Annotated in this window: 88 protein-coding genes (1 of these 88 running past the window's edge); 29 read left to right on the forward strand and 59 right to left on the reverse strand. The window is 56.8% G+C overall.

Going from position 1 to position 97,307, the window contains the following annotated elements:
• The 7 genes from SBL51_RS12830 to SBL51_RS12860 form a co-directional block, all read right to left on the reverse strand.
• Positions 1 to 251, reverse strand: partial view of an ABC transporter permease subunit gene (locus tag SBL51_RS12830; protein ID WP_317931364.1) — the 5' portion only. Its footprint begins 583 nt before the window's first position; only the first 251 of its 834 coding nucleotides appear in the window; its start codon is at positions 249 to 251; its stop codon lies beyond the left edge, outside the window.
• Positions 248 to 1,156, reverse strand: a complete 909-nt coding sequence (locus tag SBL51_RS12835; RefSeq protein WP_317931365.1) for an ABC transporter permease subunit — start codon at positions 1,154 to 1,156, stop codon at positions 248 to 250. The genes SBL51_RS12830 and SBL51_RS12835 overlap by 4 nt, the downstream gene beginning before the upstream one ends.
• Complete coding sequence (locus tag SBL51_RS12840; protein WP_317931366.1) at positions 1,153 to 2,289, reverse strand: ABC transporter ATP-binding protein; 1,137 nt, start codon at positions 2,287 to 2,289, stop codon at positions 1,153 to 1,155. The genes SBL51_RS12835 and SBL51_RS12840 overlap by 4 nt, the downstream gene beginning before the upstream one ends.
• Positions 2,290 to 2,385: 96 nt before the next feature.
• Positions 2,386 to 3,528 (reverse strand): extracellular solute-binding protein, encoded by a 1,143-nt coding sequence (locus SBL51_RS12845; protein ID WP_317931367.1) that lies wholly within the window; start codon positions 3,526 to 3,528, stop codon positions 2,386 to 2,388.
• Between the two features lie 162 nt (positions 3,529 to 3,690).
• A complete protein-coding gene (locus tag SBL51_RS12850; protein WP_317931368.1) occupies positions 3,691 to 5,046 on the reverse strand; it encodes an aspartate aminotransferase family protein in 1,356 nt (451 codons plus the stop codon).
• A gap of 8 nt (positions 5,047 to 5,054) precedes the next feature.
• The gene (locus tag SBL51_RS12855) at positions 5,055 to 6,410 is read right to left on the reverse strand and encodes a glutamine synthetase family protein (RefSeq protein ID WP_317931369.1); all 1,356 of its coding nucleotides are present in this window, start codon (positions 6,408 to 6,410) and stop codon (positions 5,055 to 5,057) included.
• Between the two features lie 68 nt (positions 6,411 to 6,478).
• Positions 6,479 to 7,225: a gamma-glutamyl-gamma-aminobutyrate hydrolase family protein gene (locus SBL51_RS12860; protein ID WP_317931370.1), complete on the reverse strand. Its 747-nt coding sequence runs from the start codon at positions 7,223 to 7,225 to the stop codon at positions 6,479 to 6,481.
• Between the two features lie 351 nt (positions 7,226 to 7,576).
• Here SBL51_RS12860 and SBL51_RS12865 point away from each other — a divergent pair, with 351 nt between their 5' ends.
• Genes SBL51_RS12865 through SBL51_RS12875 form a run of 3 tightly spaced genes read left to right on the forward strand, consistent with a single transcriptional unit; the run spans position 7,577 to position 11,225 of the window.
• The gene (locus tag SBL51_RS12865) at positions 7,577 to 8,914 is read left to right on the forward strand and encodes a glutamine synthetase family protein (protein WP_317931371.1); all 1,338 of its coding nucleotides are present in this window, start codon (positions 7,577 to 7,579) and stop codon (positions 8,912 to 8,914) included.
• 9 nt (positions 8,915 to 8,923) lie between these two features.
• Positions 8,924 to 10,201 carry an FAD-binding oxidoreductase gene (locus SBL51_RS12870; RefSeq protein WP_317931372.1) on the forward strand — a complete coding sequence of 426 codons (1,278 nt, stop codon included), beginning with the start codon at positions 8,924 to 8,926 and terminating at the stop codon, positions 10,199 to 10,201.
• A gap of 7 nt (positions 10,202 to 10,208) precedes the next feature.
• Entirely contained in the window at positions 10,209 to 11,225 is a 1,017-nt protein-coding gene (locus SBL51_RS12875; protein WP_317931373.1) for an agmatine deiminase family protein, read from the forward strand.
• 1 nt (position 11,226) lies between these two features.
• On the opposite strand, the gene SBL51_RS12880 is transcribed toward SBL51_RS12875, so the two are convergent.
• Positions 11,227 to 12,720 carry an aldehyde dehydrogenase gene (locus tag SBL51_RS12880; RefSeq protein ID WP_411860479.1) on the reverse strand — a complete coding sequence of 498 codons (1,494 nt, stop codon included), beginning with the start codon at positions 12,718 to 12,720 and terminating at the stop codon, positions 11,227 to 11,229.
• Positions 12,721 to 12,790: 70 nt separating this feature from the next.
• Entirely contained in the window at positions 12,791 to 13,336 is a 546-nt protein-coding gene (locus SBL51_RS12885) for a cupin domain-containing protein (RefSeq protein ID WP_317931454.1), read from the reverse strand.
• A gap of 189 nt (positions 13,337 to 13,525) precedes the next feature.
• On the opposite strand from SBL51_RS12885, the gene SBL51_RS12890 reads away from it, so the two are divergent.
• The gene (locus SBL51_RS12890) at positions 13,526 to 13,921 is read left to right on the forward strand and encodes a hypothetical protein (protein WP_317931374.1); all 396 of its coding nucleotides are present in this window, start codon (positions 13,526 to 13,528) and stop codon (positions 13,919 to 13,921) included.
• Between the two features lie 64 nt (positions 13,922 to 13,985).
• Here the strand turns inward: SBL51_RS12890 and SBL51_RS12895 are convergent, their stop codons facing one another.
• The 15 genes from SBL51_RS12895 to SBL51_RS12965 form a co-directional block, all read right to left on the reverse strand.
• Positions 13,986 to 14,933, reverse strand: a complete 948-nt coding sequence (locus SBL51_RS12895) for a LysR family transcriptional regulator (RefSeq protein ID WP_317931375.1) — start codon at positions 14,931 to 14,933, stop codon at positions 13,986 to 13,988.
• A gap of 419 nt (positions 14,934 to 15,352) precedes the next feature.
• Positions 15,353 to 16,645, reverse strand: coding sequence for an adenylosuccinate synthase (locus tag SBL51_RS12900; RefSeq protein WP_317931376.1), 1,293 nt, complete (start codon positions 16,643 to 16,645; stop codon positions 15,353 to 15,355).
• Between the two features lie 94 nt (positions 16,646 to 16,739).
• Positions 16,740 to 17,933: an ATP phosphoribosyltransferase regulatory subunit gene (locus tag SBL51_RS12905; protein WP_317931377.1), complete on the reverse strand. Its 1,194-nt coding sequence runs from the start codon at positions 17,931 to 17,933 to the stop codon at positions 16,740 to 16,742.
• A gap of 71 nt (positions 17,934 to 18,004) precedes the next feature.
• On the reverse strand, positions 18,005 to 18,199 hold the full coding sequence (locus SBL51_RS12910) for a DUF2065 domain-containing protein (RefSeq protein ID WP_317931378.1): 195 nt from the start codon (positions 18,197 to 18,199) through the stop codon (positions 18,005 to 18,007).
• Between the two features lie 144 nt (positions 18,200 to 18,343).
• Positions 18,344 to 19,219 carry a protease modulator HflC gene (hflC, locus tag SBL51_RS12915; protein ID WP_317931379.1) on the reverse strand — a complete coding sequence of 292 codons (876 nt, stop codon included), beginning with the start codon at positions 19,217 to 19,219 and terminating at the stop codon, positions 18,344 to 18,346.
• The gene (hflK, locus tag SBL51_RS12920) at positions 19,219 to 20,376 is read right to left on the reverse strand and encodes an FtsH protease activity modulator HflK (protein WP_317931380.1); all 1,158 of its coding nucleotides are present in this window, start codon (positions 20,374 to 20,376) and stop codon (positions 19,219 to 19,221) included. Before hflK ends, hflC begins: the two co-directional genes overlap by 1 nt.
• 188 nt (positions 20,377 to 20,564) lie before the next feature.
• Positions 20,565 to 21,857 (reverse strand): ribosome rescue GTPase HflX, encoded by a 1,293-nt coding sequence (gene hflX, locus SBL51_RS12925; protein WP_317931381.1) that lies wholly within the window; start codon positions 21,855 to 21,857, stop codon positions 20,565 to 20,567.
• 65 nt (positions 21,858 to 21,922) lie between these two features.
• Positions 21,923 to 22,183 carry an RNA chaperone Hfq gene (gene hfq, locus SBL51_RS12930; protein ID WP_317931382.1) on the reverse strand — a complete coding sequence of 87 codons (261 nt, stop codon included), beginning with the start codon at positions 22,181 to 22,183 and terminating at the stop codon, positions 21,923 to 21,925.
• Between the two features lie 122 nt (positions 22,184 to 22,305).
• Positions 22,306 to 23,244 carry a tRNA (adenosine(37)-N6)-dimethylallyltransferase MiaA gene (miaA, locus tag SBL51_RS12935; protein ID WP_317931455.1) on the reverse strand — a complete coding sequence of 313 codons (939 nt, stop codon included), beginning with the start codon at positions 23,242 to 23,244 and terminating at the stop codon, positions 22,306 to 22,308.
• Between the two features lie 42 nt (positions 23,245 to 23,286).
• Positions 23,287 to 25,134 (reverse strand): DNA mismatch repair endonuclease MutL, encoded by a 1,848-nt coding sequence (mutL, locus tag SBL51_RS12940; RefSeq protein ID WP_317931383.1) that lies wholly within the window; start codon positions 25,132 to 25,134, stop codon positions 23,287 to 23,289.
• 3 nt (positions 25,135 to 25,137) lie between these two features.
• On the reverse strand, positions 25,138 to 26,508 hold the full coding sequence (locus tag SBL51_RS12945) for an N-acetylmuramoyl-L-alanine amidase (protein WP_317931384.1): 1,371 nt from the start codon (positions 26,506 to 26,508) through the stop codon (positions 25,138 to 25,140).
• Between the two features lie 41 nt (positions 26,509 to 26,549).
• A complete protein-coding gene (tsaE, locus tag SBL51_RS12950) occupies positions 26,550 to 27,068 on the reverse strand; it encodes a tRNA (adenosine(37)-N6)-threonylcarbamoyltransferase complex ATPase subunit type 1 TsaE (RefSeq protein ID WP_317931385.1) in 519 nt (172 codons plus the stop codon).
• Positions 27,058 to 28,578, reverse strand: coding sequence for an NAD(P)H-hydrate dehydratase (locus SBL51_RS12955; protein WP_317931386.1), 1,521 nt, complete (start codon positions 28,576 to 28,578; stop codon positions 27,058 to 27,060). The genes tsaE and SBL51_RS12955 overlap by 11 nt, the downstream gene beginning before the upstream one ends.
• A gap of 97 nt (positions 28,579 to 28,675) precedes the next feature.
• Positions 28,676 to 29,116 carry a PaaI family thioesterase gene (locus tag SBL51_RS12960; RefSeq protein WP_317931387.1) on the reverse strand — a complete coding sequence of 147 codons (441 nt, stop codon included), beginning with the start codon at positions 29,114 to 29,116 and terminating at the stop codon, positions 28,676 to 28,678.
• A 299-nt stretch (positions 29,117 to 29,415) separates the two neighbouring features.
• Positions 29,416 to 29,856, reverse strand: a complete 441-nt coding sequence (locus tag SBL51_RS12965; RefSeq protein WP_317931388.1) for a helix-turn-helix domain-containing protein — start codon at positions 29,854 to 29,856, stop codon at positions 29,416 to 29,418.
• Positions 29,857 to 29,941: 85 nt separating this feature from the next.
• On the opposite strand from SBL51_RS12965, the gene SBL51_RS12970 reads away from it, so the two are divergent.
• Both SBL51_RS12970 and queG read left to right on the forward strand, forming a co-directional pair.
• Entirely contained in the window at positions 29,942 to 30,589 is a 648-nt protein-coding gene (locus tag SBL51_RS12970) for a glutathione S-transferase family protein (RefSeq protein WP_317931389.1), read from the forward strand.
• A 79-nt stretch (positions 30,590 to 30,668) separates the two neighbouring features.
• Entirely contained in the window at positions 30,669 to 31,799 is a 1,131-nt protein-coding gene (gene queG, locus SBL51_RS12975) for a tRNA epoxyqueuosine(34) reductase QueG (protein ID WP_317931390.1), read from the forward strand.
• Between the two features lie 6 nt (positions 31,800 to 31,805).
• Here the strand turns inward: queG and orn are convergent, their stop codons facing one another.
• Positions 31,806 to 32,351: an oligoribonuclease gene (gene orn, locus SBL51_RS12980; RefSeq protein ID WP_317931391.1), complete on the reverse strand. Its 546-nt coding sequence runs from the start codon at positions 32,349 to 32,351 to the stop codon at positions 31,806 to 31,808.
• Between the two features lie 223 nt (positions 32,352 to 32,574).
• Between orn and rsgA the strand changes: the two genes are divergently transcribed.
• The 4 genes from rsgA to SBL51_RS13000 all read left to right on the forward strand — a co-directional run bounded on the left by rsgA (position 32,575) and on the right by SBL51_RS13000 (position 37,250).
• Positions 32,575 to 33,597, forward strand: a complete 1,023-nt coding sequence (rsgA, locus tag SBL51_RS12985; protein ID WP_317931392.1) for a small ribosomal subunit biogenesis GTPase RsgA — start codon at positions 32,575 to 32,577, stop codon at positions 33,595 to 33,597.
• A gap of 102 nt (positions 33,598 to 33,699) precedes the next feature.
• On the forward strand, positions 33,700 to 34,524 hold the full coding sequence (locus SBL51_RS12990; protein WP_317931393.1) for a sulfurtransferase: 825 nt from the start codon (positions 33,700 to 33,702) through the stop codon (positions 34,522 to 34,524).
• An 8-nt stretch (positions 34,525 to 34,532) separates the two neighbouring features.
• On the forward strand, positions 34,533 to 35,390 hold the full coding sequence (gene asd, locus SBL51_RS12995; RefSeq protein WP_317931394.1) for an archaetidylserine decarboxylase: 858 nt from the start codon (positions 34,533 to 34,535) through the stop codon (positions 35,388 to 35,390).
• A 120-nt stretch (positions 35,391 to 35,510) separates the two neighbouring features.
• Entirely contained in the window at positions 35,511 to 37,250 is a 1,740-nt protein-coding gene (locus SBL51_RS13000; protein ID WP_317931395.1) for a dipeptidase, read from the forward strand.
• Positions 37,251 to 37,546: 296 nt separating this feature from the next.
• Here SBL51_RS13000 and SBL51_RS13005 read toward each other — a convergent pair whose 3' ends face one another.
• The 4 genes from SBL51_RS13005 to pspA form a co-directional block, all read right to left on the reverse strand.
• A complete protein-coding gene (locus SBL51_RS13005; RefSeq protein WP_317931396.1) occupies positions 37,547 to 37,837 on the reverse strand; it encodes a hypothetical protein in 291 nt (96 codons plus the stop codon).
• 28 nt (positions 37,838 to 37,865) lie between these two features.
• Complete coding sequence (locus SBL51_RS13010) at positions 37,866 to 38,339, reverse strand: PspC domain-containing protein (protein ID WP_317931397.1); 474 nt, start codon at positions 38,337 to 38,339, stop codon at positions 37,866 to 37,868.
• The gene (gene pspB / locus SBL51_RS13015) at positions 38,336 to 38,593 is read right to left on the reverse strand and encodes an envelope stress response membrane protein PspB (RefSeq protein WP_317931398.1); all 258 of its coding nucleotides are present in this window, start codon (positions 38,591 to 38,593) and stop codon (positions 38,336 to 38,338) included. The genes SBL51_RS13010 and pspB overlap by 4 nt, the downstream gene beginning before the upstream one ends.
• 71 nt (positions 38,594 to 38,664) lie before the next feature.
• Positions 38,665 to 39,336 carry a phage shock protein PspA gene (gene pspA, locus SBL51_RS13020; RefSeq protein ID WP_317931399.1) on the reverse strand — a complete coding sequence of 224 codons (672 nt, stop codon included), beginning with the start codon at positions 39,334 to 39,336 and terminating at the stop codon, positions 38,665 to 38,667.
• Between the two features lie 140 nt (positions 39,337 to 39,476).
• On the opposite strand from pspA, the gene pspF reads away from it, so the two are divergent.
• The gene (pspF, locus tag SBL51_RS13025; RefSeq protein WP_317931400.1) at positions 39,477 to 40,526 is read left to right on the forward strand and encodes a phage shock protein operon transcriptional activator; all 1,050 of its coding nucleotides are present in this window, start codon (positions 39,477 to 39,479) and stop codon (positions 40,524 to 40,526) included.
• Here pspF and SBL51_RS13030 read toward each other — a convergent pair.
• A complete protein-coding gene (locus SBL51_RS13030) occupies positions 40,523 to 41,398 on the reverse strand; it encodes a hypothetical protein (protein ID WP_317931401.1) in 876 nt (291 codons plus the stop codon). The two genes, pspF and SBL51_RS13030, sit on opposite strands and share 4 nt — an antisense overlap.
• Before the next feature lie 43 nt (positions 41,399 to 41,441).
• A complete protein-coding gene (locus SBL51_RS13035) occupies positions 41,442 to 41,954 on the reverse strand; it encodes a TIGR00645 family protein (protein ID WP_317931402.1) in 513 nt (170 codons plus the stop codon).
• A 146-nt stretch (positions 41,955 to 42,100) separates the two neighbouring features.
• Here SBL51_RS13035 and SBL51_RS13040 point away from each other — a divergent pair, with 146 nt between their 5' ends.
• Complete coding sequence (locus tag SBL51_RS13040) at positions 42,101 to 42,967, forward strand: acyl-CoA thioesterase II (RefSeq protein WP_317931403.1); 867 nt, start codon at positions 42,101 to 42,103, stop codon at positions 42,965 to 42,967.
• Between the two features lie 3 nt (positions 42,968 to 42,970).
• On the opposite strand, the gene sstT is transcribed toward SBL51_RS13040, so the two are convergent.
• The 6 genes from sstT to ubiD form a co-directional block, all read right to left on the reverse strand.
• Complete coding sequence (sstT, locus tag SBL51_RS13045) at positions 42,971 to 44,176, reverse strand: serine/threonine transporter SstT (protein WP_317931404.1); 1,206 nt, start codon at positions 44,174 to 44,176, stop codon at positions 42,971 to 42,973.
• A 17-nt stretch (positions 44,177 to 44,193) separates the two neighbouring features.
• Entirely contained in the window at positions 44,194 to 45,147 is a 954-nt protein-coding gene (locus tag SBL51_RS13050; RefSeq protein ID WP_317931405.1) for a hypothetical protein, read from the reverse strand.
• Complete coding sequence (locus SBL51_RS13055; protein ID WP_317931406.1) at positions 45,147 to 46,013, reverse strand: ABC transporter ATP-binding protein; 867 nt, start codon at positions 46,011 to 46,013, stop codon at positions 45,147 to 45,149. Before SBL51_RS13055 ends, SBL51_RS13050 begins: the two co-directional genes overlap by 1 nt.
• Positions 46,010 to 46,378: a GntR family transcriptional regulator gene (locus tag SBL51_RS13060; protein WP_317931407.1), complete on the reverse strand. Its 369-nt coding sequence runs from the start codon at positions 46,376 to 46,378 to the stop codon at positions 46,010 to 46,012. Before SBL51_RS13060 ends, SBL51_RS13055 begins: the two co-directional genes overlap by 4 nt.
• A 7-nt stretch (positions 46,379 to 46,385) precedes the next feature.
• A complete protein-coding gene (locus tag SBL51_RS13065) occupies positions 46,386 to 47,222 on the reverse strand; it encodes a GIN domain-containing protein (RefSeq protein WP_317931408.1) in 837 nt (278 codons plus the stop codon).
• A gap of 114 nt (positions 47,223 to 47,336) precedes the next feature.
• The gene (ubiD, locus tag SBL51_RS13070; RefSeq protein WP_317931409.1) at positions 47,337 to 48,818 is read right to left on the reverse strand and encodes a 4-hydroxy-3-polyprenylbenzoate decarboxylase; all 1,482 of its coding nucleotides are present in this window, start codon (positions 48,816 to 48,818) and stop codon (positions 47,337 to 47,339) included.
• Between the two features lie 91 nt (positions 48,819 to 48,909).
• Between ubiD and SBL51_RS13075 the strand changes: the two genes are divergently transcribed.
• Positions 48,910 to 49,971, forward strand: a complete 1,062-nt coding sequence (locus SBL51_RS13075) for a mechanosensitive ion channel family protein (protein ID WP_317931410.1) — start codon at positions 48,910 to 48,912, stop codon at positions 49,969 to 49,971.
• A gap of 60 nt (positions 49,972 to 50,031) precedes the next feature.
• Here SBL51_RS13075 and rho read toward each other — a convergent pair whose 3' ends face one another.
• The 13 genes from rho to SBL51_RS13140 all read right to left on the reverse strand — a co-directional run bounded on the left by rho (position 50,032) and on the right by SBL51_RS13140 (position 66,102).
• Positions 50,032 to 51,291, reverse strand: a complete 1,260-nt coding sequence (gene rho / locus SBL51_RS13080; protein WP_317931411.1) for a transcription termination factor Rho — start codon at positions 51,289 to 51,291, stop codon at positions 50,032 to 50,034.
• A 702-nt stretch (positions 51,292 to 51,993) separates the two neighbouring features.
• Positions 51,994 to 52,320 (reverse strand): thioredoxin TrxA, encoded by a 327-nt coding sequence (gene trxA / locus SBL51_RS13085; protein WP_317931412.1) that lies wholly within the window; start codon positions 52,318 to 52,320, stop codon positions 51,994 to 51,996.
• A 127-nt stretch (positions 52,321 to 52,447) separates the two neighbouring features.
• Positions 52,448 to 54,541 (reverse strand): polyphosphate kinase 1, encoded by a 2,094-nt coding sequence (gene ppk1 / locus SBL51_RS13090; protein ID WP_317931413.1) that lies wholly within the window; start codon positions 54,539 to 54,541, stop codon positions 52,448 to 52,450.
• A 115-nt stretch (positions 54,542 to 54,656) separates the two neighbouring features.
• Positions 54,657 to 57,116, reverse strand: a complete 2,460-nt coding sequence (locus tag SBL51_RS13095) for a response regulator (RefSeq protein WP_317931414.1) — start codon at positions 57,114 to 57,116, stop codon at positions 54,657 to 54,659.
• Between the two features lie 226 nt (positions 57,117 to 57,342).
• A complete protein-coding gene (gene hemW / locus SBL51_RS13100; RefSeq protein ID WP_317931415.1) occupies positions 57,343 to 58,491 on the reverse strand; it encodes a radical SAM family heme chaperone HemW in 1,149 nt (382 codons plus the stop codon).
• The gene (gene rdgB, locus SBL51_RS13105) at positions 58,469 to 59,077 is read right to left on the reverse strand and encodes an RdgB/HAM1 family non-canonical purine NTP pyrophosphatase (RefSeq protein ID WP_317931416.1); all 609 of its coding nucleotides are present in this window, start codon (positions 59,075 to 59,077) and stop codon (positions 58,469 to 58,471) included. The genes hemW and rdgB overlap by 23 nt, the downstream gene beginning before the upstream one ends.
• Positions 59,078 to 59,083: 6 nt before the next feature.
• Positions 59,084 to 59,542 (reverse strand): DUF4426 domain-containing protein, encoded by a 459-nt coding sequence (locus tag SBL51_RS13110; RefSeq protein WP_317931417.1) that lies wholly within the window; start codon positions 59,540 to 59,542, stop codon positions 59,084 to 59,086.
• Between the two features lie 2 nt (positions 59,543 to 59,544).
• Positions 59,545 to 60,135, reverse strand: a complete 591-nt coding sequence (metW, locus tag SBL51_RS13115; protein WP_317931456.1) for a methionine biosynthesis protein MetW — start codon at positions 60,133 to 60,135, stop codon at positions 59,545 to 59,547.
• Positions 60,136 to 60,148: 13 nt separating this feature from the next.
• Positions 60,149 to 61,291, reverse strand: a complete 1,143-nt coding sequence (gene metX, locus SBL51_RS13120; RefSeq protein ID WP_317931418.1) for a homoserine O-succinyltransferase MetX — start codon at positions 61,289 to 61,291, stop codon at positions 60,149 to 60,151.
• A gap of 143 nt (positions 61,292 to 61,434) precedes the next feature.
• Positions 61,435 to 63,402: a dynamin family protein gene (locus tag SBL51_RS13125; protein ID WP_317931419.1), complete on the reverse strand. Its 1,968-nt coding sequence runs from the start codon at positions 63,400 to 63,402 to the stop codon at positions 61,435 to 61,437.
• Positions 63,403 to 63,834: 432 nt separating this feature from the next.
• Positions 63,835 to 64,434, reverse strand: a complete 600-nt coding sequence (locus SBL51_RS13130; protein WP_317931420.1) for a YggT family protein — start codon at positions 64,432 to 64,434, stop codon at positions 63,835 to 63,837.
• Positions 64,435 to 64,458: 24 nt separating this feature from the next.
• Positions 64,459 to 65,316 carry a pyrroline-5-carboxylate reductase gene (gene proC / locus SBL51_RS13135; RefSeq protein ID WP_317931421.1) on the reverse strand — a complete coding sequence of 286 codons (858 nt, stop codon included), beginning with the start codon at positions 65,314 to 65,316 and terminating at the stop codon, positions 64,459 to 64,461.
• A gap of 99 nt (positions 65,317 to 65,415) precedes the next feature.
• On the reverse strand, positions 65,416 to 66,102 hold the full coding sequence (locus SBL51_RS13140; RefSeq protein ID WP_317931422.1) for a YggS family pyridoxal phosphate-dependent enzyme: 687 nt from the start codon (positions 66,100 to 66,102) through the stop codon (positions 65,416 to 65,418).
• A 130-nt stretch (positions 66,103 to 66,232) separates the two neighbouring features.
• Between SBL51_RS13140 and SBL51_RS13145 the strand changes: the two genes are divergently transcribed.
• Together SBL51_RS13145 and SBL51_RS13150 are read left to right on the forward strand one after the other, a co-directional pair.
• Positions 66,233 to 67,267 carry a type IV pilus twitching motility protein PilT gene (locus tag SBL51_RS13145; RefSeq protein WP_317931423.1) on the forward strand — a complete coding sequence of 345 codons (1,035 nt, stop codon included), beginning with the start codon at positions 66,233 to 66,235 and terminating at the stop codon, positions 67,265 to 67,267.
• A 21-nt stretch (positions 67,268 to 67,288) separates the two neighbouring features.
• Positions 67,289 to 68,431 (forward strand): PilT/PilU family type 4a pilus ATPase, encoded by a 1,143-nt coding sequence (locus SBL51_RS13150; RefSeq protein WP_317931424.1) that lies wholly within the window; start codon positions 67,289 to 67,291, stop codon positions 68,429 to 68,431.
• Positions 68,432 to 68,455: 24 nt separating this feature from the next.
• Here SBL51_RS13150 and ruvX read toward each other — a convergent pair whose 3' ends face one another.
• From ruvX to gshB, 4 genes are all read right to left on the reverse strand, one after another.
• Complete coding sequence (gene ruvX, locus SBL51_RS13155; protein WP_317931425.1) at positions 68,456 to 68,902, reverse strand: Holliday junction resolvase RuvX; 447 nt, start codon at positions 68,900 to 68,902, stop codon at positions 68,456 to 68,458.
• Positions 68,899 to 69,483 (reverse strand): YqgE/AlgH family protein, encoded by a 585-nt coding sequence (locus SBL51_RS13160; protein WP_317931427.1) that lies wholly within the window; start codon positions 69,481 to 69,483, stop codon positions 68,899 to 68,901. The genes ruvX and SBL51_RS13160 overlap by 4 nt, the downstream gene beginning before the upstream one ends.
• A gap of 70 nt (positions 69,484 to 69,553) precedes the next feature.
• The gene (locus SBL51_RS13165; protein WP_317931428.1) at positions 69,554 to 70,423 is read right to left on the reverse strand and encodes an energy transducer TonB; all 870 of its coding nucleotides are present in this window, start codon (positions 70,421 to 70,423) and stop codon (positions 69,554 to 69,556) included.
• A gap of 168 nt (positions 70,424 to 70,591) precedes the next feature.
• Positions 70,592 to 71,542, reverse strand: coding sequence for a glutathione synthase (gene gshB, locus SBL51_RS13170; RefSeq protein ID WP_317931429.1), 951 nt, complete (start codon positions 71,540 to 71,542; stop codon positions 70,592 to 70,594).
• A gap of 343 nt (positions 71,543 to 71,885) precedes the next feature.
• Between gshB and pilG the strand changes: the two genes are divergently transcribed.
• From pilG to SBL51_RS13210, 8 genes are all read left to right on the forward strand, one after another.
• Complete coding sequence (gene pilG, locus SBL51_RS13175) at positions 71,886 to 72,281, forward strand: twitching motility response regulator PilG (protein ID WP_317931430.1); 396 nt, start codon at positions 71,886 to 71,888, stop codon at positions 72,279 to 72,281.
• A 339-nt stretch (positions 72,282 to 72,620) separates the two neighbouring features.
• Positions 72,621 to 72,983, forward strand: coding sequence for a twitching motility response regulator PilH (pilH, locus tag SBL51_RS13180; protein ID WP_317931431.1), 363 nt, complete (start codon positions 72,621 to 72,623; stop codon positions 72,981 to 72,983).
• A gap of 50 nt (positions 72,984 to 73,033) precedes the next feature.
• A complete protein-coding gene (locus SBL51_RS13185) occupies positions 73,034 to 73,585 on the forward strand; it encodes a chemotaxis protein CheW (RefSeq protein ID WP_317931432.1) in 552 nt (183 codons plus the stop codon).
• A gap of 193 nt (positions 73,586 to 73,778) precedes the next feature.
• Entirely contained in the window at positions 73,779 to 76,025 is a 2,247-nt protein-coding gene (locus SBL51_RS13190; RefSeq protein ID WP_317931433.1) for a methyl-accepting chemotaxis protein, read from the forward strand.
• A gap of 46 nt (positions 76,026 to 76,071) precedes the next feature.
• Complete coding sequence (locus SBL51_RS13195) at positions 76,072 to 76,899, forward strand: protein-glutamate O-methyltransferase CheR (protein WP_317931434.1); 828 nt, start codon at positions 76,072 to 76,074, stop codon at positions 76,897 to 76,899.
• A 30-nt stretch (positions 76,900 to 76,929) separates the two neighbouring features.
• Complete coding sequence (locus SBL51_RS13200) at positions 76,930 to 83,940, forward strand: Hpt domain-containing protein (protein ID WP_317931435.1); 7,011 nt, start codon at positions 76,930 to 76,932, stop codon at positions 83,938 to 83,940.
• 7 nt (positions 83,941 to 83,947) lie between these two features.
• The gene (locus SBL51_RS13205; RefSeq protein WP_317931436.1) at positions 83,948 to 84,925 is read left to right on the forward strand and encodes a chemotaxis protein CheB; all 978 of its coding nucleotides are present in this window, start codon (positions 83,948 to 83,950) and stop codon (positions 84,923 to 84,925) included.
• 59 nt (positions 84,926 to 84,984) lie between these two features.
• On the forward strand, positions 84,985 to 85,467 hold the full coding sequence (locus SBL51_RS13210; protein ID WP_317931437.1) for a chemotaxis protein CheW: 483 nt from the start codon (positions 84,985 to 84,987) through the stop codon (positions 85,465 to 85,467).
• A 27-nt stretch (positions 85,468 to 85,494) separates the two neighbouring features.
• Here the strand turns inward: SBL51_RS13210 and SBL51_RS13215 are convergent, their stop codons facing one another.
• From SBL51_RS13215 to SBL51_RS13235, 5 genes are all read right to left on the reverse strand, one after another.
• Entirely contained in the window at positions 85,495 to 86,229 is a 735-nt protein-coding gene (locus tag SBL51_RS13215; RefSeq protein ID WP_317931438.1) for a 16S rRNA (uracil(1498)-N(3))-methyltransferase, read from the reverse strand.
• Between the two features lie 3 nt (positions 86,230 to 86,232).
• Entirely contained in the window at positions 86,233 to 87,078 is an 846-nt protein-coding gene (metF, locus tag SBL51_RS13220; RefSeq protein ID WP_317931439.1) for a methylenetetrahydrofolate reductase [NAD(P)H], read from the reverse strand.
• An 81-nt stretch (positions 87,079 to 87,159) separates the two neighbouring features.
• Positions 87,160 to 88,551: an adenosylhomocysteinase gene (gene ahcY / locus SBL51_RS13225; RefSeq protein WP_317931440.1), complete on the reverse strand. Its 1,392-nt coding sequence runs from the start codon at positions 88,549 to 88,551 to the stop codon at positions 87,160 to 87,162.
• Between the two features lie 33 nt (positions 88,552 to 88,584).
• The gene (metK, locus tag SBL51_RS13230; RefSeq protein ID WP_317931441.1) at positions 88,585 to 89,739 is read right to left on the reverse strand and encodes a methionine adenosyltransferase; all 1,155 of its coding nucleotides are present in this window, start codon (positions 89,737 to 89,739) and stop codon (positions 88,585 to 88,587) included.
• A 77-nt stretch (positions 89,740 to 89,816) separates the two neighbouring features.
• Positions 89,817 to 90,827, reverse strand: coding sequence for a metalloregulator ArsR/SmtB family transcription factor (locus tag SBL51_RS13235; protein ID WP_317931442.1), 1,011 nt, complete (start codon positions 90,825 to 90,827; stop codon positions 89,817 to 89,819).
• Positions 90,828 to 91,074: 247 nt separating this feature from the next.
• Here SBL51_RS13235 and SBL51_RS13240 point away from each other — a divergent pair, with 247 nt between their 5' ends.
• The 6 genes from SBL51_RS13240 to SBL51_RS13265 all read left to right on the forward strand — a co-directional run.
• Complete coding sequence (locus tag SBL51_RS13240) at positions 91,075 to 91,473, forward strand: BlaI/MecI/CopY family transcriptional regulator (protein WP_317931443.1); 399 nt, start codon at positions 91,075 to 91,077, stop codon at positions 91,471 to 91,473.
• Between the two features lie 40 nt (positions 91,474 to 91,513).
• Positions 91,514 to 93,019, forward strand: a complete 1,506-nt coding sequence (locus SBL51_RS13245) for a M56 family metallopeptidase (RefSeq protein WP_317931444.1) — start codon at positions 91,514 to 91,516, stop codon at positions 93,017 to 93,019.
• Positions 93,020 to 93,048: 29 nt separating this feature from the next.
• On the forward strand, positions 93,049 to 93,681 hold the full coding sequence (locus tag SBL51_RS13250; protein WP_317931445.1) for a TonB family protein: 633 nt from the start codon (positions 93,049 to 93,051) through the stop codon (positions 93,679 to 93,681).
• A gap of 309 nt (positions 93,682 to 93,990) precedes the next feature.
• Positions 93,991 to 95,991: a transketolase gene (gene tkt / locus SBL51_RS13255; RefSeq protein WP_317931446.1), complete on the forward strand. Its 2,001-nt coding sequence runs from the start codon at positions 93,991 to 93,993 to the stop codon at positions 95,989 to 95,991.
• A 12-nt stretch (positions 95,992 to 96,003) separates the two neighbouring features.
• Complete coding sequence (locus SBL51_RS13260) at positions 96,004 to 97,032, forward strand: type I glyceraldehyde-3-phosphate dehydrogenase (protein WP_317931447.1); 1,029 nt, start codon at positions 96,004 to 96,006, stop codon at positions 97,030 to 97,032.
• A partial coding sequence (locus SBL51_RS13265; RefSeq protein WP_317931448.1) for a hypothetical protein occupies positions 97,017 to 97,307 on the forward strand: 291 nt, incomplete at its 3' end. The genes SBL51_RS13260 and SBL51_RS13265, both read left to right, overlap by 16 nt.

A 97,307-nucleotide genomic window follows, 5' to 3' on the forward strand; every position in this document is an offset into this window, starting at 1 on the left:
AGCGTACCCAACACCACCGAGGCCGATGCGGTCAGCACCGCCAGGCGCAGGCTGATGCCCACCGCCGTCATCATGGCATCATCGCGAAACAGCTCGCCGTACCACTTAACCGAAAAGCCAGCCCAGACATTAACCCGGCTGGAGCTGTTAAAGGAGTAGACAATCAGCACCGCCATGGGCGCATAGAGAAAGAAAAAACCAAACCCGAGAAAGATTTTACTGAGACGGGAGACACCCCCTTTTTGACTCATCCGTTCGCCTCCTCTAGCTCACCAAACTGATAGCGATGGAACAGTATGATCGGCACAATCAGAATGATGAGCATCAGCGTCGCCACCGCCGAGGCCACCGGCCAATCGCGATTACCAAAGAACTCACCCCACAGGACTTTACCGATCATTAATATCTCGGCCCCACCCAACAGCTCCGGAATTACGAATTCACCAACCGCGGGAATAAACACCAGCATGGAACCGGCAATAATACCCGCCCGTGAGAGCGGCAAGGTAATGGCAAAGAAACTGCGTACCGGCCCGGCGCCGAGATCCGCCGCCGCCTCCAAAAAGCGGATATCCAACTTCACCAGGTTGGCGTAGAGCGGCAACACCATAAACGGCAGGTAGGTGTAAACAATACCGATGTAAACCGCGAACTCAGTATTCAGCATACGGATCGGCTCATCAATAACCCCCATCCACATCAGCACGTTATTGATAATGCCGTTATTTTTTAAAATCCCCATCCAGGCATAGACGCGAATCAGAAAGCTGGTCCAGGAGGGCAGAATCACCAGCATCAGACACAGGCTCTGCAACGATCCTTTCATTCGTGAAATGGTGTAGGCGATGGGGTAACCGATCAACAGACAAAACAGCGTGGAGATGGCCGCAATTTTTAACGAGCTTAAATAGGCATTGATGTAGAGCGAGTCACTGAACAGAAACAGGTAGTTACCAAAGTTGAAAACCACGTTGAGTTTTTCATGGGCGTATTCAAACAGTGGCGTGTAGGGCGGCTGGGCAATAACGGCTTTGGATAGCGATATTTTGAAAATAATCAGAAAGGGGATGGCAAAAAAGAGCAACAGCCAAAGGTAAGGCGGCAATACAACCCAAAATTTTCCAGGCGGGAGCAGGCGCTTCACAATCGCTATCATTGGGTGAGCACCACGCCGGCGTTGTCACCCCAATAGACCCAAACCTGGTCACCCCAGGTGAGACGATCGCCAGCCCAGCGGATGGCGTTGAGCTCGGTGGCCAATACCCGTTTACCACTGGCCAGCTGCACGTGATAAACCGAATGGGAGCCCAAATAGGCGATGTCTTTAATCTCCCCCTGCTCGGCATTCTGTTCCTGATCGGGCTTCTCTTTACTGATACCGACCTTCTCCGGGCGCACGGCAACACTGACATTCTGGCCGGGGAAACAGGTAATACCGTGACCAATTAAAATGGGGTGCTCACACTCTTCGGTGATCACGGTAACGTAATCCGGCTCGTCTTCACCAATAACTCCGGAAAAGATATTCACCGAGCCGATAAATTCTGCCGTGTAACGGCTGTTTGGCTGCTCGTAGATCTCATCGGGCGTACCCACCTGACGAATTTCACCGGCCTCCATAATGGCGATGCGGTCGGCCATGGTCATCGCCTCTTCCTGGTCGTGGGTCACCATGACACAGGTCACCCCCAGCTTGTCGATGATATTGGCCACCTCCAGCTGCATGCGCGAGCGCAGTTTTTTATCCAGTGCACCCATGGGTTCGTCCAACAACAGCAATTTTGGTTCTTTGATGAGCGAGCGGGCTAAGGCAACCCGTTGTTGCTGGCCACCGGAGAGCTGATGCGGTTTGCGTTTACGCAGGTGCTCCATATCCACCAGCGTCAGTTTCTCGTTCACCTTGTGGGCGATTTCCGCCTTGCTGAGCTTATCCTGCTTAAGACCAAAGGCGAGATTCTGCTCCACCGTCATATGCGGAAACAGCGCGTAGGACTGAAACATCATGTTGATCGGCCGCTGAAAGGGTTCCAAACCATTGAGCGACTGCCCCTGCAGAAAAATCTCGCCGTTGCTGGGCTTTTCAAAACCGGCCAATATGCGCAGCAACGTGGACTTACCACAACCGGAAGCTCCCAGCAGGGCAAATATCTCCCCTTTTTTAATGCTCAAACTGACGTTGTTCACCGCCAGAAAGCCATCAAAATTTTTGCTGACCTTCTCAATTTTTACGTAGGCTTCTTCCGTAGCAGAAGATTCCGTGCCTGTCTCAATTTGACTGGTAGCTTGCACTCGCTAAACCTAACTCAATGGGTCACAAAAAAGCGCTGGTGGTTACCAACGCTGGGGAAATAGAGTGCCCCAACCGAGGGGCACCCATTAACGCCGTTACTGGCCAGTTTTAATTTCTGTCCAGGCGCGGTTAATTACCCGATCAATCTCCGCTGGCTTAACAGTCGCGGAGTAGAGTTTGGCCATAACATCCTCGGGCGGATAGATGCTTGGGTCGGAGGTGATCTCTTCATCAATCATTGGCATAGAGGCTGGAATTGGGTTGGGGTACCAAATGTAGTTGGTATTTTCCGCCGCAATTTCCGGGCTCATCAGGTAGTCGATAAAGGCCAATGCCTCATCAACATTGGTGGCATCTTTGGGAATACCCAACATATCCACCCACAGCAAGGCACCCTCTTTCGGAATAACGTAACTGATTTCCACGCCGTTTTCGGCCTCTTCGGCATCAACCATTGCCTGGGCGATATCACCAGACCAACCCACGGCAACACAGATCTCACCGGCAGCCAGGTCATCGATATATTTTGAGGAGTGGAAATAGGTAATGCTTGGCGCTAGGGATTTCAACAACGCCTTGGCCTCACCTTCGTAATCGGCAGAGTCGAGTGAGTTAGGGTCTTTACCCAGGTAGTGCAGCGCCGCGGCAAAGATTTCTGTTGGCGCATCCAGGAAGGAGACACCACAATCTTTCAACTTGGCCAGGTTATCCGGGTTCATAACCAGCTCCCAGGAGTCGAGCGGCGCATCCTCGCCGAGCGCTTCCACCACCTTGCTTTCAACAAAACCGATACCAGTGGTACCCCACATATAGGGCACACCATAGGCATTGCCAGGGTCCAGATTGGCCAGAGTGGCCATCAATTTGGGATCCAGCTTGTCGTAGTTGGTCAGCTTGGATTTATCCAGAGGTAGAAAAACACCCGCCTGAATTTGGCGAGCCATAAAGTCGATAGTCGGTACCACTACATCGTAGCCAGTACGGCCAGCCAGCAGTTTGCCTTCCAGCACTTCGTTGGAATCAAACACGTCGTAGGTCACTTTAATACCAGACGCCGCTTCAAACTTGCCGATCACCTCTTCGCCGATGTAGTCGCTCCAGTTATAAACTTTCACTTCCTTGGCGGCAGCGGGTTGCTCTACAGCAGTCTCGGCTGCTTTCTCTTCAGACTTTTCACAGCCGGCAAGAACCAGCGCCGCGAACGCTGCCGTTAAACAATACAGTGGTTTTAATTTCATTATGTTCCCCTTAAATAAAATTTTGGTGCAAACACCGGTAGCGCCTTTCTGACCAAGCCACCAATACTGCGTGGCCCACACAACCCATTCAAGCAGACCCCGCCAACCAGATTTCGCCGCTAGAGTGTAAATCTTCTGCTGCCGGAGTCTATGGATTTTTACTTACAACAAAACCTTGGCGGCATCGTCCAGCGTTTTAGCCACACGCTCCGCCATCAGGTCCAACTGCTCGGTAGTAATCACTAAGGGCGGGCACATAATCATGGTGGAACCCACGCCGCGCATCACCAGACCATTTTCAATACTCAAGTCCCGGCAGAGGGTACCTGCCGCGCCTTTATTTTCAAAAAACTGGTGACTGGATTTGTCCTGCATTAACTCCACCGCCCCAAGCAGCCCGGTGGTGCGTACCTCACCCACCAGCGGGTGGTCGGCCAGGGGTTGCATAACCTTGGCAAAATAGGGAGCCAACTCAGTGGCGACCCGGTCGACCAGCCCTTCGCGATGCATAATTTTCAGGTTGGCACAGGCGACGGCCGCCGCCGTGGGATGGCCCGAGTAGGTGAAGCCATGATGGAAGTCGTCCCCAGCCGCTTTTAAGGTTTCCGCAATGTGGTCGGCCACCAGGACTCCGCCTATCGGCATATAGCCACTCGACAAACCTTTGGCAATAGGCATCAGGTCGGGGGTAACACCGTAATAATCGGCTCCAAACCATTTGCCGGTGCGACCGAAACCGCAAATGACCTCATCGGTTATTAACAGAATTTCGTACTTGTCACAGATGCGTTTAATTTCCGGCCAGTAGGAGTCAGGGGGAATAATCACTCCGCCAGCACCTTGAATCGGTTCACCTATAAATGCGGCAACCTGATCCTCTCCCAACTCCAAAATTTTGGCTTCCAATTCCTGTGCCACACGCACACCAAAGGCGTTGGGGTCTTCGTCAAAGCCCTCACCAAACCAGTAGGGCTGATTAATGTGGTACACGCCGGGAATCGGTAGATCACCCTGCTTGTGCATATGAGTCATACCGCCCAAGCTGGTGCCGCCAATGGTGGAACCGTGGTAGGCATTTTTGCGGGAGATAAAGGCTTTTTTAGTGGGCTTACCCTGGCACGCCCAGTAGTAACGCACCATACGGATGATGGTGTCGTTGGCCTCCGAACCGGAACAGGTATAAAAGACATGATTGATGTGTGCCGGTGATATTTCGCTGAGCATCTCTGAAAGCTCAATGGCCGGAGGCGTGGTGCACTGAAAAAAGCTGTTGTAGTAAGGCAGCTGGCGCATCTGTTTTGCGGCCGCCTCAACCAACTCCTCGCGACCGTAGCCAACGTTCACACACCAAAGACCAGACATCCCATCGAGAATTTCATTGCCGTTGGAGTCGTAGATAAAGACGCCATCGGCGCGGGTGATGATGCGGGTGCCCTTGCGGGCCAAATCGCCCGGGTCGGTGAACGGGTGCAGATGATGGGCGGCGTCGATAGCTTGAAAATCAGCGGTGGAAGTCATTACGGGTCCTACACATTTAACAACAAATATTCACGCTCCCAGGAGCTGATCACCTGGAAGAAGGTTTCGTACTCTTTAAACTTGATGGCGACATAAGCCTTCACAAATTTCTCGCCCAGAATTTCCGATAACTCATTGGGCTCGGAGAGCAGCGCCATGGAGTGTTCGATAGTTTTGGGCAGATTGGAACCCAACTCATGGGCATCACCCACCACAGCATCGCTCGGTACCATTTTGTGTTTCATGCCCAAATAGCCGCAGGCCAGGGTGGCCGCTATGGCGAGATAGGGATTCACATCCGACCCGGCAAAACGGGACTCCACCCGGGTCGCTTCCGGCGTGGAGACCGGCACCCGCAAACCGGCGGTCCGGTTGTCAAACCCCCAATGAGTGTTATTGGGTGCGGCGTCGCCAAACAGAATTCGACGGTAGGAGTTAACATTGGGGGCGTAGAGCAACATCGCTGTCGGCGTGAAGTGTTGCAGACCGGCGAGGTAATTTTTAAAGACGTCGGTCAGCTCACCATTGGGGCCGGAAAAAATATTTTTACCAGTGGCGCTATCCACCAGTGATTGGTGGATATGCATCGAACTGCCCGGCTCATTCTGCATGGGCTTGGCCAAAAAGGTGGCATAGACGTTGTGCCGCATAGCCACTTCGCGAATGGTACGCTTAAACAGAAACACCTGGTCCGCACGCGACAGCGGGTCGGCGTGTTCAAAGTTAACCTCCATCTGCGCCGCGCCGGATTCGTGAATCAAGGTATCCACATCCAATTCCATGGCATCACAGAAGTCGTACATCTCTTCAAACAGCGGGTCAAACTCGTTGACGGCGTCTATCGAGTAGGATTGCCGGGCCCGCTCCGGACGACCGGAGCGGCCAATTGGCGGCTGCAGCGGAAAATCAGCATCGGTATTTTTCTGTACCAGATAAAATTCCAACTCCGGCGCAACCACTGGGCGTAAACCGTCCCGCTCATAGAGCGCCAGCACACGCTTTAAAACATTGCGCGGCGCCAGAGGGTGAAGATTACCCTGCGCATCGTAGCAGTCGTGGATAATCTGGGCGGTGGGCTCATCCACCCACGGCACCATGCGGATGGTGGAGGTATCGGGTTTTAGATAGAGATCGATATCCGCTGGGTGCACCAGATCATCAATCGCTTCGTCATCCGGCCAATCGCCGGTAACCGTTTGAATGAAAATCGCCTCGGGCAGACGGGTGGTTTCGTTGTTCAGGTATTTACTGGCGGGGAGGATTTTACCCCGGGCATTGCCGGTCATATCGGGGACTAACGCTTCTACTTCGGTAATGCCATTCTCTTTAAGCCACAGTTTTAACTGGCTTTCATCGTTTATCATGAAATCACTTTTTGGTTGCTTCAAAATTGTTTGGGTGCTGCTATTCACCAGACGGTTGGCAACCGTCCCTACCCATTATTAGTTGCCCGGTACAGTTCTACCTGCTGTTTAAACCAAAGGAATATCTGCCGATAAAATGGGTTATTTTGCACCTGCCACTCCGGGTGCCACTGCACCCCTAACAGCGGTTTACCCGGTAGCGAGATAGCCTCAACCAGGCCATCGGGCGCTAGTGCCTCGGCCTTTAAAACCGGTGCCAACCGATCCGCCCCCTGGCCATGCAGGGAGTTGACCATCACCTCGGCCTCAGGCCATATTTCTGCCAGCACTCCACCCGGTTGAATCGTAATTGGATGGCTTACGTCATACTGCTCTGCCAGGCTTTGGCTGTTGTCCTCTCGGTGGTCGGCGTGTTCACCAGTGGCATGGACCTGCTGATAGAGACTCCCACCCAAAGCGACGTTGATCTCCTGAAAGCCCCGGCAGATACCCAACACCGGCATGCCGCGGGCAACCGCCAACTGAATCAGCTCCAGGGTTAGTGCATCCCGCTCGGGGTCAATCAAGCCGTTCTCCAGCTCCTGCTCCGCCCCATAGTGGTGAGGTTCCACATTGGAGTAACTGCCGGTAAACAGCAACCCGTCGACGGAATCCAAAAAAGCGTCATGGGGCACACTGGCAGTGACCGCCGGCAACAACATAGGCACCGCGCCCACCACTGCCGTCACTGCGGCGATATACTTTTCACCCACACAGTGATAAGCGTGATTACCAATCATCTTACGGCAGGCCGGGAAACCAACACGGCTTAACATGTTTTCGCCTTTCCTAATAAACAGAACGCTTTTGAATTACGCCCCACACAGATTAGAGGTGTTTAATATAATTAACACTCGGATTGTTTTGAGCTTGGCAATTCATTTGCATATCAAATTGGAGCTGGGTAATGCAATTTTTTTGCCGGCTTTTAGCTGGGATTTTGAACAATAAATGCACCACGATTGAACCCAAGCGTAACTTATGTTTAATATTATGAACACTTTATGGCCATGCAAACCATTTAGGCAAGACTGAACATCGTTGACTTACACTGCCCGCCCACTGTCACCTGCCGGTGACCCTGCGTTGGTGTCGCTGCCCGGCCAAGTTCAACCGAAGCGATAATTATGAGTACTAACCCTGACGACCTGTTAAATAATTTTCAGGATCAATTTGAGTATCTAGACCTTTTATTACCAGATTGCAACGGTGTGATTCGCGGCAAGCGGGTTCCCTCAAACACCGCCGAAAAAATCTTCAGCGAAGGCGCCATGTTCCCCGCCTCACTGTTTGCCTCAGATATCAGCGGTGAACCCTGCGAGGAGACCGGGCTCGGCTTTGATATGGGTGATGCCGATTACATCTGCCCGGCCATTCAAGCCTCCCTCACGCCAGTACCCTGGGCGCCCGGACGAGCACAGGTTTTGCTAAATATGCAAAACCCCGATGGCAGCCCCTTTTTAGCCAACCCCCGGGAAGTACTGCGCAACATTATTCACCGCATACAGGCCGACGGCTACCACCCCTGTATTGCCGTTGAGTTGGAGTTCTACCTGTTGCACCAGGAGTTTGAAGGTAAACCGAAGCCGCCTATCAATCCCTTTACCCAGCAACCGGAACAGAGCAGCCAGGTCTACTACATGGACGACCTGGACGCCTATGGCGAATTTATCGAAGCTATTCAAAACACCTGCGATATTCAAAATATACGCGCCGATGCCGCCGTCTCTGAATGCGCACCCGGCCAGTTTGAAATTAATCTGCTGCACACCCACGACATCATCAAAGCCTGCGACGATGCCCTGTTACTCAAACGGGCGGTGAAGCATGTCGCCCGGCAAATGGGTTACCAGGCCACCTTTATGGCCAAGCCCTACTTTGATCAGTCCGGTTGCGGCAGCCATGTGCACGTCAGCTGCTACGATGAGCAAGGTGAAAATATTTTCGCCGCTGACGAAGCCAATCTGCACCACGCCATCGGCGGTATGCAACAGACCCTGGCCCAGGCGATGCTGCTCTATGCTCCCCACGCCAACTCCTATCGCCGCTTCCGGCCGGACTCCTACGTCGCCCTGAACAACTCCTGGGGTTACAACAACCGTACCGTGGCCTTGCGCATTCCACTCTCCAAACCCGACAGCCTGCGTATTGAACACCGCCTGGCGGGTGCCGATACCAACCCCTATCTGGTGGTCGCTGCCGTGTTGGCCGGCATGCACTGGGGACTGCAACAGAAGTGCAACTGCGATGAGGCCATCAGCGGCAACGCCTACGCCAAAAGCAAACCCAGCAACCCCTACCACTGGCAGCAGTCAATTAATTTATTCAGCAACAGCAGTTGGATTAAAAACTATTTTGGCAGCGAGTTTCAGAAAGTGTTCAGCCACCTGAAACAGGCGGAGATCAACCACTTCAACCAAACCATCACACCTCTGGAATACGATTGGTATTTGCAAACTATTTAGCTTGATCCGATGACTGATTTTTATAATTCGTGGTACTTCGCCAGTCGCAACTGGCAAGCCGACTTTCCCGTGTTGACCGAGTCGGTGCGCGCCGACGTCTGTGTATTAGGTGGCGGCATCACCGGCCTCACCACTGCCCTGAACCTGGCAGAAAAAGGTTACTCCGTGGTGCTGCTCGAGGCCCATGAAATAGGCTTCGGCGCCAGCGGCCGCAGTGGCGGCCAGATGATTTTTGGGCTGGCCGCAGAGCAGCCCACCATTGAAAAACTGGTGGGCAAGGACGACGCCAGAAAAATCTGGCAGAGCAGTGTCGAGGGGCTCGACCTGCTGCGGCAACGCATCAGCCAACACAATATCGAGTGTGATTTTCAGCCGGGCCACGCCCACGTGGCCATTAAACCGCGGCAGGCACGGGACCTGCACGAGTGGTCTGAGACTTTGGCCAAAGATTACAACTACCACAGCCTGGAGTACTGGCCAGAGGAGCGGGTGCGCAGCGAAGTTAACTCCGAGCGTTATATCGCCGGCCTCTACGACAGCAACAGCGGCCACCTGCACCCACTCAACTACACCCTGGGCCTGGCCAAAGCGGCGGCCGCCGCTGGCGTGCAAATCTATCAGCAGAGTGCTGCCACTGCCGTGCAGGAGGGGGAGCCGGTATTGATCAGCACCGCCCAGGGGCAGGTGAGTGCCGACTACTTTGTACTGGCAGGCAACGCCTATCTAAGTGGCCTGACCACACCCTTGACCAACAAAATTATGCCCGTGGGCACCTACATCTGCGCCAGTGAACCGCTTGGCGAAGAGCGCGCCCGGCAGTTGCTGCCCAGCAATTTGGCGGTAGCCGATATCAACTTTGTTCTGGACTATTTCCGCCTCTCCCACGACTGGCGCATGCTGTTTGGCGGCCGCGTCTCCTACTCCACCCTGCCACCGCCCAATCTGGCGCAGGCCATGGGCAAGCGCATGCGTACGGTCTTCCCAAGCCTGGGCGATGTGAACATCGATTACGCCTGGGGCGGCTTTGTCGCCATCACCATGAACCGGGCACCCCACTTTGGCCGGCTTAGCAAAAACATCTTTTTTGCCCAGGGCTTCTCCGGCCACGGCATCGCCGCCACCGGTCTGGCCGGTAAATTAATGGCCGACGCCATCGCCGGCACCGCCGAACGCTTTGATGTATTCAGCCGAATTCCACACCACACCTTCCCCGGTGGCCGCCTGCTGCGCACGCCGGCACTGGTGCTGGCCATGGCCTGGTTCCGGTTACAAGACCTGCTACCGTGAGAAAGCTATGAGCAATCAAACTGTCATGCCCGCCGAATGGACGCCACACGAGCGCTGCTGGATGGCCTGGCCCTGCAACGAATCACTCTGGCGGGGCAATATTGAAGGGGCCCGTATTAACTACGCCGCGGTGGCCAACGCCATCGCCCACTTTGAACCGGTCACCATGCTCACCCCCACCCACCTGTTGGAGGATGCCCGCCGGCGGCTTTGCCCGCAGGTGAGCGTTGTCGCCTGGGAGCTGGATGACTCCTGGATGCGCGATATCGGCCCCACATTTGTGCAAAATGTAGAATCAGGTGCCATTATGGGGATCGACTGGCGTTTTAACGGCTGGGGTAAATTTCCCCACGAACAGGATCAATGGGTGGCTGAGAAGCTGCTCACGCACCTGGGTATTCCCCGCCTGGCCAGCCCGCTGATCAACGAGGGCGGAGCCATTCACGTGGATGGCGCTGGCACCTGTCTGGCCACCCAAAATGTGCAGCTCAACAGCAATCGCAATGGCCAGCTACCGCAATCCACGGTGGAGAGTTACCTGAAGGAGGCACTCGGGGTCAACCAGGTGATCTGGTTCGAGCGCGGCTTGTACGACGACCACACCGATGGCCATGTCGATCAGTTTGCCTGCTTTACGGCACCGGGAAAAATCGTCGCGCTCACCTGCTCCGACAGCAAGGATCCAAACTACGAGATACTGCAAAGCAATATCGAGCTATTGAAAAATAGCCGCGATAGCCAGGGGCGGGCATTTGAAATCACCACTATCGAGCAGCCGCCATCGGCCTATTTTCACGGCGAGCGGCTGGGCAAGTCATACATCAATTTTTATATCGCTAATGGCGGCGTGGTGGTGCCAAGCTACGGCTTGAGCGACTACGACAGTGAAGCCTACCGGGTGTTGCAGAGTGCTTTCCCCAATCGCCAGGTGGTGCAGGTGGATAGCCAGGTGCTGGTTACCGGTGGCGGCAATATTCACTGCATTACCCAGCAGCAGCCGCTACCGGGTAACAACAGCCGTTGAGTTAATCAGCCAGGTTAATCCAGGTGGCTTTGATTTCAGTGTATTTTTCCATGGCGTGCAGAGATTTATCGCGGCCGTTACCGGATTGTTTAAAGCCACCGAAGGGCGCCGTCATATCGCCGCCATCGTAGTAGTTAATCCACACTGAGCCGGCGCGCAGTTTTTTCGCCACCCGATGTGCCCGTCCCAAATTGGCCGTCCAGAGTGCCGCCGCCAGGCCGAACTGACTGTCATTGGCAATAGCGATGGCCTCTTCCTCGGTATCAAAGCCAATGCAGGAGAGCACCGGGCCAAAGATCTCCTCCTGGGCGATGGTCATGCTGTTTTGCACACCGTCGAAGATAGTGGGTTGCAGATAAAAACCACCGGTTTCAGCCATGGCCTGGGCGCCACCCAAGGCCAGTGTGGCACCTTCATTCTGGCCCTTTTCGATATAGCCCAATACCCGTTCCAGCTGCCCCTTATCGACCAGCGCGCCCATGGTGGTGGTTGGATCGAGCGGATGCCCCGGCTGCATATTTTTGCCGGCGGCAATCACCTTCTGCAGGAACTCCGCTTTGATGCTGTTGTGCACCAACAGGCGGGAACCGGCTGTGCACACCTCGCCCTGATTGAAGAAGATTCCCACCGCGGCCGCCGCGGCTGCCTTGTCGAGATCGGGGGCATCGGGGAAGACGATGTTTGGACTCTTGCCACCACATTCGACAAAGGTGCGTTTCATATTGGTCTGGCCTGCCAGGCTCAGCAGGTGCCTGCCGACACCGGTCGAGCCGGTAAAGACCAAACCATCGACATCCATGTGCCGCGCCAATGGTTCGCCGGCTTCTGGCCCGGTACCGGTGACCACGTTGAGCACACCGGGCGGAATACCCGCCTCCAGGGCCAACTCCGCCAGACGCATCGCCGTTAACGGCGACTTCTCGGAGGGCTTCAACACCACACAATTGCCGGTGGCCAGGGCCGGGCCCAGTTTCCAACAGGCCATCAACAGCGGAAAATTCCACGGCACAATGGCGGCGATCACACCCAGTGGTTCGCGGGTAACCAGGCCCAGCTCATTACTGGGCGTGGGGGCAACCTCATCGTAAACCTTATCGATCGCTTCCGCGTGCCAGGCGAGTGCGCGTACCGAAGCGGGCAGGTCAACCTTCAGCGAATCGGTAATCGGTTTCCCCATATCCAGGGTTTCTAACAGCGCCAGCTCTTCGGTGTGTGCCTTGACCAGTTCAGCAAAATCCTGCAACACCCGCTTGCGCCGCGCCGGTGCCAGCTCCGACCAGACTCCACTTGCAAAGGTTTGCCGACAGCTGGCCACCGCTAAATTCACATCCTGTTCGCTGCAGGCGGGCACCTCCACCAGCACGCTGCCATCAATGGGGCTGATACAGGCAAAGGTTGCCCCGCTCGCCGCCTGTAGGCGTTCGCCCTGAATAACGATGGCATTTGGAAATTGGAGCTTGGCGGCCTTTTGCTGCCAGTGGCTAAAATCGCTCACGGTATCAACCTCGATCAGTAAAAATTGCTAACTCTTTTAATGTTGCTCTGCGAAAACAGCGGCGCTGTTATTAAAACGTTACCGGTGTGCTTGCCGAGATAATAATGACGGTTTTATCGGAACGGTTGCGAAAACGGTGCGGCGTGCGGGTATCGAAATAGTAACCCTCGCCCGCCACCAGCACCCGTTGCACATCACCAATGGTTAACTCAACTTCGCCGTCGATGACAATACCGCACTCTTCCCCGTCGTGCGTAATTAAATCGGCTCCGGAGTCCGCCCCTGGCTCTATCACCTCCCGCAACAGGGTAATTTTTCGATCCTTGTGATCCGCTCCCACCAGAAAATAGTGCAAGCCATCACTGCCGATATCCGGCTGCTGTTGCGGCGAGTAAAAATAGTTGGCTTCGTTGGCTTGAACATCCAGAGTGAAAAACTCTGAGAGCGTCATCGGAATACCATCAAGAACTTTTTTTAATGAAGCAACCGAGGGGCTGACCCGGTTTTGTTCTATCAATGAGATGGTGCTGTTGGTCACACCCGCTAACTTTGCCAGCTCACGTTGTGACAGCCCCTTTGCCTGTCGCATCTGACGTAACCGCTCGCCAACATTAATAGTCACTCAACGTCACCTCGACACCTTTCCCAATCGGGCGAGAACGCCCTACTCAATGGATACCAACGAATATTTTGCCGGCGTTGCTGTCATACTTTGACTTGGCGCGCCTCCCCGCAGGGAAGCGAACGCTAATATTAAACCGGGCCACCATGCAGGCCTGCAATTCTATAACGAGGGGATACTTTGATGAGAGCAAAAAAATTGGCCGTTGCCTTGGTGTTATCGCTGTCTGCAGTTACCGCCTGGGCACAACAACACAACAGTGAGAACAACAACGCTAACCGGGATCAAATGCACTCGCAGAGGGAAATGCATGATCGCAGCGACTGTGGCAACAACCAACAGTGCCTGGAGGCAGCGCGCAAAGAGCACATGATGCGTATGGAAGAGATGCGCGAAGAACGTAAAAAAGAGATGGAAGCCTGCAAAGGTGATAAAAGTTGTGTCGATAAACTCCGCTCCGAACGCGCGCAAGAGCGCGATCGAATCAGAACAGAGATCGAGAACCAGTGTGGCGACGATAAAGAGTGTCGCCGCAACATGTTGCAACAGCATCCCGATCTGTTTGGCGAGGAGGAGTAGCCTTCGCCAACGGTTACCGGCTCTTTAGCGGGTAACCGGCACCATTAGCACTACCGGTGCGTTATCAAGTTATCCGCCGTTGTGGACCAGCCACGACGGCGGCCACCTCCTGAATAACTTCAGCCAGCCAGCGGTGTAACGGAGAATTCTCCGTTCTCACGTGGTTAACCAGGGTGTAATTGATGGCGTAATTGGCAAAGGGTTGAAACTGCAACCAGGCCATCCCCGTGGTAATTATCTTGTCGATGGCCATAATTTTGGGGATGGGCAATACACAATCGGTTCGACGCACCACCTCTATCGCGGTGCCGATGTGTGACGTTTGAAAAACAGTATTTTCCTCCGCGCTTACCAACTTTCCCAAATCGATCTGCGCCAGAAACTCCAGCTCCTTCTCATCCGGCATCATCAGACGCACAAACTTCAATTGATTGATCTCTTCGCGACTCACCAGGCTGTTGGTCAGCGGGTGTCCCGCCCGCACCATCAATCCCGGCAAACTGGTTAATAGCGTGCGATAGACAAAGTCACTGGGGTAGCTTTGGTGTTGCATATGCAGGGCAAAATCAAGTTCGCCGGCCGCCAGCAGGTCCAACTGGTGCTCTACCCGGTTGAGCGCCTGTAGCTGCAACCCTGGTGCATCTTGCTGTATCCGCTCTATCAGCGGCGGCAGCAGGACAATACCAGCGTGTTCACCCACCGCCATACGAATCGAAGCGCGCACGGTCGCGGGGTTGAACTCCTGGGGAGTAATCAGCTGATTGAGTGCCGTCATCACCGCCGGCAATTGCTCCTGCAGCGCCAGTGCTTTGGGGGTTGGCACCATCGCCTGGGCTGAACGGGTAAATAGCGGATCGTTATACAACTCTCGCAACCGGCCCAGCGCCTTACTGACTGCAGATTGGGTTAAATAGAGCCTCTGCGCAGCTCTGGAAACGCTGCCCTCTTCCAACAGCACCTGTAATACCACCAGCAGGTTCAGATCAGTCTGTACCAGCGATTTTAAGTCCATCGGTACTCCTCTGCCCGCGTTAATAGATGAACATCAGCCCGACCGGTCAAGCATATTGAAAATTATTCATAGTCTACGTGAATATATGCCATTTGCGGAATAGAGCTCTCTACACTAACCTTACAATCAATATCAGTTCTGAAACGAAAGGATATCGACGCAGTAGAGTCGCCAAATCTACTGGGTTCAAGGTTGAAAAGGCCATTTGCCTGATCAACAACGAGTTTGTCACTCCCGCTAGCAAAATATTTTCTAACCCGCACACGTTGCGGGTTTTTTTTGCCTGAATGAAAGCTAATGCGATGGACTTAACAGCCGGTGAGATAGAGAACCCGGCCTCGCTGTAGCCAGAGTGGCAGAATCGAGGCCGGTGAAGAGCGGCGCCCTAAGCCAAGGCTGGGCACCTACGCGAAGGGGTGTTAAGCGAAAGGATGCCTTAAGACGACCGTCTCATTGCGGTCTGGCCCGGTGGAGACAATATCCACGGGCGCGCCCGTTAACTCCTCCAGACGCGCAATGTAGTTTTGAGCGGCGGCAGGCAGCTCGGCCATGGACTTGGCGCCAAAGGTGCTCTCCTGCCAGCCTGGCAGAGTCTCATACACGGGCTGAACATTGGCCCAGCCGTCGGCATCGGCGGGAATAGCCATTGGTTGGCCGCTGGCATCCTGATAGGCGACACAGATCTTCACCTCATCCAAACCATCCAGCACATCCAGTTTGGTCAGACAGATTCCGGATACCGAGTTAATGCGGATAGCGTGTTTAACCGCCACTGCATCGAACCAACCGGTGCGTCGTTTACGGCCGGTGGTAGCACCAAATTCGTGACCTTTTTTGCCCAGGTATTCACCCACATCGTCATTGAGCTCTGTCGGGAAGGGGCCTGAGCCCACCCGGGTGGTGTAGGCCTTGGTGATGCCCAGCACATAGTCGAGGTAGAGCGGACCAAAGCCGGTGCCTGTCGCAGCACCACCCGCGGTGGTGTTGGAGGAGGTCACAAAGGGATAGGTGCCGTGGTCGATGTCCAGCAGGGAGCCCTGGGCACCCTCGAACAGAATGTTGTCGCCATTTTCTCGCGCCGCGTGCAGCAGGTCGGTGACATCAGCAATCAGCGGTTTCAGCGCTTCAGCCCAGACCAGGGCCTGATCGAGGGTTTCTTGGAAATCGATCGCCGGGGCTTTGAGGTAATGCTCGAGCACAAAGTTGTGGTAGGCCATCACCTCTTTGAGTTTTTCGGCAAAGGCAGCCGGATTGAGCAGATCGCCCAGGCGCACACCACGGCGCGCCACCTTATCTTCGTAGGCGGGGCCAATGCCACGGCCAGTAGTACCGATTTTAGCATCGCCTTTGGCGGCCTCGCGGGCCTGATCGAGAGCGACATGGTAGGGCAGAATCAAAGGGCAGGCGGGCGACAGCAACAGGCGCTCGCGCACCGGAATTCCCTTCTCCTCCAAGGCTTCAATCTCGTGCAGCAGCGCCTCGGGCGAGAGCACCACCCCATTGCCAATCACACACTTAACGCCGGGGCGCAAAATACCCGAGGGGATCAGGTGCAGAACCGTGGTTTCGCCATTGATGACCAGGGTATGCCCCGCATTGTGGCCGCCTTGGAAGCGGGTCACCAGGGAGACCTGCTCGGTCAGCAGGTCGACAATTTTGCCCTTACCTTCGTCACCCCATTGAGTGCCTAAAATTACGACGTTCTTACCCATGGCTTGTTTCTAAACTCTCCGTAATTGCTGTCGACGACAGCGGCTAAAACTGTAAGTAGGAATGGCAGCCAGCGGCTACCGCAATCTTATGGCGTTACTCAGTTAAGGCCGCGATGGGCTGCAACTGGTAATCCTCCCCCGCCATCACCAAAATGAGTTGGCACTCGGCGGGGGGTTGATCATTTGGCGTCATGCCACAGATTACGCGGTGGCCGGAGCGACGCAGAGACTGCACAGCCCGCCACTGCTGAGGATCCTCAGAACCTGGCGCAAAGATAACGGCGGAATCGGCCACCTCTGTGGCGGCCAGCAGCCGCGTAACCGTCGAGATATCGACGGTAAAACCAATCGCCGGGCGGGCGCGACCAAACACCTCACCAATGCTGTCATATCGCCCACCTCGGGCGATGGTACCACCATAGCCCGGCGCGAAAGCGGCGAACACAATACCCGTATGGTAGTGATAACCGCGCACCTCGCTCATATCATAGTGCAGCTGCACCTGCGGCCAGCGGCTCTGTACGATTTGGGCCACCCGTGCCATCTCTTCAATGGCGGCAAACACCGGTGCCGGCGCCCCTTTTAGCGCCGTTTTGGCAAACTCCAACACCGAGGCATCGCCAGCCAACTCGGGCAATACCTTAAACCAGGCGACGTGATCCGGGTGGCTCAGGTTGGCGCCAACCCAACTGTTGATGTCGGCCGCGGATTTCTTCTGCAGCAAATCAAAGAAGGCCTGTTCCTGACTCTCTGAGAAACCCGCCGCCGCCGCCAGAGAGCGATAGATGGCCACATGCCCAAGATCGATATGCAACTGCGGCATGCCGATGGTATCGAGCGACTCCAGCAGCAGCGATATTACCTCGACATCGGCACTTAGTGACGCCGCGCCAAACAGCTCAACGCCGGCTTGAATCGGCGAGCGTGTCGCCAAGGGCAACTTCGGTTTGGCATGCAACACATGGCCGGCATAACAGAGCCGGCTGACGCCGGGGCGTTTAAAACTGTGGGCATCCATACGGGCTATTTGCGGGGTGATATCCGCCCGAATACCCATCATGCGCCCGCTGAGCTGGTCCGTCACCCGGAAGGTCAGCAGGTCGATATCCTGGCCCAAACCGATCAGCAGGGAGTCGGTGTACTCAATCATGGGCGGAATAACCAGGTCGTAGCCCCAACGCTGATAGAGATCCAACAGTTGGCGACGCTGGGATTCAATCTGTAGTGCGGCCTCGGGCAGAATCTCTTCCACCCCATCGGGCAATAGCCATCGATCGGCGTAACTCATAAACCGGGTCTCAATACATTTGCGGCCTGATGACAGGCACGGTCGCATCTTTAAGCATCACAGTGTCTGGCTTATCCGCCCAGATTCAGCAGATAGAGGCTGGCCACACCAATCAGCATGCTGATCAAACCCATCACCCGCAGGTGTTTATCGGCCGACATCGCTGCACGCGCCACTAGCGAACGCCATAGCCGGGGGTTGAGAAAGGGCAATATCCCTTCCAACACCATGACCAGACACAGCGCTTGTAACAGGGTGTGCAACATAAGCATTCCAAACTGACTGGCTTTGAGAGCAGAGCTGGCAACGAATGCCAACTGGCCTCCAGACACAAAAAAACCGGGCCGGGCCCGGTTTGCGAGATTTTACCACGACTTTCTGGCGAATGTTTAGCCTTTAAGTGATGGCTATTACTGTTTACCCTTCGGGTCTTTCAAATAGCGGAAGAATTCACTATCCGGATCGACCAGCAGGAGGTCGCCACTGCCGGAGAAGGTCTCTTTATAGGCATTCAAACTGCGCATAAAGCTGTAGAATTCTGGATCCTTGTTATAGGCATCGGCGTAGATCGCCGCAGCCAAGGCGTCGCCCTCACCGCGAACCAGCTCGGAGTCGCGATAGGCCTCCGCCTCAATCACCACCTTTTGGCGATCAGCGTCGGCCTTGATCACCTCGGCCTGCTCGCGGCCCTTGGCACGGTGCTCCTGGGCTTCACGCGCCCGCTCGGAGGCCATCCGCGAGAAGACCGACTCACTGACATCCTCGGGCAGGTCGATACGCTTGACCCGCACATCCACCACTTCAATACCCAAACTGGATTTGGTGAACTCGTTGAGGGCGGCGGTCAGATCAATCATCAACTGATCGCGCTCACCGGAGACCACCTCCAGCAGGCTGCGCTGGGCAAACTGGTTGCGCAAACCTTCGTTGATACGCTGGGCCAGCAGGCGTTCGGCGCTGACCTCATCACCGTTGGTGGCGGTGTAGTAGGTGTTTACATCCTGAATTCGCCACTTGGCGTAGGAGTCGACCACCATACCCTTCTTCTCTACCGTCAGAAACTTCTCTGGACGAGCGTCGAAGGTGAGGATACGGGCATCAAACTTGCGCACCTGGTGCATGAGCGGCACTTTGAAGTGTAAGCCGGCCTCAATGCCGGCCTGGTCCAAACGGCCAAATTCCAGCAGCACAGCGCGCTCGGTCTCTTTAACGATGTAGACACTGTTGTAGCCAACCAACACAACCACCAGTGCCAACGCCAGGAAAAACAGATTTCTAGTGGACATTAGCGGGTACTCCTGGTGGTGTTACGGGTGGTCAGCGAATCCTGTCTGACCCGCTCGGCTACCCGATCAATAATTTGCTGCATGACCTGCGGTGAGACATTCTGGATATTGTTGATACTGCCTGGGTGGCTCTCCATGATCTTATCGAGCGGGATATACATCATGTTGTTGCCACCTTCGACATCAACCAACACCTTAGAGCTGCTGGCCATCACCTGCTGAATGGCATCCAGGTAGAGACGATCGCGGGTTACCGCCGGCGCCTTCTTGTACTCGGCCAGCATACGCTCGAAACGTTTGGCCTCACCCTCAGCTTTGGCCACCACCTGATCGCGATAGGCATTGGCCTCTTCGATCATGCGCTGAGCAGAACCGCGCGCCTGGGGAATAATGCCGTTGGAGTAGGTTTGGGCTTCGTTTTTCAGACGCTCCTCGTCCTCACGGGCACGGTTAACGTCATCGAACGCCGCCTGAACTTCGGTGGGCGGTGAGGAGTTCTCGATATTGACCTTGTCGACCAGAATACCGGTGGTGTAGGCGTCTAGGTACTGCTGCAGACGCGTCTGCACGTCGATGGCGATGGTTTCACGTCCTTCGGTCAACACTTCGTGCATCACGTTGGAGCCGACCACATGGCGCAATGCCGATTCCATCGCCTGCTTCAGACTCTCTTCCGGGTCGCGCACGTTGAGGACAAAATCGCGGGCGTCGCTGATGGTGTACTGCACCGACAAACTGATATCGACGATGTTGAGATCCTCGGTGAGCATGGTGCCTTCCGAGCGATGCTGACGCTTGCGGGTAACGTTGACCTTGATCACCTGGTCCACCAGGGGTGGATTCCAATGCAGGCCGGAGCCTTTGGTCTCGTTAAAAACACCAAAACGGAGCACAACCGCGCGCTCCTGCTCATTGACCTGGTAAAAGCCCACAAAAAAGTAGACAGCCGCCACCACAACCAGCAGCAGGCCTAAAGGAACTCGGCCAAAAAAGGAGCCACCGCCGCTACCGTCGGCACCCCCCTTGCGGCCACCAAACATCTTGTTCAGCTTCTCTTGAAAGGATTTCAGCGCTTCGTCCAGATCCGGTGGCCCATCGCCACCTTTCTTTCCACCCCAAGGGTCCTGGTTGTTACCACCCGGTTCATTCCAGGCCATATAAATTCTCCGTTCTTTTCGACTTTCGAGTCTTATCGTTGTAATGAATAGATTCATTGCGCCACCAGCAAGGGCGCCACGCGTATAAATTTGCGTGCATTCTATCAACTGGTACGAGGTGGGTTAACCTCTGGGGTGCGATTACTTTGCCCAGCCGTACTCAGTCCGGACGCATAGTGCCAGGCGAATTAGCTCGCCCAGCGCAATTCTGACCAGCGATAGTTAGTGTTACTAAGAATACGCAACAAGTCCGACTTGGGAATGCGCAGGTGGACTTCGCTACCACCGTCGTCGGTAAACTGTTCGCTGACCACAGCCTGCTGCTGGTAGAACTTGGCCCGCAATGCCGCCTGAGCTGGTGTTAACAGCAACCGGCCGTCGACCAGGTCCACCGCCAAAAGTTCAGACAACACCTCGGTTAGCAGCGCCACACCCTCCCCGGTTTTGGCCGATACCCAAACCGCCACCGGTCGCCCGGTGTCATCGCGGTCGATGCGGGGCAGGCTGAAAGGATCCAAGTCTATTTTGTTGTAGACCAGCAGGCTGGGCAGCTCATCGGCGCCTATCTCGGCCAATACCTTGTGCACCTCTTCGATATTGCGCTCCCGCTCCGGGTCAGCACAGTCAACCACATGTAGAAGCAGGTCGGCATTGGACGCTTCCTCTAATGTGGCCCGAAAGGCCTCCACCAGCTTGTGCGGCAGGTGACTGATAAACCCTACCGTATCGGCCAGTACACAGGCGCCAATATCGGCCAACTCAATGCGCCGCATGGTCGGGTCGAGGGTGGCAAAGAGTTGATCCTTGACGTAGACCTCGGCCTCAGTCAGCACATTGAACAGGGTTGATTTACCGGCGTTGGTGTAGCCCACCAGAGAGACGGTCGGCATGGCGTTGCGCAGGCGAGCCCGGCGACCGTGCGCGCGGGTTCTGCGCACCTTATCCAGCCGCGCAGTAATGGCCTTGATGCGGGCACGCAACAGACGACGGTCGGTCTCTAACTGGGTTTCACCAGGGCCGCGCAGGCCAATCCCCCCCTTTTGTCGCTCCAAGTGGGTCCAGCCTCGGATCAGGCGGGTCGACATGTGCTGCAATTGCGCCAGCTCGACCTGCAACTTACCCTCGTGGGTACGAGCGCGCTGGGCAAAAATATCAAGAATCAGGCCGGTTCTATCCAGCACACGACACTTCAGAACCCGCTCCAGGTTCCGCTCTTGGCTAGGTGAGAGTGTGTGATTAAAGATAACGAGCTCAACTTCGTGGTCGGCAACCATCTGCTGCAGCTCTTCGACCTTGCCCGTGCCGACAAAGTACTTGGCGTCGGGCTTATCGCGGTTAGCCGTGACCAGAGCCAAAGGGTCCGCCCCAGCGGCTAACGCCAACTCTTCAAATTCTCGAGGATCGTTCGGTTCTGACGGATGATTGAACTCGACGTGAACCAGAACCGCCAGCTCACCCGATTTAGGGCGTTCAAAAAACAACTAGGTTGCAACCTCTCTGACAACGGCTCAGCGCGCCGATAGCAAATCGGCGCACCGCCAAGTGGTTAGGCGTCCTCGGACTCACCACCTTCGCCAGTTGCAGGATTTAACATCGGCACACGCACTGGGCGAGATGGAACAATGGTCGAAATGGCGTGTTTGTATACCATTTGGCTGACGGTATTTTTCAACAACACCACAAATTGGTCGAAGGACTCGATCTGGCCCTGCAATTTAATGCCATTGACCAGATAAATAGAAACAGGAATACGCTCCTTGCGCAGAACGTTCAAATAAGGGTCTTGTAGGCTATGCCCTTTTGACATAATTATTCTCCAAATCACATAAAGTAAAAAAACGTAACCACATCGGGCGCAGGTAGAACCTCTACCCGGGAAACCCACTTAGGCCACAAGCGAAACGACAAACTGGACAAACAGACTTACCATTATACGGTGGAATATGGAATGTGAATCAAGGCCTGCTCGATAATTTCTTTTTTTGTCAAGGCGCGGCCAGACTCGGCTTCGGTGTAGATCCAGTGTAGCGGCTCCCGCCAACCCCGCAGCCAGGTGAACTGGCGCTTGGCCAACTGCCGCGTTGCTGCTTTGGCCTGGCTAATCGCCTCATCCAGGGAGCACTGCCCGGCACAAAAGTTCCAAAGCTGGCGATAACCCACCGCGCGCACTGCGGGCAAATCCGGTGACAAATCCCCCCGCGCATAGAGCGCCTGCACCTCAGCCACCACCCCATCGACCAGCATCTGTTCAAAACGCTGGGCGATGCGCTGGTGCAAGGTCGCCCGTTCACGCGGAGCAACGGCCAATTGCACCACACGATAGTGCTCCGTGATACTCGACATTGGTCGCGCCGAGCGCAGCTCCGTCATGGTTTTACCGGTTTGCAGATAGACCTCCAGCGCCCGCCCCAAACGCTGGGAGTGGTTGGGGTGAATCTGGGCGGCCGCGTCTGGGTCCACCTGCGCCAACCAGGCGTGGATATAGGGCCAGCCGTGCTGCCGGGCCTTGGCTTCGATCTCGGCACGCACCACCGGGTCGGCTTCGGGCAGGGCGTTGAGGCCATCCAGCAGTGCGCGAAAGTACATCATGGTGCCGCCCACCAACAGCGGAATTTTACCGCCGGCCGTCACTTCCGCCATCGCCGCGCTGGCATCCCGACAGAAATCGGCAGCGCTGTAGGGCTCACTGGGGTCGCGCAGGTCGATCAACCGGTGCGGCACCAGCGCCTGCTCGGCCGGCGTCGGTTTGGCGGAACCGATATCCATACCCCGGTAGACCAACGCCGAATCAACACTGATCAACTCCACCGGCAGACGCTCTGCCAACCCCATCGCCAGGGCTGTTTTGCCAGAGGCGGTGGCCCCCATCAGAAATATCGCCAGAGGTTTTTCGATTGACTCGGCCAAGCGCTACTGCCCACGCATAAAGAGTTTATCCAGCTCCACCAGGGTCTGTTGTACCCAGGTGGGGCGCCCGTGATTGCACTGACCACTGCGCTCGGTGGCCTCCATATCGCGCAACAGGGCGTTCATCTCGGCCAGGGTTAGGCGCCGGTTGGCCCGCACCGAGCCGTGGCAGGCCATGGTCGCCAAAATCTCATTCATATGTTCTTTAATGCGTTGGCTGGTGCCGTAGGTGGTTAAATCGGATAACACATCCCGCACCAATGCCTCGGCGTTGCCATTGGCCAACATCACCGGAATCTGGCGAATGGTGATCGCTTCCGGCCCCGAGCGCTGCAGCTCAAAGCCGAGCTGGCTGAACACCTCCGTCTGCTGCTCAGCGATATCGGCTTCGCCTTCACTGACAGCAATCGCCTCCGGTACCAATAATGGCTGCGCCTGCACGCCACTGGCGTCGACTGTCTGTTTAAGGCGTTCGTAGGTGATACGCTCATGGGCCGCGTGCATATCCACCACCACCAGGCCGGCGGCATTCTCTGCCAATATGTAGATCCCCTTCAGCTGAGCGATAGCAAAACCGAGTGGCGGAATCTCTTCCGGCTCATTGCTACTGGGTTCTGGAGCCGGCTGTAGGCGACCATAGGCAGCGACCTGCTCCGCCGCCGAAAGCGATACCCGCTCACTGGGCCGGGGCAGATTGGGGCTAAACAGAGAGGCGGGCGCCGGCGATGAGAGCGAGAGCTCCCGTGGCGGCTGAGCACGCAGGTCCATACTGGCCTGGCCGGCAAATTCACCCACCGCCAGGCCGCTTGGCGACTCAATGGGCACTGCCGCTTCCGCAACAGCGGCGGCTGGGCGAACCTCAGCCAGAGCGTGGTGCAAACTTTTAAAAAGGAAGTCGTGCACCATGCGACTGTCGCGAAAGCGCACCTCGTGCTTGGTGGGATGAACGTTCACATCCACCGATGCCGGGTCCAGTTCCAGATAGAGCACAAAGGCCGGATGGCGACTGTGGTGCAGCACATCCTGGAACGCCTGACGTACGGCGTGGCTTACCAATTTATCGCGAATAGCCCGGCCGTTAACAAAGAAGTGCTGCAAATCGGCCTGGCTACGGGAGAAGGCCGGCAGTGCCACCCACCCCCACAAACGCAGGCCCACGCGCTCCATATCGATGGCCAGCGAATTCTTGATAAATTCCGGCCCGCAAATTTGTGCCACCCGCCGTTCGCGCCGGGCTTGATCATCGGCGGCGGCATAGGCGTGAATCTGGCGGCCGTTGTGACGCAAACTGATGCCCACATCAAAGCGCGACAGCGCCAACCGCTTCACCACCTCTTCAATGCGGCCATACTCGGTGCGCTCGGTGCGTAAAAATTTGCGTCGCGCCGGAGTATTAAAGAAGAGATCACGTACCTCCACCGTGGTGCCGCGCGGGTGAGCCGCCGGTGCGATTTCGGTGTTCATCTCGCGCCCCTCGGCCTGCGCCTGCCAGGCGCAATCTCCGCCGGTGCTGCTGGTCAGGCTCAGCCGCGAAACCGAGCTGATGGAAGCCAAGGCCTCGCCGCGAAAGCCAAGGCTGGAGACAGCCTCCAAGTCATCCAGGTGATAGATCTTGCTGGTTGCATGGCGGCTTAGTGCCAGGGTCAAATCCTCTTTATCAATACCGCCGCCGTCGTCGCGCACGCGCATCAATTTCACACCGCCCTGTTCGATATCCACCTGCAGCTGTTTGGCACCGGCGTCGAGGCTGTTTTCGAGGAGTTCTTTTATAACGGAGGCAGGCCGCTCCACCACCTCACCAGCGGCGATCTGGTTGGCGAGCCGGGGGGAGAGCAATCGGATTTTATTCATGTTTCAAGATGTTGGTATTTTAATGCGTTGACCAACTCGGATTTTGTCACTCTGTAAACCATTGTGACGACGGATGGCGGAGACACTGGTGGCGTGTCGTTTGGCGATGTCGGTGAGAGTATCACCGGTGGCAACGGTGTATTCAAGGTCGCCACCGCCCTGCTTTTGCCAGGCGACGTAACTGCCCACTGGCGGCACTTCATAGAAGTAACTTTTTAACCCCAGAAAAATCTGGCTGGCCAACTGGCGGCGATAGCGATCGGTACCCAGCTTTTTGGCCTCGCCCGGGTTGGAGATAAACCCGGTCTCCACCAAAATGGAGGGCACATCCGGCGATTTCAAAACCACGAAATTGGCCTGCTCCACCTTGTGTTTATGCAGATCGGCCACAGAATCCAGATTTTTCAAAACCGAGGAGCCCACCTCCAGGCTGGAGCGCAGAGTCGCCTTCATGTAGAGATCCAAAACTACCGGTTTTACCTCCGGGTTGATCTCATCCAGGGCAATATGGCCAACACCGGCAATTAAGTCCGCCTGGTTCTCTTTCTGCGCCAGCAGGCGGGCGGTTTCAGAGGTCGCCCCTTTGTGCGACAGGGCAAACACTGAGGCGCCATTGGCCTGCGCCTTATCAAAGGCATCGGCGTGAATCGAGACGAACAGGTCGGCGCGCTTATCGCGGGCGAACTGGCTGCGTTCGGTAAGTGGAATGTAAAAATCTTTGGAGCGGGTTAACAGAGCCTTGTAACCCGGCTCCCGGTTAATCAGTTCCGCCAGGTGTTTACTGATCGCCAACACCACATCTTTTTCGCGCAGATTACGTGAGCCAATAGCGCCCGGGTCCTGGCCGCCGTGGCCGGCGTCGATCACCACGATAATATCCCGTCGGCTATCGTCCTTGGCGTCGGTTTGGGTGCGCTCGGTTTTTACCGTGCTCTGCTCCTGATCAAAAATATCGAGCACCAGGCGATTGGGTTTATCGCCCTGGCTGCGCAGGGAGAAGGTGCGATGCGGCAGTGATTTATCCAGCTCCAACACCACACGCAGATTGCTTTTATCGCGCGTAGCCGTGCGAATAATACTGATCGGGGTACCCTGTAACACCAAATCGTCAGAACCGACCCCCTGCGCCATGGCGGCGTTGTCGATATCGATAACAATGCGGGCGGGGGAGTCGAGGGTGAACAGGTTGTATTGAATTGGCTGGCTCAGGTCGAGCACCAGGCGGGTGCTCTCCGGTGCACGCCACAGGCGGAAGCCCTCCACCATGCTGGCGGCATTGGCCGGAAGCGAAAACGCCAGAGGCAGGATGACCATCCCACTCAAGAGCAGTAGCAAGGCACTAACTTTTTTTAATTTTTCCTGCAATTGAGCCATTATTCAGCAAATAAGATTTTGGGGTAAGGTGCCAGGCGGTATTAAACCAATTGGGCCAAAATATTTTCCACCAAAGTTGCGCCAAGATCGCTGCCGGCGAGCAGTTCGATCAACCTGCCTACCTGGTCACGGCGCGCACAAACACTTACATTAACGCTTAGATCAGATTTGGGCAAATATCCGCGCCCCTTATCAGGCCACTCTATTAAAAGAATACTGCGATTTTCCAAATAATCACGGATTCCAATAAACTCCAGCTCTTCTGGGTCGGCCAATCGGTAGAGATCGAAGTGATAGACCGGCACCGGTAACTGCTGGTATGGCTCCACCAGAGTATAGGTTGGACTCTTAACCGAACCTGTATGGCCCGACGCCCGTAAAAATCCGCGCGAAAAGGTGGTTTTGCCCGCGCCTAAATCACCGGTGAGATAAATCACCAGAGAATTTTGCGCAACCGCTTGTGCCGCTGCAGCCAGCAAACCACCCGCCTGCTCGGTGGCGGTTTCATCGGGCAGAAAAATTTCCACCCCCGTAGTGGTTTGGCAAAACTCAAAGGCCATTAAGCAGTGCCCGCGCCGCTGGAATTAAATCAGTCGCCAACAAACCGCGCTCACCGTAGCGCGCCACCTGCTCATCCGCCGCCTGAGCATGCAGGCAAACCGCCAGTTGCGCCGCCGGCAAAGCCGCCAACCCTTGCGCCAACAACGAGGCCACCATACCGGTTAGCACATCGCCCATACCGCCACTGGCCATACCAGGGTTGCCCTGAGTGCAGACAAAACATTGCCCGCCCGGCTCGGCGATAACAGTACCCGCCCCTTTCAAAACCACCACAGCGCTATATTTTTCCGCCAGGCGCTTGGCCGCAGCCAGGCGGTCGGCCTGCACCTCAGCGGTGGTTACCGACAACAGCCGGGCCGCTTCGCCCGGGTGCGGGGTCATCACATTCACCGTGCCGGCCTGCTGACGTTCCGCCAGAGCCACGGCAGCAACACCATCGGCAATTAAATTGAGTGCGTCGGCATCAAGCACCAGTGGCTGGAACGACTCCAGCGCCGCCAGCAGCAACTGCTGCGACCACGCCTGCCGGCCCAAGCCCGGGCCAACCGCAATAACGGTGGCTTTTTCGAGCAGTGGCGTTACCTCCACCCCGGTGCGAATGCTGGCGGCCATCACCTCCGGACAGCGCACATTCATTGCCAAAGTATTTTCCGGGCGCGTGGCCAGACTGGTAAGGCCGGCACCCAAACGGGCAGAGGCCTCCGCCGTCATCAAGGCGGCACCGCCAAAACCCAGATCACCGCCCATCACCAACACATGGCCAAAGTCACCCTTGTGGGCAACGCGGGAACGTGTCGACAGCAGCTGCAGTAAATCAGCCAACTCCAGCCGAGTGGCAACTGGATGCTGGCCGGCCAGCACCTCAGCAGGCACTTCCAGGTCGGCAAAAACAAGCTCACCACAACAGCCGGGGGCAGCTCCGGTAAAGAGCCCCACCTTGGCACCAATAAAGGTGCAGGTCACCTGGGCCTGGACAGCCGCACCCAGAATGGCGCCGGTATCGGCATCAATACCACTGGCGATATCCACCGCCAGCACCGGCAGGCCGGCTTGATTAATCACGCCAATGGCGGCTGCCATATCGGCGCGCACCTGGCCACTTAAACCGGTACCCAGCAGGGCATCGACTATGACCCCCGCCGTAGGCAGTGCCTGCTTGCTATCGAAGGCAGCACAGGGCACTCCCTCCTGCCGGGCGAAGTGATAGGCGCGCGCGGCATCTCCTTTTAAATTGTCGGGGTCAACCAGATGGATAACAGAAACCGGAATCTGCGCCTGTTTGGCCAGGGCCGCCACCACGTAGCCATCACCGCCGTTATTGCCGCCACCACAGAAAACAGTGATCGCTTCCGGCTCTGGCCAGCGCGCCAGCAGCGCTTCGAAACAGACGCGGCCGGCGCGTTTCATCAACACTGCGCCGGGAATACCGTGCTCATGAATAGCGGCGGCATCCATAGCCCGCACAGCGGCGGCAGAGTGAAGTGCCAATGGAAGAGAGGTGGAGGTCATAGATCAGCCCAAGCGCAAAAGTGGCGGGATTATATCGCCTGTTGTTTTGCTCCACAAAAATGATCGACCACAAACATCAGTGCTCTCACAGAACAACTCAGCCACCCAGAATCATGCAGGTGGCGGTGGCATGAGCGTAGAGCCTGCCCTGTTCATCCTTGAGGGTGGCTTCGGCGGTGCCGAGACGTTTGGAGAGGTGCAACAAGTTTGCTTCGGCAAGCAGGCGCGTGTTGAGCGGCACCGCTTTTACGATTTTCACATTCAAATCCACCGTGCCGTAGCCGACTCCGGCGGCGAGGGCGCTGTGTACCGCACAGCCAGTTGCCGAATCCAAAACCGTGGCGGCGAAACCGCCGTGTACCCCTCCGGCGGGGTTTAAATGTCGTTCATCAGCTTGCGCAGCAAAGGTCACTTTGCCCTGCAGGACCGCAACCACCTGCATGGGAATAGTATCCGCCATACTCGGATGGGGCAGCTCACCGCGCTGCATCGTCTGCAGCAGCTCCAAGCCGCTCATGTTTTGCACGTTGGCATCCATTAAAACACCACCTTAATTCACTAGGGCCTGTTGACACTAATTTAGCACCACTGCTGGAGGTCAGTTTTTTGTCCAGCTAGGCGCCAGACGTGCCATGTAGTGAGCCTACCTAAGCGGCTGGCAACAACGCTGGGCAAATAACTGGCCCCAGCCCGAAGGGTTGAGCCTGAAATGAGCTCGCTCGTTGTTGCTCACCGCTGATTTGGGCCCACCAAGCTACGCGGCTCGCGCCTAGATCGAGCTCATTTCAAGCTCAACAGAGGTGCTAAATTAGTGCTAACAGGCCCTAGGCCAAATCTCTATTCAAGCTTCAGGCGCAACACCGGTTGCCGATTTTTGATCATTGCCATCAATTTATTGCGGTCGCCCTGCATTACCTCTAAAAACGCGGATGGCAATTTGGCACCGTCGATTTCGCCCAGCGCCCACAAACTAATCTCAATCAGCGTCGGCGCCAACGCAATGCCGCGTTCGGTGAGGTCGTAGACAAACTTTTTACCGTGGCTCGGGTGCGGTGCTTTGCTGATCACTCCCGCCGCCTGCAACTTCTCCAGGCGGTCGGCCAGAATATTGGTGGAGATACCCTCCCCCGACTGTAAAAAATGGCCGAATTCCCGCCGATTGGTAAACATCAGGTCGCGAATAATGAGCAGCGACCAGCGATCACCAAGAATATCCAGGCCATTGGCCAGGGCACAGGGGGAGCGCTGTTTATCGTTTTCAATCTTGCACAAGGTCATAAAATATTTACTTGCATTTTAAAAGTATCGAACATACTGTTTGCTTGCATTTTGAAAGTATAGCCAATTAATCGCAGGAGCCCCCATGAAAATCTACAGCTTTCCCACGTTCAACCTGACCAAGTTGTTGTATACCGCTGAGGAGCTGGGACAGGACTACGAACTGGTGTTACTCGACCCATCCAAGATGGAACACAAATCTCCGGAACACCTGCTGCGTCACCCCCTGGGCAAGGTGCCGGCCCTGGAGTGGCAGGGCAAATGCTACTTTGAAAGTAACAACCTGTGCCGCCTGATGGCCGAATTGAATGGCAACCGGCTCTACGGCGACACACCGGAAGCCCACGCCGTGGTCAACCAGTGGATCGATTTTTTTGGTTATCAGGTGGGCAAGTGGATGATGGTCTATGCCTGGGAAGAGGCGATTAAACCGGCCTTTTTCAAAAAAACACCGGATGCCAATCTGATCGCCGAAGCCGCCGAGTTTCTCGCCCAGCAGCTGCCAATTGTGGATGACAACCTGACCGCTAACGAATTTTTGGCTGGCGCCGAGCTGACCATCGCCGACACCACCGCCTTCGCCCTCACTCAGATAGAGAGCTTCACCAGCCTCGATCTGGGCGCCTACCCCAACCTGGTGCGCTGGTATGGACAGATGGCCGAACGTCCTGCCACTGCCCGCGGTCTCGACAAGCTGCCCGGCCGCGCGATCTTCCCCTTTTTACAGAAGTAGTAATCACCCAAGAAAACCGCAAACGCCGGCGGCGATGATTGCTATCATGGCGCAAGCTCACACTTGTTAAAGGCCATAAATGACACTCATTGCTAGCGACCAGCAGCCGGCTCTGGCGGAACTGCGTAGCCAACTGGACCAGTGGGCGCGGGAGCTCGGTTTTCAGCAGGTGGGCGTGGCCGACTGCGATGTCAGCGCCGAGGCGGCCCGCCTGCAGGCCTGGCTGGCCGCCGGCTACCAGGGGGAGATGGCCTGGCTGGCAGAGTCTACCGAGCTGCGCCTCAACCCCGCCCAGCTGCTGCCCGGCAGTGTGCGCGTTATTGCCCTGCGCATGAACTACCTGCCGGAGCAGACCGAGCAGATCAAAATCCTGAAAGCCCCCGAGTTCGGTTATGTCTCGCGCTACGCCCTCGGCCGCGACTACCACAAACTGATTCGCAAACGCCTCGCCCGGCTCGCCCAGCAGCTGCAAACCGCCGCTGAGCAGCTGGGCCTGGCCACTCCCAGCCAGCGCGCCTTTGTCGACAGCGCGCCGCTGCTGGAGCGGCCACTGGCCGATAAGGCCGGCCTCGGCTGGATAGGCAAACACACCCTGCTGCTCAACCGCGAGGCGGGCTCCTGGTTTTTTCTGGGGGAGATTCTCACCAGCCTGCCGCTGCCGGTGGCGACACAGGCGGTTGCGAACCAGTGCGGCGAGTGCATCAACTGTTTGAAAGTCTGCCCCACCGACGCCTTTGTCGCCCCCTACCAGCTGGATGCCCGGCGCTGTATCTCCTACCTCACCATTGAACACAAAGGCCCGATTCCCGAGCCCCTGCGCGAGGCGATGGGCAACCGCATTTTTGGCTGCGACGACTGCCAGGCCATCTGCCCCTGGAACAAGCTGGCCCAACACACCGATGAAGGGGATTTCCAACCCCGCTACGGGCTGCACAACAGCCAGCTATTGGAGCTGTTGCAGTGGACGGAGGCGGAATTTCTGGCCCGCACCGAGGGCTCGGCCATTCGCCGGGCGGGCTACGAGCGCTGGCTGCGCAATATCGCCGTTGCCCTGGGCAATGCGCCGGCCAGCGCGGAGATCATTGCCGCCCTGGAAAGCCGCCTGGCCTTTCCCTCGGAATTGGTGCGTGAACATATCCAATGGGCGCTGACCCGCCAGCGCAATCCGCAGCTTAGGCGCCGGCGCAAAGTGGCCGATCACAAGTGGTAGTGGCCGTTAGGCCTTGATGAAGTGCTCGCGATAGTGCTGCAGCTCGGCGATGGAGTCGCGGATATCGTCCAGCGCCAAGTGACTGCCGTTCTTCTTCACCCCCGCCAGAACATCCGGCGCCCAGCGCCGCGCCAGCTCTTTCAGCGTGCTGACATCCAGATTGCGGTAGTGAAAATAGGCCTCAAGCTGCGGCATGCCGCGCACCAGAAAACGGCGGTCCTGGCAGATGGAGTTACCGCACATGGGCGACTTACCGGCCGGCACCCAGGCCTCTAAAAATTGAAGGGTGGCCGCTTCGGCCTCGGCCATGGAGGTGGGGCTCGACAGCACCCGCGCGGTCAACCCCGACTGGCCGTGCTGGCGGGTGTTCCACTCATCCATGGCGGCCATGGTCTCGGCGCTTTGGTTGATGGCAAACACGGGACCCTCGGCCAAAACATTGAGCTGGGCGTCGGTGACTATGGTGGCGATTTCGATAATAACGTCGGTATCGGGATCCAGGCCGGTCATCTCCAGGTCGATCCAGATGAGGTTGTCGTTAGCAATCGTCATTTCGTTCTCCGTCAATTAGAATGGTGCCCGCTTTTAGAATAGTGCCCGTTTTGGCCACACCGGCGGCACCGATAATACCCGGGCTCTGCCCAGCGCCTGCCCAAGCCGCCGCCAAAGCCAGCCTTGGGGCGCCAGTGTAACCCAGCCCCAATGAAATATAGGAGCGGCCTTTTTTGGCCTTAAGCCTCACCCAAGGATCAACCATGCTGTTAAACAAGCTGTAATGGCCGGCCGCAAGCTCAACCGGCGCCAGACCTGGCGCGTGCAAAAGATCCAGCAGGAGCGGGCCAAACGCGCCGCCCGCAAAGATGAGCAGACCGAGCAACTGTTTAACGACCAGGAGCTGGGTCCGGAGCAGGAGGGGTTGGTAACCGCTCACTTCGGCACCCAGGTGGAGGTGGTCGCCGCCAGCGACGAAACCCGCAGCGAACGCATCCGCTGTCACCTGCGCGCCAACCTGGGCTCACTGGTAACCGGTGACCGCGTCGTCTGGCGCTACCACAGTGGCCACGGCACCGGCGTGGTGGTGGCGGTACTGGAGCGCACCAGCGAACTGGCCAGGCCTGACGCCAGCGGCAATACCAAGGCCATCGCCGCCAATATCGACCAGATCATTATCGTCTTCGCCCCCTACCCCGAGCCGCACAACAACCTTATCGACCGCTACCTGGTGGCCGCCCACGCACTCGCCATACCAGCCCTGCTGCTGCTCAACAAACAGGATCGCATCGACGCCAGCAACCAGGCCGAGATTAACCAGCTGTTGGCGATCTACCAGCGGCTCGACTACCCGGTACTGGCGGTCTCCACCAAAACCGGCCAGGGCATAGAGGCACTCAAACAGCAGCTGGCCGGCCACACCAGCATTTTTGTCGGACAGTCCGGGGTGGGCAAATCGTCGCTGGTCAACACCCTGCTGCCCGGCGTCGACGCCCGCGTGGGCGAGCTCTCCGAGCTGACCCAAAAGGGGACCCACACCACCACCACCGCCCAGCTGTTCCACTTTCCCGCCGGCGGCGATCTGATCGACTCACCCGGCATCCGCGAGTTTGGCCTCTGGCATATGGACGAAGAGGAGGTCTTTGCCGGCTTTAAGGAGCTGGCCGCCCTGCACGGGCAGTGCAAATTTCGCGACTGCCACCACCAGCAGGAACCCGGCTGTGCCGTGCTGAACGCCGCCGAGGCCGGGCAGATCCAACCGCAACGCCTGGCCAGCTATCGCCACATCATCAACAGCCTGGAGTAGCCCGGCCAATTAACCAAGCCGGCCAGGCAAGATGGTTTACAGCCGGGCCGCAGGCCTTTATGGTTGCCGCTATTTCACGCGAATCGTGCCATTGAGAACCCCATGAGCAACCTACCCGAATTACCCTATATTCTGGAGCCACAAGCGCTCAACGATCTGATCAAACAGGGCTTCAGCGCCAAGCAGCTGCTGATTGTCGATCTCGGCAACCCGGAAAACTACATGCGCGGCCATGTGCCCGGGGCCGTGCACGTGCCCTACCAGTTTTTGGTCTCTGGCGCGCCACCGGCGGCGGGCAAGCTGGCCGGCACCGAGCTGCTGGAGGAGCTGTTCAGCCAGATGGGCCTCACCCCCGACACCCACGTGGTGGCCTACGATGACGACGGCGGCGGCCAGGCCGGGCGCCTGCTCTGGACCTTGGAGCTGGCCGGCCACCAGCGCATGAGCTACCTCAACGGCGGCCTGCACGGCTGGCTCTATGAGGAGCTGCCGCTCGAGAAAACCTTCAACAAACCGGAGCCCAGCCAGTACCACTGCCACTGGGATATGTCGGCCCGCGCCACCGTCGAGCAGATCAAAGCCAAGCTGGGCGAACCCAATTTTGTGGTGTGGGATGCCCGCAACCCCTTGGAGTACACCGGCGAGAAGGCCCAGGCCAAACGCAACGGCCACATTCCCGGCGCCATCAACTGCGAGTGGACCAACCTCCACGACCGCGAACACGGCCTGCGCATTCGGCCCGATGCCAAGGAGTACCTGGCCAAACTCGGCCTGCACGAGGGGCAGGAGATTGTCACCCACTGCCAGGCACACCGGCGCTCGGCCTTTACCTACATCGTCGGCAAATCCTTGGGCTTTAACATCAAGGGTTACGACGGCTCCTGGAGTGAGTGGGGCAACCTCGACGACACTCCGATTGAGGTTTAACTCGCAGCATGAAAGAAGCCCTGTTTGCCGGCAGCCAATATCTGCTGCCACAGAAAGCGATCTCCCGCGCCATGGGCGCCCTGGCCGAAACCCAGATCACCGCTATTAAAAACCCGTTTATCAACTGGTTTATCAAGAAGTACCAGGTCGATTTGAGCGAAGCCGAGATCACCCAGCCCGAGGCCTTTAAGTGCTTCAATGATTTCTTCACCCGCGCTCTGAAGGCCGATGCCCGCCCCATCGACACCGGTCCCGGCGCCCTGGCCTGTCCGGCCGATGGCGCCATCAGCGAGCTGGGCGCCATTCACAAAGGGCAGATCTACCAGGCCAAAAACCACTACTACACCACACAAGAGCTGCTCGGCGGTGACCCGGCCCTGGCCCGCCAATTCGACAACGGCCAGTTTGTGACCGTTTACCTGTCGCCCAAGGATTATCACCGCGTGCACATGCCCGTGGCCGGTGAATTGCAGCAGATGATCCACATTCCCGGCGACCTCTTCTCGGTTAACCAGGCCACCGCCAATAATGTGCCGCGCCTGTTTGCCCGCAATGAGCGGGTGGTCTGCCTGTTTGCCACTGAGTTTGGCCCTATGGCGATGGTGTTGGTGGGCGCCATGATTGTCGCCAGCATCGAAACCACTTGGGCCGGGCTGGTAACCCCGCAAAAACGGCAGATTCAGCGCTGGAACTACAGCGACCGGCAATCCCTGCACTTTGCCCAGGGCGAGGAGATGGGTCGCTTCAAACTCGGCTCCACCGTGGTGTTGCTGATGGCGGAAAACGCCATTGGCTTTAAGTCGGGCCTGATGGCCGGCGACCCGGTGCGCATGGGCGAGCGCCTGGCCACCATCGGCGCGAGCTGAGCCCCGCCGGAACCCTGCCGGCCGGCGGGGTTCCAATTATCTCCGCAGCGGGTTGATGCTCCTCTGCCGCTGTTCGTTAAGGGGGCACTCCTTTCGCCAACCTCCAGCCGACAGAGAATCATGAATCAGCCACACCCTCTCCAACAAAATCACCCCAAACAGACCCGCCGCCAACTGCACTTAAACCGCTTCCGCCTGAAGCGGGCCCGCCAAACAGTGGCCGGCTTGGCACTGCTCACACTGCTGCCTCTGGCCATCCAGGCCGGCCCGTCGACCTCCTTCAAGGCCTACCTGCAAAGCCTGAACGAGCCGAGCCAGGCCGCCACCGCGGCCGCCTTTAGTTCAGGCAAAGAGCTGAGCACGGAGCAGGAACGGCAGATTCAGCACTGGCTCGGCCAATACACCCGCGCCCACTACGGCGACGAGGCCCTAAGCCTGCTGGCGGAGCTGGTGGCCATCCCCACCTACCGCAAGGATGACATTCCCTCCCACGAAAACCCGGCGTTTATCGCGCTCGGTGAGAAGATTGGCGCCATCGCCAAGCGCTTTGGCCTGGCCTTTCGCAATATCGATAACCGGGTATTTGAGGTGACTCTGGCTGGTGCCAGCGACGAGCTGGTGGGCATCCACGCCCACGGCGATGTGGTGCCGGTCAATCCGGCCAATTGGGTGTTGGACGATGGCACCATGCTCGACCCGTTTACCGTCACCACCATCGGCAACCGCATGTATGGCCGCGGCACGGAAGACGACAAGAACGGCATTGTCGCCACCCTCTATGCCATGAAAGTCATTAAAGAGGAAGGGCTGCCGCTGGCGCGTACCTTCCGCCTGCTGGTCGACACCACCGAAGAGACCACCGGCACCGCCATCCCCTACTATTTCGAACGCAACCCTACGCCGCAGTACAACCTGGCCCTGGATGGCGGCTACCCGGTAATCATCGCCGAGAAGGGCTACGGCGTGGTGATGGCCAGCTTCCCGGTGGCGGAAACCGATGAGCCCGGCCCGGCGTTTGTCGACTTGACCGGCGGCCTGGCCACCAACCAGATCCCTAAAATCGCCACCACCCACCTTGCCACCCCCGAGCCGGAGGCCTGGTTGGCCAAACTGCAACCCATCGCCGACCGCTTCGCAGCCGACCAAGGCGGCAACTTCCAGGTGGCAATGACCACCACCGACGACGGTATCGACCTACGGGTTATCGGCGAATCGGCCCACTCCTCGGCGCCACAGTCGGGCGTTAACCCGGTCTCCCGCCTGCTGCTGCTAATCGACCAGATTGCCGATCAGCTGCCGGTAGCCAACAACCACATTCGCCAAGCGGCGGCCTACGCCGCCGACAACTGGGGGCTCGACTTTTACGGCCAGAAGATGGGCATCGCCTTCGAACACCCGTTTATGGGGCCGCTGACCGCCGCCATCACCCAGGTAAAACTGGATGATCAGCAACTGCAGCTGGCGGTTAACCTGCGTGTACCAGCGGAGGTCGACCTGGCCCGGCTGCAGCAGACCATTACCGACCAGATCGTCAGCTGGGGGCGGGAACAACAAACGGCCGTCGACCTGGATATCACCCTCGGTGAACCTATGTACCGCAATCCCAAGGGTAAATGGGTGAATCGACTTTTGGATGTGGCGACTGAGAATTTGGGGCTGCCGCGGGAGTTTGCCTCCTCGGCGGGCGGCACCTCGGTGCACCACCTGCCCAACGGCGTGCAGTTTGGCCTGGCCATGCCCGGCGTGAAATACACCGGTCACAACGCCAATGAATTTAAAACGGTGGATCAATTTCTGATGGACTTGCAGATAGTGACTGAGATGATGATCAGTATCGGCCAACTGCCGGAGCTCAATTAACTGGCGACGCTATCGACCAAGAACCCCCATCAACCTGGTAACCCTATCGACCTGGAACCTTACCAACTGCCGATACCGCCATTGGCGGTGCCGGCAAAAGGGCCCCACCAGAAACAACAAACCGTGCGTCAGTTACCCCGACGCACGGCTACGGTGATCAACCCCAGATCCCATTCGATCCGTTCGTTACCGGCCGCAGGCCAACTCCCTCCCTGCAGGCAGGCCACGAACAACAGGGTGACAACCATCTCGGCGAAAGTCATAACCCACCCCCATGCTGGTGCCCTCCCGCCAAATCACATCATCACCTCTATCCCGGGAAAGAGGCTGGTGACCACCCGCCCGGTCGGCTCCGCGGCGCCCGACTCAGCCTGTTCGCTGACGCTGGCGGCAACTGATTCGAGCCCGCGCACGCTGTCGTACTGTTGGCGCGGCGCCAAGTCGCCAGTTAGCGGCTGGCCTGGCAACCACTCTGATGCGGTGATCTGGTGAGGCAGTTGGTTTACCACTGCCGCCAGGTAGTGGCCGGCCGGATCCACCGGACCGGTTGCCAACAGCCACAACAGGTAAACAACAAGCGATTTCATTTTTTTAACCCCAGTTAACGGTTAGCGGTTAACTACCACCCTTTTCCATTTCGGCAAAGGCGCGGTCGAGATCGTAACGGGAGGAGGTGACGTAACGCTCCATCTCCTCTATACGGCGCAGGGTGGCATCCATTTTTTCGCGCGCCAGGCGCAGACGCTCCGGTGCCGGCTTGGCGTGCTTGAAAACCGTTTTCTCGCGATAGGACTGGCGTTCTTCGTCGTATTCCCGCTCGGGCTCCCAAGCCGCCGGCCGCTTGGCAATCAAGATAATGCCGGCCAGATAGGCCCAGAACATCAGCGGGCCAACCACAAAGAAGAGCGCGATAAAAATCACCCGCATGATCCAGTGATCCATATTGAGGTGATCGGCCAGGCCGGCACAGACGCCGGCAATTTTGCCATCGCGCTTGTTGCGAAACAGGTTGCGGCCATAACCGCGACGTTTTTTGCTTTTCATGGCACTCATATTCTTTTTAAAGCCATTGTCATCACGGCCACTCATTTCTGATACCTCTCTTCCTCAGAGGCCCGGCGCCAACTGCCGTGCCGTTGATCCAGGATCTCCTCCAGTGTTGCCACCCGCTCGGACATCTTATCGAGCTTGACCAGCAGGTCTTCCAACTGCAGGCGTTCGTGTTCACTTAAACCGGTCTCTGAACGTTTTTTGCTGCGGTAGTGAAAAATAATCCACAAGGGCGCCACAATCACCATAAACAGGATGGTGGGCACCTGCAGAGCTTGTAAAAAAGGAGACATGTCGTTTATCCCTAGTGGTTTGTAGGTCAATAGCGATTAGTGGATAAGCCGTCGTTAGCGGGTCGAAAGTGTCACTGCTGTTGCTGCATGTCCTGCTTTAGACGCTCTAACTCGGCATTCAGTTTGTCGTCGTTCTCTAAATCAGCAAATTGTTGTTTCAGATCCTGCTGCCCCTCTTTGCCCATATCCATCGCTTCGATTTCGCTTTCGAAATACTCCATGCGCTGCTCAAAACGCTCAAATTTGGAGAAGGCATCATCAACATTGGCGCGCTCGGTCTGGCGCTTGGTTTTCATGCGGGCGGTTGCGGTTTGGTGCCGCATTTTCAGCGCTTTCTCTTTGGCCTTGGCGTCATTCAGCTTGCTCTGCAGTTGGCTGACCTCCTCCTCTAACTTAGCCAGATGTTCGTCCAACAGGCTGAGTTCGTGAGCGATGGCCGCCCCCTCCTCCTCAATCATCTGCTTTTCCAATAGTGCCGCCCGGGCCAGATCCTCCCGCCCTTTGGTAATGGCAAGTTTGGCTTTACGCTCCCATTCACCAGCCTCTTTCTGCACCCGTTGCAGGTGGCGGTCGGCGGTTTTTTTATCGGCAATAATGCGCGCGCTGGCGGTACGGACCTCGATTAAGGTCTCTTCCATCTCTGAAATCATCATGCGGATCATCTTTTCCGGATCTTCCGCACGGTCGAGCATGGCATTGATGTTGGCTTGGACGATATCGCTAAACCGTGAAAATATGCCCATTGCTGTTCTCCTGATTATTGGGTTTGCTACCCCCGCACTAATACATGAGCCGTACCAACATCCATAACCAACTGTTTTTATTGGATAAATAGTTTTTCCGTTGAATTTTTGGTTGTTAATCTGGTTAAATTGACCAACTAATGGTTAATTATTTGGTTTATATGGCCGAATCATCCGTACCTCGCAAAACCACCTCCGCCTTGGGCGAAAGCCCGCTCTACCTGGCCGCCCTCGATCAGGCATCGCGCCTCGCCAACCTCGACCGGCCGGCGCTGATCATCGGCGAGCGGGGCTCGGGCAAGGAGCTGATCGCCCATCGCATGCATTTCCTCTCGCCGAGCTGGGAAGAGCCCTACCTGAAGGTAAATTGCGCCGCTCTCACCGAGAGCCTGGTGGAGTCGACCCTGTTTGGTCACGAGGCCGGTGCCTTTACCGGCGCCAGCCGCAGCCAGCCGGGCTATTTTGAACGGGCCGGCCACGGCACTCTATTCCTGGACGAAATAGCCACCCTATCCCTGAGAATTCAGGAGAAACTGCTGCGGGTATTGGAGTATGGCGAGTATGAGCGCCTGGGCGGCCAACGCACCCTGGAGACCCAGGCACGGGTGATTGCTGCCACCCATGCGGATTTGGCAGCACTGGCCGGTGCCGGCGAGTTTCGCCACGACCTGCTCGACCGGCTGGCGTTTGATGTGGTGCATATGCCGCCACTGCGATTGCGGGAAGAGGATGTCCTGCTGCTGGCCAACCACTTTGCGGTCAGCTTTGTGAGGACACTCGGCTGGGACTATTTTCCCGGCTTCTCGGAACAGGCCGAGCAGCAACTGCTCAGCCACCCCTGGCCGGGTAATGTGCGGGAGTTGAAAAATGTGGTGGAGCGCTCGCTGTTTCGCGCCGATGACAGTCATGAACCCTTGGCGACACTGGTAATCGACCCGTTCACCGCCCCCTGGCAAGCCCGGCCAGAGAACAGCAAACCAATCCCTAAGCCACTACCGATTAATCAAACAGCAGAGACCAAAGAACCCTATAACTTTCGCTCTGAGCGCGCCGCGTGGGAACTTGAACAGTTACAACGCGCGCTGGCGCTGTGCGACCACCACCAAGGCAGAACCGCCGCCTATATGGGACTTAGCTACGACCAGTTCCGCGCCCTGTGGCGGCGCCTCAAGAGGGGCGATAGCGACTAATCCTCACTGCCACCCGGCAGGGCACAACGGCCCCACTGACACTCAACAATGCGGAAATCGTCGTTGTTGCACTCCATCTGGAAGGTCGCCTTAGGGCCTTCCACCGCCTGCAACTGCACCGAGGTACGCGAACAACCCCAGGCCCGCGCCAACGCCTCTACCTGCAGCTGATCGCGACCCGACTCTTCGTTTGGTTTGGCGGCGGCATCGACCACCCGCTCCCAGTCGAGATAGTGGGACTCGAACTCAGCCCCCAGGCGCTGATAGAGGGCTCTGACGTAGGTGTCGGGCACCCGAAAGCCCATACCCGGCTTGCCCGGCTCGAGGGTTTCGATACGCAGGCCGGTGTAGCGATTGGCAAGCAGCTCTGGTACCGAGATGGGCAGAGTCAGTTGCTGCTCAAAACGGCAATATTTTTTGTCACAGTTTTTAGTGGTGGGGCTCTGCTCTAACACCAACAGATACCCACCATTGACACGCGCGCGATCAAATTGCGGCGGCTCTGCCACCTCGGCTATTTTTTGTTGGTAGCCAAAGCCGACATCCAATAGCAGCTCTACCCGGTAGGCCCCCGGCTGGTAGATGGCACGCAACTTCTGCGTTTGTGCTAACGCTTTACCGCCCCATTCGGGAAAGTCGGTAATTAGCGGCAGCGTTAAGGTGATTGTATCGCCGCTTGCCTGGCTATCGATTTGAGTCTCTATTTCGCTTGGAGAGAGACTTTTGTAGTAGTCGTAATTGGCCACCGGTGCCGCACAGCCAGGCAATAAGACCAACACACCCAGCGCCAACAGCCATGGCCGCGTCGGTGTGATACAAGCAGCAGAGAGGAAACTTTTTAGAGTGTGAATCAGCAACAGATTTTTAGACATTATTTTATTCTCACAGCGGCCAGAACAGCTGAACCAAAGACCACTAGTGGCCACCACCCTTGCGGGACGTAATGAAGTCGGTTAACGCAAACAACACACCCGACACCACAAAGGTGAAATGGATTGCCAATTTCCAGGCAATCTGCGCATGAGTGTAGAGTTCCATCTCAATAAAGGCCTTCAACAACTCCACCGCAGAGATCGCCACTATTGCGCCAATTAATTTTAATTTAAGCTCGGAGAAGCCCACCTTGCCCATCCAATCGGGCCGGTCTTCGTGATCGTTAAAATCGATTTTGGAGACGAAACTTTCGTAGCCGCTAAGCACAATAATAAACAGCAGCGCGGCGATTAAGGTGGTATCGATCAGCGTTAATACAGAAATAATGACATCACTGCCGCTCATCTCGAATAACTTCATAAACATCGAAACCAGCTCTTTAAAGAACTTCAACAGCAATGCCACCGTGGCCATTACCAGCCCTAAAAAGAATGGCGCCAGCAGCCAACGGCTGCGGAAAATGATGGCCTCTACAAACAACTCTAATGCTTTCATAAACGAGCACGACACCCCATAATTGTTTTTTTGCGCCTCTGACATCCCCCGGAGGCCGACAGCGCACATCTTAGCGTTATTGGAATATATTTTTCCAGGCAGTAATTGGCACCTCGGTGCATTACCTGAAAACGAGTGAGGCCCGCATGACATCCCCCCTTGACCGACTCCTGGCAGGCAACCGTCTTGAACAGCTGGACGACAACCTGTTTAGCGGCAACAGCACCTGGCGAGCCACCCCCAGATTGTTTGGTGGCGAGGTGATGTCGCAGTCGATCAGCGCCGCACAATACACCGTAGCCGACGACTTCTATATGCACTCCTTCCACGCCTATTTTATGCGCCCAGGTGATCCGGCGCGGGCGGTGATCTATGACGTGGAAAATATTCGCGATGGCCGCAGCTTTCTGTCGCGCCGGGTGACTGCCCGCCAGCACGGCAACGCCATTTACAGCTGCCAGTGCTCTTTTCAAGGGGTGGAGGTAGGGCTTGAGCACCAGCACGGCGCCGAGCTGCCCGCCGGACCAGAGGGGCTGATGACCGACCAGGAGCTGTTTGCCAACATGCCCAACAAGCCGCGCAGCCTCTCTGAAGCACCCATCGAGTATCGCCAGGTGGCCCCTATCTGGTTGATGCAAAAGCCGGTGTCCACACCCAGCAACGCCGTCTGGCTGCGCGCCAACGGCGAACTGCCCGATGCGTTAAAAATTCACCAGCAGTTATTAGCCTTTGCCTCGGACACCCACCTGCTGGCCACCTCATTGCGCCCACACGGAGTCCACATTCTCGACCCCGGTTTGCGCAGCGCCACCATCGACCACAGCCTCTGGTTCCACCGCCCATTCCGCATCGATGACTGGCTGCTGTATGAACTCTACAGCCCGTGGGCCGGCAATGGCCGCGGGCTTAATTTCGGCAGAATTTATGATCGTGAAGGCAACCTGGTTGCCTCCAGCGCACAGGAGGGGATGATTCGCCTGGCCCAGAACAAACCCGCCAGCAAGGAGAGTTAGACGTTAGCGGGACAACTGCTCCCGCTGACAACAGGCCGCAGTGAACAGCACATCGGTAGAGCTGTTGAGTGCGGTCTCGGCGGAGTCCTGAATGACACCAATCACAAAACCCACCAGCACCACCTGCATAGCGGTGTCACCGCCAATACCAAACAGATTGCAAGCCAGCGGAATCAGCAACAGCGAACCCCCGGCCACGCCGCTGGCACCACAGGCGGAGATACTGGCCACCAGGCACAACAACAGGGCGGTGGTAAAGTGCACCTCAATACCAAGGGTATGAACCGCCGCCAGGGTCATCACCGTAATGGTAATGGCCGCCCCCGCCATATTGATGGTTGCACCCAGTGGAATCGATACAGTGTAGACATCCGGATTGAGCTGTAACCGCCGGCACAGATTTAAATTCACCGGAATATTGGCGGCCGAGCTGCGTGTAAAGAAGGCGGTAATACCGCTTTCACGCAGACAGGTAAACACCAAAGGATAGGGGTTACCGCGGCTGACCAAAAACACCAACAGCGGGTTGACCACTAGCGCCACCACGGCCATGGCCAACAGCAAAACAAAAATCAGCTGGCCGTAGTTTAACAGCGCCTGCAGGCCGGTCTCTGCCACGGTAGCAGCCACCAAACCCAGAATACCAAACGGCGCAAAGCGAATTATCCAACGCACCAACTGGGTTATAGCCTGCGCCAAGCTGGTTAACAGATTGCGCGCAGCCACATCGACTTTCCGCAACGCCAACCCCAAGGCCGCCGCCCAGGCCAAAACACCGATAAAATTCGCGGTAACCAGGGCATTGATCGGATTATCAACCAGCCGCAACAGCAGATTTTTAAGCACGGCGGCCATACCCTGGGGCGGTGCCAGGGTGGACTCGCCCACCAACAGTGTCAATTCGGAAGGCATCAGCCGGCTCAACACCAGCGCCACCAGCGCCGCACTCACCGTACCCAGCGCATAGAGCAGCACAATGGGCGTAAAACGCACACCGGAGTTGGCCTTATGGTTGGCAATGGCCTCCATCACCAAAACAAACACCAGCAGCGGAGCCGCCCCCTTCAGCGCCGAGACAAACAACGAGCCCAACAAACCCAACTGCATGCCCGCCGCTGGCCACAGCACCGCAACAATCACACCGAGCACAATGCCCAGTGCTATCTGCCCTACTAAATAACGCTCAGAGAAAAACCCGGGACCTGCCACTCACCCACCAATCACGATTAAATTTCAAATTTATGTTCACGCAGCCAAATAGCCGCACCAATACCGCCAACACCAACCACAACCCCAGAGAGCAACTGCATCGGCTGTTGCAGCAGTTGCCAAAAATGGTAAACCACAATATTGGTTGGCACCTCTTTAAAACTGATCACTTTAAAAGGCATGTGCCACTTTAGCCAGTCGGCAATTACCGGGGCCGGCAGAATGATGCGCTCGACAATCAACAAAATTATGAGCGGCACCACCAGCAACATTAGCGGTGAACGCTTGGCGACCGCCGATAACAGCAGCAACAAACCCAACCAGGGCAAGCCGCGAATAAAGCCAAGCACAATCAATGCCGGTGGGTAACAGAGCATAGCGATAAAAGATTCCCCATTCACCGGCGCCACCACGCGCAGCATACCCGGCACCAGCCACTCGACCAGTAGCAACAACCAATAACAGGCCCAACCCACCAGCAGCGCCGCGCCGTTGAAACCAACAATCGCAAACACAATTTTGGCCATTACCGATTCAAATTCAGAGAAGGGCAACGACTTCCAGAAGAGAATGCTGTTGTCTTTGCGATCGCTATAGAGGCAATTGAGCAGATAGAAAAAACCGGTCAACCAGGAGGCACCCACAAACAGCATCAGCAGATGCAAACCGGAGACCGAGTCCTGCATGGCGACCTCTACCTCCATCGGTTCAGCGCCGTTAACAACGGCTACCGCGCCTGGGTCGGCCAGAGGTTTGGCCCCGGTGTGAAAATCGAGCACCTGCCCTGCCTGAGGGGAGCTATGCTGTGTGCCGAATTCACCGCGCTCCATATTGATGTTCACCATGGCCTGGGATTTCATCAAAATAACCAGAACGCAGATGATCAATAACGTGACTGGCAGGGTCCAGAGCAGCAGACTGTTTTCCCAATATTCCCGGCGCAGGTGCACCGTTAAACGAGTTAAATTCATCACACCACTTCCATCTTGCCGTCGCCTAACTTGGCGACAAATAAATTGGCGATATTGGGTGTTCGCACACTTCCCAAATTTGCCAGGTCCGTCTGCTCACCCCCCTCAAACATCATGATGTGACTGCCAAACACCACGCGTTCAAAAATGGGATTCAAGCGGCGCGCCTCCTCAACCTGTTCGGCCTCCACATTCACTTCGAAAAAGCGCTCCGGGATCTCATCCAATGTGCAATTCAGTACCAATTTGCCATCTTTAATGAACAACAGATCTGTCAGGATCTGCTCCACCTCTTCCACCTGGTGCGTGGTGATAATGATGGTGCGCGACTCATCGTAGTAGTCGTTGAGCAGCTGCTCGTAAAAGCGCTGGCGATAGATAATATCCAAGCCCAGGGTCGGCTCATCCAACAGCAACAGCTTGGCCTCAATGGCCACGATTAACGCCAGATGCAACTGGGTGATCATCCCCTTGGAGAGGGTGCGCACCCTCGCGCCGGCACGAATATTGGTGGCGGCCAGAAAACCTTCGGCTTTTTTACGGTTAAAACTGGGGTGAATCCCGGCCATATAATCGAGCAGCTGGCCGGCAGTAATCCAACGCGGCAGCACGGCGGTATCGGCAATAAAGGCCACCTCGCGCATCAGCTCCGGCCGCTGGCGATAGGGGTTTTTACCGAGCACGCTCAACTCCCCCTCGTAACTGGCCAAACCCAAAATGCAGCGCAGCGCGGAGGTTTTGCCAGCTCCATTGGGGCCTATTAGGCCGACAATTTTCCCGGGCTGAATCTGCAGCTCGTCGATATCAACCACTGTGTGGGCACCGTGGCGTTTGATTAGGTTATTAAGTTGAATAACCGGGTTCATTTTGACTCCTCGTCCTTAAGCAGGCTCAGCAGGTATTCAATGGAGATATCAAGCTGGCGCAGGCGGGCGGCAAACGCTGGCAACTCCTCGGCAATAAACTTCTGTTTTTCCTGATTCAACAGCAGCCGTCTGGCTCCACTGACGACAAACATGCCGCGCCCGCGCTTCATCTCCAATACCCCTTCGTCGACCAGCTCCTGATAGGCCTTACCCACCGTGAGGTGGTTAATTTGTGCTTCACTGGCCACCTGACGAACAGAGGGCACCGCCTCCCCCTCTTTAAATACGCCCGCCAGCACCTGCCCGGCGACCCGGTCGCGCAACTGGCGATAGATGGGTTGTTGATCGTTCCAGGAGTCTTGCATCACAACCTCAAAACGGTAGCGCTCGACGCACCCAGCCGGTGCCAAAAATGCCGGCATTGATACTGGGGTTGCCATAGTAGGTAACAGTGCCGGAGCCGGCGGTATTCACGTCCAACCACTCGGTAACGTGTAACAGGGCATTGGCGGAGCCGGCGATAGCCACCTCCGCCTGACGGGTGATGGTATTAGCAGCGCTGAAATTGCCGGAACCGGCCAGTTGTATATCGGAGGTATCAATGTGACTGGAGGCGGCGATATGGACTCCGGCGCTGCCGGAGATACCCAGCACCAATGCCTTGGCCTCAAGCTCCTCGACGGCAAACAGCCCGGTGCCGGAGAGCTTCAGCTGCACCTGGTCGGCGATAATTTTGCCGCTGTTGACGCTACCACTGCCATCCAGGCTCACCTCCAACGCGCGCACCGCCAATTCGCTGATTGCCAGCTCACCGGTACCGTGCATTTGCAGGCGTAAGCGCTCCCCGGCGAAGGGGCCGAGTTCGGCAAAAAGCACACCGTTTAGTGCCAGGCGCTCGAGCGTGTTAAGTTGCACCTCGAAGGTGACCGGCAGTGGATCTTCGGTATCGGCACCAAGCTGCAGGCGCCCCTCTTCTACGGTAGCCACGATATGGGCAAGAGCATCGCGTGAGCCTATGGCCCGCACAAACTCCGCACTGCCCTGGCTCACCACCACACGAAAACCGTGATTGACCTCCAACTCGGTGACACCTGTCAGCGTAAAAGCCTTGGTGTAGAGCTCTGAACCGGCAAGCACAGGCCGAGCCAGCACCGCCAGGAGCAACAGCCCCAGAGCAAAGAGGAGCGGGAGAGCGTGATTGCGATGCATAACAGACGCCTCTGAGATATAGTGATATACACAACTATATCACCATATCTTAGTAGTGCAACCGTTTACACACCGATACTGGCCAACGCATAACCGCAGCCGGCTGTTTACCGATTAGAGAATACCCAACTCATCCCACAAGGAATCAACTTTGGCTTTGACGTCTTCACTCATGGCAATGGCCGTGCCCCACTCACGATCGGTCTCGCCCGGCCACTTGTGGGTTGCATCCATCCCCATTTTTGAGCCCAAACCGGAAACCGGGGAGGCAAAGTCGAGGTAATCGATGGGGGTATTGTCCACTAGCGTGGTATCGCGAATCGGATCCATACGTGTGGTTATGGCCCAGATCACATCGTGCCAGTCGCGGGCATTCACATCGTCGTCGGTGACTATCACAAACTTGGTGTACATAAACTGGCGCAAAAACGACCACACCCCCATCATCACCCGCTTGGCGTGACCGGGATACTGCTTCTTCATGGTCACCACCGCCAGCCGGTAGGAGCACCCCTCCGGCGGCAGATAGAAGTCGACAATCTCGGGAAACTGGCGCTGCAGGATGGGAATAAACACCTCATTAAGTGCCGCCCCCAACACCGCGGGCTCATCGGGCGGACGACCGGTGTAGGTACTGTGGTAGATCGGGTTCTTGCGGTGTGTGATATGGGTAATGGTGAACACAGGGAAGCGCTCCACCTCATTGTAGTAACCGGTGTGGTCACCATAGGGCCCCTCATCAGCCATATCATCCGGCGCAATAAACCCCTCCAGCACTATCTCGGCATGGGCAGGCACCTGCAGATCGCAAGTTAACGCCTGGCAAAGTTCAGTTTTCGCCCCCCGCAACAGCCCGGCAAAGGCGTACTCGCTTAAAGTGTCCGGCACCGGCGTAACCGCCCCCAGAGTGGTGGCCGGGTCCGCCCCCAGCGCCACCGCCACAGGAAAAGGCTGGCCGGGGTGGCGCAGCTGCCAGTCGCGAAAATCGAGCGCGCCGCCGCGATGGCTGAGCCAGCGCATAATCAGCCGGTTGCGACCAATTTTCTGCATACGGTAGATGCCTAAATTCTGCCGCTCCTTTTCCGGGCCACGGGTGATTACCAACGGCCAGGTAACCAGTGGCGCGGCGTCGCCGGGCCAACAGGTTTGAATGGGCAGTTGGTCGAGATCCACGGCATCCCCCGTCAGCACCACCTCCTGTACCGGCGCCTTACTGATGATCTTCGGCCCCATATTCAGCACCTGTTTGAAGACCGGCAGTTTTTGCCAGGCATCCTTCCAGCCCTTGGGGGGCTCTGGTTCCTTTAAAAAAGCCAGCAACTTACCAATCTCCCGCAACGCACCTATGTCGTCTGCGCCCATGGCCAGCGCCACTCGCTCCTGAGTGCCAAACAGATTGGCCAGCACCGGAATCTCGCTGCCAATGGGGTTTTCAAACAACAGTGCCGGCCCACCTGCACGCAGAGTGCGGTCGGCTATTTCGGTCATCTCTAGGTAGGGGTCCACCGGCTGGGGAATGCGCTTGAGCAGTTGTCGCTGCTCCAAAAAATCGAGAAATTCACGCAGATCTTTAAAGGAATATTTGCCGTAATCCATAATTTGTTCTTAAAAAGAGTGAGGCCAAACTTTACCATAGGCCGCTATATTTACGTATTATCCATCCGTCACCCAACAGCCAAGGTCTACCATGACTATCGACTGGCCATCTATTGTGCACTGGCTTTTGCATCAGCTGCGAAGTTTAAGCGGCCTGTTTGTGGTGCTGATCATTACCAGCCTGCTGCTGCACTGGCTAAACAAGAGCGCAGCCGCGCACAGTAAAAACCGTTACCAGAAGCAGCTGTTAGGATTACTGGTTGGCTTTTGTGGCCTGGTTGCCATTATCGCCACGCTCCCCATCGCCGAATCTCTACGCAACCAACTCATCACCCTGGTGGGCCTCGTAGTCACTGCGGTCATCACTCTCTCATCAACCAATATCGCCGGCAACGCCATGGCCGGTTTGCTGCTGCGCATGCTCGCCAATTATCGACCGGGCGATTTTGTTCAAGTAAAGGAGTACTTTGGCCGCGTCACCGAGCAAAATTTATTTCACACAGAAATACAAACCGAAGACCGCGACCTGCTGACACTGCCCAACATGTTTATGGCGGCCAACCCGGTAAAAGTCATTCACGCCACGGGCACTATTGTCTCCGCGTCCGTTTCACTTGGCTACGACCTGCCCCGCTCCCACATCCAAAATCTATTACAGCAGGCCGGCGAAAAAGCCGAGCTAAAGGATGTGTTTGTCTTAATTACCGAGCTTGGCGACTTCTCTATTCAGTATCGGGTGTGCGGCTTTCTGGCCGAGGTGAAAACACTGATTTCAGCCCGCTCCAATCTGCGTGCAAATATCCTCGACACCCTCCATAACGCCGGCATTGAAATTGTATCGCCCAATTTCATGAACCAACGGCAAGTGGCAGGGCCGGTCATCCCTAAAATTTACACTCAACCAGCAGCACAAGCGACCACAGCCAAACCAGAAAAAACCTTGTTCGATAAAGCCGAACGGGCGCAACAGGCAGAAGAGTTAAAAGATAGCCTGGAGGAGATTACCGAGGAAATTAAAACGCTCGAGGAGTCGCTTAAGGGGCTGGAGGAGAGTGAAGTGGATGGCGCAAAACGACAACTGGAACAGCGCAAACGAAGGCAGAAAGCCATGGAAAGAGCGTTGCAATATTTTCAGAACCAGCTGGAAAGATAGCTGGTAACTTCTGTTAAATGGCCGTTGGCAACAGCCATTTAACAGTGGCAAGTACAGTTATTACTTGCGCTTCATTGACAGGAAAAACTCTTCGTTGGTTTTAAAGTTTTTCAACTTGTCGACCAAAAATTCTGTGGCGGCAACGTCTTCCATATCGTGCAACAGCTTGCGTAAAATCCACACCCGCTGCAGCTCATCTTCTTTCATTAACAGGTCTTCACGGCGAGTGCCGGAACGACGCACGTTGATCGCCGGGTAGACACGCTTTTCAGCAATTTTTCGATCGAGATGCAACTCTTGGTTACCGGTTCCTTTAAACTCTTCAAAAATAACTTCATCCATTTTTGAACCGGTGTCGATCAAGGCGGTAGCAACGATCGACAAGCTACCACCTTCTTCAATATTTCGCGCGGCACCAAAGAAGCGTTTTGGCCGCTCCAGCGCATGCGCATCCACACCACCCGTCAACACTTTACCGGAGGAGGGAATCACAGTGTTATAAGCACGCGCCAGACGCGTTACCGAGTCGAGCAGAATCACGACATCTTTTTTATGCTCCACCAAACGCTTGGCTTTTTCGATCACCATTTCGGCGACCTGCACGTGGCGCGAAGGTGGCTCATCAAAGGTGGAGGCGACCACTTCGCCGCGCACAGAGCGCTGCATTTCAGTTACCTCTTCCGGACGTTCATCAATTAGCAGCACAATCAAATGACACTCGGGATTATTGCGCGTAATCGCCTGAGCAATATTCTGCATCATGATGGTTTTACCGGCTTTGGGTGGAGCCACAATCAGCCCGCGCTGACCTTTACCGATAGGAGCAATGAGATCAATAATCCGGCCGGTAAGATCTTCCGTGGAGCCGTTACCAGCCTCCAGAACCAGTCGGTCATTGGGGAAAAGTGGTGTCAGGTTTTCAAAAAGAACTTTGTTTCTGAGTTTTTCCGGTTTATCGAAGTTAATCTCATTAACTTTTAAAAGTGCAAAATAGCGCTCGCCATCTTTAGGGGGGCGAATCTTACCGGAGATGGTATCACCCGTACGCAGGTTGAAGCGGCGAATCTGGCTGGGGGAGACATAAATGTCATCTGGGCCGGCAAGATAGGAGCTATCAGCAGAGCGCAGAAAGCCAAAACCATCCTGAAGAATTTCCAATACGCCATCACCGTAAATATCTTCACCGCCCTTGGCGTGGCGCTTGAGAATATTAAAAATAACATCCTGCTTACGGGACCGGGCCATATTCTCCAAGCCCATTTCGGTAGCGATATTGATCAGTTCTTCAATTGGTTTTGTTTTAAGGTCTGTTAGATTCATAAGTTTGATTAAATGATTGGGAGACGGGTATCAGAGTGGCAGAGCGCCCTCTGAGGTTTGATTGGTTTGAATTAGTAGGAATTTCGACTTCGACGCTAATTTGATTTCCAAATGTCTTTTAACGTTGCGTAACAGCAGAGCAACGATTCTCTTGCGCATTTTTTAAATATTTTTGTTCCGTATGTCCCGGCCCATGCAATGATTAAATGTTTTTTGGGCGGGAGGCCATGCCACTCTACGTGGAAATGCGATTAACTAGAATGGACAGATTTGGCTAACCGGATGGTAAACAGGCCTACCCTTTTTCGTTAAGACTGCCACTTTCGTTAAGACTGCCACACAGGGACAGCCCTATGGCTAAGGACGTTGGTTGCTAACTTTCGTCTGGAACTTTTAGCCTAGGAACAATCAGCCTTGGAATCTTCTGCTAATGTGCGCTTTGCTCTCGGCAGACAGGAAATGGGTTTGCTTTGAACAGATGAGCAATTGAACAGAGTATAGCGACAAAATTTGGAGAGTGCAAAAATGATGACCCTACTTTTTGCTAACTATTGACTCTGCCAACCAGACCGACATGCTCTCACGGACGGATGGCTGATTAGTAACACCGAATGGAAGCTGGTGAAGAGCCAGGCAACAATCGCTCAAACATTGAACGATTGTTGCTCAGAATGCCCCGCCAGGAGTCAAGCTGGACCGAGATCAAGCCACGGAGTTTATAAAATCAACCAACTGGCTTTTTGACAAAGCACCTACCTTGGTCGCTTCCAGGTTGCCATCTTTAAAGATCATCAGGGTGGGAATACCGCGAATGTTAAATTTAGCTGGAGTCTCTTTGTTGGCATCCACATCCATTTTACAGATCTTGATTTTGCCTTCGTACTGGCCGGCCAACTCATCGAGAATTGGCGCAATCATTTTACAGGGCCCACACCAGGCCGCCCAAAAATCAACCAACACAGGGCCCTGGGCGCCAGCGACCTCCTGATCAAAACTGTCATCGGTCACGTGTACTATCGCTTCACTCATTGCTTGGTCTCCGTGCTGAAAAGTGTTTTAGCTCTATTTAGAGGCATAATAAGTACTGGCTGCTCCAAGAACAAGTATCCCCGAGGCGGCAATCCGCATTATTGTACACGGACCTGTCATATATTTTTCAGTTTTTCAGGGTCTGCAACAGCTGGCTTTGCACACCCATTTCCAACTCTGTGCCAGTGTTGGGTAGGTATTCGCCATCACTGCCCAGCACCCAGCTCTGGCTGGCATCCGCCAGATAAGCTTCCAAATCCGACAACACCCGATCAGACAGAGTTTCTGCATGCAGTGGAAAGCAGACTTCCACCCGTCGATTCAAGTTGCGCTCCATAAGGTCTGCCGAGCCGCAATAGATGGCTGGCGAGGCGTTGGCGAAGTAGTAAGCGCGGGTGTGCTCCAGGAAGCGACCAATGATCGACTTCACTCGAATGTTATCCGATACCCCAGGCACTCCCGGCCTCAGGCAGCACATGCCGCGAATAATCAGGTCGATCTGCACACCGGCCTGACTGGCACGGTAGAGCGCTCGAATAATATCCGGCTCAGTGAGGCCGTTGGCCTTCATAATGATCCGGCCAGCCTTACCCTGCTGGGTCGCCGCCACCTCTTGATCAATCAACTCGATCAGGCCCGCCTTGAGTGTAAACGGGGCATTGAGCACGCACTTGACCCGTTCGATCTTGCCCATACCGGTCAACTGCTGAAACACCTTGTGAACATCCGCGCAGAGGTCCCGATCTGCCGTCAGCAGAGAGTAATCGGTATACATTCTGGCGGTACCAGCGTGGTAGTTGCCGGTACCCAAGTGGGCATAGCGGCGCAGTTTAGCCCCCTCCCGACGCACGATCAGCACCATCTTGCAGTGGGTTTTGTAACCAACCACGCCATACACCACCACCACACCTGCCGCCTGTAGTTTGGCCGCCAGCGCCAGATTCTCCTCCTCATCAAAACGGGCGCGCAGTTCCACCACGGCGGTCACCTCCTTGCCGTTGCGGGCGGCATCCAACAGCGCCGCAACGATGGGGGAGTTGTCGCCGGTACGGTAGAGCGTCTGCTTGATCGCCAAGACGTCAGGGTCAACTGCCGCCTGGCGCAGAAGATCCACCACCGGGTTGAACGACTCAAACGGGTGCATCAGCAGGAAATCTTTCTTGGCGATGGCATTGAAGAAATTTTTACGATCACGCAGCGCTCGCGGCGTACCGGGCGTGAATGAGGGGTAGAGCAGATCGGGGCGATTGACTAGGCTTGGCACCCGCATCAGACGCTTTAAATTCACCGGGCCATTCACCTGGTAAAGGTGGGCCTCGTCGAGGCCGGTCTGGCGCAGCAGGATATCCACCAGCGGCCGCGGGCAGTCACCAGCCACCTCCAGGCGTACCGCCCGGCCAAAACGGCGCGAGGCCAGCTCGCCCTTCAGCGCCAGCGCCAGGTCGGCGACGCCGTCCATATCCACATCCAAATCCGCGTTGCGGGTAATACGAAACTGATAACACCCCTTCACGGTCATGCCTGGAAAAAGTTTATCGACGTGGGCGTGGATCATGGAGGAGAGAAAGACGAAGTTATCGCCCCCCTCACACAGCTCGTCGGGGATACGGATGACGCGATCCAGGGAGCGCGGTGCCGGCACAATGGCCAACCCGGTTTCCCGGCCAAAGGCATCCTTCCCCTCCAGTGAAACGATAAAGTTAAGACTTTTGTTAACCAGTAACGGAAAGGGGTGGGCAGGATCCAGCCCAATGGGGCTGCTCACCGGAATAATGTCGGTCTTGAAGAACTTCTCTACCCACAGCTTCTGCGGATCGGTCCATTCGCCCCGGCGAATAAAGCGAATATTCTCCTTCTCCATCTCAGGAATCAGCAGCTCGTTAAGAATCTGATACTGCTGCTCGACCAGCGGATGGCAGACTTCACTGATGGCGGTCAGCAGCTCCTCGGGGGTATTGCCATCCAGGCCCGCAGCGTCCTGCTCTAAGTCGATGCGGGAAAAGAGCCCCGCCACACGGATCTCAAAGTATTCATCCAGGTTGGAACTGAAGATCAACAGGAACTTCAACCGCTCCAGCAGCGGATGCCCCCGATCAAGTGCCTGCTGCAGCACGCGCATATTGAACTTGAGGTGGCTAAGCTCCCGATTGATAAAATATTCGGGCTTGTCGAAGGTTTCCACAGCCGGCGGGGTGCTGACAGCGGACAAATCATTGGGCATAACAACAGAACCTATACGAATTGGGTATACGCTAATAGAAGGTCGAGGCCGACAGTATTAACGCTGATGAAGGCGCGTCAAGTGTCTATTTTGTTGCCAAAATATTACAGCAGCACTAAGCCACGGAATTTTTATGACTGGAGTCCGGTGGGGTAAGTAAAAATTTATCTGCCGTTGCAACCAGCCCCAGCTGGTTCGCCATTTCGGTAAGACTCTTAAAGGTCATTGGTTTGCTTAGGTAGTAATTCATACCACAGGAGAAGACCGCTTCCCGATGCTCTTCAAGCGCGTGGGCAGTCAGCGCCACAATCAAGGTGGCGTCCAAACCATGGGCGCGCTCATACTCCCGGATTCGACGGGTAGCATCAAAACCGTCCATCTCCGGCATTTCGCAATCCATTAGCACGAGATCAAAACGACGCTCGGCTTCACTCACCGCGTTAACTGCCTCGACGCCATTACCCACCATCACGGGCTCGACGTTAAGCTTGTGTAGCAGGCCACGAATTACCATCCGGTTAACACTGTTATCTTCAGCCACCAGAACTCGCAAACCGGAAAGGTCGAACGAGACCTCCGGCTTTGCTTCAATAAGCGGTGGTGATTGGGCGTCATGACTACCCAGCAACTCCATCAGTTTCAGCCGTAGCCGAGTGGGCAGCAGTGGCTTGCGCAGCCAGGCCTCGATGCGAAGCTGACGCAGTGCCTCGGCATCGAACTCATTGTCGGTGCCGGTAAAGATAAACAGATGAACAGAGTCGCTCACCCCCAGGTCGTTGACCAACTCGGTGGCCAGTTTCATACCGGTGGTATCGGGTAGATCATAATCCATGGCGATAAAATCAAACGACTTACCCTCCGCCAGTTGTTGCTGGTAAAGCCGCTTAGCGGCGGCACCATTGGCAGCCACCTGAATAGCCATACCCCAGTTAACACCATGCAAGCGCAACACTTCGGCCAGGGTGGCGTTATCTTCCACCAGCAACATGCTTTTATCGGCCAGACTGGCTTGACCCGGATTACTGGCTCTGGCCTCAGTGCCCTCCTCAACCACTTCGAAGGAGGCGGTAAACCAAAAGCGGGAGCCCGAACCATCCTCTTTTTTCTCTACCCCAATCTCGCCTCCCATCAACTCCGCCAACCGTTTGCAGATGGCGAGCCCCAGGCCAGTGCCGCCGTATTTCCGCGTGGTGGAGTTATCAGCCTGATTGAATGAATCGAACAGGTAGTCGGTACTGCCCTGATCGATACCGATGCCGGTATCCTCTACGGAAAAGAGAATTTTAGGGGTGACGGTATTGCGCTCATCCACTTGCCGGGCTTCCAACTTGATAATGCCGGACTCGGTAAATTTAAAGGCATTACCCAATAGGTTAATCAGCACCTGCCGCAAACGGGTGGGGTCGCCACGCAACCACCGGGGGGTGTCCGGCACCAGATTTCCCACCAGCTCTATGTGTTTTTGGTTGGCGGTGGCACCAAACAGCTGGATACAGTCATCGAGCAGAGTCTCCAAATTGAAACCGGTAGCTTCCAGCTCCAACTTACCGGCTTCGATTTTCGAGTAGTCGAGCACATCATTGATGATATCCAGCAAGCTGGTGCCAGAGCGGTAGATCACATCCAGGTAGTGGCGCTGGTTTTCATTCAATGGTGTATCGCGCAGCAGTTCCACCATGCCAATGACGCCGTTCATTGGCGTGCGAATTTCGTGGCTCATGGTGGCCAAAAACTGGCTTTTTGCGCGGTTGGCCGCCTCAGCAACCGATTTTTGGCGACGGGACTCCAGCTTCTCCTGCTTCTCGGCCAGCAGGGCCTCTTCCATCGCCTGTTTGGTTTCCAGGTCATCCAGCAGACTCTGGCGCATCTGATTGAAGGCATCGACAATGTTATCGAGTTCATCCTTGCTGCGCCGACCATCGTTACCACGATTCAGGCGCAATGGTGCCTCCAGGTTGAACAGGGTTAACTGGCGGGCATATTGGGCGATGGTATCCATGTGCCGGGTTAGCAGTGAGCGCACCAGCCACAGCAGCAACAGGGCAATCACCAGGGTTTGGGTTCCCTGCAGCAACAGCACCACCTGCGCCCGCTGCCACAGTTTGCTGTAGACGGCATCGAGGCTGGCCGAGATGTAAAGGGTACCCAGGTATTGCGGTTCGGTACTGGCGTCGGCGTAGCGCAGGGGGTACTCCTTCACCAACAACTTACCAGTCTGCTTATCCAGACTATCCTGGTCTGCCGACAGGCTGCTGACGCTCAACGCCCGCTCTTCGTCGTTCCAGTCGCGCCAGATAACCGTAACCTGCACAACATCCTCAACCTCCAGCAGGCTCTGCACCTGCACTTTCAGTTGCTCTTCGTCAAAACTCCACAGGCTGTTGGTAATGCTGGGTAAGGTACTGATACGCATCTGATCAAGACGCTTGTGCAGTGCGCCAAGATCATCCTGAAAACTGACGTAGAGTGAGACCAGAGCCGCCGCCATGGCAGTACAGGCGGTGACCAACAGAATAAGCGCCAACAGTTTGAAGGCGATTGGATTTTGGCGACTGTAACGCACGAAGTCGAACATATCTGGCTCTGACTCCCCAACCCTAGGTGGTAGTAGACGCAACCTGACCAGACTGGCTCTGGTTACCTGTAACGATCGAGTCGGCCGGGGTGTAGCGATACCAAGCTCGACGACCTTCCCTGAGGAAGCAAGTGGTACCCCATGAATGGTAGGGCCGACATTCCAAGCCAACTTGCTAATCTAAAGTGTAGCAGGCAGCCCATAGGGCAACCAAAAGTCATGCCAGTCACCCGGTCGGCTGATAATCGCTGATCTCTGCCAACAGCGAATTGAGAAACCGGAAGCCCAGTGGTGTTGCCACCAGGCGTTCATCACCCAGCTGCAGCAGCCCCTGCGACTGCAACCGCTTTAACAGCGGGCCGGGGAACGGCTGCCCGGTGCGCTCGGCAACCAGCGCCAGCTCCACCCCATCCACCAGACGCAGTGCGTTCATACAGAACTCCAGCAACTGCTGCTGGCGAGCAATCACCGACTCCCCAGCAAGGGGCTTGACCGACTGCAGATAGTGCTCGGGTAGCCGGGTCTTCCAGCGGCGACTGATCGCCCCGGTGGCAGCATCGGTGATTTTGCCATGAGCCCCGGCACCAATGCCCAAATAGTCGCCAAAACGCCAATAGTTGATGTTATGACGGCATTCGCCATGGGCGCGCGCGAAGGCAGACACCTCGTATTGCCGCCAACCATTGGCCGCTAAAAACTCTGCCCCCAGATCCTGGATATCGGCCAACGCATCGTCATTGGGCAGTAACGGCGGCTGCGAGTAAAACTGGGTATTGGGCTCGATGGTGAGCTGATACCAGGAGATGTGGTCAACGCCAAAGGCCGCGGCGGTCTCGAGGTCGGCCCGAGCTTCGGTCGGGGTTTGCCCGGGCAAGCCGTGCATCAGGTCGATATTGATGTGCTCAAACCCCGCCTTTTGAGCCGCAGCAATGGCCACTTGCGCCTCTGCGCCAGAGTGGATTCTGCCCAGGGCCTGCAACTGCGCGGCTTGAAAACTCTGCACACCAATGGAGAGCCGGTTCACCCCCGCCTGCCAGTAGCCGATAAATTTGCTCTGCTCGACCGTGCCCGGGTTGGCCTCCAGGGTCACCTCCAGGGAGTCCGCAAGCGTTAAGTGGCGGGCAACCAGCTCCAAAATTGTGCCGATGGCGTCAGCACTGAACAGGCTGGGCGTGCCACCGCCAAAGAAAATAGTCTGCACGGCACGGCCCTGAACCAGTTCAAGGTCGGCAATCAGATCCCGCTCCAAGGCGGCGACATAATCCCGCTCCGGGAGCTGTTCCTGAACCCGGTGGGAGTTGAAATCGCAGTAGGGGCATTTGCGCACACACCAGGGTATGTGCACATAGAGACTAAGCGGAGGCAGTGCTGTCACTCATCACCTGAGCTTGCAATCGGGCCACCAGCAAGGCCATGGCCTGGCCCCGGTGGCTCACCGCCGACTTCTGCTCTGGGGTCAGTTGTGCGGCTGAACAGTCGAGCCCCTCGGGTTTAAAGATCGGGTCGTAACCGAAACCAAAGTCGCCGGTGGGCTCGGTTAGAATTTCTCCCCGCCACTGCCCCTCACAAATAACCGGCACGGGATCGTCGGCATGGCGCACCAGAGCCAACGCGCAAATAAAACGGGCACAACGGTCACCTGCGCCCACCAACGCTGCCAACAGCTTGCGGTTGTTGGCAGCATCACCCTCGCCGGAGTAACGGGCCGAATAGATACCCGGCGCTCCCGCCAGGGCATCTACCGCCAGACCGGAGTCATCCGCCAGGCTTGGCAGCCCGGTCTGGCGAGCGGCGTTGCGGGCCTTTAAGATGGCGTTTTCAACAAAGCTCAAGCCCGTCTCATCGGCCTCGGTTACGCCCAATTCAGATTGCAGGACAACCTCAAAACCGAGTGGCGCCAGCAGACGCTGCAACTCTTTCAATTTGCCGGCATTGCCACTGGCGAGCACAAGCTTGTTCACTGGCTACTACTCAACGTATAACTTCTTGGAGAATTTAATTTCAATGGCGGCCTCACTCCCCTCTGGCGTTACCACTACCGAAAAATTGTAAACCTCTTCATTGGTGTGGCGGATGGGGGCCAGGTAATAGACCGCGGTCGGCTCGCGTATCTCTTTGAACTCCAGAGGTTGCGCCTGCTGCATTAGGTTGGCGGCCGACCCTTTAAGGCTGGCGGGCAAGCCCAGGCTCTGCCCCTCGGGCGTCACTTGGGTGACCACAATATTGAGATAGGCGCGGTCATTAGCGCGTACCAAGCCATTGGCCGCGGCCACCTCGGGGGTGAGGAAGGCACTGTTAAAAACCGAGTAAAAGACCCGGTAGCCCTGCTCCTCAACAAAAATGTCCTCCTGCGTCTGGCCAAGTGATGAAAAACCGAGCAGGAGCATGGCAGTTACAAGCGATAGGTATTTTGATAGCGTTTTCATAATCACCCCAAGTGGTAGATAGCCGTGGCACCGAACAAGTTGGGCAACACCCCCGCCGCCAGGCGATCGATAAATGAGCTGGTCACCACCAGTCTTCGTTTGATTTTGATACCCCGCTGCCGGCAGAGGATTTCAAAATCGCGGAAGGTACAAAAGTGGATATTAGGCGTATCGTACCACTCGTACGGGAGCATGTCCGACACAGGCATTCGACCTTTAAATAACAGATAAAGTCTGGCCTTCCAGTGACCAAAGTTGGGGAAGGTAACAATACACTCACGCCCTATACGCAGCATCTCCTCCACCATTTTGTCGGGGTAGCGCATGGTCTGCAGCGCCTGGGTCATGATGACGGTATCGAAGCTGGCATCTCTGAAGTTGCCCAGCCCCCGCTCATCCAGATCCTGATCTATGACACTCAGCCCCTTACTGATGCACTCGTTGATATGAGCGTGATCGATCTCCAGGCCATATCCACTGACCCCTTTCTTGCGCTTCAACTGCTGCAACAGCAGGCCATCGCCACAAGCCAGATCCAAAACTCGGGATTCGGGCTTCACCCACTCGGAGATGATATCCAGGTCTATTCGCATATTGGCCATTCGCTTAAACCTCTATTGCCTGCAAATAACGGCTGAATACCTGCTCATAACGCTCGTTGGGAACCAGAAACGCATCGTGGCCATGGTTGGATTCTATCTCGGCGTAGGTGACCGGCTTACCTGCCGCCAGCAGGGCATCGACAATCTCTCGTGAGCGGGCCGGAGAGAAGCGCCAGTCCGATGAGAAGGAGACCACCAAAAACGGGCACTGGGCCAGGCCGAACGCCTGCACTGGGTCATCGCCATACTCCCGGCCAAGATCGAAGTAGTCCAGCGCCCGGGTCATTAATATGTAGGTGTTGGCATCGAAGCTATCGGAGAAGGTGTCACCCTGATAACGCAGGTAGCTCTCAATCTGAAACTCAACCAGCTCTTCACTGCCGAGGACAAAACTCCCCCGCCGCAACTCCCGGCCAAATTTTTCACCCATGCCATCGTCCGAGAGGTAGGTGATGTGGCCCACCATGCGTGCTAGGGCCAAGCCTTGCTTAGGGCTGGTGTGGTGCGCCAGGTAGTTGCCGTCATGGAAATTGGGGTCAGAGATAATCGCACGCCGCGCGGTTTCGTTGAAAGCGATATTCTGCGCGGTCAGTTTCATGGCCGAAGCGATCACCACACAGTGGCGCACCCGCTCGGGGTACTCCAGCGCCCAGCGCATGGCCTGCATGCCGCCAAGGCTGCCACCAATCACCGCCGCCCACTGCTTAATACCAAGCAGATCCGCCAGGCACGCCTGGCTGTGCACCCAATCCCGCACCCGCAGCCAGGGGAAATCCGCGCCCCACACCTTGCCGGTATCGGGGTTGATCGAAACCGGCCCGGTCGAGCCGTGACACCCCCCCAGATTGTTCAACGACACCACAAAAAAGCGGTTGGTATCAATCACCTTACCCGGCCCAATATAGCCATCCCACCAGCCCGGCTTGCTGTCATCCATGGAGTGGTAGCCAGCAGCATGGTGGTGGCCGGAGAGGGCGTGACAAACCAAAATGGCATTACTGGCCGAGGCGTTCAGACGGCCATAGGTTTCATACACCAGGTCAAAACCAGGCAACGTCCGGCCACAAGCCAAGTGGAGCGATTCCGGAAAGTGATGAGTCTGCGGCGTTACCAGTCCGACGCTGTCGCTGGGCAGGTGTTGAGGCATTCGTTAAGGGGTCCAGGTCTAACCAAAAACGCGATTATAAACAGATTTTCTCTGTTCGGCGGTAAGTGACTGCAGCACAAGGGCAATCAGCGTGGATGGGATCATTGCTTACCGAGAGATAACGGCTCTTTCAGGGGCTGAAATTAAACAGACTTACGGCGGGCAAAACTCAGCGGCACCACTTTATCGGAAGTGCTTTTGATGGGCTCGAAGGCATCTATGCGAGTCAGCAGCTGATTCAGGTTGTAGAGGTGATCTTCGTTTTCAGTGAGCTCCGCGCGCAGGGCAACCAGTACCTGGCTGTTGGCGATTGAGCCACCCCCCACGCGCGAGAGAGTCAGCAGCTCTTTTTGCAGCAGCTGCTTGGTGCACTCATTGGGATAGGCCATGGGGGTCAGCGCATGCTCGTACCAACGGTCGATCATATTGTTGGTATCGGTGATATAGAGGCGGATCTCCTGGCTCAGGTTAAGCAGGAAGTGGCGAATCAGCGGACGATCGGTAATGGCGGTCTGCTCGATGGTGTGCAGAAACTGCTCACAGCGGTGTTTAAACTCAAAATATTGTTTCTGGCGGCTGTGCAGATTCAATTTTCTGGATGACAAGCGCATGCGCTTAGCGCTGCCTTCCGGCTGGGCGTAGATTTCATTCAGAATGCGGTTGGTCTGCTCCGCCTCAATAGCCAACTTGCGCAGGCAGAGCTGTATCTGCTTGAGGGTGGCCTTAATGGCCGGGCGCAGGATTGGTTCCGGATCGGAAGCCGCTGAATTGAGGTAGTTAAGAATGCGCTCCATCTGCTTCTGGCTAAACACGCCAATCAGCGTTTCGTACTGATGTTTGATTTCGCGCTCGTAGGAGCGGTGCAGAATCGAAACCTGATGCACCTTGCGATGCTCATCTTTTAAAGCCTCGCGCACCGTTTGCAGCGCCAATGCCGTCTGTTCCGGGCCGAGATCTTTTACCTGTTGCAACACCTCAGCCTGCGCCAACAAGCGTTTGTGCATCTGCTCGTGGGTTTGCCGGATTAAAGCCAGGGCATCCTCCACATCGGGATGCTTAAACAACATCTTAAGCCGGTCGTTAAGCTGAGCCGTTAACAGACTCTCGAACTGGTTGTAATTGCTTTTATGCAACAGCTGGCGGTCGCCTCGCGCTTTGGCCAGTAGGGCCTGCTTACCGGAGACCGGCACTACCTGCTGCAACGGCAAACCCAAAGCCAGTGCGGTATCGGTGCGCACGCTGTTGATGGTCGACTCTTCCGAGGGCGACGAGATCAGGTCGTCCCACAGGCTGTCGATCTTATTGATAACCACCAGCGAATGGCTGTTATCTTCGGCGTTGATAAAATCCCGCCAGATGGTTCTATCGGTAGCGCTCACCGGAGCATCGGCTGAGAGGCAGAAAATCAGATTATCCGCCTCAGACATAGAGTGCAGCGAGAGCTCGGAGTCAGTCCCCAAGGCATTCAGCCCCGGCGTATCGATAATACGCAGCCCTTGCGCCAACAGCGGGTGTTCCAGGTTGATAATGGCGTAGCGCCAAACCGGAATTTCCACCTCGTGAATATTTTCCGGGTGGCGGTTGAGCTGGGAGCAGTTAAAGCCCAAATCGCGCGCCTGCTCCTCACTCACGAACTGGCGCTCAGCCAAACGACCCAAAGCATCCTGAATGGAGGCTGGGTTGTTGATATCGAAGTTGAGATTCACCCAATGCTTGGGAATACGCTTAAAGGAGCGCACATTAATGCCACCCCGACGGGTGATAATTGGCAGCAGCTGAATACTGTTGAGCGGCAAACTGGGGTTGAAGCCGATCTCTGTGGGGCACATGGTCGTGCGGCCGGGGCGCGAAGGCAGCAGCCGGCAATGGAATTTTTCAAACAGCAGGGCGTTAATGAGTTCGGTTTTGCCGCGGGAGAACTCCCCGACAAAGGCCACATTGAAGGTATGGTCGCGCAGACGCTCAACAGCGTTAGCTACCAGGGATTCGGCTTGCTTGCCATGAATACCGCTTGTAGCGTACCAATGCTTAAACGCCAACAGCATATTGATCAGCTCAATACGGCGCCGATCGCTGTCGTGGAGTTGGCATTGAAGATTGGTTAGATTCACTGCGGTGTTTACATCCCTATTTAAGGTTGCCAATTCATTAGCTGCTCTGCGTTATATTGCCATACAGAACGCGGGGTTATTTATAGACTGATTCAGTAATTACGGCCAGACACTGCATTTACATAGGTACTTCTGTAATTGTAGTTTCTTGCCCCAGGCCACCCGGCCCATAGCACAATTACTCGATCAGCCGGGGCTCCCCGGGCAGACCTACGATCCTTACTGGTACTGAAATACGTGACTTACTCCCGCTAAAAACAAGCTGCCGTTGGTAGACAAGCCTGTTTAAATCAGGTAGCGCTATTAAATCTCAATTCATTACACTTTGCTACTATTAGGATGCCGAGACGGCCAATTGAACCGGTTATTTCTTATGTTTTTTTAGAATATAGATTCTAAATCTGCCTCGCTGGCGCAATCCTCAACACAATATCAGACGATCCCTGGGACAAACCCCACATACAAACTGTTCAGCCCAAGCGCACGGGCAAAACTCTCAAGAACAATCCAAACGATATTAATCACCAAAATGATAAAGATCGGTGTTATATCCAGCCCGCCCAGATCTGGGATCAGGCGCTGGAAAGGACGTTGAATCGGCGCCATCAGCTGGTAGAGCAATATTAAAAACGGATGCCGACTATGGGGCGCCACCCAGCTGACGATAACCGTGATAATCAGACCGGCGAAAATCATGTAGCTGGTCAGGTAAACAACACCAATTGCCGCCCAGCCCAACGCCCTCAGCGGATTCACCGGCGCCGCGCCCACCACCAGCAGATTCAGCTCAATCGCCACCAGGCCCACCAACAGCGCCAACACGACGGAAGCCAGATCAATCCCGAAGAAACCGGGCACCACTTTACGCAGCGGAATCAACAGCGGGCTGGTGATCTTTACTACCGCCTTGGAGAGCGGGTTGTAAATATCGGCTCGCGCCAACTGCAACAAAAAACGCAGCACTACAAAAAAAAGGAAGAGCGAGGCCAATGTCTGAATGAGGAGGGTCGCTATCTGAGCTAAAGCATGCATGGGGTAGTTGTCACTCCGTGTGTATTATTGATCGGTATTACCAAGTTCTTCGGCCAGGGTTACCGAACGTTCGGCGCAGGCGACCATAGCCTCGGCAAAAATAGCGGGCAAGCCGGCTTCATCGAAGCGGCGGATGGCCTGCTCAGTGGTGCCTCCGGGAGAGGTCACCCGGCGACGCAACTCAGCGGGGGCCTCATCGCTCGCCTTAGCCAAGGTGGCGGCACCCAGTGCCGTTTCAATGGTCAGTTGGCGGGCCAGGTCGGCCGACAGCCCCTGGCGCACCCCCTCCTCAATCATCGCCTCCATTACATAGAAGAAGTAGGCCGGGCCACTACCTGAAACCGCAGTGACGGCGTCAATCTGCGACTCCTCATCCAGCCACGCCACCACACCGACCGCGGCGAGGATCTGCTCAGCCAACGCCCGTTGCGCCGGGTTGGTATAGGCATTGGCGTACAGGCCGCTGGCACCGACACCCACCAGCGCCGGGGTGTTGGGCATACAGCGCACCAGAGCTTGAGAATCGCCGAGCCAGGCCGCCAAACTGGCTATGGGGATACCAGCGGCGATGGAGATAATCAGCGGTTGGTGAGTGAGCGCCGGCGCCAGCGCCTTAGCGACGCTACCCAGTACCTGCGGTTTGACTGCCAGTAGCACTACATCGGCCTTCGCCACCGCTTTTAGATTGTCGGCCTCAGTGGTGATGGCAAATTTTTCATGTAGCTGCTCCAGCTGAGCCTGGTTTGGGTCAGACGCGATAATGTTACTGGCGCAATAGCCGTTTTGAATCAACCCACCAATAATCGCGGCAGCCATGTTTCCCGCCCCAACAAAGGCGATGGCGGCACTGGCTTGAGCAGGTTGAGGTTCAGATCCGGTCACAGTTAACTCTCTCTTATTAAGTAATTAAGCACAAAGTGATTGAGCAGGGCCGACGACAGTATATAAGCCACCAGCCATTCGTTTTTACAGGCGCGCAGTTTACGTTTTATTGGCGCGAGCACCAAAGATATCGGTACCGACCCGCACAATAGTGCTGCCGGCAGCAATTGCCAGCTCCAGATCACCAGACATGCCCATCGACAAAGTATCCAGGGGCGCCCCGGGAAAACTCTGCTGGGCCTGCTGCAGGCACTTCGCCAACGCCTGAAAAGCCTGCCCCTGGGCGTTGCCTTCACCTGGGTCCGGTATTGCCATCAAGCCGCGAATGGATAGCTGTGGGAGCGCTAGACACTCCGCTAAAAATGGGGTGAGCTGCTCGGGCAATAGCCCGGATTTGGTCGGCGAGTGATCGATATTCACCTGCACGCAGACATTCAAGCTCTTGCCACTGGGCACAGCCACGCTGAGCCGGGTAGCCACCTTTTCTCTGTCGACACTGTGAATCCAGTCAAAATTTTCGGCAATGGCGCGGGTTTTGTTCGACTGGATAGGTCCAATAAAGTGCCACACTATGGCTAAATCGGTCAGTTCCTGCTGTTTATCGAGCGCCTCCTGCAGATAATTCTCCCCAAAGTGGCGAATCCCCAAGGCATAGAGCGCCCGAATCTCCGCCGCAGAGCGGGTTTTGGAAACGGCCAACAGAAGAGGGGCGGTTTTATGGTATTGCTGACAGGCAGCAGTGATTCTGGCTTGGACTTGAGTTAGGTTGTCGGCGAGCTTGGACATAAACTTTCGGCGGCCCTGGTGATCGGGTGCTAAAGTTTAACACTCAGGAGTTTGAAATGAGTACCGGCAGCACGGCACAGAGAGCCTGCCTTATGGCCTGCCAATTTCGATTAGATCAATAAGGTTAACTATGGACATCACGGAATTACTGGCCTTTAGTGCGAAGCAAGGCGCCTCCGACTTACACCTCTCGGCGGGTCTGCCGCCCATGATTCGCGTCGATGGTGACGTGCGCCGAATCAACCTGCCGCCGCTGGAGCACAAGCAGGTGCACGGTTTGATCTACGACATTATGAATGACCGCCAGCGCAAGGATTACGAAGAGTTTCTGGAAACCGACTTCTCGTTTGAAGTGCCCGGTGTGGCTCGCTTCCGGGTTAACGCCTTTAACCAGAACCGTGGCGCCGGCGCGGTGTTTCGAACCATTCCCTCCAAGGTATTGACCCTGGAAGAGTTGGGCATGGGCCAGGTGTTCCGGGATATCTCCCTCACCCCGCGCGGCCTGGTTCTGGTTACCGGCCCTACCGGTTCCGGTAAATCCACCAGCCTGGCCGCCATGGTCGACTACATCAACAACAACAAATACGAACACATTCTCACCATCGAAGACCCAATCGAATTCGTGCACGAATCCAAAAAGTGCCTGGTGAACCAGCGGGAAGTCCATCGCGACACCCACGGCTTCGCCGAAGCGCTGCGTTCAGCTCTGCGGGAAGACCCGGATATTATTCTGGTGGGTGAGATGCGAGACCTGGAGACCATCCGACTGGCGTTGACCGCCGCCGAAACCGGCCACTTGGTGTTCGGCACCCTGCACACCACCTCCGCCGCCAAAACCATCGACCGGGTGGTGGACGTGTTCCCCGCCAACGAGAAAGCCATGGTGCGCTCCATGCTCTCCGAATCGCTGCAGGCGGTAATCTCCCAAACTCTGCTCAAGAAGTCGGGCGGCGGCCGGGTGGCGGCTCACGAAATCATGCGTGGCACGCCCGCCATTCGAAACCTGATTCGTGAGGATAAAGTGGCGCAAATGTACTCAGCCATTCAGACCGGTGGCGCAGTGGGGATGCAGACCATGGACCAGTGCCTGCAGGATCTTGTGGCCAGACGGGTTGTTACCCGCGAAGTGGCGCGCGAGAAAGCCAAATCACCCGACAACTTTTAATTTTTACCCTGGAGTTCCACCATGGAGTTTGATCGCCTGTTGACGTTAATGGTTGAGAAGGGTGCCTCGGACCTGTTTATCACCGCCGGGGTGCCCCCCTCCGTAAAACTGCACGGCAAGGTCGCCCCCGTCACCACCACCCCGCTGTCGCCGGAAAAGACCCGCGAGTTGGTATTGAGTGTGATGAATGAAAAGCAGCGCTTGGAGTTTCTGGATAAGAAAGAGCTCAACTTCGCCATCAGTGCCCGCGGCATTGGCCGCTTCCGCTGCTCGGCTTTTTATCAGCGCAACCTGGCGGGCATGGTGCTGCGGCGCATTGAAACCAATATTCCGCGTATTGATGATCTGGGCCTGCCCGATATCGTCAAAGAGCTGGCCATGACCAAACGCGGCCTGATCATCTTCGTGGGCGCCACCGGCACCGGTAAATCAACTTCACTGGCGGCGATGATCGGCCACCGCAACCGCAACTCGAAGGGCCATATCATCTCCATTGAGGACCCGATCGAATTTATCCACCAGCACCAGGGCTGCATCGTCACTCAGCGCGAAGTGGGGCTCGACACCGAATCCTTTGAGGTGGCACTGAAGAACACATTGCGGCAGGCACCGGACGTTATCCTCATCGGCGAAGTACGTACCCGTGAGACCATGGAACACGCCATCGCCTTCGCCGAAACCGGCCACCTCTGCCTGTGTACCCTACACGCCAACAACGCCAACCAGGCCCTCGACCGCATCATCCACTTCTTTCCAGCCGACCGGCACAATCAGCTGTGGATGGATCTGTCGCTCAATCTGAAAGCCATTGTTGCCCAGCAGTTGATCCCAACGCCGGACGGCAAGGGCCGACGCGCCTGTTTGGAGGTGCTGCTCAACTCACCACTGGCTTCCGACATGATTCGCAAAGGCGAAGTATCGGAGCTGAAAGAGTTGATGAAAAAATCCAACGAACTGGGTATGCAAACCTTCGATCAGGCGCTCTACGAGCTCTATGACCGTGGGGAAATTACCTATGAAGATGCCCTGCTGCACGCCGACTCACCTAACGACCTGCGCCTGATGATCAAATTGGCATCCGAGACGGATGCCGAGTATCTGGGCAATGCCGCCAGTGAACTCTCAATTCAGGCCGAAGAGAACGACCGTTCGCGGCTGTTCTGATAGAGAAATAAGCAAACCCGGCTGTCAGCCGGGTTCGCCGTTAGGAATCTGACTGGCCTCATCCCGCTCGTACCAGCTCTCTAGAATCAGTCGCGCAGCGATGGAATCGATCGGATTTTTACCGTAGTCGCCGCGATGGCCGCGATCTCGCGCCTCCAGCTTCGCCTCCCGCGTGGAGAGACGCTCATCCACCAGTGTTACCGGCAAGCCAAACCGACCGTGCAGACGATTGCCAAACTTTTTGGCACGACCGGCGATTTCACTCTCACTGCCATCCATATTTAGTGGCAGCCCCACCAACAACAACTCGGGTTGCCATTCGCGCAACAACGCGCCGACCTGCTCCCAATTGGGAACACCATCGCGGGCGGGAATCGATTTTAGCTCACTGGCGCTGCGGAGGGATCGCTGACCAACGGCGACACCGATATTTTTACTGCCAAAGTCGAAGCACAGAAGCGTGCCGGTCATGCGTGGCCGGCACAGGAGGAGATCAAGTTAAGGTCTACGCCAACGCAGTCGGAAGCCGCCTGCCAACGCTGAGGGGTATCGGTATCGAACAAAATGCGGCTATCAGCCGGCACGGTGAGCCAGGCGTTTTCGGCGATCTCACGCTCAAGTTGACCCGCCTCCCAACCGGCGTAACCCAGAATAACCAAGCTGCGGTCTGGGCCACAGTTATTGGCAATGTCTTCGAGAATATCCCGCGATGCGGTCAGAAAGACATCGTCAGCAATGCGCATAGTTGAGGGCCACTGCTTATCACTGGTGTGCAGGACAAAACCACGCCCCAACTGCACCGGTCCGCCAGAGAGAATCTCCTTGCCACCGACATTGGCGTGGTCTTCGATACCCATCTGCTCCAGCACCTCTTCAAACTGCATGGGCAGCGCATGGTTGATCACCAAACCCATCGCCCCTTCCGCACTGTGCTCGCAGATATAGGTGATGGTATGGCTGAAATTGGGATCGACTAGGCCGGGCATCGCAATCAGGAAGTGATTCGCTAAGCTGCCGCTTTTTAAGTCTGTTTCGGAGAATGTAGTGTTCATAACTTCATTATGGAGGCTCGTTGCGGGAAAACAAGCTGCCTAATGCAGCCGCCTCTAATAAATGGTTATATCACGAACCTGTCGATAGACCTGTAATCTCGAAACTCCAGGTACGAATAATCTCCAAACGATCGGCCGTCTCGCGAATCTCCTTTGGAAACGGCGGAAAGGGCGACGACAGGTGCACAATCTGAATAGCGGCATCGTCCAGCACCCGGTACCCGGAAGACTGCAAAATCTCCGCTGAAAGCAGGGTGCCATCCCGATCCACCACCGCCAGCAGGCGCAAATTTCCGCGAATACCCTCGGCCAACGCCTCCTGTGGAAAGTTGCGGTTACCCACAAACTCCACCTTTTGACTCCATTGGTAGAGGTAAGACGCCTCTACCGAGGCTTTGGCTGCCACCGAGGTCAGACGCCGCACCCGGGGCTTCTTGGCATAGGCTTCGCGCTGCTCATCGAGGCGAGCCTTGAGACTGGCAATCTGCTCACTCACCGGCACAGTGTTATCGCCATCACCAGCGATGGCCACCTCCTCCTGACGCTCCTGACTGGGATCAGTACTGGTCAGACTGCGCGACTTGGAGACTGTTGTGACCACCTTATCCTCCGGCCGCTCCTGTTGCGTTCGGGCCAGTTGAGCTTCGCGCACCTCTTGGATTTCGGTATCGGCAAACTCCGCCACCTGCTCAGTGGTGATCTGTTTGGCCTCATCCGCTGTACCACTGCCCTGCTGATCAAACTGGGCAAGAAAGTCAGCCTCGTCAGGGGCCTCACTGGATTTATGGGTCGCCAGGGTGATTTCCAGCGTGGGGCTGGTTTGTTTATTGATTGTGAGCTTAAAAGAGACACCAAACAGAATGAGGGCGTGCACCAGCAACGCGACAAACAAGGTAAAGCCCAAACGCTCACCGCTTGGCAACTCTATGGCACTAGACATATTTAAAAAAAACCATGCGATCCAACATCGACGCTCATTTAGTTACCTGCAAGCCACTCTTTGGCCAGCGCCCGTTGCCAAGTTTAGCAAACAGACGCCCGGCAGCTGCAGTGATCGACATCGCATTAGCATTTAACAGCAGATCAATTAAAAGATGGTTCCGAGAGGCTAACCTGCCAGACGCGCTTCTATGGCAAGCATCAGTCGTTCACCAATACGGGTATCGTATTTGGCATCGATCTCCCGCACACAGGTGGGGCTGGTGACATTAATCTCGGTCAGATAGTCGCCAATCACATCCAAGCCGACAAACATCAACCCCTTGGCTACCAGTGTGGGTGCCACCTGTTCAACGATCCAGCGATCGCGATCAGTCAAGGGCTGGGGCCTGCCTGTACCACCTGCGGCGAGATTACCTCGCGTCTCGCCCACAGCCGGAACACGGGCCAGGCAATAGGGGACAGCCTCGCCATTAACCACCAGAATTCGCTTATCCCCATCGACAATCTCGGGAATATATTTTTGCGCCATTATTTGCTGCGTTTGATGACAGGTTAAGGTTTCAAGAATAACGCCCAGGTTGACATCGTTGGGCAGGGCACGAAATATTCCGCTGCCACCCATGCCATCCAACGGTTTGAAGATGACGTCGCCATGGGTTTGATGGAAACGACGCAACAGCTGGAAATTTTTGCTCACCAACACTGGCGGGCAGCATTGTGGGAACTGAGTGGCAAATATTTTCTCGTTGCAGTCACGTAGTGCGTTGGGCTTGTTGACCACCAGCGCTCCAGCCCGCTCCGCCGCTTCGAGAATATAAGTGCTATATATATACTCGTTATCGAAAGGGGGATCCTTGCGCATCAGGATGGCATTGAGTGACCCAAGATCAATTTCGCGCGCCTCGCCCAGCTCAAACCAATGGTCAGGATCAGCAAAAACGCGAATAGGACGGGCGATAGCCCGAGCCGAGCCCTGCTCTAAAAACAGGTCACTCTGCAGCATGTACTCAATTTGCCAACCGCGCGTTTGGGCCGCTAACATTAATGCTAACGTTGTATCTTTTTTGTAACTGATGGACTCAATAGGATCCATCACCACACCAAGGGTCATATTCATAGGGTTACTGCTCGCCGACAGAATCAATCAATGTGTCTATAAAGGTGTTATGTGACCAAGAACAAAGTTCAGATAGCTTGGATCACAACAAAAGCCAAGCATAACCGAATAATGTCTTATAATGTTGTTTTATAGATAAAACCTCACAACTGTGGTAAAAACCAACGCACTGTCATATCACGGTCTCCAGTGCGTCGGTCGGGGAACAACTGAGGCAACCCTGTTGCCCAAACAGCCCTAAAGACCAACAACCCAAAGAAACTCAAAGATAAGTACCGCGAGTTATGCTGCAATTACGAATAGTTTGGGCAGACAAGCGCAAATTAACCAACCGGGCCACGCTATGGATGTAAAACTGGAAAGTCTAAAAGTAATGGTAATCGACGATAGTAAAACCATTCGTCGTACTGCGGAAACGCTCTTACAGAAAGCTGGGTGTACTGTCGTCACCGCCACCGATGGATTCGATGCGCTGGCCAAAATCGCCGACAGCAGACCAGACATCATCTTTGTCGACATCATGATGCCCCGCTTAGACGGCTACCAGACCTGCGCCCTAATCAAAAATAACAGCGAATTCAAATCCACCCCCGTCATTATGCTCTCCAGTAAGGACGGACTGTTCGACAAAGCCAAAGGCCGCATTGTCGGCTCAGACCAATACCTGACCAAACCCTTTAGTAAAAGCGAACTGCTTGGCGCCATTGAAGCCCATGTTCGGCCGGCTCGAGCATCCTGATCACCCAACCAGCTTCAAAATTTGTCATTTTGACCCATACTTAGGAGTAGGTAACATCAGGGAAGAGAAATTGGTTCAAGCGTCTAGACAGATTGCAGGAAGTTGCATGCAGGCCCCCAGGGGCGCCGCTAATCAGCACTCCACAAGCGAAAACTCAGCTATTAATCCATTTCCTGGCTGAGAAAATTACCGCATCGGCTAGTTACGTTCTAAACTCAATACCAGTTAACAAATCGCCGATAAACCTCTACCAATATCAGGTTTTTGCGCTAAACAGTAATAAGGGTCGGTCTCTGCCGCCTACAAATATTAGACAAACACAATATAGCAGGACAGCGTATGGCTACAGTTCTTATCGTAGATGATTCACCCACAGAGACTCACAAGCTTACCAGCATGTTAGAGAAAAACGGTTATTCGGTGCTCACCGCCAGCACCGGCGAAGCCGGAGTTGCCGAGGCCAAGCAATCCAATCCGGATGTGGTCCTCATGGACATCGTAATGCCCGGCCTGAACGGTTTTCAGGCCACCCGTCAGCTGAGCAAAGGCAGCCAGACCGCCCATATACCGGTCATCATCGTCACCACCAAAGATCAAGAGACCGATCGCGTGTGGGGCTTGCGTCAGGGTGCCAAAGCCTATTTGACCAAGCCAATCGGTGAGAAGCAGCTGCTGGATGCCATCAGCGACGCCATGAACTAGTTGGCAATACCTCGCCCAATCAATTAGGAATACCGATCACCGAGTATCGAATGGATCAATCAAACGCCTTTCAGGCTCTCCTCAATCTCGCTAATCGCAGCCGCACGGTAGCCAAAGGGCTGCCGGCCAGCGAGCAGACCAAACAAGAGTGGAGCGGCATCGGTTTCGGCCTTATAGGGCAGCGTTTTGTTGTGCCTCTGGGCCAGGTGTCGGAATTATTGGAAGTACCCAGCTACACCCGGCTGCCGGGCGTCAAACACTGGGTAAGAGGGGTTGCCAACGTCCGTGGCCGGCTGCTGCCGGTCATCGACCTGGCCATGTACCTTGGCCACCGGCTCACCACACCCCACAAGCAACAGCGAATTTTGATCATCGAAAACCAGGAGCTCTACTGCGGGCTGCTGGTTGACCAGGCTTTTGGTATGCAGCATTTCCTTACCGAAACCTACAACCCGGATAACACGGCCGAAGATGCCCAGTTATTGCCTTATCTACTGGGCAACTACCCACAGGGCGACATCACCTGGCATATCTTCAGTATGGTTAACCTGGCCGAAAGCCCCCAGTTTATGTCAGCAGCCAAATCACAGCTCGCCGGCTGATTGCGGATAACACTGATTGCGCACCTGGCAAGGCAACTTCGCCAAAAAGGTGCTAATAGTTTGAGTATGTAGAAAGTTTGCACAGGATATTGGTCGTTTTACAGGGAAAGCAGCGACAGCGCCTTGAAGACGAGCGCGAACAAGGGAATTCAAAGATTTACAAGAGACTTATGGTCGTTCGGGAGAGCTCAGTATGAAGACAGACTCCAGTAACATAATGGCGTCAATCAAATCCAACCCAGTGATGGCTGGATTGATCACCGCCTTGGTTCTACTGTTGGGGTTCATCACCTACGGGTTGGTATTTATGAACCTGGAAGGTCAAAAAGACCAACAACACCTGCAAAGTGTGGCGGAACTTAGGGCGCAGTCCTATCGTTTAACCTCCTTGGCCCGTGAAGCGACCTCCGGTGAGGAAGCCGCGTTCGCGCAACTGGCACAGGTAATTACCAGCATGGGACTGGCACGGGATCGACTTGCCGCTGGCGATTGGACCGATCAATCGCTTCGCCAGAACTACGCCAACTACGAGCGAATCTGGAATCGAATCCGCGACAACGCCAACATCATTGTTACCAACGAAGACACCATTCTCTTCCTGAACGACGTAGCCAACACCCTGAACCAAACACTCCCCGAGCTCCAGGCAGAACACAACAACATCGTTGAGATTCTGTTGGAAAACAACTCTCCCGGCGAGCAGATCTCAGTGGCGCAAATGCAGTCCTGGCGGGCGGAACGTATCGGTCGAAACGTCGACAAAATGCTGCGCGGTGGCGGCGATGCCACTGAAGCTGCCGACCAGTTCAACCTCGACGCCAACTTGTTCGGTAAGGTACTGCAGGGCATGCGCAATGGTGACGCGCCCATGGGCATCTCCAAAATCACCGACCGCGACGCAGTGGCCAGCTTGGGTGAGATCAGCAGCCTGTTTGAATTCGTGAACTCCTCCGTACGTGAAATCTTCGAAGCGTCACCGGCACTGTTCAGCGCCCGGCAGGCCTCTGAAGCCATTCTTGATGACTCGCCCAAACTTCTGGAAGCCCTGACGGCCCTCTCCTCCGACATCGGCAACCTGGGTAGCACGCGCGCCTTCAACCCACTCACTGTCGGCGTTCTGGCAGGCTTGGCCGCCCTGGTATTAATCCTGATTGCCGCCCAGTTACTAACTGCCACCCGGCGTCGTCTGCAGGTCACTGCGGAAACCAACGAACGAAACCAAAACGCGATTTTACGACTGCTGGACGAACTGGCCGACTTGGCGGATGGTGACTTGACCACCACAGCCACGGTAACCGAGGACTTCACCGGCGCCATCGCGGACTCCATCAACTACACCATCGACCAGCTGCGGGTACTGGTATCGCGCATTAACGAAACCTCTGCCGGGGTTGCCGCGTCATCGCAAGAGACCCAGCAGACTGCACTGCACCTGGCCGAGGCTGCCGAGCACCAGGCCCAGGAGATTGCCGGAGCCTCTGCCGCTGTAAACGAAATGGCGGTCACCATTGACCAGGTATCTGCCAACGCCGCGGAATCAGCATCGGTTGCGGAACGAGCGGTATCAATCGCCAACAACGGCGCCAAGGTGGTACAGAACACCATCCACGGTATGGATACCATTCGTGAGCAGATTCAAGACACCTCCAAGCGGATTAAACGACTGGGTGAATCGTCCCAAGAGATTGGAGACATCGTATCGTTGATTAACGACATTGCCGACCAAACCAACATTCTGGCACTTAACGCCGCGATCCAGGCCTCTATGGCTGGTGACGCGGGTCGAGGCTTCGCGGTGGTAGCGGACGAGGTACAGCGCCTTGCGGAACGTTCCGCTGCGGCCACCAAACAGATTGAAGCCCTGGTAAAAACCATTCAGAACGATACCAACGAAGCGGTTATCTCGATGGAACAGACCACCGCCGAGGTGGTACGCGGAGCACGCCTGGCACAGGATGCGGGTGTGGCACTGGAAGAGATTGAAAACGTATCCACCACCCTGGCGGACCTGATCCAGAACATCTCCAACGCCGCCCGTCAGCAGGCCTCCTCTGCGGGCCACATCTCCAACACGATGAACGTTATTCAGGAAATTACCTCCCAGACCGCCTCCGGTACCAGCACCACGGCGGCCAGTATTGGAAACCTGGCCTCTATGGCGGTGGAGCTGCGTGAATCCGTTGCCGGCTTCACTCTGCCGGAATCCGCCATGGCAGGCAGCCCAACCGGCACGCACAGCGCGCTGGATGGCGATGCCCTGGCCGGCCTCGGTGACGACCTCGGCGGAGACGATTTCGACGAGAGCGCCGTTGCCACCCTGGATGACACCGTCGATCTGGAATCCGGTGACGAATTCGACACTGAGCTCCACTTTGGCTCTGACGATGAGGACGATTTTGTCAGTAGCAAAAGCGGCCACAAAACCGGCGCCGCAGTATAACTGCCGCTTTTAGTCCATGACTTGGTCGGCACGAACACAGGCGGAGATGCAAGAAGAGCACATCCAACTGTGGGCTAACAAACTCGAGCGCGAGACGGGAGTACAACTAGGCAAGCTGCAAGCCAGCCATCTGCCTACCCAAATCTCTCTGCGCATGCGCGAGCTGGGCCTGCAGGACGTCGACGGCTACTACGCCTGGGTCTGTAATCACCCGCCGGAGTGGCAAGCCCTGCTCGATCGCTTGCTGGTGAAAGAGACTCACTTCTTCCGCAATAGGGAAGTGCTCCAAGGTGTGCAACGCTTGGTCAACCAGCGTATTCAGGACAACACCCTCGGAAGAAATTTCGACGTCTGGAGCCTGGGTTGTGCCAGCGGTGAAGAGGCCTACAGCCTGGCGGCGGTACTGAGCGACAGCTATAACCTGGCGCCCGCCAACCACTACTTCTCTGTCACCGGCCTCGATATCAGCAATGACGCGCTTAACATCGCCCGCAGCCGGCGCTACCACCCAGCGCGCGCGGCCCTGGTTAACCCCAGTGAGTTATCACGTTATTTTGACAGAAGCAGTGGTCAACTCGCGGTTAAGAACCCGATCGCCAACCGGGTTACTTTTGTGCGCGGCAATTTGTGCGAGCTCAACCGCATTGCCAACATGCCGATGGATGTGATCGTGTGCCTGAATGTACTTATCTACTTCCGTCGCTGGCGGCGACGGGAGTTGCTCAATCAACTAGCCAGCCGCCTTAAACCCGGCGGCCTGTTGATTATCGGCTCGGGTGAGATGCCGGGTTGGCAACACCCCCGGCTGGCACCCTATGCCCTAGGCGGAGCGCAGGCCTACCAACTTCTGCAATCGTCCAGCGTTGCCGATTGAGCTGAACAACCATAAAGGAACAACTCTGCGATGGCAGAAAACAGAAACTTTGCTGCATTAGACTGGGTTACTCAAGAGATCGACGAGACCCTGGCCCACGCACGGGATGCTCTGGAGTCTTGGGCTAACGACCCTAATGACAACTCCAAAATCCGTTTCTGCCTGGCGCATATTCACCAGGTGCACGGCTCACTGCAGATGGTGGAGTTTTATGGCGCAGCGCTGTTGGCCGAAGAGCTCGAACACTTGGCCCAGGCACTGTGTGATGAACGCGTGCAGTTTGTTGTAGAGGCCCAGGACGCTCTGATGCGCGGTATTCTGCAACTGCCGGTATACCTCGATCGCATCAAAACCCAGCGCCGCGACCAGCCCGCTGTTTTGCTACCCCTGTTGAATGACCTCCGCTCCGTGCGCGGTGACAGCCTGCTGTCGGAATCGCGGCTGTTCAACCCGGATATGCGCCCGGCGCAAACCGTCACCTCGCCACGCATTGAGGCCAACCAGAACCAGAGCCAGTACCTGGCCGTGCAGCAGAAGCTGCAACAGATGTATCAGTTTGCCGCCGCCGCCCTGATTCGCGGCGTTAAACCCAATGAAAACATCCACTACTTGCACAAGGTACTGTCCCGACAGTACAAGTTAACCTCCGGCACCCTCAACCAATCCCTGTGGGAGATCAGCCTGGCGCTGATCGAAGCCCTGGCGGAAAAAGGGCTGGAGCTGAGCGCCGCGGTTAAGCTGCTGCTGCGTCAACTCAACCGCCAGCTAAAACTGTTACTGCGCAACGGCACCAAAGGCTTGGACGCCCCCTGTGATCAGGAACTCCTGCGCAATCTGCTCTTTTACGTTGCCATCGCCTCCAGCCGCGGTCGTTTCGTTACCCGCATTCGTGAAAAATACAAGCTGGACTCCAACCTGCTTGGCGAAGACGATGGCAGCGATCTACCGCTCGGTCACGATCCCGAAGCGATCCGCTCGGTGGTGTTGGCCCTGAAAGAAGAGCTGCGCTCCATCAAGCTGAACCTGGACGACTGCCTCTCTTCCGACACCACCCTCGACCACCTGAAAGAGACCTTACCCGTCGCCCAGCGTGTGGCCGACACCCTGGCGATTCTCGGCGTGGGCGATATTCGCAAACAGATGCTGGCCCAGGTGGATGCCCTGGAAGGAATTATCAACACCGGCCAATACACCGACCAACAGCTGTTCGACATCGCCTCCGACCTGATCGACATCGAAGGCCGCCTGGATGCACTCACCCGTGGCGTCACCATGGCGCGCAACGATTTGGAACAGCAAAAGGCGCTGCAGATCAACATCGCCCAAGAGGTGGTACTGGCCGAGTCGCGCAACGGCCTGGAACAGACTAAAGACTGCATTATTGAGTACATCGCCAGCCAATGGGATCGCCGTCATCTGATCAATGTGCCCAAGTTGCTGCGCGAGATTCGCGGCGGCCTGGACATGGTTCCCCTACCCCGCGCCGGCGCGGTATTGGGCGCCTGCGCGCAGTATATCGACGAACAACTGCTACAGGAGGGCATGGTGCCCGAGTGGCGCAGCCTGGATACCCTGGCCGATGCCATTGCCAGTATTGAATACTATCTCGAGCACTTAAGCGGTAAAGAACACCAGAGCAACGACGAAATGTTGCTGGCCGTGGCCGAGGACAGTGTCCGCAATCTGGGCCTCAACATCGAACCCAGCACTGCCGCGCAAGAATCCGCCAATAGCGGCGCCAATGAATCCGCCGCCGGCGAACCATCCGAGCTCAGCGCACCAGAGCTCACCTTGGTCTCTTCAGATACCGATAACGAGACTGCGGCCAGCACTGAAATCGATGAGCCGGCGCCTGTCGCAGAAGCGGAAGCCGAATTGAGCTGGCCGGATGCCACCGAAGATGGCAACAGTCTCGCGGCCGAAGAGGAACCCTTCGACTTCGACACAATCCCTGGGGAAGAGCCGGAAGCCGAAATCGAAGCCGCCAGCCTCGCCCCCGCTGCCAACCTGGAAGCCAGTGAGCCCACCGATATCAGCGCGCCTGAAGCTGAACCCGTCAAGCCGGAAACGGCCAACGAAGAAGAGGATCTGATCGATGATGAGATCCTGGAGATCTTCATCGAAGAGGCGCAAGAGGTCTCGGCCACCATTGATGAGTACTACCCGCGCTGGGTGGAAAATCTGCAAGATGGCGAAGCCCTCACCGAATTCCGCCGCGCCTTCCACACCCTTAAGGGCAGTGGCCGCATGGTGGGCGCCAACGATATTGGCGAGCTCGCCTGGACCATCGAAAACATGCTCAACCGGGTGATCGATAAGACCATCGATCCCAGCCACCTGCAGGTGGAGTTGATCAACCGGGTGCTGCAACTGCTACCCAGCCTGATCAGTGCCTTCGAGCACCGCCAGCCCAATCCTCAACCGGCGCTCTGCCGCCAATACATGACCTGGGCCGACGAGATCGCCTCCGGCGTGGAACCGGAAGCCCTGGCTATCCCACAGGAACAACTGCCCACCGCCGAACTTGCGGTCGATGAAGTCGCCAGCACGGAAGAGGACGAAGAGAGCCAACTGGTCCTGTGGGAGATCTTCAGCGGCGAGGCCAGCGGCCACCTGGCCACCATTGGAGAATTTATCGACGAGATGGACCGCTGCGCGCCCATCTACTCCACCCCCAGCGATCCAATGCAGCGCGCCCTGCACACCCTGAAAGGCAGCGCCCATATGGCCGATGTGCAACCCATCGCCCAGCTGGCCACCCCGCTCGAACACTTTATTAAAGAGCTGCGCACCTACCAGATCATGCTCGACGACGATATGTTGCAGCTGATTAAAGATGGCGTGCTCTACATCAACCAGGTACTTGATCAGATCGCCGCCCAGGAGCCGCTCAGCATTCCGCGGCTGGATCAATACCTGGCACGCATCAGCGAGCTGCGCGAGCGCACCATTGTGCCCATCTTGCGCCAGCAGGATGAAGAGGAGGGCAAAAACCGTCCAGTCGACCCAGCTCTACTCTCCATCTTTATGGCCGAGGAGATGAACCTGCTGCTGGACGCCGACATCCTCATCGACGAATGGCGACAGAGCGAAGCCTCTATCCCGCAAATGCAGGAGATTCTGCAAGAGGTTCAGCTGCTGAAGAAAGGCGCAACGCACGCCAACCACCCAGAGATGGCGCAACTTTCCGCTCTTCTGGAGCAACTCTACGTCGCCACTCTCGACGGGCGGCTCAACACCAGTGAGCGCCTGTTTAACGTTTTGCAACGCAGCCACGAATCCCTGCTCGACATGGTCGACTCCGTCGCCGCCGGGCAAAACCTGCCCAGCCTCTCCATGCAACTGCGCGCCGATATCGAGCTTCTACTCGATACCTGCGCCGACCAAACTGAGCCAGAAACCACCGCACTGGAGAGCGGCGACATTGCCAGCACAGCCAGTGAACTTGAGGTTGAACCCGAGTGGCTGAGTGTCTCAACCGATAACACCGGGACAGAATCAAGCTTCAGTTTTGATGAAGAGCCAGCCAATTTGGCAGAGGCGCCGCCTGCGGGAGAGGACTATGTTCTGCTGGTCGACGATAACGACCAGCCAGCAGACGCCGACTTCCTCAGCGCCTTCAACAACACCCCCGAAATACCCGCCGCCGATAGCGCTGACGATGAGGTATTCCCCTTCGACAGCAGCTCTTTCTTCGACAGTGTGCCTGAAGAGAACCCGGTCGAAGAGTCCACCGCCGAAGAGACGACCCTAGAAGATGGTGAACTGGAGTTCAGCATCAACGACCTCAGCGTAAGCGATGGTGATCTAAAAACAAGCGATAGTGATCTAAGCGCAAGCGACGAAGAGTGGCACCCTGACCAGAACGAAGAGCTTTCGGCAGAGTTCTCTTTCGATAGCGACTTTGCCGCTGCGGGCTACCAAACCTCCTTTGACAGCCCCAGCCAGGAAGAGGCTGAGGCAACCGAAGCATCGGCCGCGGAGAGCGACGCGTCCCTGGCGAGTGAGTTTGAAAACTTTGACTTCGACGCCTTCGCCGGCAACAACGATGAGATTCTGGTCGACGAGCCGCTGTACGACAAAGCCTCTATCGACACCCCCCTGATCGAGGAGACCGCCAACGAATCGCTCCAGGGCGAAACCCTGTTCGATGAAACCTTGAGTGAAGAGCCCTCAATCGAGGAGACGCTGCTCGAAGAACCGCTGATTGGCGACCTGGACGATTGGCCCGCACTCGACATGGCGAGTGACACCAGCGCCGACGACGGGTCTCAGGCAAGCAGCGAATGGCTGACCGATGAGGGCAAGTTAACCTCCGAATTGGCAGCGGCTGAATCAGTCGCCGAAGCCACTATTCCAGAATCACTAGCCCCCGAATCACAGGCCCCTGAGCCAACCCGTTCAGCACCAACCGCAGGCGATCCACCCAGCATCCAGCCCTCGTCCCCAGCCACGACGGTCTTTGGTGCCGACGACAGCGACGAAGACGAGGACGAAATCGATCCGGAGATCGTCGAGATCTTTACCGAAGAGGCGAGCGAGCTGCTTGAGGAGATCGACGTTGCCGTTCACGACTGGAGCAACGAGTGGGAGCGCAGCGACTGCCTGGAGCAGTTAAAACGGTCACTGCACACCTTCAAGGGTAGCGCCCGTTTGGCCGGCATCCTCGGCCTGGGTGAAGCCGCCCACGATTTCGAATCCTTCCTCATCAAAGAGGGCCATGGTGAGCTGGGCGAAGCCTTCTTCAACAAGGTCAACAGCTACTACGAACTGCTCTTTATGGGCAGTGAATGCGTTCAGAAATTCCTGCAGGGCGAGCGCGTGCCCCAACTGCAGGCGTTGATGACCGCCGGCGGCCTGACGCTGGCGAACAACCCCTTCGGCCAGCCGGGCAGCAACACAAGCCCGGCGCCCAGCAACGCGGCGAAACCGGCTGCGCCAACACCCGCCACCGAGGCACCAGCGGCCAAGCGCACCGAAGAGCCGGCGGCCAGTACAGAACCTAGCCCCGAGGCGGAGTTTATCCCCGCCCGCCCCGACGACGAAGGCGCCGCGGGTAGCGATAACGTAGTTCCCTTTGCGCCCCGCAAAACCCTGCAGGAGGCACCACTGCACCCGCTGACGCCAATCAAACGGCCAGAGCGGGTAGGCGGGCCACCGGTGCAGTCGATGATGGGCGCACAGCTCGCCCAGCGCGGCGCCCAGGCGGAGTCGGTCAAGGTCTCCGCCGACCTGCTCGAAGAGCTGGTTAACCTGGCCGGTGAGACCTCCATCTCCCGCGCCCGCATGGAAGAGCAGGTCAACGAAATCGGCCACACCATCGACGAGATGGACTTCACCATTGAACGTCTGCAGGAGCAACTGCGCCGGCTCGATATCGAAACCGAGGCCCAGGTGCTGTTCCGCCAGGAGCAGATCGGTACCCACGAAGATTTCGACCCATTGGAGATGGACCGCTACTCCCAACTGCAGCAGCTCTCCCGCTCGCTGATGGAGTCCGCCTCCGACTTACTCGATCTGAAAGCGACCCTCTCTGACAAGGCGCGCGACACCGAAACCCTGCTGCTGCAACAGTCGCGCATCAACACCGAGCTGCAAGAGGGCCTGATGCGTTCGCGCATGGTGCCCTTCTCGCGCCTGATACCGCGTCTGCGCCGCATCGTGCGCCAGGTCTCTGCGGAACTGGGTAAACGGGTCAACCTGGAGCTCGATAACGTCGAGGGTGAACTGGATAGAACCATGCTCGAGCGCATGGTTGCCCCCCTGGAACACATGGTGCGTAACGCCATCGACCACGGTATCGAAATGCCCGATGTGCGCACCGCCAACGGCAAAGCCGAAACCGGCGTTATCCGCCTGGGTCTGGCGCGGGAGGGCGGCGACGTTATCCTGCACCTCTCCGACGATGGTAAAGGGATCGATATCGAGCGCGTTAAACAGACGGCGATCAAACGCGGCCTGATGAGCCCCGAGGCGCAGCTCTCCGACCACGACATCATGCAGTTTATTTTGACCGCCGGCTTCTCCACCGCCCAGGCGGTAACCCAGATCTCCGGTCGCGGTGTCGGTATGGACGTGGTGCACTCCGAGATCAAACAGATGGGCGGCTCGGTCAGTATCGACTCGGTCACCGGGCGCGGCTCCGAGTTTGCCATGCGTCTGCCCTTCACGCTGTCGGTCAACCGCGCCTTGATGGTGGCCATGGGCGAAGATCTCTACGCGGTACCGCTCAACACCATTGAGGGTATTGTACGCGTCAGCCCCTACGAGCTGGAACACTACTACGCCACCCCGGACGCCCGTTTCGAATACGCCGGCCAGCAGTATCAGGTGAAATACCTGGGCTCGCTGCTCGACGAAAGTTATCGTCCGCAGCTCGATGGCCACGCCCTGCCGCTGCCGGTACTACTGGTGCGCTCTAAGGAGTACTCCGTCGCCCTGCAGGTCGACAGCCTGCTTGGCAGCCGCGAGATTGTGGTGAAGAGTTTGGGGCCACAGTTCTCCGCCGTTGACGGCCTCTCCGGCGCCACGGTGATGGGGGACGGCTCAGTGGTGGTCATTCTCGACCTATTGGCCCTGGTCCGGCGCCTGGTGGCACAGTCGTTTGCCATCGGCTCCTTGCCACTGGAACCAGCGCCGGAGATGCCGGAAGAGGACAAGATCCGCACGGTTATGATCGTCGACGACTCGGTCACCGTGCGCAAGGTAACCACCCGCTTCCTGGAACGGGAGGGCTTCAACGTGGTTACCGCTAAAGATGGTATCGATGCCCTGCGTCAGCTGCAGGAGGTGGTGCCCGATGTGATGTTGCTCGATATCGAAATGCCGCGCATGGATGGCTTTGAAGTGGCCAAAAACGTCCGCTCCAGCAGCCACCTGCGCGATCTGCCGATCATCATGATCACCTCGCGTACCGGCTCCAAACACCGTGAACGCGCCTACGAGTTGGGTGTCAATAACTACCTGGGTAAGCCCTACCAGGAAGATGAACTGCTGGCGAGCATCAATGCCCTCACCAACACGGCAAAAAGTCTGGCTTAGCTAGCGAGTGGATTACCAAGTTGTAGCCGTAGTCAGCGCCGATCCGAACATGCGGATGGCGCTGCACGACTGCTTGGATCGGTTGGGCTTTCCGGTGTTCATGCTGCCGGATGCCAGCCAAGCCAACCCCATCCTGCGCGCCTCGATCAAAAGCAACTATTCCGAAGCCAGCCTGGCCAAGATGCAGGCACCCAGCCCCTGGCGCCTGAGCGACTGCTCTTTAGCGGTGGTCGACCTCAATGGCTACGGCCGTGAATCCGCCGAATTGGAGCGCGCCATCGAACAGGTCGGTGAACTGCCCACCCTCTACCTGGATGATCCGCTGCCCAAGGAGGCCCAGCAGCAGGACCATTGGCGCCGCAGCCTGGTGCGAAAATTGGTGATACTGGAAGCCGAAGTAACGCTGGGCCCCGCCAACCCCGACCAGCCAATCTGGCTGTTGATTGGTTCCACCGGTTGCCCCGAGGCCGTTCGCACCTTCATCGACAGCCTGCCGCTACACCTACCGGTTGGCTTTCTCTATGGCCAGCACATCAACTCCGGCTTCGAAAAAAACCTGGTCACCATGCTCGATGGCCGGCGCGGCTTTCAGGCGAGCCTGGCGAAATCGGGGCAACGGTTGAGCGCTGGCAATATCGTTATTGCCCACCCCACACAGCACATGTCGCTGCTGGATAATGACGTACTACTGGTTGAGCCAGAGCCCTGGCCCGGCCAATTTCAGCCGTCGCTGGAGTCGCTGGTGGTTGACTTCAGTCACCGCAAACTCAGCGCCGGCGGCATCATTGTCTTTTCCGGCATGGGTGGCGACGGCTCTGCCGCTATGCGGCTCTACGCCAGTCGCGGTGGCCGGGTGTGGGTTCAATCGCCCGACACCTGTGTGGTAAGCTCCATGCCCGAGGCGGTGCTAGCCAGCAGTAAGGTCGAGCTGACGGCAACGCCCGAAGCGCTGGCCAGCCATCTTGCCGCGCTCTATCCCTGCTAGCCGCTATACTGTTTTCTAATGCGACAATAATTCATACCAAACCTTAGGCCTACACCGTTATGAACGAGACCCAGCAACTGAGCGATCAAATACCAGACTACCTGCCCTGCCTGTTATTGCCCATCGCCGATCGCAACCTGCTGCTGCCCACGGTTTCCGTCGCCGAGATGGTGCCCTACAACCTGCCTAGCCGCGGCGGCCGGGGGCCAGAGTGGTATCTGGGTGAAGTTCATTGGCGCAACACCATGGTGCCGCTTATCAGTTACGAGGTGATCAACGGCGGCAGCAATCCGGGCATCGCGCCACGCAGCCGTATTGCGGTACTCAACGCCACCGGCATCAGTGACCAGCTGCCCTTTATTGGCATTCTGACTCAGGGGATTCCGCGCCTGGCGCAGGTGGAGAATGCCCACATTCGTGAGCTGACGGATGTATTGGGTAATGCCTACGACCTGATGAATGTCGCTATCGCCGCCGAAGAGGCGACCATTCCCAATATTGAAGCCCTGGAACTGGCCTTCCTTAACCTCGACCTAGACTAACACCAAGCCTCGACTGAGCCGCCGCCGTTAGCGGCTCAGATCACCCCACTGGTACTGCAGAACCGAGAGCGCGGCGATTGGCGCCGTCTCGGTACGCAGCACCCGCGGCCCCAGGGCCAGGGGCTTTAAGCCCGCATTCAGTGCCTGCTCGATCTCGCCCTCACTTAACCCCCCCTCCGGGCCAACCAACAGCGCCACTCGAGTTGGGCTAGTGGTGTAATCCTGCAGCCGCTCGGGCGCCCGGTGGTGCAACACAAATGCCCAGGCGGTATCGGTTTCGGCCAGCCATGTGGCCAGGGGCTGAGGTTCGCTCAGTTGAGGCAGTAGCGTGCGCTGGCACTGTTCGCAGGCGCTGACAACAATCTGCTGCCAGTGCTCCCGCTTTTTGGCCAGGCGCTCTCCGCTTAGCTTCACCTCTACCCGTTCGGTCAGCAGCGGCACAATGCGGCTGACGCCGAGCTCAGTGGCCTTCTGCAACACCCACTCAAAACGCTCGCCGCGGGAGAGGCCGATAGCCAGCTCCAGCGCCAGGGGTGATTCGCGGGATTCCGGGGAGAACTCCCCTAGCGTGAACTGAATGCTGCTTTTCGACAGCCCAGTGATCTCCGCCTGATACTCGCCACCCGTGCCATCAAACAGAATCACCGGCCGGCCGACCGCCATGCGCAACACCTTACCCAAGTAATGAGCGACATTGGCACCGAGCTCAAGATGAGAACTCTGGCCAATGGCGATGCTGCTGTAGACCCGGGGAATACGCATGGCTTACGCGTCGGCGCTGTAGCCCAGGTTGTTGAGCAGGGTTTGAGTGGGCTCCAACTGATTCATGGTGTAGAAGTGCAGGCCCGGCGCATCGTTGTCGAGCAGGGTTTCGCACAGGTCGGAGATCAGATCGATGCCAAAAGCTTTGATGCTCTCAGCATCGTCACCAAAGGACTCCAGTTTTTTGCGAATCCAGCGCGGAATTTCCGCCCCACAAGCGTCGCTGAAGCGCGCCAGGTTGGCGTAGTTGGTAATCGGCATAATGCCCGGGTAGATGGGCTGGCTAATGCCGGCCGCCTGGCACTGATCGGCAAAATAGAAGTAGGCATCGGGATTAAAAAAGTATTGCGTGATGGCACTGTTGGCGCCGGCGTCAAACTTACCCTTCAGGTAGCGAATATCGTCCTGGTAGGATTTCGCCTCTGGGTGAATTTCCGGGTAGGCCGCCACTTCCAGATGAAACTCGTCGCCAAACTTGTCGCGAATAAAGGCCACCAACTGATTGGCATAAACCATATTGCGCACACCGCCCATACCCGAGGGCAGGTCACCGCGCAGGGCGACGATGCGCTGTACCTTGTGCTCGCGGTACTCAGCAATTAATTGCTCGATGGTGGCTTCGGTATCGCCGCCAAAAGAGAGGTGCGGGGCGGTGGCAAAGCCGGCATCGTTAAAGTCGCACACCAGCCTTTTGGTGTTGTCGCGGGTGGAACCGCCGGCACCGTAGGTGACCGAAAAAAACGCCGGCGCAAACTTGCCCAGGGCGTTGCGCACGTCGATCAGTTTCTCACGGCCCCTGTCGGTTTTGGGCGGGAAGAACTCAAAGCTTATTCGAATATCATCACTCATAATTTTCCCTCGGGCGCTGCTTGGCAGAGCCCCAAGTTGTCCGTCCTTGGCAGCGAACAAGCTGCCAAGGGCGAACCATTTTTAGTATTTATACTCTTCCGGTTTGAACGGCCCGGCTACCGGCACGCGAATGTAATCGGCCTGGCGCTGGGTCAGCTGCGTGATCACGCCACCAAAACCGCGCACCATATCGGCGGCCACCTCTTCGTCCAGCTTTTTGGGCAGCACTTTAACGTAGACCTTATCGGCCTTTTCATCCTGCGGCAGGTTGGCGAATTTTCGCTCGTAGAGATACATTTGCGCCAATACCTGGTTGGCAAAGGAGCCGTCCATTACCCGCGATGGGTGACCGGTGGCGTTACCCAGGTTAACCAAACGGCCTTCGGAGAGCAGAATCAGATGATCACCGGTCTCGGCATTGCGAACCACCTTGTGCACCTGGGGTTTGATCTCCTGCCACTGCCAGTGGGCGCGCATAAAGGCGGTATCAATTTCGTTGTCGAAGTGGCCGATGTTACAGACCACGGCGCCGTTCTTTAACGCCTGCAGCATATTTTTGTCACAGACATTGACGTTGCCGGTGGTAGTTACCACTAGGTCGGTTTTGGCCAGCAGTTCGCTGTTGATGCAGCTCAGTTCACCGTTGTTGATACCATCCTCGTAGGGAGAGACCACTTCGTAGCCATCCATACAGGCCTGCATAGCACAGATCGGGTCGATCTCGGAGACACGTACGATCATCCCCTCCTGGCGCAGTGACGCCGCCGACCCCTTACCCACATCACCGTAACCAATCACCAGCGCTTTTTTACCGGAGAGCAGGTGGTCGGTGCCACGCTTGATGGCATCGTTTAACGAGTGCCGACAGCCGTATTTGTTGTCGTTTTTCGATTTGGTTACCGAGTCATTAACGTTAATGGCCGGCACCAGCAGCTCGCCTTTGTGCATCATATCGAGCAGGCGGTGAACACCGGTGGTGGTCTCTTCACTGATACCGTGAATGTGGTTAAGCAGCGCTGGGTATTTGCTGTGCACCATCTCGGTCAGGTCGCCACCGTCGTCGAGAATCATATTGGCATCCCAGGTCTCTGTGCCGCCGGTTTTGGCGAGAATGGTCTGCTCGATACACCAGTTGAATTCGTCTTCGGTTTCCCCCTTCCAGGCAAACACCGGTATGCCGGCGGCGGCGATGGCCGCGGCGGCGTGATCCTGGGTGGAGAAGATATTACAAGAGGACCAACGCACCTCGGCACCCAGGTCGACCAGAGTCTCAATCAGCACGGCGGTCTGAATGGTCATGTGGATACAGCCCATGATTTTGGCACCGGCCAGGGGTTGTTGGGCTTTGTATTTGGCGCGCAGAGCCATCAGTGCCGGCATCTCGCCTTCGGCAATTTCAATTTCGCGGCGGCCCCAATCGGCCAGGGCAATGTCGGCTACTTTGTAATCGCTAAAATCTTGCTTTGCATTCATTGGTTAATTCCTCGTTGTTCGTTGTCGGCGCGTCTAGAGCGCGCTCTTCAGGGCCTCAGCCTTATCGGTTTTTTCCCAGGTGAAATTGGGCAGCTCGCGGCCAAAGTGGCCATAGGCGGCGGTATCACGATAGATCGGGCGTTTCAGGTCGAGCATTTCGATCAGACCACGCGGGCGCAGATCGAAGTGTTCACGCACCAAGTCGACAATATGGGTATCGGAAATTTTGCCGGTGCCAAAGGTGTTGATGGCAATCGAGGTCGGCTCAGCCACACCAATGGCGTAGGAGACCTGAATTTCACACTTGTCGGCCAGGCCGGCGGCGACAATATTTTTCGCCACATAGCGGCCGGCGTAGGCGGCGGAGCGATCGACCTTGGAGGGGTCTTTGCCGGAGAAGGCACCACCGCCGTGACGAGCCATACCGCCGTAGGTATCGACGATAATTTTGCGGCCGGTGAGGCCGCAGTCGCCCACCGGGCCGCCGATCACAAAGTTACCGGTGGGGTTGATGTGAAACAGGGTATCGGCGTGCAGCCACTCAGCGGGCAGTACTGGTTTGATGATCTCTTCCAACACCGCTTCGCGCAGGTTGGCGAGGTTGATATCCGGGTCGTGCTGGGTGGAGAGCACCACTGCCTCTACCGCCGCCGGCTTGCCATTTTCGTAGCGCAGAGTTACCTGGCTTTTAGCATCCGGGCGCAACCAGGGCAGTACACCCTCTTTGCGCAGCTTGGCCTGGCGCTCCACCAACCGGTGGCTGTAATAGATGGGTGCCGGCATCAGCACCTCGGTTTCGTTGGTGGCAAAGCCAAACATCAGGCCCTGATCGCCAGCACCCAGATCTTTGTTTTCCGCCTCGTCCACACCCATGGCGATATCCGACGACTGCTTGCCGATGGCATTGAGTACGGCACAGCTGGCGCCATCGAAACCGACATCGCTGGAGTTATAACCGATATCCAGAATCACATCGCGAATCAGATCTTCCAGGTCGACGTAGGTGTTGGTGCGCACTTCACCGGCCACCACCGCCATACCGGTTTTTACCAGGGTCTCCACCGCCACCCGGGCATTGGGGTCATCTTTTAAAATCGCATCCAAAACCGCATCGGAAATTTGGTCCGCCATTTTATCGGGGTGCCCTTCGGAGACAGACTCAGATGTAAAAATCGCATATTCAGACATGCAACCAATCCTCATAAATAATCGGTGACGGGCACCGGCTTGGCTTGTTAAGCGTTAAATTTATCGGCCACCGCCTGTTAAGCGGTCTCTTTTACAAACTGCCGAATTTGAATTTGAAAACCATTGCGCAGGGCAAAATAGAGACTCTGCCCGGCACTGAAGCCGCAGTTGGCGGCCCAATCGGTTAAATCGTCCGGGTCGAAACCCAACCACACATCACCACAGGACTCCCGCGCCCAGTTCTGATCGTGCAGGCTGAGGTCGGTAATCACAAAACTGCCACCGGGCCGCAACACCTCGGCCACCTGTTGAAACAGCGCCACCGGCGATGGCACATGGTGCAGAACCATATTGGCCACGGCTAAATCCACCGCCGCCGGCGCCACAAACGGCCAGTTGCCGGCCTCCGCCAAGTGCAGCTCCACATTGGCCAGCCGTGCGGCATCCACCGCCCGCGCCGCCTGCTCGAGCATGGCCTGGTTGATATCCACCGCCAACACCTGCTCAAACAACGGGCTCAGTACCGCTAGAAACTCACCTTCGCCCGGGCCTATCTCCAGTGCCAGCTGCCGACGGTTGGCCTGGGTTTGCTGCAAGAAGGTCTGTTGCAGGAAGGTCTTTTGCAGGAACTCTGCCACCGCGTCGGCGTAGACCGGATAGCTGGCGATCAGATCCTGCTGGCTGCGAAAACGGTCGCTGTTGTCGTTAAAAAAGGCCTGAGAGCTGACCACCCGATCCGCCCTCACCAGCGCCAGCCGCGCCTCCACCTCGTCGGTCAGGGTGAGGCTATCCACTTGGGCGTAGAGCGCCCGTTGCAGCGCCCCCAACTCCCCCTGGCTGACCAACGCCCGGCGATAAAAGATGGAGTTGCCCTCCCGCCGGGTGGCGGCCAGGCCCGCCTGGGCCAGTAGTTTCAGGTGGTGGCTCATGCCCGACTGCTTCACCGCAAACACCCGCGCCAGCTCCAAAACGCCATAGGAGTCCTGAGCCAACAGGCGCAGAATCTGCAAGCGCAGCGGGTCCGCCGCGGCCTTCAGATAGGCCGCCAGGTGCTCGCTGTCTCTCTCCAGGGGGGTGGCTTCACTCATGGCGCGCAAGTGTAACACCACTGAAGAATCTATATCAAAATAATTTGATATAGATGGTTAGACCCTCATAGCCAAAGCGACCAGTGCGGCTTTCACTACCGCCAAACCAACATCCCCACAAAAAAATGTTTGACTTCAACCACCAAAATGCTAAATATGTAGCACTGCTACATATTTAGCAGGAGATTCACAAGGGCCAATGACACACCCGGCCGACAGCAGGCACCGCCCTGCAGGAGAGAAGAAGATGTCTGCCAACCAGATAAAAGGTTTAAGCCGCCGGGAGCGGCAAATTATCGAATCGCTCTACAACCTGGAGCTGGCCTCCGTACAGCAGGTTCTGGATACCCTGGAAGACGCGCCCAGCTACTCCACGGTACGCGCCCTGTTAAATCGCATGGTGGAAAAGGGGCAGATCAGCTACCGCCGCGAGGGCAACAAATACCTCTACTTTCCCAGCACCGATCGCGACACGGCGGCGGAGTCGGCCATGAAAAAATTGGTGCGCACCTTTTTTAAGGGCTCCACCGTGGATGCAGTTACCGCCCTACTGGGCAGCCATAAAGATTCGCTCACCGAGGCACAGGTGAGTGAGTTGGAAGCCAAAATCAAGCAGTTAAAGAGTGAACAGGGCAACAAAAAGTAACGGTTTATAACAACGCTCAAAATAACCGAGAGAAGCGCCAATGCCGATTATTACCCTGTTTTTAATCGCCGTGGTTAAACCCCTGCTGCTGTGGTGGCTGGTGGTGTTTATTCAGCGCAACAGCGAGCGCGAGTCGGCCGGCCTGCAACACCAGCTGCTGTTAACGCTACTGTTATTCAGCCCCTTACTGTGCCTCTCCCCCTGGCTGGCGGTGGTCAACTTTACCTGGCCGGTAACCGGTGACCATTGGTTACAGGCTAAGCTCTCCGGCGACAGCGGCTTGTGGCTGGCCGCCGGCTACACCGCCATCGCCCTCACCCTGCTCTTTTACCGTCTGCTGGCGCTGGCCGAACTGGCGCGCCGGGAGCGCAGTTACGCCGCCGCCCCGCTTCACATCCAGGCCCAGGTGGCCGAATTCCGAGCCCAGTTGCCCTTCGCCCAGGTCGACTGCCGGCTGGCAGCCAGCCCGGCCATTAACGCCTATGTTTGGCAGCCGCCGTTTAGCCGCCGCGCACGCCTGATTATCACCACCGGGGTGTTGCAGCTGCCCTTGGCCGAACAGCGCATTATCCTCGCCCATGAATCGGCCCACCTGACGCGCCGGGACTGGTCCAGTCAGCAGCTGGCCTACCTGGTGGGCTGCCTGTTCTGGCCACTGCCCTTCTTCTGGCGCTGGCAGAGCAACCTGGCCGCCCTGGCCGAGCGCGCCGCCGACGACTGCGCAGTGGAGCTGCTCGGTGGCCGCCAGGGAACCGAACTGCCAGCCCAGTACGCCAGGCTGTTACTGCACATCAAGCAGCGCAGCAGTGAAGTGCCGCTGCCGGTCACCCGCGCCGTCGCCCGCCACGGGTTTTACGAACGGTTAAACAGTGTTTTGGAGCAGCTGGCCAGCCACGAGCCCCTGCTGCAGATGGAGCGGCGCAGCGCCTGGGCGATCACCCTGCTCTGGCTTCTGCCGCTGCTGTTGGTGGGTATCGAGCTACAGGCGCCGCCGCTGCCGACGCCAACAACCATTACCCTGCTGGCACCTGAAACCGAGCCCAGCCCGGCCACCGTGCCAGCCACCGGCCCAGAACGCCCGAGCCGGCCGCATTTGCAGCCGGCAACCAAGCCCCCCACCGCCCGGCTCAGCTGGCAACCACTGGCGCTGGAGCAGCTGCGGGTGGTCGCCACCCGGCCGGCCACCGTGCCCGCTCCCAACACCCAGTTGGCCACCCCTTACATCGAGTGGCAGGGCTACCTGGCGGGCCTTACGGTGCTGCCGGTGTACCCCAAACGCGCCATCACCAAAGGGTTGACCGGTGAGGTGAGCGTGGAATTTGCCATCGATGCCGCCGGCAACGCCTTTGCCATCACCATTCTCTCGGCCAAACCACAGGGGGTGTTTGAAGCGGCAGTAATCACCGCCCTGCAGCAGAGCCACTTTCAGCCCCTGATCATCAACGGCGAAGCCGCCGCTGTGGCCGGCATTACTGAAACCTTCCGTTTCCGATTGAGCGATGCCGAGCCGGATCTGAATCAACCACAAACCGCCAGCAGTCAATAACCCACGACAATAAAAAGAGAGTACTCACCATGAGCACACTGACCGCCAATTTCATCCCCAACAACGCCCCCTCCCGCTTCGGCAGTGTGCTGCCGCTGGCCGCTCTGTTCACCTTCGGTCTGTTTGCACTGATGCAGTCGCTGGTGGCCACCGACGATCAGCTGCCCGATGAGCCGATCTACGAGCGCATAATCGATGTGGTGATGCCACCGATGACCGTGCCGGACCCTATCCCCTACAGCAAACCCGAACCGACCGAGGTTCAGCAACAACCCGATACACTGATCGAACAGCCCACCGTCACCCCCGACGACAACGGGCTGACCACTGGCAAACCGGTCATTACCGGCCCCACCGGCGGCAAGGGCCCTACCATCACCTTTAACAGCGGCGCCCTGGTCAAGCAGGTGATGGTGCCGCCGGTTTACCCCCGCCGCGCCCTGCAAAACGGTATTGAGGGCTATGTGGATGTGCAGTTTATTGTCACCGCCATCGGCTCTACCCGGGATGTTCAGGCGGTCGCCGCCGAGCCCGCCGGCACCTTCGACAGCGCCGCCATCAAGGCGGTGCAGGCCTGGCGTTACCGGCCGATCATGGTCGATGGCCAGGGCGTTGACAGCGACCCGATCACCGAGCGCATTCGCTTTGCCATCGAGCACTAATCCCACCGTCACTGCCGGTGTTGGCCAACACAGCAACACCGGTAACACCCGAACACAGCAGCTCCAGCCCCAATCGGCCATTACCCCACCCCATTGCGCCGCCGATCCGTACCTCTTCCCCGCTCAAACCACCACTTAACAAATTAGCGGTTTACCTCGACGCGCCGCTAAGGGAAAATGGCGCCCGCGCCGACTCGGGCCAATTTTTAACCGCCAGGTTCCGCAAGCAGCTAGGGAAAGGTTGCCGGGCAGAGCGCCCGCCGGGTCAACAGGACACGCTAACCGTCAGCAACTAGGAGCAATTACCACATGTCATCTCGCACAGAACTTGCCAATGCCATACGCGTATTGAGTATGGATGCCGTACAGAAGGCAAATTCCGGACACCCAGGCGCCCCCATGGGCATGGCCGATATCGCCGAGGTACTGTGGCAGGACTATATGGTGCACAACCCCGCCAACCCGTCCTGGGCCAACCGCGACCGGTTTGTCCTCTCCAACGGCCACGGCTCCATGCTGATCTACTCCCTGCTGCATCTGACCGGTTACGAGCTCTCCATCGACGATCTGAAAAACTTCCGTCAGCTGCACAGCAAAACCCCCGGTCACCCGGAATACGGCTACGCGCCAGGTGTTGAAACCACCACTGGCCCCCTCGGCCAGGGCATCGCCAACGCCGTGGGTATGGCCACCGCCGAAAAGATTCTGGCGGCGCAGTTTAACCGCGACGGTCACACCATCGTCGATCACCACACCTACGTCTTTATGGGCGACGGCTGCATGATGGAGGGGATCTCCCACGAGGTCTGCTCTCTGGCCGGCACCCTGGGTCTCGGCAAACTGATCGCCTTCTACGACGACAACGGCATCTCCATCGATGGTGAGGTTGAGGGCTGGTTTACCGACGACACCCCCAAACGCTTTGAAGCCTACGGCTGGCAGGTGATCCCCGGCGTTGATGGCCACGACACCAACTCCATCAAGCAGGCAATTGAAGCCGCCCGCGCCGAGCCCAACAAGCCGACCTTAATCTGCTGTAAAACCGTGATTGGTTTCGGTTCGCCCAACAAACAGGGCAAAGAGGATTGCCACGGTGCGCCACTGGGTGACGCCGAAGTGGCGCTGGTGCGTAAAACCCTCAACTGGGAACACGCACCGTTTGAGATTCCAGCTCCCATCTACGACGCCTGGAGCGCCAAAAAGGGCGGCGCCAAAGCCGAAGCCAATTGGCAGGAGGCCTTCTCCGCCTACGCCGCCGCCCATCCGGAACTGGCCGCCGAGTTTGAACGCCGCGTCGTCAAGCGCGAGCTGCCGGAAAACTTCATCGCCGAAGCCGACAAGTACATTGCCGAGTGCCAGGAGAAATCCGAGAAGATCGCCTCGCGCAAGGCCTCGCAAAACGCCATCAACGCCTACGGCACTCACCTGCCCGAGCTGCTCGGCGGCTCCGCCGACCTGGCCGGCTCCAACCTTACCCTCTGGACCGGCGCCAAGGGTATTAAGGCCGACGACGCCGATGGCAACTACCTCTACTACGGGGTGCGCGAATTTGGCATGAGCGCCATTATGAACGGCATCGCCCTGCACGGCGGTTTCGTCAACTACGGCGCCACCTTCCTGATGTTTATGGAGTACGCCCGCAACGCCGTGCGCATGGCGTCGCTGATGAAACAGCAGAGCATCTTTGTTTACACCCACGACTCCATTGGCCTGGGTGAAGATGGCCCCACTCACCAGCCGGTGGAGCAGATCATCGCCCTGCGCGCCACCCCCAATCTGCACACCTGGCGCCCCTGCGACGCGGTCGAATCCGCCGTCGCCTGGAAATCCGCCATCGTCCGTCAGGACGGCCCCAGCGCCCTGATCTTCTCGCGCCAGGGGTTAACCCCGCAGCCGCGCAGCAGCGAGCAGCTGGCCGCCGTCGCCAAAGGTGGTTACGTGCTGTTTGAACCCGCCAACGCTCCCCAGGCGATAATTATTGCCACCGGCTCTGAGGTAGGCCTGGCCACCGCCGCTGCCCAGCAGTTGAGCGAGGCCGGGACACCAGTGCGCGTGGTCTCCATGCCCTGTGCCGAACTGTTTGAAGCCCAGGACGCCGCCTACAAAGCCAGTGTGCTACCGGCCAACATCACTGCCCGCGTGGCCGTGGAAGCGGCGCATCAGGATTTCTGGTGGAAGTACGTTGGCCTCAATGGCCGCATTATCGGCATGACCAGCTTTGGCGAATCCGCCCCCGGCGATGCACTGATGGCCTACTTCGGCTTCACCACCGACAACGTGGTGAAGGCCGTGGGCGAACTGCTCGCCTAAGCCGGCACGGCATTGACTACTCGCCTAGCCATCAATGGTTTTGGACGTATCGGGCGCTGCTTTTTACGCGCCCTGATCGAACGCGGCTTAACCCACGAGCTGCAGGTGGTGGCCATCAACGAACTGGCCGACGCCAAAACCATCGCCCACCTCACCAAGTTCGACTCCACCCACGGCCCCTTTGCCGGCAAGGTGGAGACGAATGGTGAGCACTTACTTATTGATCAACTGCCGGCCATTCGCCTTCTGCAGGAGAGCGACATCAGCGCCCTGCCCTGGACCGAGCTTCAGGTCGACCTGGTGGTGGAGTGCAGCGGCAGTTTCAGCGACATCACCACCGCCGAAGCCCACCTGGCCCAAGGCGCCCAGCGGCTGCTCTTCTCACAGCCGGCCACGGCGGAGGTCGACGCCACCGTGGTGTACGGTTTTAACCAGCAGCGCTTAACCGGCGCCGAGCGCATCATCTCCACCGGCTCCTGCTCCACCAACTGCCTGATTCCAGTGCTGGATGCGGTGCACCGCGCCTTCACCATTGAGGCCGGCACCACCTGGACCATCCACTCCGCCATGCACGATCAACCGGTGCTGGATGCCTACCACAATACCGATCTGCGCAAGACCCGCTCCGCCTTTGCCTCGATTATTCCGGTCGATACCGGCCTCGACCGCGGCATCGACCGGCTGCTGCCGGAGTTGACCGGCCGCTTTCAGAGCCTGGCCATGCGTGTACCGACGGTCAATGTCTCCGCCATCGACTGCGCCCTGCAGCTGGACAAGCCAGCCACCGTCGAGCAGGTAAACCAGGTGTTGGCCGAGGCCGCCGCCAAACACTACCAGGGGGTGCTGGGTTATCTAAACGAACCGGTCGCCTCCTGCGACTTTAACCACGACCCCCGCTCCGGCATAGTGGACGCCAGCCAGACCCGGGTCAGCCAGGAGCATCTGCTGGCCCTGCACATCTGGTTCGATAACGAGTGGGGATACGCCAATCGGATGGTGGACGCCACCTGCTATTGGTCAAAGCTGTGGTCTATTTATTAGTCAGGATTGCCGTCCTGGCAATCCTGACTGGTCGCCGCTATCCGCTGGCGCAAGCGCGTGGGCTTGCTGGCGGATTAACGGCTCGCAGGCGCTTTCAGCGCCTGGCAACACTTCCTGTGTTGCAGGCACTGTTTTGCTTATGGGCCAAGATTGCCGTCCTGGCAATCCTGACTGGTCGCCGCTATCCGCTGGCGCAAGCGCGTGGGCTTGCTGGCGGATTAACGGCTCGCAGGCGCTTTCAGCGCCTGGCAACACTTCCTGTGTTGCAGGCACTG

The sequence above is a fragment of the Halioxenophilus sp. WMMB6 genome (assembly GCF_033283405.1).
Lineage (GTDB): Bacteria > Pseudomonadota > Gammaproteobacteria > Pseudomonadales > Cellvibrionaceae > Halioxenophilus.

Excerpts from the sequence above, each read along its gene's own strand:
- metW (WP_317931456.1), bottom strand. The coding sequence starts at position 60,135 with ATGCGAATAGACCTGGATATCATCTCCGAGTGGGTGAAGCCCGAATCC.
- SBL51_RS13110 (WP_317931417.1), bottom strand. The coding sequence starts at position 59,542 with ATGAAAACGCTATCAAAATACCTATCGCTTGTAACTGCCATGCTCCTG.
- tsaE (WP_317931385.1), bottom strand. The coding sequence starts at position 27,068 with ATGGCCTTTGAGTTTTGCCAAACCACTACGGGGGTGGAAATTTTTCTG.
- SBL51_RS13130 (WP_317931420.1), bottom strand. The coding sequence starts at position 64,434 with ATGCATGCTTTAGCTCAGATAGCGACCCTCCTCATTCAGACATTGGCC.
- SBL51_RS13245 (WP_317931444.1), top strand. The coding sequence starts at position 91,514 with ATGCCGATTATTACCCTGTTTTTAATCGCCGTGGTTAAACCCCTGCTG.
- pspA (WP_317931399.1), bottom strand. The coding sequence starts at position 39,336 with ATGGGCATATTTTCACGGTTTAGCGATATCGTCCAAGCCAACATCAAT.
- pspF (WP_317931400.1), top strand. The coding sequence starts at position 39,477 with ATGGTTAATTATTTGGTTTATATGGCCGAATCATCCGTACCTCGCAAA.
- SBL51_RS12890 (WP_317931374.1), top strand. The coding sequence starts at position 13,526 with ATGAGAGCAAAAAAATTGGCCGTTGCCTTGGTGTTATCGCTGTCTGCA.
- SBL51_RS12855 (WP_317931369.1), bottom strand. The coding sequence starts at position 6,410 with ATGATAAACGATGAAAGCCAGTTAAAACTGTGGCTTAAAGAGAATGGC.
- tkt (WP_317931446.1), top strand. The coding sequence starts at position 93,991 with ATGTCATCTCGCACAGAACTTGCCAATGCCATACGCGTATTGAGTATG.
- SBL51_RS12965 (WP_317931388.1), bottom strand. The coding sequence starts at position 29,856 with ATGACCTTGTGCAAGATTGAAAACGATAAACAGCGCTCCCCCTGTGCC.
- SBL51_RS12990 (WP_317931393.1), top strand. The coding sequence starts at position 33,700 with ATGAGCAACCTACCCGAATTACCCTATATTCTGGAGCCACAAGCGCTC.
- SBL51_RS13250 (WP_317931445.1), top strand. The coding sequence starts at position 93,049 with ATGAGCACACTGACCGCCAATTTCATCCCCAACAACGCCCCCTCCCGC.
- SBL51_RS13030 (WP_317931401.1), bottom strand. The coding sequence starts at position 41,398 with ATGTCTAAAAATCTGTTGCTGATTCACACTCTAAAAAGTTTCCTCTCT.
- SBL51_RS13195 (WP_317931434.1), top strand. The coding sequence starts at position 76,072 with ATGCAAGAAGAGCACATCCAACTGTGGGCTAACAAACTCGAGCGCGAG.
- rho (WP_317931411.1), bottom strand. The coding sequence starts at position 51,291 with ATGAATCTAACAGACCTTAAAACAAAACCAATTGAAGAACTGATCAAT.
- SBL51_RS12835 (WP_317931365.1), bottom strand. The coding sequence starts at position 1,156 with ATGATAGCGATTGTGAAGCGCCTGCTCCCGCCTGGAAAATTTTGGGTT.
- SBL51_RS12865 (WP_317931371.1), top strand. The coding sequence starts at position 7,577 with ATGAGTACTAACCCTGACGACCTGTTAAATAATTTTCAGGATCAATTT.
- SBL51_RS13185 (WP_317931432.1), top strand. The coding sequence starts at position 73,034 with ATGGATCAATCAAACGCCTTTCAGGCTCTCCTCAATCTCGCTAATCGC.
- SBL51_RS12875 (WP_317931373.1), top strand. The coding sequence starts at position 10,209 with ATGAGCAATCAAACTGTCATGCCCGCCGAATGGACGCCACACGAGCGC.
- queG (WP_317931390.1), top strand. The coding sequence starts at position 30,669 with ATGACACTCATTGCTAGCGACCAGCAGCCGGCTCTGGCGGAACTGCGT.
- SBL51_RS13065 (WP_317931408.1), bottom strand. The coding sequence starts at position 47,222 with ATGCATCGCAATCACGCTCTCCCGCTCCTCTTTGCTCTGGGGCTGTTG.
- SBL51_RS12895 (WP_317931375.1), bottom strand. The coding sequence starts at position 14,933 with ATGGACTTAAAATCGCTGGTACAGACTGATCTGAACCTGCTGGTGGTA.
- SBL51_RS12960 (WP_317931387.1), bottom strand. The coding sequence starts at position 29,116 with ATGGATGCCAACGTGCAAAACATGAGCGGCTTGGAGCTGCTGCAGACG.
- miaA (WP_317931455.1), bottom strand. The coding sequence starts at position 23,244 with ATGGGGGCCACCGCCTCTGGCAAAACAGCCCTGGCGATGGGGTTGGCA.
- SBL51_RS13075 (WP_317931410.1), top strand. The coding sequence starts at position 48,910 with ATGACTATCGACTGGCCATCTATTGTGCACTGGCTTTTGCATCAGCTG.
- SBL51_RS13055 (WP_317931406.1), bottom strand. The coding sequence starts at position 46,013 with ATGAACCCGGTTATTCAACTTAATAACCTAATCAAACGCCACGGTGCC.
- SBL51_RS13035 (WP_317931402.1), bottom strand. The coding sequence starts at position 41,954 with ATGAAAGCATTAGAGTTGTTTGTAGAGGCCATCATTTTCCGCAGCCGT.
- SBL51_RS12900 (WP_317931376.1), bottom strand. The coding sequence starts at position 16,645 with ATGGGTAAGAACGTCGTAATTTTAGGCACTCAATGGGGTGACGAAGGT.
- SBL51_RS13140 (WP_317931422.1), bottom strand. The coding sequence starts at position 66,102 with ATGTCCAAGCTCGCCGACAACCTAACTCAAGTCCAAGCCAGAATCACT.
- SBL51_RS13210 (WP_317931437.1), top strand. The coding sequence starts at position 84,985 with ATGAACGAGACCCAGCAACTGAGCGATCAAATACCAGACTACCTGCCC.
- SBL51_RS13215 (WP_317931438.1), bottom strand. The coding sequence starts at position 86,229 with ATGCGTATTCCCCGGGTCTACAGCAGCATCGCCATTGGCCAGAGTTCT.
- SBL51_RS12945 (WP_317931384.1), bottom strand. The coding sequence starts at position 26,508 with ATGGCTCAATTGCAGGAAAAATTAAAAAAAGTTAGTGCCTTGCTACTG.
- SBL51_RS12910 (WP_317931378.1), bottom strand. The coding sequence starts at position 18,199 with ATGTTGCACACCCTGTTACAAGCGCTGTGTCTGGTCATGGTGTTGGAA.
- pilH (WP_317931431.1), top strand. The coding sequence starts at position 72,621 with ATGGCTACAGTTCTTATCGTAGATGATTCACCCACAGAGACTCACAAG.
- SBL51_RS13190 (WP_317931433.1), top strand. The coding sequence starts at position 73,779 with ATGAAGACAGACTCCAGTAACATAATGGCGTCAATCAAATCCAACCCA.
- SBL51_RS13160 (WP_317931427.1), bottom strand. The coding sequence starts at position 69,483 with ATGAACACTACATTCTCCGAAACAGACTTAAAAAGCGGCAGCTTAGCG.
- mutL (WP_317931383.1), bottom strand. The coding sequence starts at position 25,134 with ATGAATAAAATCCGATTGCTCTCCCCCCGGCTCGCCAACCAGATCGCC.
- SBL51_RS13200 (WP_317931435.1), top strand. The coding sequence starts at position 76,930 with ATGGCAGAAAACAGAAACTTTGCTGCATTAGACTGGGTTACTCAAGAG.
- SBL51_RS12870 (WP_317931372.1), top strand. The coding sequence starts at position 8,924 with ATGACTGATTTTTATAATTCGTGGTACTTCGCCAGTCGCAACTGGCAA.
- SBL51_RS13145 (WP_317931423.1), top strand. The coding sequence starts at position 66,233 with ATGGACATCACGGAATTACTGGCCTTTAGTGCGAAGCAAGGCGCCTCC.
- ahcY (WP_317931440.1), bottom strand. The coding sequence starts at position 88,551 with ATGAATGCAAAGCAAGATTTTAGCGATTACAAAGTAGCCGACATTGCC.
- gshB (WP_317931429.1), bottom strand. The coding sequence starts at position 71,542 with ATGAATATGACCCTTGGTGTGGTGATGGATCCTATTGAGTCCATCAGT.
- SBL51_RS13150 (WP_317931424.1), top strand. The coding sequence starts at position 67,289 with ATGGAGTTTGATCGCCTGTTGACGTTAATGGTTGAGAAGGGTGCCTCG.
- SBL51_RS13050 (WP_317931405.1), bottom strand. The coding sequence starts at position 45,147 with ATGAATTTAACTCGTTTAACGGTGCACCTGCGCCGGGAATATTGGGAA.
- hfq (WP_317931382.1), bottom strand. The coding sequence starts at position 22,183 with ATGTCAAAAGGGCATAGCCTACAAGACCCTTATTTGAACGTTCTGCGC.
- orn (WP_317931391.1), bottom strand. The coding sequence starts at position 32,351 with ATGACGATTGCTAACGACAACCTCATCTGGATCGACCTGGAGATGACC.
- SBL51_RS12905 (WP_317931377.1), bottom strand. The coding sequence starts at position 17,933 with ATGAGTTACGCCGATCGATGGCTATTGCCCGATGGGGTGGAAGAGATT.
- SBL51_RS13235 (WP_317931442.1), bottom strand. The coding sequence starts at position 90,827 with ATGAGTGAAGCCACCCCCCTGGAGAGAGACAGCGAGCACCTGGCGGCC.
- hflK (WP_317931380.1), bottom strand. The coding sequence starts at position 20,376 with ATGGCCTGGAATGAACCGGGTGGTAACAACCAGGACCCTTGGGGTGGA.
- SBL51_RS12955 (WP_317931386.1), bottom strand. The coding sequence starts at position 28,578 with ATGACCTCCACCTCTCTTCCATTGGCACTTCACTCTGCCGCCGCTGTG.
- metK (WP_317931441.1), bottom strand. The coding sequence starts at position 89,739 with ATGTCTGAATATGCGATTTTTACATCTGAGTCTGTCTCCGAAGGGCAC.
- SBL51_RS13060 (WP_317931407.1), bottom strand. The coding sequence starts at position 46,378 with ATGCAAGACTCCTGGAACGATCAACAACCCATCTATCGCCAGTTGCGC.
- asd (WP_317931394.1), top strand. The coding sequence starts at position 34,533 with ATGAAAGAAGCCCTGTTTGCCGGCAGCCAATATCTGCTGCCACAGAAA.
- SBL51_RS13095 (WP_317931414.1), bottom strand. The coding sequence starts at position 57,116 with ATGTTCGACTTCGTGCGTTACAGTCGCCAAAATCCAATCGCCTTCAAA.
- pilG (WP_317931430.1), top strand. The coding sequence starts at position 71,886 with ATGGATGTAAAACTGGAAAGTCTAAAAGTAATGGTAATCGACGATAGT.
- metX (WP_317931418.1), bottom strand. The coding sequence starts at position 61,291 with ATGCCTCAACACCTGCCCAGCGACAGCGTCGGACTGGTAACGCCGCAG.
- metF (WP_317931439.1), bottom strand. The coding sequence starts at position 87,078 with ATGAGTGATGATATTCGAATAAGCTTTGAGTTCTTCCCGCCCAAAACC.
- SBL51_RS12850 (WP_317931368.1), bottom strand. The coding sequence starts at position 5,046 with ATGACTTCCACCGCTGATTTTCAAGCTATCGACGCCGCCCATCATCTG.
- pspB (WP_317931398.1), bottom strand. The coding sequence starts at position 38,593 with ATGTCTCCTTTTTTACAAGCTCTGCAGGTGCCCACCATCCTGTTTATG.
- SBL51_RS13010 (WP_317931397.1), bottom strand. The coding sequence starts at position 38,339 with ATGAGTGGCCGTGATGACAATGGCTTTAAAAAGAATATGAGTGCCATG.
- SBL51_RS13165 (WP_317931428.1), bottom strand. The coding sequence starts at position 70,423 with ATGTCTAGTGCCATAGAGTTGCCAAGCGGTGAGCGTTTGGGCTTTACC.
- rsgA (WP_317931392.1), top strand. The coding sequence starts at position 32,575 with ATGGCCGGCCGCAAGCTCAACCGGCGCCAGACCTGGCGCGTGCAAAAG.
- SBL51_RS13005 (WP_317931396.1), bottom strand. The coding sequence starts at position 37,837 with ATGAAATCGCTTGTTGTTTACCTGTTGTGGCTGTTGGCAACCGGTCCG.
- ppk1 (WP_317931413.1), bottom strand. The coding sequence starts at position 54,541 with ATGCCCAATGATTTGTCCGCTGTCAGCACCCCGCCGGCTGTGGAAACC.
- hflC (WP_317931379.1), bottom strand. The coding sequence starts at position 19,219 with ATGTCCACTAGAAATCTGTTTTTCCTGGCGTTGGCACTGGTGGTTGTG.
- SBL51_RS13040 (WP_317931403.1), top strand. The coding sequence starts at position 42,101 with ATGACATCCCCCCTTGACCGACTCCTGGCAGGCAACCGTCTTGAACAG.
- SBL51_RS12970 (WP_317931389.1), top strand. The coding sequence starts at position 29,942 with ATGAAAATCTACAGCTTTCCCACGTTCAACCTGACCAAGTTGTTGTAT.
- SBL51_RS12860 (WP_317931370.1), bottom strand. The coding sequence starts at position 7,225 with ATGTTAAGCCGTGTTGGTTTCCCGGCCTGCCGTAAGATGATTGGTAAT.
- SBL51_RS13240 (WP_317931443.1), top strand. The coding sequence starts at position 91,075 with ATGTCTGCCAACCAGATAAAAGGTTTAAGCCGCCGGGAGCGGCAAATT.
- ruvX (WP_317931425.1), bottom strand. The coding sequence starts at position 68,902 with ATGACCGGCACGCTTCTGTGCTTCGACTTTGGCAGTAAAAATATCGGT.
- ubiD (WP_317931409.1), bottom strand. The coding sequence starts at position 48,818 with ATGGATTACGGCAAATATTCCTTTAAAGATCTGCGTGAATTTCTCGAT.
- SBL51_RS13000 (WP_317931395.1), top strand. The coding sequence starts at position 35,511 with ATGAATCAGCCACACCCTCTCCAACAAAATCACCCCAAACAGACCCGC.
- SBL51_RS12845 (WP_317931367.1), bottom strand. The coding sequence starts at position 3,528 with ATGAAATTAAAACCACTGTATTGTTTAACGGCAGCGTTCGCGGCGCTG.
- trxA (WP_317931412.1), bottom strand. The coding sequence starts at position 52,320 with ATGAGTGAAGCGATAGTACACGTGACCGATGACAGTTTTGATCAGGAG.